Here is a 114,193-nt window from a genome sequence, read left to right as displayed (position 1 = left end):
GGTGATCTTCAAGAACGAAGAAGGCCAGGGCATCGCCTACTACATCGCGACCATCTTCGCTGAATTGGTCCTGGGCTTCCTGGCCAGCTCGATCGTCATGTGGTTCTCGCGCAAACGCGAGTTCCGTGCCGACGAAGCCGGTGCTCGCCTGGCGGGTACCAGCGCCATGATCGGCGCCCTGCAGCGCCTGCGCTCGGAGCAAGGCCTGCCGGTGCACATGCCGGACACCCTGAATGCCTTCGGCATCAACGGTGGCCTCAAGCAAGGGTTCGCTCGCATGTTCATGAGCCACCCGCCGCTGGAAGAGCGTATCGACGCGCTGCGTCGTCGCGGTTGATCCGCCCGGCGCAATAACAAAAAGGCCCGCAGCGATGCGGGCCTTTTTTGTTTGTCCTGAGCGGGCGCCTTGCTCGCGATGTGGTCGGCACAGTCAACGCAAAGCTAACGAGGGGAAATCCGGTACACCCGCTCCACAAGCCGCGTCACCCCGGCCTGCAGGAACTTCCCGCCCTCGCCCAGTACATCCTGCTCCTGCAGCTCTTGCGTCCGCCAGGCACGCCCCAGCAAGCGCTGCACCTCGTCATCCGCCACGGCAAACGGTGGTCCTGGCAACTGCGCCTGATCGTAATCCAGAGTAATCAGCAACCCGCGCAACTCGGCCGGCAAGATCTGCTGCAGATGCGCGGCATAACGCTCGCGCATCGACGGCGGCAAGGCGATCAGCGCTGCGCGATCGTACAGCGCAACACAATCAGCCACATCCCGTGCTGCCAGCGCAAAAAAATCGCCACACCACAGCTCGATGGCCCCGGCACGATAGACCCTGAACGCGCCCACATCACTCACTTCTGGCGTTAACTTCTGCTCGCTGAAGAAGTCTTCGACAGCCGTTTGTGAAATTTCAATCCCAAGCACCGGGTGCCCCTGCCCTGCCAGCCACAGCAGGTCCAGACTCTTGCCACACAGCGGGACCAGCACACGCGCCCGCGCAGGGACCGCCAGGTACGGCCAGTGTTGCTGCAAATACGGATTGACTTGCGGCTGGTGAAAACCGATCTGGTTCGAAGCCCACTTCTTGTGCCAAAACGCCGGCTGCATAAATCACCCTGAAAATTCGATCAATAGGCACTAAAACTTATATTAGATTTAGATCAATGATCTGACTGAAGATGCAGCTATCTTACCGCTCAGGACCGCCTTCATGCTCCCCAGCCTGTTTATCTCCCACGGCTCACCGATGCTGGCGCTGGAACCCGGCGCCAGCGGGCCGGCACTGGCGCGCCTGGCCCGCGAGCTGCCAACCCCCAAGGCCATCGTGATTGTCTCCGCGCACTGGGAAAGTCAGGACCTGCGGGTCAGCAGCGGCGCACAACCAGAAACCTGGCACGACTTTGGTGGCTTTCCGGCCGCCCTGTTCGCCGTGCAATACCCCGCACCCGGTCAGCCGGAGCTGGCGGCACAAGTGGCCGAACTGCTCAAGGCTGATGGCCTGGTGGCGCAACTGGACGGGCAGCGTCCGTTCGATCATGGGGTCTGGGTGCCGTTGTCGCTGATGTATCCGCGCGCCGACATCCCCGTGGTGCAGGTGTCACTGCCAAGCCATGCCGGTGCGGCGCTGCAGACCCGGATTGGTCATGCACTGGCCAGCCTGCGCCAACACAGCGTGCTGTTGATCGGCTCCGGTAGCATCACCCACAACCTGCGGGAGCTGGACTGGCACGCCGGCCCCGAGAGCGTCGAGCCATGGGCCCGTGAGTTCCGTGACTGGATGATCGACAAGCTGGCGGCCAACGATGAAGCGGCGCTGCATGACTACCGCCAGCAGGCACCCAACGCGGTGCGCAGTCACCCGAGTGACGAGCACCTGTTGCCGCTGTATTTTGCCCGCGGTGCCGGCGGCACATTCAGCGTGGCGCACACAGGCTTCACCCTGGGCGCGCTGGGCATGGACATCTATCGTTTTGGCTGACCCCTGCCCCTGGGCAGCAAACAGCAGGCAAAAAAAATCCCCGAACCAGTCGGGGATTTTTTATCGCAGATCAATCAGCCCAGGGGCGGATCAATCTTCGCGGTAGCGACGCAGTTTCAGCTGCTTACCGGCAACACGAGTGTCCTTCAGCTTGGTCAGCAGTTTCTCCAGACCATCTTCCGGCAGCTCTACCAGCGAGAAGCTGTCACGCACCTGGATGCGACCGATTGCTTCGCGAGCCAGACCACCCTCGTTAAGGATGGCGCCCAACAGGTTCTTGGCAGCGATACCGTCACGCGCACCCAGCGCGGTACGGCAACGAGCACGACCTTCGGCCAGCGGGATCGGTGCACGACGCTCACGATCACCACGGTCCGGACGATCACCGGTACGCTCTGGACGGTCGCCACGCGGTGCATTGTTCGGCACCAGTGGACGCTCCTTCTCGATCGCAGCCAGGGTCAGCGCTTGACCGTTGGTAGCCTTGCGCAGCAGGGCTGCGGCCAGGGCACGCGGGCTGCAACCGATGTCGGCGGTCAGGCGATCAAGCAGATCACCGTGGGTCGACTCGGCATCAGCAACCAGCGGCGCCAGGCTGTTGGTCAGTTTCTTGATGCGCGCATCCAGAACTGCCTGGGCGTCCGGCAGGCGAACTTCAGCAACTTTCTGCCCGGTTACACGCTCGATCACTTGCAGCATGCGGCGCTCACGAGGAGTCACCAGCAGCAGCGCACGACCTTCGCGACCGGCACGGCCGGTACGGCCGATACGGTGAACGTAGGATTCCGGATCGTACGGCATGTCAACGTTGAACACGTGAGTGATGCGCGGAACGTCCAGGCCACGAGCAGCAACGTCGGTCGCCACAACGATGTCCAGACGGCCATCCTTGAGGGAGTCGATCACGCGCTCACGCTGGTTCTGGGCAATGTCACCGTTCAGCGCAGCGGCTTTGTAGCCTTTGGCTTCCAGGGCGCTGGCCAGGTCCAGGGTCGCTTGCTTGGTCCGCACGAACATGATCAGTGCGTCGAAATCTTCCACTTCCAGCAGGCTCAATACAGCCGAGGTCTTCTGGTCAGCGTGAACCAACAGGTGAGCCTGTTCGATCGCGGTAACGGTCTGAGTCTTGGTCTGGATCTTCACGTGTTGCGGATCGCGCAGGTGGCGTTCAGCAATGGCACGGATCGACTGCGGCAAGGTGGCCGAGAACAATACGGTCTGACGGGTAGCTGGCAGTGCCTTGAAGATGACTTCCAGGTCGTCCATGAAGCCCAGCTTGAGCATTTCGTCGGCTTCGTCGAGAACCAGGTGGTTCACGGTCGACAGGACTTTCTCGTCGCGACGCAGGTGGTCGCACAGACGGCCCGGCGTGGCGACAACAATCTGTGCGCCATTACGGATTGCTTTCAATTGTGGGCCCATCGGCGCGCCGCCGTAGACAGCCACAACAGTTACGCCTGGCATTTGCTTGGCGTAGGTTTCAAAAGCGGTTGCAACTTGCAGCGCCAACTCTCGGGTTGGCGCCAGGATCAGGGCTTGCGGCTCGCGCTTGGCAGGATCGATGCAGTGCAGGATAGGCAGGGCGAACGCGGCGGTTTTACCGGTACCGGTTTGCGCCTGGCCAATCATGTCTTGGCCGGCCATGATGATCGGGATCGATTGCTGCTGAATAGCCGAAGGCTCTTCGTAGCCGGTCGCAATGACGGCTGCCAGAATATTCGGATTAAGATTAAAAGCGGCGAAGCCGCCGGTTTCCTGGGTCATGGGTCTGCCTCTAAGTGCATCCGCAAAGACCCATGCTCCAAAGCTGCGCGTGCCGTGTTGAGACTCAAGAGTCGCCCTGGCAGCTTTGTCGGCGGGGATTTGCGAAAACGAATGAATGAAAAGAATCGTCAAGGAAGAGTCCGCAGTGCGGACGTGCAGCCGAAGCTGACTTCGGGGAATTGCTCTACCTAAACGCGGCCCGGCTAAAGGCCGGCGCGCACTATACCGGAATTAGCTGAAAAAGGGAGCTTTTTTTATCGGAAAAAGCCTGTGAACGCAGGACTGTCACAGCTTTTGCGGATATTCGCGCGACGGTCTATTTTTCAAAGGCCCGGCCCTGCTGGTCATCACGCTTAATCGGTTCATCTTGCAGGCCGCAACCTTTGGTCCGATGCCTCCTTTCCCTCCGAGGATTTACCCCATGAATCAACCGGATAAGAGTCGTGTCAGCCTGGAACGACGGGGTCACGTCCTGTTGATCGGGCTGGATCGGGTCGCCAAGCGTAACGCATTCGACCTGGACCTGCTGAACGCCTTGAGCCTGGCCTATGGCGAGTTCGAGGCCGACTCGCAGGCCCGGGTTGCCGTGGTGTTTGCCCATGGCGAGCACTTCACTGCCGGCCTCGACCTGGTGAGTGCCAGCGACGCACTGACCCAGGGCTGGCAGGTTCCGAGCGGCGGCTGCGATCCGTGGGGCGTATTCGTCGGCCCCAGGGTCAGCAAACCGGTGATTGTGGCCGCCCACGGGTATTGCCTGACCATCGGCATCGAACTGATGCTGGCGGCGGACATCAACCTGTGCGCCAGCAACACCCGCTTTGCGCAGATGGAAGTCCAGCGCGGGATCTTTCCCTTCGGCGGCGCCACCTTGCGCCTGCCTCGACTGTCGGGCTGGGGCAATGCCATGCGCTGGTTGTTGACCGGAGACGAATTCGACGCTCACGAAGCGTTGCGCCTGGGGCTGGTGCAGGAAGTCATGGCCAGCGAGGACCTGCTGCCGCGCGCCATTGAACTGGCTGAACGCATCGCCCGCCAGGCGCCGCTGGGCGTGCAAGCCACATTGCAGTCGGCACGCCAGGCCCACCTTGAAGGTGAAGCCGCGGCGGCGGCGAGTTTGCCAGCGTTGGCCAAGGAACTGTTGAACAGCGAGGATGCCAGGGAAGGCGTGCGGTCGCTGATCGAAAAACGAGCAGGGGTGTTCAAAGGCTGCTAAACCGCCCCCCTTGGCGCGCCTTCAGGTGGCGGGGCGAATGGCCTTGATCAGGTTCTGCAACGAGTAACCCAGGCGCGGGGCCAGGGCTTCGGCGCGGGCGGTAAGCCCGTGCATGTCCAGCTCCTGGTCGAGCTCTGCCGGCACGATCAGGATCACATTGCCCTCCTTCACCGGCAGCTCCCAATAGTGGCGGTGATACAACCCGCGCAGCAGCGCCGCCCCCAATGGCTTGCCATCATCGGTAGCCCATTGGTTGATCACCAGCCAACCGCCCGGATTCAGGCGTTTCTGGCAGTTTTCCAGGAAGTTCCACGCCAGATGCCCGACACCCGGCCCGACATCGGTGTACAGGTCAACGAAGATCAGATCCGCCGGCTCGGCGGTTTCCAGCAGATCGAGCGCATCGCCAATGCGGATGTACAGCCGCGGGTCATCGTCCAGGCCCAGGTATTCGATGGCCAGGCGCGGTACATCCGGGCGCAGTTCGATGGCCTCCACGTCTTCCAGCGGCAGGAACTTCAGACAGGCCTGGGTCAGGGTGCCGGCGCCCAGCCCGAGGAACAACGCGCTGTCCGGCTGTTCGTGGCACAGCGCGCCAATCAGCATGGCGCGGGTGTAGTCATACTCCAGCCAGCTGGGGTCGGCGGTGAACACGCAGCTCTGCTCGATGGCGTCGCCAAATTCGAGGAAGCGGTAATCCGCCACTTCCAGCACCCGGATCATGCCGAATTCATCGTGCACTTCGGCGAGCAGATGCTCGACGCGCTCCTCAGTCATTTCGTCTCCTGGTCGTTGCCCGGCCAGTCCCGAGACAACGTAATCATTCGTTCCGCGTTAGGCGGCAAAGGCGCGATTGTCGGCCAAGCATCGCCAGCAGGTCACGTACTAATTGCTGATAACATGAGGTCCCGTGCGTAAACACTAGAGACCGTGATGAGCCAACCCTGGAGCCCTGACAGCTGGCGCGCCCTGCCGATCCAGCAACAACCCCACTACCCGGACGCGGCGCACCTGCATGCCGTCGAGCAAAGCCTGGCCAGTTATCCGCCACTGGTGTTTGCCGGCGAGGCCCGGGAGTTGCGTCGTCAGTTTGCCGAGGTGACCGAAGGTCGTGCATTTCTGCTGCAAGGCGGTGATTGCGCGGAGAGCTTTGCCGAGTTTTCGGCGGCCAAGATTCGCGACACGTTCAAGGTGCTGCTGCAGATGGCCATCGTCATGACCTTTGCCGCCGGCTGTCCGGTGGTCAAGGTCGGGCGGATGGCGGGGCAGTTCGCCAAGCCGCGCTCGGCCAACGACGAAACCATCGATGGCGTGACCCTGCCGGCCTATCGGGGGGACATCGTCAACGGCATCGGCTTCGACGAAAAAAGCCGGGTACCGGACCCGGACCGCCTGCTGCAGTCCTACCATCAGTCCACTGCCACCCTGAACCTGCTGCGCGCCTTTGCCCAGGGTGGTTTTGCCGACCTGCACCAAGTGCACAAGTGGAACCTGGACTTCATCGCCAACTCGGCGCTGGCGGAAAAGTACAGCCACCTGGCCAACCGTATCGATGAAACCCTGGCCTTCATGCGCGCCTGCGGCATGGACTCCTCGCCGCAATTGCGCGAGACCAGTTTCTTCACTGCCCACGAAGCCCTGCTGCTCAACTACGAAGAAGCCTTCGTGCGGCGCGACAGCCTGACCAACGACTATTACGACTGCTCCGCCCACATGCTGTGGATCGGCGACCGCACTCGCCAGCTCGACGGTGCTCACGTCGAGTTCCTGCGCGGGGTCAACAACCCGATCGGGGTCAAGGTCGGCCCAAGCATGAACACCGACGAACTGATTCGTCTGATCGACGTGCTCAACCCCGACAACGACCCGGGCCGCCTGAACCTGATCGCCCGCATGGGCGCAAACAAGGTCGGCGATCACCTGCCGCAACTGATTCGTGCCGTGGAGCGTGAAGGCAAGAAAGTGCTCTGGAGCTGCGACCCGATGCACGGCAATACCATCAAGGCCAGCAGCGGCTACAAGACCCGCGACTTCGCGCAGATCCTCGGTGAGGTGAAACAGTTCTTCCAGGTTCACCAGGCCGAAGGCACTTACGCTGGTGGCATTCACATCGAGATGACCGGTCAGAACGTCACCGAGTGCATCGGCGGCGCACGCCCGATTACCGAGGACGGCCTGTCGGACCGCTACCATACCCACTGTGATCCACGGATGAATGCCGATCAGTCGCTGGAGCTGGCGTTCCTGATCGCTGAAACCCTGAAGCAGGTTCGCCGCTAAGGCGGGTTATCCCCCCGCCAACGCCACCCGCAACCGCGCCGCACTGGCGCGGGGGCAATTGAGTTGAATCTGCGCCAGGCCCAACCAGTCGGCCATCTGGCGCAAATTGTCCGCCAATGCCTGCATGCCCGCCTCATCAAGGCCCGGTTGCTCCTCGTGAACCGCGTGCACGGCCAATCGACCTAGCGCCCGCTCTGCCCGCAGATCGACCCGCGCAGCGATCCGCTCATGGTGCAGAAACGGCAACACGTAGTAGCCAAACACCCGTTTGGCGGGCGGGGTATAGATTTCCAGGCGGTATCGGAAGTCGAACAGACGCTCGGTCCGGCTGCGCTCCCAGACCAACGAATCAAAGGGTGAGAGCAAGGCACTGGCGCTGACCCGGCGTGGCATTTTCGGCACGGGCAAACAGTAGGCCAGCGGCTTCCAACCCTGCACTTCACATACCTGCAACGCACCATCCTCCACCAACTCCGCCAACGCGCCGCGACTCTGCGCCAGATCCAGGCGAAAATAGTCGCGCAGGTCCTTCTCAGTGGCCACGCCCAGTGCAGCAGCGGCATGCAGGAGCAGCCCCCGTTGCGCATCGGCCTCGCTTTGCAGAGCAACGTTGCGCACGGACGCAGGAATCACCCGCTCAGGCAGATCGTAGAGCCGTTCAAAACCGCGCCGCCCCGCCACCGTGACTTCCCCGGCCGCGAACAACCATTCCAACGCATGTTTCTCCACACTCCAATCCCACCAGGGCCCCGCGCGCTCCTGGCGTGTCGACAAACTGCCAGCACCCAGCGCACCCCGCTCCTCCACAGAGGCGAGGACCCGGCGAATGGTGTCCTGCTGCTCCCGCCCGAAACGCGCCAATTGCTGGTAGATCCCCTCGCCTTGCGCGGCCCGTTGCATCCGCCAGCGCAGCAGTGGGTACATCGACAACGGCAGCAATGACGCTTCATGCCCCCAGTACTCGAACAAGCTGCGGCGCCGCCCCTGGCTCCAGGCGGCCTGGTCCAGCAGTTCGGATGAGTAAGCCCCCAGGCGTGAGAACAGGGGCAGGTAGTGCGAGCGCACCAGCGCGTTGACCGAATCGATCTGCAGCACGCCCAGGCGCTCGATCAACCGATTGAGTTGGCCAGACTTGACCGGCGCCGGCGACTGACGCCCAGAGAAACCTTGGGCCGCCAGTGCCAGGCGTCTGGCCTGCTTGAGGGAAAAACTCAGGGAGCTGCCCATGCAACCGTCCTTGATGAGGGTTTGCTCCACCTTACTGCCAGGCTGGCAAAACGCCAATGGAGCGCTCAACGCTGGCTACTTGCCCTTGCCCATGGGGTCTTCCCAGAAATGCCGTTCGGCCTCCTGCTCGATGTCCGCCCGACTCAGGCCGATATCCTTCAGCGCCTCATCACTGAGGCTGGCCAGCACTGCCCGCTCACGATGCAACTGATACCAGCGCACGAGCCTTTCCAGCAGTTGGTGGGTGAAGCCATGCAGTGAAAAATGGTTCAACTGCACATAACCTTTTTGACCTTTCATCGTCTTGCCCTCCGTTGTGGATGGCTCAAGTCTCGCGCCGGGACTAAGATCAATCCAACGAATGTTTCTGATGCAACACATCTCGGAGATTGATGAGTTGAGCGCCTACCCCAGCATTGATACCGAAGTCCTGCGCACGTTCGTCGCCATCGCCGACCAGGGCGGTTTCACCCGTGCTGGCGAGTTGGTCAACCGCACCCAATCGGCGGTCAGCATGCAGATGAAGCGTCTTGAAGAGGACGTGCTGCAACGCCAGCTGTTCCAGCGCGACGGCCGCCAGGTGAAGCTGACCGCCGAGGGCCAGGTGTTGCTCGGCTACGCCCGGCGGATCCTCAAGTTGCACAGTGAAGTGTTCAACACCCTGCGTGAGCCGCACATGGTCGGCATGGTCAAGATCGGCACGCCCGACGACTATGTCATGCGCTTCCTGCCGGGCATTCTGTCGCGCTTCGCCCAGGCCTATCCGCTGATCCAGATCGAAGTGCACTGCAACTCCTCCGAGCAGTTGCTGCAGCGCCAGGACCTGGACCTGTCGATCGTCACCCGCGAACCGGGCAGCGAGATCGGGCAACTGCTGCGCAAGGAACGTTTTGTCTGGGCCCAGGCGCAGTGCTTCAACCCCAACGAGCAAGTGCCGCTGCCGCTGGCGATGTTCAACAGTGACTGTTTTTGCCGGCGCTGGGCCTGTAACGCGCTGGACGCCAGTGAGCGCGAGTACCGCATCGCCTATAACAGCTCCAGCCTGTCGGCGATCATGGCGGTGGTCAGTGCCGGGCTGGCGGTAACGGCCCAACTGGAAAGCCTGATCCCCCAGGACATGCGCATTCTCGGCGAGGCGGAAGGTCTGCCGCAGCTGCCCGAAGCCAGCATCATGCTGCTGCGCAACCTGCATACCCCCTCGCCCATCACCGAGTGCCTGGCCGAACACATTGTCGAAGGCTTCAAACTTTAAACGCGAGCATCACTGCACACAGCACCAGGAAGGCGCAGAACAGCCCGCGCAGCAGGCGCTCTGGCATGGCGTGTGCGATCTTCACCCCCCAACTGATGCTCAGCAAGCCGCCTGCAGCCAAGGGCAGCGCAATGTTCCAGTTCACCTGCTGATGCAGTGCGTAGGTGACCAGTGTGACGCCGGTGCTGGGCAAGGCCAGCGCCAGCGACAGGCCCTGGGCGACCACTTGAGTGGTGCCGAACAGACTGGTGAGCACTGGCGTCGCCACCACGGCGCCACCCACACCGAACAGCCCGCCCATGGCCCCCGAGGCCGCTCCCAGGACGCCTAGCCAGGGCCATGGGTAGCGCATCTGTGCGCTGGGTTTGGCGCTCGCCATGAACATGCGCAGCAGGTTGTAGCTCGACAGCGCCACCAGGAAGGCAACAAAACCGATACGCATGACCTGGGCATCAATGCCCACCGCCCAGATCGAGCCGAGCCAGGCGAAACAGAACCCCATCGACGCCAGCGGCAGGGCATGACGCAATTCGATGCGATTGCGCTGGTGATAACGCCACAGCGCCAGCATCACGTTGGGCACCACCATCACCAGCGCCGTCCCTTGGGCAATCTGCTGATCCAGGCCAAACAGCACGCCCAGCACCGGAATCGCGATCAATCCGCCGCCGATCCCGAACAGTCCACCCACAGTTCCCAGGGCAGCGCCCAGTACCAGATACATCGCCAACTCAATCACAATTCATTTCTCCCCACATCAGGCTGTGCATCCTACGCAGTCGCTCCTAGCGGGGAAACGCACAGCAACGCACAATGGCTGTGCCAAATCCGCATAAGTTGATCTTCATGAATCCCAATGCACTCACCGACCAACTGGGGCTTTTCCTCGACGTCGTGGAAACCGGCAGTTTTTCCGCGGCCGCCCGCCGCCATCCACTGACACCCTCGGCTGTCGCCAGGCGCATCGACAGCCTGGAGCATGCCCTGGGCAGCCAACTGTTCGTGCGCACCACCCATGCCGTTCGCGCCACACCCGCAGGGTTGGCGTTTGCCGAACGAGCCCGCCGGATAGTCAGTGAATTGCGCCTGGCCCGCGCCGAAGCGGCGTCCCTGAGCAACGCGCCGGAGGGCCTGATTCGGGTCGATGCGCCCGCGGCCTTCGGTCGACGTCACCTGGCACCGGTGATTGCCGACTTTCTGCAGGAGTACCCGGGGCTCGACGTCCAATTGCATCTGATCGACAGCTTCGTCGACATGCAGGGCTTGAACCTGGGCAAGGTCGACCTGGTGCTGCGCGCCGGACAAATGGCCGACACCCGCATGGTGGCCACCCCCTTGGCGCGTATGGTGCGCATTGCCTGCGCCAGCCCGGCTTACCTCAAGCGGCGCGGCGTACCCCAGCAGCCCGAGGAATTGAGCAGCCATGACGGCCTCGATTGGGATGGCCTGGCACCGCCCTTCGCCTGGCGCTTCGAGCGCAACGGCCAACAGCACTTGCATCGCCCGCAACGTATCCGCCTGAGCGCCAACAATGCCGAAGCGCTGCTCTACGGCGCCCTCGCCGGCCTGGGCATCGCGCACCTGCCGACCTGGTTGTGCAGCGAGTACCTGCTGCGCGGCGAACTGCTGCCGTTGTTCTGCGACAGCGGCTTGCCCAAGCCGGAAAACACCGGCATCTATGCCCTGCGCCTGGAACAGCAGGCCAGCTCCCGCACACGGCTGTTGCTGGAATACCTCAAGAGCCGTTTCAGCCCGATCCCGCCATGGGACCTGGCGCTGCAGCGCGATTTCAGCCGGCTCTAGCGGACAATCAGTTGGCGCAATGCAAAAAAAAGCCCGACACAAGGTCGGGCTTTTTTGCCTACAAGGACTGCGCTTATTTAGCACGGCCTTTGTAAGAACCGCCTTCGCGGGTATCGATCTCGATCATGTCGCCGATTTCGATGAAGTCAGCAACCGACAGCTCGGTACCGTTCTTCAGTTTGGCAGGCTTCATCACCTTGCCGGAAGTGTCACCGCGAGCGGAACCTTCGGTGTAGTCAACCTGACGCACGATAGTGGTCGGCAGCTCTACGGATACCAGACGGTCTTCGAAGAACACGGCCTCGCAGACGTCGGTCATGCCTTCTTCAACGAATGGCAGAACGCTTTCGATGTCTTCGGCGTTCAGCTCGTACATGGTGTAGTCAGTGGTGTCCATGAACGTGTAGGTGTCGCCGCTGATGAAGGACAGGGTCGCTTCTTTGCGGTCGAGGATCACGTCGTCCAGTTTGTCGTCGGCGCTGTAAACGATCTCGGTCTTGTAACCGGTCAGCAGGTTTTTCAGCTTGGTCTTCATGATCGCGCTGTTACGACCGGACTTGGTGAATTCAGCTTTCTGAACCAGCCAAGGGTCGTTTTCGAGACGGATCACCGTACCGGGTTTCAGTTCTTTACCAGTTTTCATTGCGAATATCCGAATTTGGATGGGATTTACAAAAATCTAGGCCGCGTATCATATCCAATTTAGGTAAAACTGCACCAGCGCTGCGGCAAGATCGGCCCGCAACGACTGTTCCAGAGACCAGGCGCGGGCGTGATTTTGCAGTTCGGGCCAGTGCTCCTGGGCGCCGACCCAGGCCGCAGCCATCCCCTCGCCGCTATTCCAGGCCCGCCACAACCCCTCTAGCGCCGCGCGTGCGGCCGGCGACATGGCGTTGGTATAGAGGGTCAAAAAGGCTTCGAGCTTATCCAGGTGAGCCTCTTCCTCCTGCTGGTAGATATGCCACAGCATCGGACGAGCGGCCCATTGCGCACGGACGAACGAGTCCTCGCCACGCACCGCGTTGAAATCGCAGCACCACAGCAGCAGGTCGTACTGGTCCTGGCGGACAAACGGCAACACCTGCACGGTCAGGGCTCCCCGTTGCTGCACATCGCCGACTGCCAGTTCTGGTTGCCCCAGCCAGCGCGCCACATCCCCGAGGACTCGCCCCTCCGGCACCAACAGATGGGTGGCCTGCGTGGCATTCGCCATGACCTCCAGCCAATCGGCCAGCCCGGCATTCTCGTAGGCAAACAGGGATATCAGACGTGCCTCCGGGGCGCGCTCTACCCCCAGGCCTTGCAGGAACTCACGCTGCGCAACCGGGTTGGCTTGAAACTGCTCGCGCCGTACCAGCAACTCGCGCTCGCGCAGCAGACCACCGGTGCCCGGCTGGAACCCCGGGAAAAAAAAGTACTTCTGCACATGCTGGAACTTCACCGAGGGCAGGCCGTGGCAGCCGACGATCCAGTCCTCGGCACTCAAGTAGTCGAGGTTCAGCCACAGCGGCGTCCGCTCGCGTGCGGCCATCGCCTCCATGTAGGCATGCGGCAACTGACAGGCGAAGGCGGCGACCACCACATCGGCGGCGTCCGTCGCTTGCCAGTCCGCCGGCCAGTGACGCACGTCCACCCCCTGCTGCCATTGTTGGCTCGCGCTGATATCGAGTTCCGGGCACAGGCGCTCGAATGCCCGCAGGTCATCGACCCACAAGCGCACCGCGCAGGGATGCTCGGCCACCAACTGGCGCGCCAGACGCCAGGTCACGCCGATGTCGCCGTAGTTGTCGACGACCGTACAGAAAATATCCCAGTCGACTTTCATGCCGGGCTCCGTGGGGCAAAGACTTCGATTGTCCGCATAAATCGGTGCGCGCAGAAGGGCCGACGGCGATTAATCTTCATGCGACAATCCACGCTTGCCCATTTCCCCCGCCACGAGGCAACGATGCCGTACCGTCCCCCCACTCGCCGCACAGTGTCCATCACCCTCAACCCGCTGCAATTGATCGGCAGCATCGCGCTGGGTCTGTGGCTGGGGTTTGTCGCCATCGCCCTGACCGCCTGGCTGCTGTCCAGGCTGTTGCCTGCTACGCAGTTGGCACCGCTGGCTGACGCGGTGCGCCCGGCCCCCCCGGCCACGCCGGTGGCGGCACAACCGGCAGCGGATAACCAGATGTTCGAGCAGTACAAGTCCATCCTCAATCAACAGGCGCGGCAGGAAGTCCTGGAGCAGGCGCGCAACGACCCACGCAATCAGAGCAATCCGACCTGCCAGTTCTGGCTGCAACAAGACCGCACCATTCCCAGCGACAAAAGCCGCAGCAACGTGCTGCAGTTCTGCAACTGATCATGAATAAACAGAACGTACACCAGTTGCTTCTGGAGAAGCTGGCGGTCGATTTCGACGTCGCCCAACGAGCGGCGCAAACCGCCTACGAAACCGCGACCCACGAAGAAAACATCGCCGAGAACAAGTACGACACCCTGGGGCTCGAAGCCTCCTACCTGGCGGCGGGCCAGGCCAAGCGAGTCGAGGAAATTCGTCAGGCGCTGACGCTGTGCCAGAACATGCCCCTGGGTGCATATGACGCACAGCAGGGTATCCAGATCGGCAGCCTGCTGGGCCTGGAAGACGATCAGGGACGCCAGCAATGGCTGTTCCTGGCGCCGGATGCGGCGGGCTTGAAGGTCTATCTGGTGGGACAGTTGATTACCGTCATCACCCCGCGCTCGCCACTGGGCAGCAGCCTGCGGGGCAAGTTCGAGGGCGATGAGGTGGAGATCGTGGTGGCAGGCACTCGGCAACAGTTCACTGTCACCGAGGTCATCTGAAGGACTCAGTGAACCGGTAGTTCAACGCCGTCAAACAGTTCTTCGAGTTCCTGCTTGTTGTGGCACTGGATGGCCTTGGCCATGACTTCACGGGTCAGGTGCGGAGCAAACTTCTCGATGAAGTCGCACATGAAGCCACGCAGGAAGGTACCGCGACGGAAACCGATCTTGGTCACGCTGGACTCGAACAGCTCGCTGGCATCGAGTACCACCAGGTCGTTATCCAGCTTGGTATCGACCGCCATCTTGGCCACGATCCCGACGCCCAGACCAAGGCGCACATAGGTCTTGATCACGTCGGCGTCAGCGGCGGTGAACACCACCTTAGGCGACAAGCCTCGGTGGCTGAAGGCTTCGTCCAGCTTCGAACGACCGGTGAAACCGAAGACGTAGGTCACGATCGGGTATTCGGCCAGGGCTTCGAGGGTCAGCTTCGGCAGCTTGGTCAGCGGGTGACCCTGGGGTACCACCACACACCGGTTCCAGCGGTAGCACGGCATCATCACCAGGTCACCGAACAACTCCAGGGCCTCGGTGGCAATGGCGAAATCCACGGTGCCGTCGGCGGCCATTTCGGCGATCTGCATCGGCGAACCCTGGTGCATGTGCAGGGCAACATCGGGGTATTGCTTGATGAAATTGCTGATCACCGGCGGCAGCGCATAACGTGCCTGTGTGTGGGTGGTGGCGATCGACAGGGTGCCTTTCTTTTCGTTGGAGAACTCCTGGGCAATCTGCTTGATGCTCTCGACCTTGCGCAGGATTTCGCCGGCGGTGGTGATGATGCGCTCACCGGCTGGAGTGACGCGGGTCAGGTGCTTGCCGCTGCGTGCAAAAACCTCGACGCCCAACTCGTCTTCCAGCAGGCGGATCTGCTTGCTGATGCCCGGCTGCGAGGTGTACAGGCTTTGAGCCGTAGCCGAAACGTTGAGGTCGTGGTGCGCCACTTCCCAGATGTAGCGCAATTGTTGAAGCTTCATATGAATCCCTCAAAGCAGATAGACGCCACGGGCATCAGCGACGGTATATAACTATATTAATGGCTTGAAGAATAAATCTAGAACTTTTTCATCAAAAGGCCAGCATTCTCGCCTCAAATATCCCCATGCCGCCGGCGCTTTGAGACGGGCACCAGGTAAACCGGCACTTGCGCCAACTGCAACACCCGTGCGGCGGTGCGCCCCAAGGGGGTTTCCCCACCGCTGCCGTGGCTGTGACTCCCTAGGATCAACAAATCCACCGAGAGTTTCTTGGCCTGTTCGAGAATCACCTGCGACGGATCGCCCTGGAACACCCGAACCGACTGAATGAGTTCCAGGTCCTGCTGACCTTCCCTCAATTCCTCGCGAAAACTGTCGAGCACCCGATGCTCGATGTTGGTCATTACCGTACTCAGGCCCTGGCTGTGAAACTCGTTCAGCGCCTGTTCGTCAAGATAGCTCTGCAACACCGATTCAGCGAACAGGCCCATCGGTTCAACCGCGTGCACCACATACAACTCGGCCTTGAATGTTCGGGCCAGTGCCAGTGCATGCTGCATCACAAAAGGAGCGTAAAGGCCGAGGTCAGTGGCATACAGCATCGAACCAATCATGTGACCTCCTCGAGTGCCAGAATGGCGGAGATTGCTTCAGCTTAGCAGTGCTGCGCGCAGTTCGACGTGCCGCCCAAGGTGCTGAACGGGTGGCCTAGACCTTCAGTTCGTTGCTGATGCCATGGGGCACGTGCCCGGTGGCCACGACCTCGCGAGCCAGTTCGCAGTGGCCGGCCTGGTCGTCGAAAAACACATCGGCGGCGAAGGCCTCGAGAAATGCCGACTTGGTCAGGCCGCCGAGAAACAGTGATTCGTCGAGGCGGATATCCCACTCGCGCAGCGTGCGAATCACCCGCTCATGGGCGGGCGCCGAACGTGCCGTGACCAGGGCGGTGCGGATCGGGCACTGGTCTTCGGGGAACTCGCGCTGCAAGGCATTGAGTGCCGCCAGGAAGCCCTTGAACGGACCTCCGCGCAGCGGCTCACGCGCGGCTTGCCGCTCGCTGGCCTGGAACGCTTCAAGACCGCCGGCCTGGTAGACCCGCTCCGACTCATCGGAAAACAGCACCGCATCGCCATCGAAGGCGATGCGCAATTCTTCGCTGGCCGCACGGCTGGCGCCTCCCGACAGAATGGTCGCGGCGGCGAAGCCGGCGTCCAGTGCACTGCGCACGTCTTCAGCGTGAGTGGAGAGAAACAGGTCGCAGCCAAATGCCTTGAGGTACGGATAGGGACTGCGGCCACCGACAAACGCTGCCCGGGAAATTGCCAGGCCGTAATGGTGGATTGAGTTGAATACGCGCAACCCGGTATCGGCACTGTTGCGCGACACCAGCACCACTTCGACCCGAGCCTTGCCCAGGTGCGCATTGAGGTTCAACAGTTTCTGCACCAGGGGGAAAGCATCGCCCGGCTCGAGGGTCTCGTCTTCGTGTTCGATCTGGTACTGCCGGTACGCCTCGACGCCACTGGCCAGGTACACCTTGTGGCTGTCGCTGAGGTCGAACAGCGCTCGCGAGGAAATCGCCAGGACCAGTTTGTCGTCGATGCCTTTTGCCATGTGTCCCCCCGGACTGAAACTTCAGCGGTTACGCCCATCAATAAAGCACAGGGCCTGATACAGGGCTTCGATCTTGGGCATCGGGCAACCCGCTGCCCGGGCCGAAGCCAAGGGCCGGGCGTAGATCGCAGCCAACTCCAGCGGCCGCTGCTGCAGGAAATCGTGGTACATGCTCGGCCAGTAGTCGGGCATTTTTTCAGTGACTTTGAACAGATGTTCGGCATAACCCGGTGGCATGCTGTGCCCACAGGCCAGTGCGCCCTGCACCACTTCCGCCATCAGCGCCTGGATCAGCTCACGGCTGTGCTGATCGGCCATCAAGGGGCTGGTACTCGCCCCGAGCAGCACCGACAAACCGTTGTAAGGAACATTCCAGACCAGTTTTTGCCAACGCGCCTGCTGAAGATTGGCCATGGCCTGGGAATCGAGACCAGCGGTACGAAACAGCCCTGCGCCCTGTTCGACGATCTGCTGGCGCGCGGGTGCATCAGCCATCACCGGGCCACTGTGATAACCCACATGCACGGCGCCTAGCGCCTGGTGTTCGATGATGCCTGGGCCGGCGCGGTGCACACAGATGAAACACAGGCCACCCAGCAGGTGCAGCGAGTCGGGTAACAGCTCACGCAAGCCGTCCTCGACGTCCAGGCCGTTCTGCAGCAGCAGGACCTTGGCGCCCGCCGCCGCAGCCTGGATGATCGCCGGCGCCAGCTCGCTGTTGCTGGTGGTCTTGGCGCCCACCAGCAGCCAGTCGCAAGGTGGCATGTCCTCAGCCCGGCTGTAGGCCTGGACCGGGTTCAAGGTCAGGGCGCCGAACGGCGCACTGTGCAGTTGCAGGCCACGCTCGGCCACCGCGCAAAATTCGCTGCGCAATAGAAAGTGCACGTCGAATCCGGCCCGCGCCAACATCACACCGTAAAATCCACCAATTGCCCCGGTGCCGATAATGCCGATTCTCGGCGGTTGTTCTGCTGTTGCGGTCATGGCAACTCCTCTGGTTCCCGACTCAGCGCCAGCCCCACCGCCGCGTTCAGTTCAGTGCGGGTGAGGCGCGCCTGGACTGCGCCAAAAAACTCACCGTCGCGCACCACAAACAGCGCCGGTAAATGAAAGACCTGATAACGCGCCACTGCGCCTCCGTTGTTACCGGCATCGATCCAGCACAGCCGATCGACCGCGAGGCCGAGGGCGGGTAACTGGACTCGCGCCCAGCGGCAACTGGAGCAGCCAACGCTGGTGAAAATCACCAGCGAGACACCACTCATCGCCAACAGCCGTTGGTCGGCGTCAAAATCGGTCAGCTCGCATTCGACCACTATACTGGGGGAAACACTGTCGAATGACCGACACTTGGAGTCCGCGTTCATGGGGCGTTTTATTCCTCATCCTGACGATGTGCCCGTCGAGTTAACGTTGCGCAAGCACCAGTGTATTTCTCGGCAAGAGCTGCACACTATCAGTCTCGGCGGCGTGGCTTGCAATTATCACCGCGCCTGGCGCAAGGGAACGGCACTGGAAGTGCGCATGCCGACCCTGAGCGAACATGTCTGCTACTTGGGCTATGTGGCCTGGTGCCTGCGGCGCAAGCGCGGTTACCTGGTGGGCATCGCCTTCATCGACGAACAGACCCTGTTCAAGGCGCGAATGGGCGAGCAGGTCTGCCAGATCGAGCGTTATTGCCGCCAGCAGGAGCAGCAGCGCGAACCACAAGGCGTCCAGGCGCTGGCCCTGCAATGGGTCGATCAACATGCCACCGAGTACTCCCACGAGACCGTTCGCCAGGCTTTTGCCACGCCGGCACTGGATTAAACCCGCGCCTGCCCATTGTCGAGCCACCGCCTAACGCGCTAAGGTTCGGCTCCCCGCTGCGCTTAAATCATGCTGTGCTCCGCCGCGCGGGGATCGCTGGCGGCCGGCACCCGTGACCTGACGAGTAACACGATGGCTGATTTACCGATCAATGACCTAAACGTCGCCTCCAACGAGACGCTGATCACCCCTGACCAGCTCAAGCGTGATATCCCCCTGAGCGATGCTGCCCTGCAGACCGTGACCAAGGGCCGCGAAGTGATTCGCAATATCCTGGATGGCACCGACCACCGCCTGTTCGTCGTAATCGGGCCCTGCTCGATCCACGACCTCAAGGCCGCACACGAATACGCCGAGCGCCTCAAGGTCCTCGCGGCAGAAGTGTCCGACACCCTGTATCTGGTCATGCGGGTCTATTTCGAGAAGCCACGTACCACCGTCGGCTGGAAAGGCCTGATCAACGACCCGTACCTGGACGACTCCTTCAAGATCCAGGATGGCCTGCACATTGGTCGCCAATTGCTGCTGGACCTGGCCGAGATGGGCCTGCCGACGGCGACCGAAGCCCTTGATCCGATCTCCCCGCAGTACCTGCAGGACCTGATCAGCTGGTCGGCAATCGGCGCGCGCACCACCGAATCCCAGACCCACCGGGAAATGGCCTCCGGCCTGTCCTCGGCGGTCGGCTTCAAGAATGGCACCGACGGCGGCCTGACCGTTGCCATCAATGCCCTGCAGTCGGTTTCCAGCCCACACCGTTTCCTGGGGATCAACCAGGAAGGTGGCGTATCGATCGTCACCACCAAGGGCAATGCCTACGGTCACGTGGTCCTGCGCGGCGGCAATGGCAAGCCGAACTACGATTCGGTCAGTGTGGCGCTGTGCGAGCAGGCGCTGAACAAGGCCAAAATCAAACCGAACATCATGGTCGACTGCAGCCACGCCAACTCCAACAAGGACCCGGCCCTGCAACCGCTGGTGATGGAGAACGTGGCCAACCAGATCCTGGAAGGCAACCAATCGATCATCGGCCTGATGGTCGAAAGCCACTTGAACTGGGGCTGCCAGGCAATTCCCAAGGACCTGGCCGAGCTGCAATACGGCGTGTCGATCACCGATGCCTGCATTGACTGGGCTGCGACCGAAACCACCTTGCGCAGCATGCATGCCAAGCTCAAGGATGTGCTGCCTAAACGTCAGCGCACCTGACCTGCATTCAGCGCACACAAAAACGCCGGGCTTAGCCCGGCGTTTTTATTGGTAACCCTGATCAGAGCTTGGCGGCATGCCGCTGATGACGCTCCATGTAGCGCTCCACGTAGGAGCACGAGGGGATGACGGTGTAACCCATCTGCTCCGCGTACTCGAGCGCCTGCTCGGTCAACGCGGCGGCAATACCACGGCCCCGCAGCGCGTTGGGTACGAACGTGCGATAGATATCCAGGGTCTGCTTACCCAGGTCCATATAGGTCAGGTAGGCACGATGACCGTCCACATTGGTCTCGAACTGATGACCAGCCTGGTCATGGTGGATGGACAACGCCTCGCTCATCACTACTCCTCGCGGGTCTTTGACTGACCCCTACCTTACCGATGTTTTTCCGGCGAAGGAACCTCTACGCCACCCCGTGCCTGTCTGACACCGAGAAAAACCCGTCCGGATCCCACGCAGCCTGGCACGTAACAAATAGTAGGCACCAAAGGCATAAATGCTCAAGGCACGCTCATCACGATGTCGCGGGCGCGGGTTCAGCACGGGTCACGTCGAGGCGGTTCGACCGACGCTCTTGAGCGGCCGATCACCTGAACATTGCCGGATATTGAGACTTAAGACGTGCGCCAGTAGTTAAAGTCACCGCTAACATGCAAATGTGACGTGAAACGACGCACAATTCCTCAACGTAAGTGTAGACGAATCAATAAAGAAGGACTTTAGGCCGACACTGCGAAACAGCCACCAAGGTGCCCCTGGCTTTAAAGCAGCTCGTTCAGGACGGGCTTCGCGGCTGCACACTTTTTATACAGCGCGATTAAAAGTTGCTCGAAAAAGAATCAGCGCCTACAATTTTTTTTGCTTCTTGCTCTACGTCAGTTTACTTACTAAAAGTAATGGGTAGTATGTACGCCGGCTGTTTCCTCACTCTGGGGTGACAGCCAATTAATAGAAAGTCCTTGAAGGGGAACACGATGAACAACGTTCTGAAATTCTCTGCTCTGGCTCTGGCCGCAGTTCTGGCTACCGGTTGCAGCAGCGTATCGAAAGAAACCGAAGCACGTCTGACTGCTACTGAAGACGCAGCAGCTCGCTCCCAAGCTCGTGCAGACGAAGCTTACCGTAAAGCTGATGAAGCTCTGGCTGCTGCTCAAAAAGCACAACAGACTGCTGACGAAGCTAACGAGCGTGCTCTGCGCATGCTGGAAAAAGCTAGCCGCAAGTAATAGTCCTTCGGGATTGTTATCAAGCCGACCCATTTTTTGGGTCGGCTTTTTTATTGCCCGCAGTTTCTGCCGGCCATAAAAAACCCGCCGGGGCTGACGTCCCGGCGGGTCTTGTATAGCGCTTACTGCAGCTCGAGCGGCGTGCTCGACACCAACGGCGTGCCAGTGCCTGGCACTGCGATTTCCACTGGCAGGCCATCTTCGGCCGCGACCACGTCACGCACCACATCCCAGTTCATGCGCATGTTGCTGGTGATGTCTTCACGCTTGAGCATGGCGTTGATGACTGCGGTGTGCTTGTCGACCACCGATGGGTTGCCCTTGTCATCGATGGGCGTATGCGCCTCCAGATAGACCTTGCCCCCGCTCATGCCGAACTTGTACGGGTCGTTGAGGATACGCACCGAGGTACCCACCGGCACCATGCTGGCCATCTCCAGCACGTTGTTGTTGAACATGCGGAAGCAGCCGTGGCTGGTACGCATGCCGATGCCGAACTTCTTGTTCGAACCATGGATCAGGTAACCCGGTGTGCCCAGGGTGAACTTGAACGGTCCCAACGGGTTGTCCGGACCAGCCGGTACGACGTTCGGCAACGGGTCGCCATCGGCGGCGTGCTCAGCCTTGATCGACGCGGGCGGGGTCCAGGTCGGGTTGGGGGTCTTGGCGATGATGCTGGTGTGGGCAATCGGCGAGCCCCAGCCTTCCCGACCAATCCCCAGGGGGAAGGTGTAGACCACGTTGCGGCCTTTAGGGAAGTAGTACAGGCGGTACTCGGCCAGGTTGATCACGATGCCTTCGCGCGGGCCCGGGGGCAGGATGAAACGTGTTGGCAGGATGATCTCGGTGCCCGCGCCAGGCAGCCAGGGATCGACACCCGGGTTGGCCGCGACCATTTCCGAATAACCCAGGTCATAGGTAGTGCCCAGGTCGGCGAAGGTATCTTCGTACTTGGCCTTGATCACTTGCACCTGGCCGACGATATCTTCGCCCGGCGGTGGCAAGGGCAGCTCCAACGCTGCAACGGGACCGGCCACGCACAAGGCGGCAAGAGACAGGCAGCGGGCGACGGCAGGAAAGCGCGACAACATCCGGAAAATCCTTTGCATGATCAACAGAGGGGGTAAAACCGCGATTGTACACCGCCGTCCGCGGATTCGGGGAGCCGGGCGACGGTCGCTGCGCCGCAGGTTACAACTCGAAACGCAACTCCGGCCAGATCGGCGAGGTGCCGCGTTTTTGCGACTCCAGGATCGCCCGGCACAATGAACACAGGCGCTGATCCTGGAATACCCGGCGATCGACGCTGGACCAGCGCGGTTGCGCCGGCAGCAACGTTCCGCACAGGGTACGGTCGGCCGAGCCGCCCAACTCCAGTTGACGCGTCACCAGATGCACCCGGACTTCCTGGCAGGCGAACAGATCCAGCTGCTCGTCAGGCTCGATCAGTTGGTAGGCAAACAGGGACCAGGCAGGACGCGGCATCGGGGGCTCCAGATCAGGGGGGCGCCACATTAGCCGAAAGCCTGCCGCTAGAAAAGCATCAAAGCAGGGGTTTTAGCGCTGGCCAGACATTTTCCAGCAACTTGCCCTGTGCGGCACCGGCCGGGTGAATGCCATCGGCCTGCATCAGCTCGGGCTTACCGCCAATGCCTTCGAGAAAAAACGGCACCAGCGCGACCTTTTTTTCCGTCGCCAGGTTGCTGTAGACCTGGGCAAAGGCCTGGGTATACCGCACACCATAATTAGGCGGCAGTTGCATGCCCAGCAACAGCACCTTGGCGCCACTGTCCCGGGACTGGTCGATCATCGACGCAAGATTTTGTTGCAATTGCGTGGGCAGCTGTCCACGCAGGCCGTCATTGCCCCCCAATTCCAGCACCACCAGCGCCGGCTTATGGGCTGCGAGCAGCGCTGGCAGCCGCGCCTGGCCACCGGCACTGGTGTCGCCACTGATGGACGCGTTGACCACCGTCGTGGTGAAACCTTCGTCCTTGAGCCGTTGCTCCAGCAACGATACCCACCCCTGCCGGGTATCCATGCCGAAAGCCGCGCTGATACTATCGCCAACGATCAGGACAGTACCCGCCGCTGCGTTCTGGGCCATGCACATCAAGGCCAGGCCAGCACTCAAAAACCACACACGCATCGGACTCTCCATGGGCGCAAGCATTCTCACTGCGCGGAACCTTAGCAAAGTGGTTCCCAGCGCGGAAGGTGAACTGACCATCCTGCACCAACTCAGCCTGGAACTGAACAAGGGCGACAGCCTGGCCATCGTTGGCAGTTCCGGTTCCGGCAAATCCACCCTGCTCGGCCTGCTCGCCGGCCTCGACCTGCCCAGCAGCGGCGAAGTCACCCTGGCCGGCCAGGCCTTGAGCCAACTGGATGAAGACCAGCGTGCGCGCATCCGCGCCGAGCACGTGGGTTTCGTGTTCCAGTCATTCCAATTGCTGGACAGCCTCAACGCCCTGGAAAACGTGATGCTGCCGCTGGAGCTCGATGGTCGCAAGGACGCCCGCGAACGAGCCACCGAGCTGCTGCGCCGGGTCGGCCTGGGCAAGCGCCTGAGTCATTCGCCGCGCCAGCTGTCCGGTGGCGAGCAGCAGCGCGTGGCGATCGCCCGGGCATTTGCCGCCGAACCCGATGTGCTGTTTGCCGATGAACCCACCGGCAACCTCGATACCCATACCGGCGAACACATCAGCGACCTGCTGTTCGAACTGAACAAGGAAAACGGCACCACCCTGGTGCTGGTCACCCACGATGAGCGCCTGGCGCACCGCTGTCACCGCCTGATCCGCCTTGAAGCCGGCCTGTTGGTCGCCCCCCTGGAGCCTTGATGGCACGTTTGCCGCTGTTGCGCCTGTTCAGCCTGGCCATTCGTCAATTGCTGCGTGATGCCCGCGCCGGCGAACTGCGAGTGCTGTTCTTCGCCCTGCTGGTGGCCGTGGCCGCCAGCACCGCCATCGGCTATTTCGGCGCGCGCCTCAATGGCGCAATGCTGTTGCGCGCCACCGAATTTCTCGGTGCCGACCTGTTGCTCGAAGGCAGTTCACCCGCCCGCCCCGAGCAGATCCAGAGCGGCAAGGACCTGGGTTTGCAACACGCCCAAGTGGTGGAGTTCTCCAGCGTCATCGCCACCGACCAGGGCATCCAGCTGTCGAGCATCAAGGCCGCCGATGGGGTCTACCCACTGCGCGGCCAACTGAAAAGCGCACCCGCGCCGTTTGCCCCGGAAGAAGCCGGCGGCAGCCCGCAGCCGGGTGAAGCCTGGGTCGAGGCGCGGCTACTGACGGCACTGGATCTGAAGATCGGCGACAGCATCGATGTCGGCATGAAGACCCTGCGCCTGAGCCGCGTCCTGACCTACGAGCCGGACCGTGCCGGCAATTTCTACAGCCTCACGCCGCGGGTGATGATCAACCTCGCCGACCTGGCGGCCACCGGCGTGGTGCAACCCGGCAGCCGGGTCAGCTACCGTGAACTCTGGCGCGGCGATGCCACCGCCCTGGCCACCTACCGCGAACAACTCAAGCCCGGCCTGGCGGCGAACCAGCGCCTGCAGGATGCCCGCGACGGCAATCGCCAGATCGGTGGCGCGCTGGGCAAGGCCGAACGCTACCTGAACATGGCAAGCCTGGTGGCGGTGCTGCTGTCCGGGGTCGCGGTGGCGCTGTCGGCGACCCGTTTTGCCACCCGCCGTTTCGACGCCAGTGCCTTGTTGCGCTGCCTGGGGTTGTCCCGCCGGGAAACCCTGGTGCTGTTCAGCCTGCAACTGACCGTGCTGGGGTTGCTCGCCAGCGTCAGTGGCGCCCTCATCGGCTGGTTCGCCCAACTGGGGTTGTTCGCCCTGCTCGGCGACTTGCTGCCCACCGACGTGCCGCCTGGAGGCCTGCTACCGGCCATTGCCGGGATCGGCACCGGGCTGGTGGCCCTGGCCGGATTTGCCCTGCCGCCACTCGCCGCCCTCGGCCGAGTACCGCCCCTGCGGGTACTGCGCCGCGACATGCTGCCCATCCCCTCTAGCACCTGGATGGTCTATGGCGCCGCCCTCGGCGCGCTGGGCCTGATCATGTGGCGCCTGAGCCTGGACCTGGTGCTGACCTTCGCCCTGCTCGGTGGTGGCGTACTGGCCGCACTGGTCCTCGGCGGCTTGTTGCTGCTGGTGCTCAAAAGCCTGCGCCGCCTGCTGGCCCGGGCATCCCTGCCCTGGCGCCTGGGCCTGGGGCAATTGCTGCGTCATCCGCTGGCGGCGGCCGGTCAGTCCCTGGCTTTTGGCCTGATCCTGTTGTCGATGGCGTTGATCGCCCTGCTGCGTGGCGAGTTGCTCGACACCTGGCAGAACCAACTGCCAAAAAATGCGCCCAACTATTTCGCCCTGAACATCCTGCCGGCCGACAAACAGGCCTTCACCGATCGCCTGATCGAACTCTCCGCCCAATCCGCACCGCTGTACCCGGTGGTGCCGGGACGCCTGATCAGCATCAATGGTGAACCGGTGCAGGGGATTGTCAGCAAGGACTCCCAGGGTGATCGGGCGGTCCAGCGCGACCTCAGCCTGACCTGGGCGGAGCACCTGCCGGCGGGCAACAGCATTACCGCCGGCAATTGGTGGTCAGCCCAGCCGTCCGACGACATGCCCGGGGTCTCGGTCGAGGGCAAGGTTGCCGAGAGCCTGAAGCTCAAGCTCGGCGACCACCTGGTGTTCACCGTCGGCGGGGTCAACCGCGAAGCCCGGGTCACCAGCCTGCGCAGCATCAACTGGGACAACTTCCAGCCGAACTTCTTCATGATCTTCCAGCCCGGCACCCTGCAGGACCTGCCCGCGACCTACCTGACCAGTTTCTACCTGGCAGCCGGTCACGATCAGCAGATCATCGACCTGTCGCGCGCCTTTCCGGCGGTGACCATCCTGCAAGTCGAAGCCCTGCTGGCGCAGCTGCGCAGCATCCTGGGCCAGGTCACCCTGGCCGTCGAGTACGTGCTGTTGTTCGTTCTGGCGGCGGGCATGGCCGTGCTGTTTTCCGGATTGCAGGCGACCCTCGATGAACGCATTCGCCAAGGGGCCTTGCTACGTGCACTGGGGGCCGAACGGCAACTGCTGGTCAAGGCCCGGCGGATCGAGTTCGGCTTGCTGGGTGCGGTCAGCGGCCTACTGGCGGCCATTGGCTGCGAGCTGGTGAGCCTGGTGCTGTACCGGTACGCCTTCGACCTGGCCTGGCATCCCCACCCGTGGCTGCTGTTGCTGCCGGTGATCGGTGCATTGCTGGTCGGCGGTGCCGGAGTCTTCGGTACGCGCCGGGCATTGAACGCCAGCCCCCTGACAGTCCTGCGCGAGGGTTGATAGACTCGGTGCTTTCCCAGCACAAGACCTTGTCATGAGCCGCTATCGCCCTCCCCGTCCTGCCGGCACCGCCCTCATTACTCCCGAGGGCGAAGCGCGGATGCGTGCCGAGTTCCACGAACTCTGGCATGTCCGCCGGCCCCAGGTGACCCAGTCCGTCAGCGAGGCCGCCGCCCAGGGCGACCGCTCGGAAAACGCCGAATACACCTATGGCAAAAAAATGCTGCGCGAGATCGACAGCCGGGTGAGGTTTCTCACCAAGCGCCTGGAAGCGCTCAAGGTGGTCAGCGAAAAACCCAGCGACCCGAACAAGGTCTATTTCGGTGCCTGGGTGACCATCGAGGATGAACAGGGCAAAACGTCGCGTTATCGCATCGTCGGCCCGGATGAACTGGACCTCAAGCAAGGCCTGATCAGCATCGACTCACCGCTGGCACGGGCCCTGATCGGCAAAGCGCTGGATGCCGAGGTGCGGGTGCAGACCCCGGACGGCGAGCAGTTCGTGTACATCACCGCCATCGACTACCCCTGACGACTAGCGACGGGCAATCAGCCCCTGGCGAGCAACACGGGTCAATTGGCGGATCATTTCACCGGCTTCTTCAGCGCTAGGCGACTGGATCACAGCCAGGTCAAAGCTGTCACTGGCAAACCGCGCCAGCGATTCGCCGTCTTCGACAAACTGGATCAGGAACGCTGCCGGGCCACCGTTGCGACGTGGCCAGCCATCCAGATAACGCAGCAGCGTCGGCTGGTGATTACCGCCCAGGAGGATTTTCGGGTTGCGTTGGGTCAGGTGAGCCGTGATCGGCGCGGGGCGTACAGAGGGGTGCAGTGCATTCATGTTGTCGTGTCTCAGCCTCAAAAATCTGCATGGCAGGTGAGAGGCAACACCGAACCAGCGCTTTAGCGGTACTTCAAAGCCTGTTCAAGGCTTCTATCGGCAACTGATTGAGTCACCTGGCGCCCCGCAAGTAGCTGTTTAAATCGGCGCATGGCAGCATCCTAGAGAAGCTGACGGGACAGTGTCAAGAATGCGCAGCAACAAAAAAGGCCCGCGTATGCGGGCCTTAGTCGTGAGCCAGAGCACTTAACCGGCGATGGCGCGATCCACCGACAGCTTGCCGGCACCTTCAAACAAGACCGCGATGCTACCGCCGAGCAAGGCCAGGGCAAACTCGTAGCCGTTGTTGGACATGAACAGGCCGTTGCTGATGTGCACGGAAAAAATCGCCACCAGCGAAAGGAAGGTCAGGCCCAGGGCCGCCGGACGCACCAGCAAGCCGATGATCAGCGCCAGGCCGCCGAAGAACTCGGTACCGCCCGCCAGGATCGCCATCAACTGCCCCGGAGCCAGACCCAGGCTTTCCATGTACTGCGCAGTCCCGGCAAGGCCATAGCCGCCAAACATGCCGAACAGCTTTTGCGCACCGTGGGCGGCAAAGATCACGCCGACGAAGATCCGCAAGACCGTCAGACCGTAGCCGGCGCGGGTGAAAAGTACCTTGTTGATCAGTGTGCTCATGCTCTGTCATCCATTGTGAGTGTGTGTGGGTTGGTCGCCATATTAATCGGTAAAGCTCATGTTAAAAGCGCAAAAAACCCGCCATAACAATCAGTTTAGTTGATTATTTCCGACTGGCCACTTTCTGCCCCGGGGCCTCCAGTGCCTCCCGCTCCCGGTCATAGGCCAAGTAGTACTTGTTCACACTGTTAACATAGCTGACAGGCCCCATCCCTACCTGCTCCATGGCAATGCGCTCGACCTGGAAGAACCACTGGTTGGGGTTCAACCCACGGCGCCGCGCCTCGGCACGCATCCCCTGGACCCGCTCCGGACCAATGTTGTAGGCGGCGAGAATGAACGCCATGCGCTCGCGCTCATTGAGCTTGGGGCTGGCAAAAAACTTGCGCCGAATCAGCGCCAGGTACCGGGCACCGGCCTGCACATTGCTGTCCAGGGATTGAATGTTGTTGACCCCAACCCGCTGCGCCGCCGAAGGCGTGATCTGCATCAGTCCGGTCGGCCCGCTGCCGCTGCGGGCGCTGGGCTCCAGGGACGATTCCTTGAACGCCAGGGCCGCCAGGTTCAGCCAATCCAGGCCTTGTTCGCTGGCATGTTTCTGCAGCACCGTGCGCACTTTCTCCAGGCGTTGCCGGTCGTTGCGGGCCAGCGGGTTGCGTACCTGATACAGGCGCCGATAGATCCGCTGGAACGCCACATCCTGGTCGGAGGGGGCTTTGTAGGTGGTGAGAAAGCGGTCAATGCTGGCCCGCAGCATCGAGGCATCGCGATGCACGAACCAGAACTCCTCGCCCGGCTCGCTGATCAGTACCTGCCGGTCGAAACGCAATTTGGGCAGGATCTTGCCCCAGCGCTCGGCAATGGGTTGCTCGACAATGGTCAAGTGAAAAATCCCGCCCTGGACCATCTCCAGCACATCCTCCACGGCGAGGCTGGGGTCTACCCACTCGATCTTCACCGGCGGTAACTTGTGCAGCGCGAGTTTCTGGTTGATCTGGTTGATCGCCTCCCCGGCGGCACTGCCAGTGGGCAGCGCCAGGGTTTTGCCCGACAGCTGTTCAAGACGGGTGTAGCGCCGTTCGCCCTTGATTCCGACCAGCAGTAACGGCACGTTGCTGACAATCGGCTCACTGGCGCTGACCGCCCGCGCTGCCTGGGCGTCAAGCAGCTCGCCGGGGGCCACCAGGTCACCTTCGCCACGTTGCAGCGCACCGAGCAATTGGTCCTTGGCCTTGGGAATGATCTTCAGGGAAATTTCCTGGCCATCACGGGCATGGCCATTGAGGTATTGCTCGAAAGCGCGCAGGCGATGGTATTCCATGCCGATGTTCTGGCCCTGGACTTGCGCGGAACTGTTGCGGCTCTGATTGACCAGCACCCGCAGTACCCGGCTGCTGCGGATCTGCGCCAAGTCGCGGACCTTACCCGTCTGTACGGCCTCCACGGGCCCGGCCAGGCGCGCCAGTGCCGGCAAAGGCACGAGCAGCGACAGGCACAACAGGAATAAAGCCGGGAGTCGCGTCATCCGTTCTCCGGAAAGAATACTGTCCCGTTGCGCGACATTAGGCGCAGCAGGTCGACAGAAACAGAGCGCCTGAAGCGCTGGCAACGGGCGAAAGAGCGGGCTGCGCGCCTGATAAAATCAGTCGGCGTGCTCCTGCGGCATCAAAAGACAGCGTTAACTCGTTGTAGTTCTTGGTTTTTCTTATAAATCTTGAGCTCTGGTATGCTTTCCGGCCGCATCCCCAGGGTAGCACCATGCAACTCATCGATATCGGCGTCAACCTGACCAACCCCAGTTTCGCCGGCAAACACCAGGCGGTGCTGGACCGCGCCTACGCCGCAGGGGTCTGCCAACTGGTGCTGACCGGCACTAGCGTGGAGGGCAGCGAACAGGCCCTGGAACTGTGCCAGCAACTGGACGAAAGTGGCGAGCGCCTGTTCTGCACCGCCGGTATTCACCCACACTCGGCCAGCGACTGGAATGCCGACAGCGCGCGGCGCCTGCACAGTTTGCTGAAAGAACCGAACGTGCGGGCCGTGGGGGAATGCGGGCTGGATTTCAATCGTGACTTCTCACCGCGCCCACAGCAGGAAAAGGTCCTGGAAGAACATCTGGCCCTGGCGGTCGAATTGCAGTTGCCGGTGTTCCTCCATGAACGAGACGCCAGCCAGCGCCTGCTGGAGATCCTGCGCGACTTCCGCGACCAGTTGCCGGCCGCCGTGGTGCACTGCTTCACTGGGGAAAAAAAGGCGCTGTTCAGTTACCTCGACCTGGACTTGCACATTGGCATTACCGGCTGGATCTGTGACGAGCGCCGTGGCACCCATCTGCACCCGCTGGTACGCGATATTGCCCGCGGCCGCCTGATGCTCGAGAGCGATGCGCCCTACCTGTTGCCGCGCAGCCTGCGGCCCAAACCGAAGAATGGACGCAATGAGCCGGCCTACTTGCCCGAAGTCCTGCGCGAAGTGGCCCTGCATCGGGGCGAGAGCCTGGAAGACCTGGCAGCCCACAGCACGGCCTGTGCCCGGGCGTTTTTCGGCTTGCCCAGCCCTACCCACTGCTGACTTGACCCACATCAACACCGGCGCCCCTCGATAGCGGCACAATGATGGCACCTTGCCAATGTTGTTTCCGCTATCAGAGAAGACCTCCATGGGTGCCTGGCTTAGCAATATCTCGCTGAAATACAAGTTCTGGGCGGTCAATGCCGTCGCCTTCGTGACCACCCTGCTGCTGGTGCTGTACGCCGTGCAACTGGAGCAACAGGCGCGCAGCGAGGCCGCTCGGCAGGCCGCTGGCGCGCAAGCGCAATTGCTCCGAGCCTGGCCCGCCACCCAGCCGTTGCCGGCTAATGACGCGCTGCTGAACTTCAGCTCGGGGCAGATTCCCACGCTCGACGAGCGGCCGTTGCCGCAATTGAGCAATGCCAGCGGCTGGGTCTCGATCAATGCCATGCCGTTGTTCGGCGACCATCTGCTGATCGGTGCCGAGGTCCTGTCGCGGGGCAATGGCGAACGCACTGCCGTCCTGGCCTACGGCCCGAGCCTGACCCAGGTATTTGCCGAGCGCTTCGTCAACTACGCGGCGGCGGTGTTGATCCTGATGCTGGCGATGCTCGGCGCCTCGCAGCTGTTGATCCGCTTTCTGCTCAGCCAGCTCAACACCCTCAAGGATGTCATGTTGCATGTCGAGAAGACCGGTGACCTGTCCGCTCGGGTGCCGCTGTCATGCGCCGATGAAGTGGGTCAGATGGCCAGTGCGTTCAATGCCATGCAGGCCGGCTACCAGCGCGTGGTCAATACCGTCGCCCACACCGCGCGCCAACTGGATGTCGGTGCAGCGCGCCTGGCCAACAGCATGAACGATGTCCGTCAGGGCATGCTCGGCCAGCAAAGTGAAACCGATCAGGCCGCCACCGCGATCAATCAAATGTCCGCCACCGTTTACCACATCGCCCAGCATGCCGGCGCAACGCGGGACCTGTCGCAAACCGCCGACGACCTGGCAGGCAGCGGCCAGCAGGTGGTCAGTCGCGTGCAGCACTCCATTGCCGGGCTGTCCACCGGCGTGCAGCAGACTGCCGCAATGATCCAGCGCCTGGCCGAGGACAGCCAGAAGATCAACGGCGTGGTTGGCGTGATCCACAGCATCGCCGAGCAAACCAACCTGCTGGCCCTCAATGCCGCCATCGAAGCGGCCCGCGCCGGTGAGATGGGCCGGGGTTTTGCGGTGGTCGCCGACGAAGTGCGCAGCCTGGCCAAGCGGGTCCAGGCCTCGACCGATGAAATCACACGCATGGTCTCGGCCCTGCAAGCGGGCACCCGCGACGCCGTGGACTTCATGCAGGATAGCTCCTTCAAGGCTGACGACTGCGTGCAGCAGGCGCAGGAGGCGGGCAGCGCCCTGGCAAAAATCACCAGCGCCGTGGCGCAGATGCGTGAAAGCAACACGCAGATTGCCGTGGCTGCCGAGCAGCAGAGCCAGGTGGCTGAAGAGATGAATCGCGCGGTGGTGAGCATCCGCGACGTGACCGAAAACACCGTGGCGCAGACCCTGGACTCGGCCAGCACCAGCGATGAGCTGGCAAAGCTGGCCGGTGAACTGAACCAGGCCATCGGCCAACTCAAGCTTTAGGTACTCTCACGGAGGGGGGGCTATCACCTCGATAGCCAACCTTGATTCGCCGCCTGTCAGGACCCGACCTATTCTTCAATCATGTGTTGTACACGGATCGAGGAGTACCTTCATGGGCAAACGTCACCCCAATCTTCCCGCCTGGCAATGGCGGGCATACCCGAACAATCACCAGCACCCGACCAACCTGGTTCTGCACCTGATTGCCGTGCCGCTGTTCATCCTGGGCTTTTTGCTGATCGTCTCCGGGGTGTTCAGCCTGAGCCTGGCCAATGTCGCCATTGGCGTGATCGGCTTGCTGGCCGCGCTGGGCCTGCAGCGCCACGGTCACAGCCTGGAAGCCCAGGCGGCCGAACCCTTTACTGATCGCAAGGATGCTGTCTCGCGGCTGCTGGTCGAGCAGTTCCTGACCTTCCCGCGGTATGTCTTGAGCGGCGGCTGGTGGCGCGCCTGGCGCGAACGTCACCGCCGCTGACATCAGGCGAAGATCGTCACCGTCTGGCGGCTCAGGGCAATCAATTGGCCCTCGGGGCTCCATAAGGCGGCAGCGGCATGGCCGTAGCCATCACGGGCGTGTTCGATCTCTACAGAGTACTTGCACCAGTCCAGGGTGCTCAGGGCCAGCAATGGTTGTACGAACTCGATGGTCCAGGTCAGCGTACTGCCGGCCGCTGGCTTGTTCAGGTGTGGCAACAAGGCCGGGGGCCAGGCATCCACCAGCGCCAGGATGTGCGCCTCGCTCACCACTTCGGCATTGGCTTCGTCACGCAAACGCACCCAGCCGCCCATGTCGCGCGACTTATTGCCGGTGAAAGGCAAGCCGCCGATGCTCCAGCGCATCGCCAGGTGGCGCATGAACTCCGGCGTCACACCTTTGATGTATGGCAGCTCCTGGCACTCGTCCCAATGCTTCATCGCCGGCGCGGGTGCGGCCAGCACCTCGACCTCGGATGGTCGCGAGGCGCCGAAGCTGCCCTGGACCAGCGTCACCACCTGACCGTTCTGCACCGCTCGCCCCAGCACCTGGCTGACCGCCTTGCCTTCGCGCAGCACCTCGACGTCAAAACGGATCGGCACGCCGGGCTCGGCCGGGCCGACAAAGGTGATCGCCAGCGAGCGCACCGGGCGCTCTGCCGGGACCCTGGCGCGCATGGCTTCGTACTGCAAGGCGGCGACCAGCCCACCAAAACTGGCGCGACCCTGCGCCCACTGCGCTGGAATGACCAGTTCATCAGGGGAACGGCGCACGGCGTCGAGTAATTCGCTAAAGCGCATGGCAACCTCAAGTCAGGGGAAAGGACTGCAGGATCTTAACCAGCCCAAGCGCTCTATACAGCACCTATTCCGGCCAAAGTGCCTGACAGATAGGCCGCCCTCGTAGCCGCTGCCGAGCAGCGCGAGGCGGCGTCGACGGCCGCAGGACGTTCATTGGACTTGGCAATGCATAACGCCGGCGCTGGATTCAAGACTTGAAGCAGGCGGCGCTCAGCCTGTCGAGCACTTGATCGGCACGCGCCTCGGCCTTGCTCATGGTCTGTTGCCAAACCGCCACGCAGGGCAGCAGATCGGACTCATGCTCGGCCCTGGCCAACCATTGCCAGCAATCGTGCCAGTCGCCCAGCGCTGCCTGCGCCGCCTTGAGCCGTGGCATGGCGGCCTTGGGCAAACGATCCAGCTCCGGATAGGCTTCGATGGCGTAGCGCACGCGCTTGATCAGCAAGCGCAGGCGATGACGGTCATGGGCCGGATCGTGCAGGGTCTTGTCCAGGCTATGCCACTGCTTGGCCAGACGCTTCTCGATGCGTGCTCGCAGGCGCTTGAGCAGCCCCTGGCGCTGGGAGGCGCGCAGGAACCGAGGGAAGGCATCGAGCACCATCAACAACTGCGCCAACTGGGGACTGCCGGCCACCGCCGGGTAGGCTTGGGCCATCTGCCGAATGCGTTGCTCGGCCGCTGCGGTTTGCCCGTGGCTGAGCAGATAGGCGGCCAACACTTCGCGGTCACGCATCGGCGTGGTCAAGGTGCCCACGCCCGCCGCTGCCGCTTCCAGTTGCTCGACGCCGGGCAAGCCACGCAAGGGGCGCAACAGGCTGCGTAACCGGCGCACCGTGGTGCGCAAGTCATGCAATGCCTCCGGGTCGGTGCTGGCACTCAGGCGGGCCTGGCAAGCCAGCAAACGCACATGCACGCCCAATACTTGAGCCACCAATCGATCCACCAACGCAGACATCCCGTTCTCCCCAGTCAACCCACTCATCCTCACCACTCTACGCTAGGCGCAACAACGGCTGTCGGTATTGCGCCAGGTCATGGATGGTTAGCGACCGGCGCGGGATTCGCGGATATAGAAGCGCGCTTTCTCGGCCTTGTTGGCGCAGCCTTCGAAGGCTTCGAATTGTTGCTGGGTCTTGGCCCCGGTCAGCAGCGACAGGGCCTTGGAGTAACTCACGGTGCCGGCGAATCCTTCGGCCTTGGCCAGGTCCAGCTCTTTCCAAGCGGAATCCAGTTGGCTGGCGCAGCTATCGCGATACGCCGTCTTGCCCGCGCAACCGGCCAGGACCAACGCAATCAATGGCAGACAGATCCATGCTTTCATCAATGACACCTCAAGGTAGAAATACAATCGTGCAGGGTATGACGGTCAACGCAGGTAAAAGTGCCTTCGCCCATCGCTGGAAACTATAGCGTCGGCGAGAATACCCATGCGCCGTCATCCAGTGTCGAAAAAACGACTGCTTGTGTCTGTGTGATTGAAGCACGCCCCTGAAAGGGTGCATTGTTAAAACCTGTTTGGCGAAGGATCAACTACATGAAAAAGCGTGTCGCACTGGTGCTCGGCTCCGGTGGCGCCCGGGGCTATGCCCATATCGGGGTCATCGAAGAAATTGAACGACGAGGCTACGACATCGCCTGCATCGCCGGTTGTTCCATGGGGGCCGTGGTGGGCGGCATCTACGCCGCTGGCAAACTCGAGGAGTACCGTGACTGGATTGAAAGCCTGGACTACCTCGATGTGCTGCGCCTGGTGGACGTGAGTTTTCGCCTGGGGGCCATACGCGGCGAAAAAGTCTTCGGGCAGATCCGCAAGATCGTCGGCGAGATCAATATCGAAGAGCTGCGCATTCCCTACACCGCCGTGGCCACCGACCTGACCAACCAGCAGGAAATCTGGTTCCAGGAAGGCTGCCTGCACCAGGCCATGCGTGCCTCGGCGGCCATTCCGAGCCTGTTCACCCCGGTGATGCAGGGCAATCGCATGCTGGTGGACGGTGGCTTGCTCAACCCGCTGCCGATCGTCCCCGTGGTCTCCAGCCACTGTGACCTGATCATCGCGGTCAACCTCAACTCCACCAACCAGAAGCACTATCAGCTGCCGGTGATCCAGCGCCCCGCCGCGTTCAAAAGCCGCTTCGACAGCCTGATCAACTCCCTCGGCTCGCACCTGCCGTTCCGTCGCAAGCAGGCCGAACAATTGCTCCTGCTGGAGCAGGAAGCGTTGCGCAGCGAAGCCGCCGAGATCAACCCCTGGCTCGAAGGCGCCGAACCCGAGGCCCAGCAACCCGCAGCCGCACCCGAAACCGAAGGGGCACCCAAGTCGGCAACCGGCTCGTTCATCATCGACAACGTCGGCCCGGCCTCCCTGCTCGACCTGATCAACCAGAGTTTCGAGGTCATGCAAACCTCCCTGGCGCAGTACAAGATTGCCGGTTATCCACCGGACATCCTGATCAACGTGCCAAAGCGCGTCTGCCGGTTCTTCGAGTTCTACAAAGCCCCGGAATTGATCGCCCTGGGCCGGGAGATTGCCCGGGACACCCTGGACCGTTACGAAAGTGAGCGCGATTGAGCATCCGCTGACGGGACAAGGTTCACGCGTCGCTCAACAACCGATACCCCACCCCTGCCTCGGTCAGGATGAACCGTGGTCGGGTCGGGTCGTCCGCCAGTTTCTGGCGCAAGTGCCCCACCACGATCCGCAGGTAGTGACTGTCCTCGACATGGGTCGGGCCCCAGATGTCCTTGAGCAGTTGCTGCTGGGTGATGACCCGTCCGGCGTGGCGTGCCAGTTGCGCCAGCACTGCGTACTCCTTGCGGGTCAGCGCCACTTCGACACCGTCGAGCAGGACGCGGCGGTACGCCAGGTCCACCGTCAGCGGGCCGATGGTCAGCGCTGCTTCCGGCGCCTGGCCAGCAGGAGCCTGGCGCAACAGGGCCCGGATACGGGCGAGGAATTCCTGGATGCCGAATGGCTTGGTCACGTAGTCGTTGGCGCCACCGTCCAGGGCTTCGACTTTCTGCCCCTCGCTGGCACGCACCGACAACACCAGCACCGGCACCTTCGACCACTCGCGAAATTCGCGCAGGACCTGTTGGCCATCCATGTCCGGTAGACCGAGGTCGAGCACCAGCAAGTCCGGTTTGTTCAGCGCAGCCTGGGCCAGGCCTTCGCTGCCCGTGCCGGCTTCCAGCACTTTGTAGCCCTGGGAAGCCAGGCTGATGCGCAGGAACTTGCGGATCTGCGGCTCATCGTCGATGACCAGGATGGTCGTAGTCTGGCTCATGATTTCCATTCAACATAAAGAACTGGCGACAGAGTAGCGCAGCTCGCCTCAGGCTTCACTTTCCAACCCCGGTTGTGCCTGCAACGGCAGGTGCAGGGTGATGCAGGTGCCATGGCCATTGATGCCATCGCCAACGCTGATGCGCCCGCCGTGGGCTCCCACCATGCCCTGACAGATCGCCAGGCCCAGCCCCGTGCCCTGCCCGCCCCGATCCCCGCGGGCGGCGGTGTAGAACATATCGAAGATCTTCGCCCGCTCCTCTTCCGGGATACCCGGGCCTTCGTCACTCACCGAGAAATACAGCTCGCTGTCCGTCGCCCCGGCACTCAGTTGCAGATGGCCCTGGACCGGGGAAAAACGTGCGGCGTTTTCCAGCACATTGACCAGCGCCTGTTCGATCAGCGCCGCGTGCACGAACAGCAGCGGCAGTTCGGCCGGCACCTCGACAGCGACCTGCAACGGCGCCAGCACCGCGCGCAAGCGATTGAGCGCACTGCCAACGATATCGGCCGGCGACACCCAGTCGCGCGCCAGCTTCAGCGCGCCATGGCCCAGTCGGGTCATGTCCAGCAGGTTCTGGATGTAGCGGTCCAGCCGCTCGGCTTCATCGCGCGTGCCTTCCAGCAGTTCGCGACGATCCTCCAGCGGGATCGCCTCGCCCAGCGCCAGCAGGCTGTCGATGCTGCCGCGCATGGACGTCAGCGGCGTGCGCAGGTCGTGGGACACCGACGCCAGCAAGGCGCTGCGCAGTTGTTCGGTTTCACCGTGCAGGCGCGCTGCCTCCAGGTCTTCGGCCAATTGGGCGCGGGCCAGGGCCTGGGCCAGGGGCTGGCTCAGCGCCGTCAGCAAGCGCCGCCGTTGGCCGCTGAGCGGCTCGTCTTCGCGCGGGCACACGCCGAGCAGGCCCAGGGGGCCGTCGTCGACCGACAACGGCCACCACCACCAGCGACCGAACGGCAAGGTTCCCGTGCCCTTGCCCGCCGGCTGATCGTGTTGCCAGGCCCATTCGGCGGCCGCGCGCTCGGCTTCGGAAAACTGCAACGGCCCGCCGGTTTCCACCTTCCAGCCGCCCTGGGCGTCACGATTGACCAGGCACAACTGCAGATCATTCCAGCCCACAAGGTGCTGCGCCGCCGCACTGACCACGGCCTGACGGTCAGTTGCGGCCGTGAGTTTGCGCGACAGGTCCAGCAGCTCGCTGGTCTCTTGCTGAGTATCACGCAGTGCCTGCAATTGCCGCCGCTGGCGGGCGGCGAGGTTGCCGGTGAGCGCCGCCATCAGCAGGAAAAACAGCAAGGTCAGCACGTCTTCTTCGCGCTGGATGGCAAACGAGAAGTTGGGTGGGATAAACAGAAAATCGTAGGTCAGGAACGACAGTGCAGCGCACACCAGCGCCGGCCCCAGACTGCTGCGCACCGCCACCAGCAGCACTGCCGCAAGAAAGACCAGGGAGATGTTCGGCAGGGGCAGCAGGCTCGAGACGGCCCACGCCAGGCCGCAGGCCAACAGGGTGGCCAGCGGTGCCAGGGCGTAGTCGAACCAGACCAGGGCCTGGGGCGAACGCTGGCGCGGTGCGTGCTGTTGCTCATCGCTGTCCAGTACGTTGATTTCCAGGCCACGGGCATTACGCAACAGGCGTGAGGCCAGCCCGCCGCCAAACAGCCGCCGACGCCAACGTGGTCGAGACTGGCCGACCAGCACCAGGCTGGCACGCCGCTCGGCGGCGTGCTGAATCAGGGTCTTGGCCACTTCGCCGGCACGCAGCAACACCACTTCGCCGCCCAACCGTTCGGCCAACTGCTGGGCGCTTTGCAGGCGCAAGCGCGACTGTTCATCTCTGGCGCTGCCGTTGTCCACATGCACCAGGCTCCACGGCAGATGCCGCCGCTGGGCCACCCGACTGGCGTGACGCACCAGGCGTTCGGCCTGGGCATCACCGTCGACCCCCACCAGCAAGCGTCCCCGCACTGCCGGCGCGGCCTGGCCCAACTGCCGATAGCCACGGCTGAGGTCGTCGTCGACCTGGGCCGCTGCGGTTTGCATCGCCAGCTCGCGCAACGCGGTGAGGTTGGTCTGGGTGAAGAACGCATCGATCGCCGCCCGTGCCTGCTCGGGTACATAGACCTTGCCGTCACGCAGGCGCTCAAGCAGCTCACGGGGCGGCAAGTCGATCAGCAACAGCTCGTAGGCTTCCTGCAGCACCCAATCGGGCAGGGTCTCGCGCACTTGTACGCCAGTGATGCCGCGCACCTGGTCATTGAGGCTTTCCAGGTGCTGGACGTTGACCGTGGTGTAGACATCGATACCGGCCGACAGCAGCTCCTGGATGTCCTGCCAACGCTTGGCGTGGCGACTGCCGGGGGCATTGCTGTGGGCCAGTTCGTCCACCAGCACCAGCTTTGGCCGGGCCTTGAGCAGGCCGTCGAGGTCCATCTCCTCGAGCATCACCCCACGGTATTCCGAGCGCAGCAACGGTTGTTGCGGCAATCCGCCGAGCAAGGCCTCGGTCTCCGCGCGGCCGTGGGTTTCCACCACCCCGGCCATGACCTTCACCCCCTGGCGCAACTGGCTATGAGCGGCCTGCAGCATGGCGTAGGTCTTGCCGACGCCGGGCGCCGCGCCGAGAAAGACCTTGAGCCGGCCGCGGCCGTCGTGGGGCAGATCGGCTAGCAGTGCATCGGCGCGGCCGGAGTCGCTCATGGGAGGCTCTTCATTCAGGTGATTGGGGGGTGTCGCTCGGTTTGTCCGCGCAGGCCCGACAGCGCCTACAACGGCAACTGCTCAAGCGCCCGGTTCAATTGCAGCACATTGACCACCGGTGGGCCTACCAGCGGCCGTTCGATATGCGCGTTGAGCAATTGGCGCAACGTCGCCACCGGCACATTTCGCGCAGCGGCAACCCGCGCCAGTTGATAGGCAATCGCGTCCGGAGGCAAGTGCGGATCGAGGCCGCTGCCGGAAGTGGTCAGCAACGCCAATGGCACCGGGCCCTGGCCGGGGACCAACAGTTTGTTGGCCTCATCGATGACCCGCGTAGCCAGCGCCGGGTTGCTCGGTGCCAGGTTGCTGGCGCTGCTGGAAACGGTGGCAAAGGCCCCCGCCGACGGCCGTGGATGGAACCAGGCATCACCGACGAAATCCTGGGCGATCAACGACGAGCCGCGCACTTTGCCATCGGCATCACGCACCAGGCTGCCATTGGCCTGGTCCGGGAAGGCGACCTGGGCCACGCCGGTCACCACCAGTGGATAAGCGACGCCGGTAATCAGAGTCATCAGAACTAGCAGGCTCAAGGCCGGGCGAATCATTGTGGACATGTCACACCCCTCAATTCAGTTAAAACGCCACGCACCAGGCGTGGCGCAGGTCCGTTACACCAGATGCAAGGCGGTCAGCAGCAGGTCGATCAACTTGATGCCCACGAATGGCACCACCAGCCCGCCCACGCCGTAGATCAGCAGGTTGCGGCGCAGCAGATGGGCGGCGCTGGCGGCCTGCACCCGCACCCCACGCAAGGCCAGTGGAATCAACGCAACGATGATCAAGGCGTTGAAAACGATGGCCGAGAGAATCGCGCTCTGCGGGCTGCTCAGGTGCATGATGTTGAGCACCCCAAGCTGTGGATAAATCGCCGCGAACAGTGCCGGCAGGATGGCGAAATACTTGGCCACGTCGTTGGCGATGGAAAAGGTGGTCAGCGCCCCGCGCGTCACCAGCAACTCCTTGCCGATCTGCACCACGTCCAGCAACTTGGTCGGGTCGCTGTCGAGGTCGACCATGTTGGCCGCTTCACGTGCCGCCTGGGTGCCGTCGTTCATCGCCATGCCAACGTCAGCCTGGGCCAGGGCCGGGGCGTCGTTGGCGCCGTCACCACACATGGCCACCAGACGGCCGTCGTTCTGTTCCTGACGGATGCGCGCCAGCTTTTTCTCCGGCGTGGCTTCGGCCAGCACATCATCGACGCCTGCCTCCGCAGCAATCGCCGCCGCGGTCAGCGGGTTGTCACCGGTCACCATGACGGTGCGGATCCCCAGCTTGCGCAGTTCGGCAAAACGCTCGCGAATCCCGGGCTTGACCACGTCCTTGAGGTGAATCGCACCCAGCAGCCGACCGTCGGCGCAGACCAGCAACGGCGTGCCGCCGCTCTGGGCGATCTTGTCGATTTCCCGCGACATCGGTGGCAGCAGGTCGGCACGCTCCTGACCGACAAAGGCCAGCAGTGAATCCACCGCGCCCTTGCGGTAGACGCGTCCTTGATAATCGACCCCGGACAACCGGGTTTCGGCGCTGAATGGCACGCCGGTCACTGCTTCGGCGGCAGGCTCAGGCTGTGGATAAAGTCCGCGCAGGTACTCGACGATCGATTTGCCTTCGGCCGTGTCGTCCGCCAGCGAGGCGAACAACGCCCCTTCGGCCAGTTCCTTGGCGCTGACCCCAGGCGCCGCATAGATGGCCGCGCAACGCCGGTTGCCGAAGGTGATGGTGCCGGTCTTGTCCAGCAACAGCACATGCACGTCACCCGCCGCTTCCACGGCACGGCCGGACTTGGCGATCACGTTGAGCCGCACCAGGCGGTCCATGCCGGCAATCCCGATGGCCGACAGCAAGCCACCGATGGTGGTGGGAATCAGCGTCACCAGCAGCGCCACCAGGAACACCAGCGGCAGGTTGCCATTGGCGAAGTGGGCAAAAGGCTGCAAGGTCACGACCACCACCAGGAAAATCATGGTCAGGCCGATGAGCAGGATATCCAGCGCCACTTCGTTCGGGGTTTTCTGGCGCTTGGCGCCTTCGACCAGGGCGATCATCCGGTCCAGTGTCGACTCACCGGGGTTAGCGGTGATGCGCACCAGCAGCCAGTCGGACACCAGCCGGGTGTTGCCGGTGACCGCCGAGCGATCACCCCCGGATTCGCGGATCACCGGGGCGGACTCACCGGTAATCGCCGCCTCGTTGACGGCGGCGATGCCTTCGATCACCTCACCGTCCCCCGGGATCATTTCCCCGGCCTCGACACGCACCACATCGCCTTTGCGCAGGTTGGCGGCGGGCACTACCTGAAAGCTGCCATCGGCCTTCTTGCGTCGCGCACTCAGGCCTTCACTGCCAGCCTTGAGGCTGTCGGCGCGGGCCTTGCCACGACCTTCGGCCAGGGCTTCGGCAAAGTTGGCGAACAGCACGGTGAACCACAGCCACAGGGCAATTTGCGCGGCGACGTAGGTCGGCACCGCAGTGTCCGGGATGAAGCACAAGACCGTGGTGAGGATCGCCGTGAGTTCGACCACCAGCATCACTGGCGAGCGCTTGAGCTGGCGCGGGTCGAGCTTGACGAAGGCTTGCACCAGCGCCGGCCGCCACAGGGCCGAGATTGCGGTTTTTGGTTGCTCCGGGGCCTTGGCGGCCACGGGTTTGGTTGCGGGCATATTCATCATCCAGCTCCTATACAGTGGCTCAGAAGCCCAGGCTCAAATGTTCAGCAATCGGACCCAGCGCCAGGCTCGGCAGGAATGTCAGGCCACCCACCAGCAAAATGGTCACGGTCAACAGGGTCACGAACAGCGGACCATGGGTCGGGAAGCTGTTCTGGCCAATCGGTGCGGCCTTTTTCTGCGCCAGGCTACCGGCCAGTGCCAGCACGGGCAGGATGTAGCCAAAGCGTCCGATCAACATGCCAAGGCCCAGCATCAGGTTGTGGAACGGCGTGTTGGCACCCAGGCCGGCGAAGGCCGAACCGTTGTTGGCGCTGGCCGAGGTGTAGGCGTAGAGCAACTGGCTGAAGCCGTGGGGTCCCGGGTTGCTGATGGTGGCCATGGGGCCAGGCAGGCTGGCCGCCAGGGCACCCAGTACCAGCACACCCACCGGCATCACCAGCAAGGTCACCACCAGCAACTGCACTTCCTTGGCCTGCAACTTCTTGCCCAGGTATTCGGGGGTCCGGCCGATCATCAGGCCGGCGAGGAACACCGCAATCAGTACGTTGAGCAACATGCCGTAGAGGCCGGCACCCACGCCGCCGAAGATCACTTCGCCGACCATCATGTTGATCATCGAGACCATGCCGCTCAGCGGGTTGAGGCTGTCGTGCATGCCGTTCACCGAGCCGTTCGACGCGGCCGTGGTGGTCACCGACCAGAGCACCGTGGCGGTGGTACCGAAACGCGCTTCCTTGCCTTCTTGCGGCGCGCTTTGTTCGACGGCCGCATTGTTCAGGCTCGGGTTGGGCTGGTATTCGGCCCACAGCGACACGCTGCCGCCAATCAGGAACAGCGCGAGCATGCAGGCGATGATCGCCCGGCTCTGGCGCAGGTCCTTGACGTAATGGCCGAAGGTGAACACCAGTGCCGCCGGAATCAGAATGATTGAGCCGACTTCAAACAGGTTGCTCCAGGCGCTGGGGTTCTCGAAGGGGTGCGCGGAGTTGACACCAAAGAAACCACCGCCGTTGGTCCCCAGTTGCTTGATCGCGATCTGGCTGGCGGCCGGCCCCAGGGGGATGACCTGGTCGACGCCTTGCAGGGTCAGCGCACTCACGTACTGGGCGAAAGTTTGCGGCACGCCCTGCCAGACCAGGAACAGCGCCAGCAGCAGGCACAGCGGGAGCAGGCCGTAGAGCGTGGCGCGGGTCATGTCGACCCAGAAGTTGCCCAGGGTGTGGGCCGACTTGCGTCCGATACCGCGGCACAAGGCAACCAGCACGGCCAGGCCGGTGGCGGCGCTGACAAAGTTCTGCACGGTCAGGCCGACCATCTGGCTCAGGTAGCTGAGGGTCGCTTCACCGCTATAGGACTGCCAGTTGGTGTTGGTCATGAAGCTGACGGCGGTATTGAACGCCTGGGTCCATTCCTGCCCCGGCAGATTCTGCGGATTGAGCGGCAGGTAGTTCTGCAACAGCAGGATCGTGAACAACAGCAAAAAGCCCGCGAGGTTGAACGCCAGCAAGGCCAGGGTGTACTTCTGCCAGCTCTGCTCGCTGTGGGGGTCAACCCCGGCGAGACGATAACAGCCACGCTCCACGGGCCCCAGGACCGGCGACAACCAAGTACGCTGGCCCTCCATGACCTTGTAGTAGAAGCGTCCCAGGAACGGTGCAGGAATCAGCACCAGGGCGAAAAAGGCCAGGATCAGCCAATAGTCATAACTGTGCATAGCCGCTCCTAGCTCCGGTCCGCGCGCAACAACGCGACCAATAGATAAATGAACAGTCCCACCGCCAGCAGCAGGGACACCCCGTCCAGAATGTTCATTGAATTTCTCCGAGTTACGGCGTGTTGCCGCGTGTGCAGTGATTGTCGGCAAGGAGGGCGTAAAGGAACGAGACCAGGGGGGATGGCGAGGCATAAAGAAAGCGTAAAGAGTGGGCTCTGGCGAGTGTCAGGGCCCGATTTACGGGGCGTGGCGGGGCTCGATCAGCGACGACGCTTGCACACCCATGCCTGAGCGAACGTCAGCATTTGCGCTCGCACAAAACGGCTACTTCGGGCGAGAATGCCGACCATCGTCGTCTATTGCTGGAGAACATGATGAATGTAGTCAACACCGATCTGCCGGGTGTTCTGATTATCGAGCCGAAGGTGTTCGGTGACGAACGTGGGTTCTTTTACGAGAGTTTCAACGCGAAGGCTTTTGCCCAGGCGACAGGCCTGAACACCCAGTTCGTTCAAGACAACCACTCGCGTTCACAACAGGGCGTGTTGCGCGGCCTGCATTACCAGCTGGAAAACACCCAGGGCAAGTTGGTGCGGGTAACGGCAGGTGAGGTACTGGACGTTGCCGTGGATATTCGCCGCAGCTCGCCACACTTTGGAAAATGGGTCGCGGTACGCTTGTCCGCCGACAATCATCGCCAGCTGTGGGTGCCGGAAGGTTTCGCCCACGGGTTTGTGGTGTTGAGTGAGTTCGCCGAGTTTCTCTACAAGACCACCGACTACTACACCCCTTCGGCCGAGCGCAGTATTCGTTGGGACGACCCGGACCTGGCGATCGACTGGCAACTGGCTGATGCCCCGCAACTCTCCGCCAAGGATCAGGCAGGCGCTTGGTTCAAGGACGCCCAGGTCTTCGATTGAAACCCGCTCGCTGCGCCGAGCGGATGTAGATCAGGTGATCCTGGCGCAACAGGCCTAGAATGGAACCACGGAGAATCGTTGTGACTCAAAGTGGATATGCACGACATTGTCGCGAAACCGTTCGCCTCGATGCCTGCCCTTAAGGAGAGCCCTATGCCCTGGTATGCCTGGTTGATTCTGGTGGTTGCGATCGGATCGATCGTCGGTGGTCTGATGATGTTGCGCGACACCGCGAACAAGGTCGAATTGACCGACGAGCAACGTAAACGCGTGGCTGAACGTAACGCGGAAATGGACGCCAAGGACGCTCAGGATCGTTGACCCTGGCGCCGGCCGGGATGTTGCCATTGTGCATCCCGGCCAGCCCCGCCCTACTCCTGCCAGTCGGCCTTGGCGATATGCAGCCCGTGCAAGCCTTTGTACGCCGCCCGTTCAGGCTGACTCCAGCCTTGCAGCAACTCATCGTCCAGCCGATAGATTTCCACCCCCAGTGGCCGGCAAACACTCAACGGGTCCTGGGCATCCGGCCCCCACATCGCCAGCGACAAATCCCCGCCCGGGCACGTCGACAACGCGCACAACAGATCGATCTCGGCAAAAAATTCCAGGTAGTCGCCTTTGCGAGCCGGACAGGCTTTCATGAAATACAGGTCATCGTGGTTCAGGCCTGTGCACTGGAAGATGTTCAGCACGTCATGCACGTCGAACTCGGTCAGGCCATGGGGCAGCACCGCACGGGTCAGGTTGGAATGACAGTGATGGTGAAAGTCTTCGCCGGTGAGCATTTTGTTCACGTAGGGATCACAGCGCGTGCCCAGCAAGTCATGCAGGCGGCCGCCGTGTTCGTCGATCCCGTAGTCGGCCAGGCTATCGTCGGTGATGGTCACCAGTGGCCTGAGAAATGGCAGGTTTGACCAGAGTCGGTCATGGGTGCTGACATGGGCCCCCTGCAACTGCCGGGTCCGGGCCGCCCATAAGCGCTCGCGCGGATCGTTGGCATTCCAGACGTTAAAATCCCCCACCTGCGGTCCCACCGGCGTGGTCACCCGAAACACATGGCCGGCGGGAACATGCCAGGCGCGACCGGTACGAATGGGCACCTCGAACTGCTCGATCAGCGTGCGGCCATCCGGGGTGTCGCGGATTCGCTGGTAAAACGCGGTATCGACCTGCAAGGCCGAACCCTTACTGACCTGGTAGGCCGCTGGATAGTCTTTGTACATGGCGTGATTCCTCGATCAGTGGCGCGAGCCAGGGTTGAATACCTCGAGCAGTTGCTGCTCGGAGTCGTCCAGGTAAGTGCTCAAGGCTTCGAGAGCGGCCGGACGGTCGTTCTCGATCAGGTGTTGGTAAATCATTCGGTCGCGCGCCAGCCACGGCGCCTGGAATCTGGATTCATCGGGCGCAGCGCTGAAAACCAGGCGCAACTGCGCGACGACGGTGGTGAAGAACTCGTCGAACAACGGACTGCCCAGCAACCCGACAATCCGTTGGTGAAAACGCAGGCTGTGGGTACCGACGGCTAGCCAGTCTTCCCGATCACGGGCCAACTGCGTGGCCTCGATGGCCTCGCGCATGGAGTCCGATTGTTGCTCGCGCAGCGGCCGGCTGGCGGCGATTGCCTGCAACTCCAGGGTGCGCCGCACCTGGAACAGGTCGCGTACCTGATCGGCGCCGGGCTGGCGAACCATGACCCCTTTGTGCCGCACGTAGCGGGTCAGGCCTTCCTGCCCCAGGCGGTGCAAGGCTTCGCGAATAGTATTGCGCGAGGCGTTGTAGGCCAGTACCAGGTCCGCCTCTGTCAACGCTTTTCCCGGCAGCAAGCGCCCGCCAATGATATCGGCGCGCAGCTCCAATGTGATGTGGTCAGCCAGGGACAATCCATCACTCATACTCATCACCTCAGGATTGTTGAACAATCTTCCGGGAATGAGTAATCACTATTCATGCCAGCTTCTTATCGCCAATAAGGGAGTCTGGCCCCATCTGCATGTTTTTTAGAAATAGAAGTACAGTCACCATTCCATTTAGCTTGGTTAATATGGCGCATTGCCGTGGAGATTAAGAATGCGCTACTCGCAGGACCATAAAGCCCAGACCCATCAGCGCATCATCAAGGAAGCAGCCGCACGCTTTCGCCGCGACGGAATCGGTGCCACTGGCCTGCAACCCCTGATGAAGGCCCTGGGCCTGACCCATGGCGGTTTCTACTCACACTTCAAATCCAAGGACGAACTGGTCGAAAAGGCCCTGCAAGCAGCGGGCGAGGAAGTCAGTGAGCTTTGTGCGGCACTGTTCGCGCAAGAGCGCCCCCTCCAGACCTTTATCGACACCTACTTGTCCGAATGGCACAAGACCTCTCCCCATGAGGGTTGCCCCCTGCCCACCATGTCGTCGGAACTGGGCTTGCGCGGACAGGCCAGCCCTACCAGCGATGTCGTGCTCAATGCTCGTCTGCAGCAGGTTGAGCAAGCCTTGGGCAGTGAGGATGCGGCGGATAAGAGCCTGATCATCATGTCGACCCTGGTCGGCGCCCTCCTGCTGTCGCGCAGCGTCGAAAGCCCGGAGTTGGCCCAGCGGATTCTCGACGTCACGCGTGAGCATCTGAACAAGCTGGTGGAGTAAACCTGCCCTACTTGTAACGTGCGGCGGCGACGTATTTCGACAGGTTCGGCGCCAATGCGTGACGCGCGGTAACAAACCCATCCCAGTCTGCGGCATCAGGTAGCGAAGGAATGCTGATCAATTCCCCTTGGTCGAAACCCGACAAGGCAGCGTCAACCCTCTCTCCAGCGTCCATGACCCTCTCTGCCGGGAGGGCGCTTGGGTCGATTGCGCAACATTCCCAGATTTCGGTACGCGTCACCCCGGGCAACACGGGCTGGACCCGCACCCCGCTGCCACCGAGCTCGGCGTTGAGCGATTGGCTCAGGCTCAACACGTAGGCCTTGCTCGCACTGTAGGTGGCTTTGAAGCGCTCGGGGATCAGCGCGACCACCGATGCCAGGTTGATAATTGCCCCGTAACCCGCCGCCGAGAAACTCGCCGCGGCTGCCGAGGCCAAACGTGTCACGGCCACCACATTGAGTTGAATCATTCGCTCCAGTTGGTCCTGGTCGGCACTCGCCAAGAGGCCCTCCGCCGCCACCCCGGCGTTGTTCAGGAGCAGGCTGATGCTGGGATCGGAGCGCAGGCGCTGCTCGACTGTGAGCAAAAAACCCTCCCCTACCTGCCGGTACTCAATCCCACAAACAAAAAAGGCCGGTCAATGACCGGCCTCAGTGCGGGCGCTCGGGTATCAGTTCACTTCCAGCCGGTCGCGATTCTTGTCCAGGAGCGTCTTGCCAATGCCCTTGACCTCCAACAACTCATCCACCGAGGCGAACGAGCCATTGCTGTCACGGTACGCAACAATAGCCTTGGCTTTGGCCTCGCCGATCCCGGAGAGGTCGCGCTGCAAGGTGGCCACATCGGCTTTGTTCAGATCGACCTTGGCCGCCATTTCTGAAGATGCCACTGGCATCGTTGCAGGCGCTGGAACGGTTTCGAGTTTAGGGGCAGGAGCAGCGATTGCTGCAACTGAGGCACTGGTCAACAGGGCGAAAACCAGAGAGTGGAAGTAGCCTGTACGCATAAGTGACGCTCCATGACTTCGTTGAGAGAGAAGCAGCTTTTCCAAAGCTGCCTCCCAAACCTAGGTCATGGCGGGCTTCTGTCAAAAATGTGTGCGTTGCAGAGTATGTAGCATCAGGGCTCAAGGCGGCGTTGCTGGTAGATCCAGTCGACAATTTCCCCGTCCGGGGTATAGCCGCTGACGGTTTCGCGCAGCAACTGGCGAACGCGCGCGTAATCGTCTTGATCCGCAGTAGTCAGCAACTCCGCCCATCAAACCTTAAACACATCCCAGGGTAGATGGTCATGCTCAATGGGGCTGAGTCGCCACAATGTTGTCGCAACTCTTCGTTGCGTTTTTTCCTGGGAGCAAACCGGTAGACTTAATTTTGATGCCCCCCGCTGATTTGAGTGTCTCAGCCCAGCAGAGACACTCAAATCAAAGCGACCTCGGGCAGTGCCAAACCGTACGCACTGCTGCAAACGTTTTTAAAGGTACAAAGCGAGTGAAACTCAACTCTACCGGCGCGTCAGCATAGCGCTGGTACCCATCGACCTGAACCTGGGAAAACAAACGTACGACGACTACCAGAGCACAAACACAACTCGATTGCGTAGCGTCGTTATGGGACACTTACATTGGCTGTGCATTAGAAAATACTACCGCCCCACACCACCCAAGAGCCTCTGTATCTGGCTTCGCCTGCAAAACTGCGCATATCAGGGCACCCGCTGTGCTCACGGCACAAAACCCCGACATCATTTGATAGGTTTACCATCATGGCTAATGCCCCTATTTTAATCACCGGCGGAGCCGGTTTTATTGGCTCCCATCTGACCGATGCTTTGCTGGCCAAGGGCTATGCAGTGCGCGTTCTCGATGACTTGTCCACCGGAAAGCGCAGCAACTTGCCGCAAGAAAACCCTCTCGTCGAATTCGTCGAAGGCGATGTCGCCAACGCTGCCTTGGTTGCACAGGTCATGATCGGTTGTCGGGCGGTTGTGCATTTAGCCGCGGTAGCTTCAGTCCAAGCCTCAGTGGATGATCCAGTACGCACACACCAGAGCAATTTCATCGGTAGCTTGAACGTCTGCGAAGCCATGCGCCTGGCAGACGTCAAACGCGTGGTATTTGCCTCGAGTGCCGCGGTATATGGTAACAATGGAGAAGGCCAAGCTATCGACGAGGAGACGCCTAAGGCGCCATTAACACCCTATGCCTCGGACAAGCTAGCGAGCGAGTATTACTTCGACTTCTACCGCCGCCAGCACGCCCTTGAGCCAGTCATGTTCCGTTTTTTCAACATCTTCGGCCCTCGCCAGGACCCCTCTTCACCGTACTCGGGGGTGATTAGCATCTTCAGCGAACGGGCACAGAAAGGTCTGCCGATTACCGTCTTCGGCGACGGCGAACAAACCCGAGACTTTGTTTATGTCGAAGACCTGGTAAAAGTATTGGTGCAGGCCATCGAAGCACCGCAGGTCGAAGTGGGCGCAATCAACGTCGGAATGAATCAAGCCACCACACTCAAGCAAATGCTGGAAACATTGTCCGAGGTACTAGGAGGACTGCCACCAGTGAGTTATGGCCCCGCGCGCTCTGGAGATATTCGCCACTCGCGGGCTAACAACCAGCGGCTGCTTGAAAGATTTCAGCTCCCCGAACAGACACCTATGAAGTTGGGGCTGGCACGGTTGCTGGGTAAAGAGTTTTTTTGAACTCTTGAAAACCTTGACGCCTAATAACGTGAAAACTCTGAGGTGTTCAAATCAACCGCCCACCTCCTCTCATATTCTCGATAAAGGGGCAATGGGCGGAAAGACCTTGCATCTTGTATGCAAGTTTACTGACGGTCGGAAGAGAAAGACAAAAAGCTCTGCTTTGATCAAACACATCGCTTCACATTCAGACAATAACGAAAATACCCAGCATGCTTCAATGTTGGGTATTTTTTAGGTTCTTCACGGAATCCCGGGAAACACAGAAACAAGAACGCCGATTTGATTGATGATGTTCGTGCGAGCAAACACATCTAACAAACCGGCGTTCTTATGCGTGATATTAATACTTTCCTTCCTTTTTGGGAGGGCTTTTCTGTCGTCACGATCAAGCCTGATGGTGACGCCCTCCAGATCGATCTGACACCCCACGCCACCCGATTCCCTTCCTGTGGCGGGTGCCAAAAACCCTGCTCAACCACGCATGAGTATTGCGAGCGAGTCATTCGTGATTTGCCCATTCTCGGTCTTGCGGTGCGCCTGAGCGTTTTGCTCCGACGCGTTGGTTGCCGCGACTGCGGTAAACGCATGGAGGCCGTCAGTTGGCTGGATCGCTATGCCCGCATGACGCGGCGTCTGGCAGAGGCGGTCATTCAAGCCTGTGAACGCCTTCCCACGCTGCACGTGGCGCAGATGTTTGGGCTGCATTGGGACACCGTTCGGTTGCTGGAGCGTCGTGCCTTGCAAGCGGCATTGAGCGATCTGCCGAAGGCGCAACCACGGCGTCTGGTGATGGACGAGTTCGCCCTGTTCAAGGGGCATCGTTACGCCAGTGTGGTGCTGGATGCGGATACACGACGAGTGCTGTGGATCGGCGAAGGCCGCAGCCGGGCGGCGGTCAGGCCGTTTTTCGAAGAACTGGGGCCAGAGGGGTGCGCCCGAATCGAAGCGGTGGCAATGGACATGAACACCGCTTTTGACCTGGAGGTTCGTCAGCACTGTCCCAACGCGCGAGTGGTCTACGACCTCTTCCATGTGGTGGCCAAGTATGGCCGAGAGGTGATTGATCGGGTTCGCGTCGACGAAGCCAATCGACTGCGTCATGACAAGCCGGCCCGACAGGTCATCAAGCAGGCGCGTTGGCTGCTCCTGCGCAACCCGCAGAACCTGAAAACACCGGAGCAACAGGTCCGCTTGGAGGATCTGCTGGCGGCCAACCACGCGTTGATGAAGGTCTATTTGATGAAGACTGAACTCAAAACGCTTTGGACGCCGAGCACCGCTTGGGGTTGGCGATCGGCCTGGAAGCAATGGCTGCGCCATGCGCATGAAAGCGAAATACCGGCACTGATCCAGTTCGCCAAACGGCTAAAGACTTACTGGCGGGGCATCGTCAGCCGGGTTCGCTGGCCGATGCACACCGGTCAGTTGGAAGGAATAAATAATCGAATAAAGGTCATCAAGCGAATGGCGTACGGTTACCGGGATAGCGAGTTCTTTTTCATGAAGATCAAGAGCGTCTTTCCCGGTAATCCGTGAAGAACCATTTTTTAGTTCCGGCCATTGTTGGATGACCATCCCGTTCGCGCTCACCTAACTAAAACAATAACTTTAATTACTCCTCAACAACCCTCCTGGCAAACAACCCGCCGTTTCCAACGGTATAGTTGCACATACGGGAATCAGGGATCGAGGCGACGTTGCTGATAAATCCAGTCGACGATATCACCATCCGGTGTGTAGCCACTGACTGTATCACGCAGTAACTGACGAACCCGGGAATAGTCATCCTGCTCAACCGCAGCAAGTAGTTCCGTTAGCCTAGCCTTGAGCACATCCCAGGACAGATGATCTTCATTGGCACTCATGATCATTGGATGCTGAGTAGCTGCCACATTGTCACCAATCAGTAACTCTTCGTACAGTTTTTCGCCCGGGCGAAGACCGGTGAACTCGATTGAGATATCACCGTGAATATTTTTCTCCGATCTAACTCTCAAACCCGATAAATGAATCATCTTCTCCGCCAACTCGACAATCTTCACTGGCTCGCCCATGTCCAGCACAAACACGTCACCGCCCTGCCCCATGGAGCCGGCCTGAATTACCAGTTGGGCCGCCTCGGGAATGGTCATGAAATAACGGGTTATTTTCGGATGGGTGACCGTCAACGGCCCGCCTGACTTGATCTGCTTATGGAATAGGGGTATGACTGAACCAGAAGACCCCAGCACATTGCCAAACCGGACCATTGTAAATCGGGTTTTATTTACCCGCGATACGTTGGCCTTATCGCCGAACAACACCGGCGCAACCTCGCGACTCAGCGCCTGAAGGGTCAACTCAGCCAGGCGCTTGGTGCTACCCATCACATTAGTCGGACGTACCGCCTTGTCAGTGGAGATCAGTACAAAGTTAGCAACACCTGCCTGCAATGCAGCCTGGGCGGTATTGAGTGTCCCAATCACATTGTTCAGCACGCCTTCGGCGATATTATGCTCAACCATAGGAACGTGCTTGTACGCGGCTGCATGGTAGACCGTGTCTACATTCCAAGTCTTCATTACATCAAGAAGCTTATGGGGATGACGAATGGAACCGAGAATAGGCAATAACCGGACAGACAGCGACTCGCGGGCAATACGCTGCTCTAGCTCAAACAAGATGCTGTAAAGATTGAACTCACTATGTTCGAACAACAAAAGCGTGGTCGGACCGATGGAAAAGATCTGCCGACACAGTTCCGAGCCAATCGAACCACCGGCCCCCGTCACCATGACCGTCTTACCCTTGATACAGCGCGCCAGCAGATCAGCTTGCGCCGGAACCGAATCGCGCCCCAGCAAATCCGCAATATCAACCTCCTGAATGTCATCGACCGTCACCCTGCCACTGGCGAGATCAGTGAAATTCGGCACACTGCGAACGTGAAGCGGAAAGCCTTCCAGGAGATTGAGAATCTCTCGACGTCGCGCTCGAGTAGACGATGGTAGAGCCAGAAGAATCTCTTCAGCCCCCGTCACATCGATCATCTGCTGAATATGCTTGGGCTTGTAAACCTGTAAGCCTGCAATCGAGCGATCCGTAATACTTGTATCATCGTCGATAAAAGCGACAGGCCGCATAACCCGCCCCATACGCAACGCAGCAACGAGTTGATTGCCGGCATCACCGGCTCCATAAATGGCCACTTTGGTCAGACCATCGTCGCGATTGGTGAACGGTACGTGTTGAGCAGCGGTAAACCAATCCCCCATAAAATATTGGCGCATGCAAAGACGCAGCCCACCAATGATGACGAGGCTCAACCACCAGTAGTTGAAGATAATGGAACGAGGCACCACGGCTTCATGGTTACTGTACCAATAGACCACGACCGCAAGGAGCAGTGATGACAGGCTGACGGCCTTGATGATGGCGATCAACGCATCGTTGCCAAAATAGCGCATGACCGCGCGGTACATACCAAAACGGACGAAAAGGGGGATGGCTAAAATGGGGGCGCACACGAAGAGCCAGAAATGGACCTTCAGGGGATTGTACATGCCATCAATGCCCAGACGAACAATGAAGGCCAGCCATAGAGCAAACCAAACCAAGACCGTATCAGTGGCTACCTGTAACAGTCTTTTTTGCCTACGAGGCAGTCCCAGCAAAAAAACTCTAAATTTGTCCATGAACACTTGACCTGCCAAGTCCGCCCCTCATTACTGGATCTGATACAGCATTGTACATAAACATCCCAACCCATCACCGTAAACCTGACGATAGAGATTGCCCAGCGATGGAGGGTCGCAAACGATTATGTACACCGCCAGTACGCTCAACGACAAAGGTTGCGAACAAAATTGATCCCGCCTCCAACTAACCTAGCAGGTGATCACAAAACCGCTCACACGTCTACATCCCGAGCCTGTCAGACGCCATGCTCGCGGTAATCGCAGGTCGAGCCATGCCTTGACAGCTCGCGGATGACCTCGACGAGCGGCAGGTCTGGCGGGATGGCTTGCGCTTGCGTCTCACCAGGCTTGGCGTGAGCACCTCACCCTCAAGCCGCTCAGCAACAGGCATTAGCGAACATTGTATTTTGCCGAAGAGCGCGACTTACGGTGTCGCAAATTCATCGACGCGCTCCGACTTACGGCCAAAAAATGCTGGCGTAATAGCGTACTCTGCCCTTCGAAATAATCGACCTTCGGCTCAGTGGCAAAGGTCATCGAGAAAAGTGAAAAACACCAAGTCGAACGCGGCCATTCTGGCTATCCAACTCGGCCAGAGCTTCGAGGTCGTCCACGGATTTTCGCGAGCCGCTCGCCATGGAGGAGGGATAGTTTTTTTCACTACTGCACCGGGCGCACGAGGGGCTGGCTCCCTAGAGAAATCGGGCCTCAGAAGCACGGATCAAGCCTCGGCTGAACTCAGGAATCATCAATGGTTACGAATCATTTAGGGGGGTTATACGACTTAATTCGAGGGTGCTACAATTGCTCCCTTACGTTTAGGATTCCATCGCTCCCAAGGGGCGAATGCCTATTATGGTTCAACCAAGAAAAACAACCGCCGAAGGTGCTTTGGAGAGCAGATCTGGAGATCCGCTGGTGAGCCAATTCAACACAGTACGGATTAACGTCAGTACGATGTATTGCCTAGAAAGTATCACCCGTGCGTTATCGCCTCCGAAACAACCTACGGAGGTATCTGTTCAGAAAAAGCAAACCTTATCCAAGGTTCCAACCACACCCTACGCTAGCATTGACAAAAGCTTTTTGACGGATCCGCTCGAATCATTTACTACCTACGCCCCCCGCCAACCGCACGGTTTTAGCTCTATACCAGCCCTCGCTGGGATGGTGAGGTGGTTTGCTATACCGGCAACTGGCTCTGCACTGAAACTATGCACGCGGATTATTGACGCAGGCAGAGCAAGCCCCCCCAAAGGATTCAACAAGTGAGTGTATCGATGCAAAAGGCTACGCCGATCAATCCACACAGCAGACATTCAACTTCCCCATTCACCCTGATTTCGTGTTTGTGGCGCAACCGCCAACTCATCCTCCAAATGACAAAACGCGAAGTAGTCGGGCGTTATCGTGGATCGGTGCTCGGCCTCGCCTGGTCTTTTTTCAATCCAGTCCTGATGCTATTGGTATACACATTTTTTTTCGCCGTCGTGTTCAAATCACGCTGGGGGACAGGAGGAACCGATAGCAAGACAGACTTCGCTGTAATATTGTTCGTAGGCATGATTGTTCATGGACTGCTTGCAGAAATTCTTAATCGCTCTCCGAAGCTGATACTTGACAATGCAAACTATGTAAAAAAAGTTGTATTTCCCATTGAAGTCCTACCTGCCATCAGTATATGCGTCGCATTATTTCATGCCACGATTAGCCTCGCTGTGCTACTGGTTGCGTTCCTGATTTTCAATGGTTTCATTCAGTGGACCGCTATATTCATACCGCTGGTAATATTACCACTTGTAATACTTTCACTGGGAGCTGCCTGGTTCCTCGCTTCGCTGGGCGTGTATTTGCGCGACGTAGCCCAAACGATTGGGCTTTTCACCACCGTATTAATGTTTCTTTCTCCCGTTTTCTACCCCGTCACCTCATTACCTGAAGCGGTACGCCCGTGGTTAATGATCAACCCGCTGACCTTCATCATTGAGCAAGCTCGGGAAGTGATGATATGGGGCAAACTCCCGGACTTTCAGGGACTGGCAATTTACACACTTTGCGCAGTATTCATTGCATGGCTAGGTTATATCTGGTTCCAGAAAACAAGAAAGGGGTTTGCTGATGTCCTCTAATGACCTGGCAATTTCAGTTACAGGCGTCTCGAAGGTTTACCATCTTTATGAAAAACCTCAAGACAGACTGAAACAAATTCTCTGGAAAAGCGCTGCCAATCCCAGCGACGAGTTCTGGGCGCTGCGGGATATCAACTTTGATGTAAAGAAGGGCGAGACCGTTGGCATTGTGGGGCGCAACGGCTCCGGTAAGTCCACGCTGTTGCAGATTATCTGCGGAACCCTGACGCCTTCCCATGGCCACGTAGAGCGTCAAGGTCGCTTATCAGCCTTGCTTGAGCTCGGTTCAGGTTTCAACCCAGAGTTTACTGGCCGCGAGAACGTTTACCTGAGCGCCTCGATTCTTGGATTGTCAAAAGAAGAAATTGATAATCGATTTGATAAAATTGCCGGTTTTGCTGACATTGGGCAGTTTATCGACAGCCCTGTAAAACACTACTCAAGTGGTATGTTTGCCAGACTTGCATTCTCGGTATCTGTTCACGTTGAACCCGAAATATTGATCGTAGATGAAATTCTTGCTGTCGGCGATGCTGCATTCCAACGACGTTGCCTTTCGAAATTTTACGAAATACGTGATCGTGGCTGCACCATCCTTTTTGTGTCCCATGACCAATATCAAGTTAAGTCAGTGTGCGAAAGAGCGCTGTACCTCAAAGAAGGCCAACAGATCATGTTCGGTCCTGCGCCTAGAGTCATCGATCAATACATGATCGAAATGGAGGCTCAGGTTGCTCAAAATACTCCAGCTGCATTCACTGCCACGCAAGCAACAGCGACTGTCGAAAGTCACGTCGATTCAGACCCTGCCGAGTCAGGTGCGAGCAAGCCAAAAAGCGTCGCCCCTAAAACAACTCTGAGTAGCAGCGAGTCAGCAGATCAACTGTTTAGAATTACGGATGTCCGCCTGACTGACACCGAAGGCACGCCCCTGGATACAGTGACAACCGGACAATCCGTACGTGTGAATTTTGATTTTATCGCGCTGGTGGATGCACCGCCGGAAGAAATCAGTTTCGTCTTCAACTTATATAGACATGATGAACTATATCTATGTGGCGCCACCACATTGATGGATAAAATTCCAGCCTACCGGTCCTCAAGCGCAGGAACCGTATCGATTGACTTTGCAGATCTCCCTCTGTTGAGCGGTCAATACAAGTGGCGGGTAGCAATTAACGACAATGTTGGATTCATAACTTACGCAGAAGCAAAAAATGCGTGCTCGTTCCGTGTTGAAGATAATTTCAAGGCGGTTGGCATGTTAAGCCTTCCGCGACAGTGGAATTTTCAAGCAACCGAACTCAACAGTATTTGAATAGGCCACAAATGGAACGGTTAGATATCAACTCTGCTCCAGAGAGAGCGAACATAGAAGCGTCAATCCATTTCGCGAGATACTCGGTTGCCACGCCCTTTGTTAAAAATAAGCGAGTCCTGGATATCGCCTGCGGCGAGGGTTATGGAAGCTACCTTTTAAAACAGGCTGGGGCTGAAGAAGTAGTCGGCGTAGATGTATTCACTGACGCAGTGAATCGTGCCACTCATTCATTTGGCGGTCCTGGAATTGAGTTTATTGCGGCGGACGCTACAACCATCGAAGGCAGGTTTCCGGCCGAACACTTTGACGTTATCGTTTCATGTGAAACCATCGAACACATTGAAGACCCGGTAGCCTACTTACATTCTCTGAAACGCATTGCAAAAAAAGATGCGATCATTATCATCAGTTGTCCAAATGACTACTGGTACTTTCCGGAAGAGCATCAAAGCAACCCGTACCACTTGCGCAAATACCGATTCGAAGAGTTTCAGGAACTCGCAAGCAGCGTGCTGGGAGACAACGTCAATTGGAGCATAGGAACCGCGGTCTTCGGATTCGGCTCAACGTCGCTAGATATCGAACGAGACTATGAAACTGTCCCCGATAGCTGGATGAAATTCAATTCAGTCCAAGGTGCATACCTGGTAAACGGCGGCGAGAAGCGGGAATTCAACCCTGAGAACTGCAGCTATTACTTTGGCATCTGGAATGCTTCTGAAATCACTAATGGCGCCGCTGTTTTCCCGGTAAATATGGACGTTTATGCGCGCATGGTACAGGCAATGGACGGTGCACTGCTCGTCGACGAACGGAAGAAGGCGGCGACACTGCTTGGGGATGAACGATTGAAGCTGGAAGCGCTCAACCAGGCTTTAACGACCCTTCAAATGGAAGCTGATGTATTGAAGGCGGACTTGAGAAAAACACGACTTAACTATCAGGCAACGCTGACGGAAAACGAACTAGTAAAAGAACGACTGCATGTATTCAACTCTGCCCAGCACGCGTTGAGTGAAGTAGTGCACGGACTTCAGGCCGAAGTGGCTAAAGTAACTGCTGAGCGTGATCAGATGCGAGTCGGTTATTACCGATATCTGCGTTTGGGAGGACTGATTCCTCGTCCGGTTCGAGCGCTCATGAAAAAAGCCGTAAAAATTGTTCGCAGGAACCCAAATAAATGAAAGTTCTAGGGTTGGATATCATCCCGGGGCTTTCGCGCGGGCTCTACGTTTACGACAATGCGCACGCTCTTCTGGCAACCGATGCATGGCAGGAGACAGGACCGAATATCGGCAGCAGCGGTGAAAACTTAACGATTTCTTTCCTTTCAATGAACCGTTCGTCGCTCTCGATCAAATTGCTCAAGTCCATCGAGGAGTTCATACCACACTTCGCCGGTGAAGCGCTAATCATAGACAACGGCTCTTCAGCGGAAGAAATCGAGCAGATACGCGAAGCATGTAAAACACTGACCTTCCGCACTCGTATTGTTGAACTCGGGCAAAATTTCGGTGTATCAGGCGGCCGCAATAGAACCATTCCGCACGTCACGACGGAATGGTTGATGTGTCTGGATAATGATATCTACTTCACGATGAATCCGCTGAAACAGATCCAGCATGATCTAGCGGTTCTTGGCTGCCATTTCATGAGCCTCCCCTTACTGGATCCAGATGGTCAAACAATTTTCGCCAGGGGTGGTCACGTTTATGTGTCCTATGAAGACGGCGAACTTCATATTGGTGCGGGCAGCGCTTCCCTACAGACAAAAATACAGGACATTATCAGTCAGCCGTTCCTAGGGACCTTTCTATTTGGTGGTGCTTGCGTCGTTAACAAAGACACGTTCGTTCGCGTCGGTAGTTATGACGAGGCAATGTTTGTTGGTTTCGAGGATATCGATTTTTCGGTACGCCTATTCCAGCAGGGCTACAAAGTCGGCTGCGCATCGGTTTGCGCTCTGGTGCATGACCACCCAATGCCTGATTCGGACGCTGATCGCGACTATGAAAAAGAACGTTTTTCTCGTGGTGTCCTTCACAAGTCGGCGATGCATCTTGAAGCAAAACACGGTTTCAAGATATGGGGTGACGCGGTAGACCATTGGCTGCAGTCACGGCATGATGAACTGGGGCTCAATAATGAAGCGGATCACATTTCCGCTCCAGCGAAGACCGTTCCGGCAGAACACAAAAAAACAAAAATAGCCCTGATCATTGATACGGATAACTGGGCATTTGGAAATATTTCCCGACAACTGGAACGTTATTTGAGTGACCGGTTTGATTTTGTTGTAATACCGATGGATATCATCGATAACGTCAACAAAGTATTCATGATGACCGAAGACTGCGACATCGTTCACTTCTTCTGGAGGGAACATCTGACGCTCATTGGTACTCCTTACTACAGGAGCTACGCTGAAAGCCTAGGCATGCCATATGAACTGTTCCATCAGCGTTTCATTGCCACTAAAAAGCTCAGTACAAGTATTTATGACCATCTGCTTCTGAAAGAAGAGGAGCTCAGTGGGCGCGCGCATATTTTTACCGAAGTAGTCGCCGGCTACACGGTGGGCTCTGAAAAATTAGAGCGCATTTATTCCGAAGTGAATGGCTACCCCGAACCCACCTGCGTAATTGAAGATGGTGTCGACCTGAGCAAGTTCATGCCCATGAATATAGAGCGCTTTCAAGAAGTTGGTCAGCGGGAACTGGTTGTCGGCTGGGTAGGAAACAGTAAGTGGGCAGCTGAGCTCGAAGACTTCAAAGGCGTGAATACGATACTCAAGCCAGCAATTGAACAGCTTCAGCAAGAAGGTTTCGCTGTAAAGAGCCTGTTTGCTGACCGCCAGGATCAATTCATTCCCCATGATCAGATGCCGAACTACTACACAAAGATCGATGTCTATGTCTGTACGTCGAAAATTGAGGGTACGCCTAATCCTGTTCTAGAAGCGATGGCCTGCGGAGTACCGGTTATCAGTACTGATGTTGGTATCGTGCCGCAGGCTTTCGGTGAGTTGCAAAAAGCATTTATCTTGCCAGAAAGAACAATTGAAGCACTCAAGGTGAGTATCCGTAAGCTTGTCGAGGAGCCGGCACTACTGACTCGGCTTTCAACTGAAAATATTGAAAGAATCAAGGACTGGAACTGGTCGATAAAAGCTGAAAAGTTTGGTCAGTACTTTGAAAGCCTTACAGCCATCGACAGCCGTACATGAGAATTGAGCATGCCGCTGGCTCGAAACAGCCTTCGGCATGCAAAACGCTTTGAGCTTACAGTTAGCACGGATATCCGAGTATCGCGGTCTATCGGATCTACCTGTCCTACCTGCTATCAACATACCTCAAAACGTCAATCGACATCGCCCCCATCAAACGGAATACATGCAGTGAAAAAAACTCCATCGGCGACGAGTGGCATCAGAAAAACTGGCGTTGAAGGAAGCTCTAACTCGTTCGAACTTTTCGGAGAGATGGCAGACACGCTTCTGTATTGGGTGAGCGAACTGCATCGCACGCTCATCGGCAACGGTGTCAAGCAGGTGTTCTTTCTCTCCAGAGAGGGGCAACCGCTCAAGCAAATGTTCGATCGATATTGCGTTCGCGTGGGAGTTCCGATTCAGAGCCGTTACCTCGAGGTTTCTCGCAGGTCAACGCTGCTGCCTTCTCTGAATACGTTGAGTGAAGAACGGTTCGAAACGCTTTTCAGGCAATATCGGTGCATGTCGCTACTGGAGTTTCTATCGAGTCTTGGGCTGGATGAGTTCTGCGTGGAGACTGTCAGCCTTGCTGGGGCTGACGAACGAACAATTGAATCAAAGGCAAGAGGATTTTCCCGAGAGCGAACTCTTCTACCGCCTGAAGGCGTTACCACGATTCATAGAAATATATGACGAGCAACGGCTGAGTCGTCAGAAGGCTTTTGAACAATATATTTCTGTGCTCTCGGAAGGTGATGTTCCCGAAAATCTTGTGGTCGTAGACGTCGGCTGGAAGGGCACGATCCAGGACAACCTTTATGCGCTGTTGTGCAAGGGACCGGCATCGCCAATCAAATCAGTCACCGGCTACTACATCGGGCTTATAGCACCAGGAGCAGCAGCGGCGGCAAACCTCAAACACGGTCTTCTATTTTCCTCCATTGCGGGCCGTACACCGCGCTTTCATGTATTCAATGAAAATCGTGCTCTGTTCGAAATACTCCTGGCAGCAGATCACGGCTCCGTGGCCAGCTACCTAATTGACACAGATGGCAAGGCCCTTGCCGTCCATGACACGTACCATGAGCAAGAGATGGTGGAGGCTCTGGTGTTTCCTGTTCAGCGCTACCTCTTCGCTCGCTTTGACCAACTGCTGGACGCCATGACACAGCAAGCAGATGTTAAGTCACTACGTCTTGGGCAAATCGCTCGCAGCCATGCACGCCTGGTCTTCCAGCCTTCACAGCCCGAGATCGACTGGTTTTCTTCAGTATTTCATGTTGAAAACTACGGTGTATTTGAGCGCTCTTTCTTTACTGGCGTACACAAGGTCCCAAGCTTTTCTGCTAGGTTGAAGTTCATGTTCACCGTCCTGAGGCGCAACGGACGAGGATTGCTTGGGTTCTGGCCATGGAAGAAGCTCGATGAGCGGGTGGGCCGCCCAATAGCCAACTTGTATGGACTAATCCGCTATTTTCAGAAGTAGTCATAAATTGAACGATAGAAAAATTTGCTTTCTCGTAGGCTCGATGGCTATCAGCGGTGGCACTTACGTCATCATTCAGCATGCCAGCTACTTGCGCAGACATGGATATGACGTAACGCTGGCAGTTCAGGAGCCTTTTTCGGCAGCGACACTTTCCTGGCATGACGAAGCGCCCAAGCTTCGTTGCCTGCCTATCGAAGAGGCCAAACAAGAATCTTTCGACCTGGTCATCGCCACATGGTGGAAAACCGCTTTTGAGCTTGGCAATTTCGACGCCAGGAGGTATGCGTACTTCGTACAATCGATCGAGTCCAGATTTTATCCTGAATCGGAAATACCCTTGCGGGCTTTGGTGGACGCTACCTACCGCTTCCCCATCGAATACGTGACTGAAGCTACGTGGATCCAACAATATCTGAAGGACGATTTCAATCGGGATACTGCTCTGGTACGCAACGGTATTCGCAAGGATGTGTACTCAACACAGGGCATAGCCAGCGCACCCCGCCCTACTGATGCGCAACCCAGGATCCTGGTAGAAGGGCATTTTGGTGTTTCATTCAAGAACACGGCCTTGGGTGTTCGATTAGCCAGAGAAGCCGGTGCAAAAGACATCTGGGTGCTGACGGGGTCTCCCATCAAGTGGCTTCCCGGGGTTTCGCGGGTGTTTTCTCGGGTACCAATGGTCAAGACTGCCGAAATTTATCGCTCTTGCGATATTTTGATCAAACTCAGTACGGTCGAAGGGATGTTCGGCCCACCGCTTGAGCTATTTCACTGCGGCGGCACCGCCGTAGTCTTTGATGTTTCCGGACATGACGAGTACATCGTCAACGGAGACAATGCGGTCGTGATCCCCACTGGAGACACTGACAGTGTCGTCAACGTCCTAAAAAAACTCATAAGCGATCGCACGGAGCTTTCACGGCTTCAAGAAGGGGCACGCCAAACGGCCGACAACTGGCCCTCCTGGCATGACTCTTCGGCTCTTTTCTGCGAATGGGTAGAGAAGTGTTTGGAAGGTCCGCTCATGGAAAAGTCTATTTTTACAGAGTTGACGGTAAAAGCATTCAACGAGTACTCAGCTCAAGAAAAACAGCGTCTCAATACAAATCGCTGGGTCGTTCGCCGCCATAAACTCAGCGCGCTTTCCGCCAGACTCCCCGAGTCGCTGAAGCTTCGGATCAAACAACTGGAAGCGGTAGGTGAAGTGATTTTTGGTGGGCGAGAAGTACGATGATCTACAAAATCAAGACAGTTGATGTCTGGGACACCTTGCTTAGAAGAGATTGCCACCCTGAATGCATCAAGCTGGCGACTGCCGCTCATGTCTATTTCGAGCTGCTTGGACACTTCAAACCACCCTATACGGGTTACTGGGATATCTATCGAGCACGGATAGAGACCGAGGCCCGTCTTGCGCGAGAGGCTCGAGAAGCAAACAAGGACGAAGAGTACGAAATCGTTCATGTGCTCAAAGAATGGCTGAAGACAATACTGCTCTCTTCCTCCGATGAGAGCCTGCCTCAGCGCTTTGCCGACTATGAGCTTTCAGTAGAAGTGCGGCATACTTTTCAGGACCCGGATATCGAAGAGTTTCTCAAGCTGCACTCTGCCGAAAGAACAATATTCCTTTCCGATTTCTACATGAGCTCTGACATGCTCAAACACTTGCTCGAGCAGAAGGGCCTCAGTCATCTCTTCGAGGATGGCGTGAGCTCGTGCGACGTGGGCTTGAATAAACGCTCAGGAACGCTGTTCAAGCATGTACACGAGGTCTTCGGGATCAGCCCTCACGAACATGTGCATGTAGGCGATCACCCTTGGTCGGATGTGGAGTCTCCGGCGCAACTGGGTGTTACCGGCATTTCATTCGTGCCGGAAAAATCCCATGCCGACAGGAAAGAGCGAGAGAGCCTGTTTGTTTCGCGTGAAGCGCTGTTCCAACATCTTCGCCAGCTCAGTATCCAAGCAATGGCGCCATCTATACTTGCGCGGCAAAAGACCGAATCGACAGCTTTTCGTTTCGGGGTGGAAGCCGCTCCACTGTTCGTGGGCTTCGCCTTGTGGATCGCCGAACAGGCAATCGCTCAGCGTCTGGATCAAGTATTCTTTCTTACCCGAGAAGGCGAGTTCTTTCGCCGCATATACGAAATTATATTCCCAGATCAGACGCTTTTTGGGCATCAGTTGCCAGCTTATGCGGAGCTTGAAGTCAGCCGGCTCTCTACGTTCGTCGCCTCAATGGAAGATATCTCGAAGGATGAGTTCAATCGTATTTGGCGCTTGAACCGCTCACAAAAAGTTTCCGGACTGTTTTCCACCCTTGGCCTGGAATACTCCAACTTTTCTAATCTATTATCTGAGGTTGGGTTAAAGGCCACGGATGTTATTGAACGCCCCGAGGCAAACGAGTCATTAAGCAAGTTGATTCGGGCCCCGGAATTCACGGCTGCCGTCAACGAAAAAATATTGGAACAACGTGAGCTTTTGAATGAATACCTTACAGAAAAAGGTATTTCGCAGAGCGATAAGGTTGGCCTGGTTGATATTGGCTGGCGCGGAACGATCCAGGATAATCTTGCGCGGATAAAGCCTGCTACACACTTTCACGGGATGTACCTCGGCCTGCGTAAGATGTTAAATCCTCAGACGTCGAACGTTTCAAAATGTGCCTATGGTGCTGATGAAAGGGTTGATGCAGATACAGGGCAGCTGTTTGAAGCGTTTGCTGTACTTGAAATGCTGTGCACCTCAAACTTGGGAAGCGCGGAGAAATACGTGCGATCGCAAGGCAAGGTTACTGCACATCGCAACGTCTGTGCCGAGGAGAATAGTTCCCACAGTGAATTTTCCGTTCACTTTCAGGAAGGTGTCGCACTGGCGGCTCAAGTATGGGGACCGTATCTGGAGCGTTACGTGGTGGGCGCTGCAGAACTGCATGCGTCGGCTGTGCATGTCTGGAAAAAACTCAGTGTCAATCCGAATCCCGACTTGGCAAAGATCTTTATCCAGACCCCTCAGCATGATGTTTTTGGCTTCGGCGATATTTTTCAGAAGAATCAAGCCCCGGCACTATCCACAATCTTTCTTTCACCATTTAGTGGCACGGCGCGCAGACAGGTGATGGACTATATCCGCCGAGTTCAATGGACCTCTGGAATCAAGCATCTCAATGGAATTGGCCCGGTGCACAAGGCCGTACTTATTGCTCTCTTCACATTGGCCAACGCGGTCAAACGCTATCGGATGAAGTCCCGCAAAAGATAGTGCTTAAGTTTGCCAACAGTAACCAACTAACAATCTCTCCCACCAAGGATGAGATTGTTAGTTTGATACAGCAAACAGTCACTCTCACTGCGGCTCAAGAATCAGGCTTTTCCTCAAGCGCTCCAGCGTTGAATAAGCAGACTATAAAGGCCAGCGGAGTGTACGCAAGTAACATCCCCAGCATTTCATTGAACAGTCCCACCCCAACAAAAATCGAAATGGGCAGCAACCAGACAAGATTAATAACAACAACCCCGACCGTTACAACTCGATGGCTCTTAAAGTGACGAGATGCATACTGATAGGCGTGGCTGCGATGCGCCTGAGAAACGTTGTCTCCACGCATTAAACGTCGCAGCAACGTCCAGGTCGCATCCACTATAAAAACACCGAGCAGAATCAACCAACTCCAAAGCAACTCAGGTGCTGTCCAGGCCGCATGAAGCGCCAAACCACCGAGAGTGAAGCCTAGAAACCCACTCCCCGCATCTCCCATAAAAATACGTGCAGGAGGAAAATTCCAGCATAGAAACCCTGCCACCGCTCCCGCCAAAACGAATGGAACCCATATCAGGTTGGCGTAGCCACCAAGCCAATACAGTACACATGCCCCCAGGCATACGCATATGGCTTCGGCGCTGGCCAAGCCATCAATCCCGTCCATAAAGTTGTAGAGGTTCAGCATCCACACAAGGTAAATCAGTGCGAGAACAATACCGAACCAACCCAAGTCAATTGCCGTACCAAAAAATGAGATAGGCGCGAGTCCGTTGAACCAGAACAGTGCCCAGCCGGCTGCTATGAAATGCCCCAATAGGCGCCATCTAGCAGCAATATGACCATGATCATCGGCGAAGCCAATAATCGCCACTAAAATTCCAGAGCCCAGCAGCCCAGTCAGCAAAGGTATGCCCAGCAGGCCCATAGTGACTAACACCGGCAGCGCTCCTGCAAATGCCAACACAATAGCGACCCCTCCTCCGCGAGGCGTAGGCACCGTATGGGAACTGCGCTCGCTAGGTATATCCATCAAACTTCGGGCCAAGGCATAACGGCGCAGGACAAAGGTCAATAACCAGGAACTAGCGAACACCGCAGTTAGCAACCACCAAAAATTCATTTCGTTAGCTTATCCAGATAATAGTCAGCAGTTTTGCGTAATGCATTGTCCACGCTTACCGGGGGACGCCAGTTCAAAACATCACATGTCTTGCTAATATCAACCTGCAATGAGTTGCACAAACGCTGAACAATCGCCTTTTTACCTATGAGTGCAGCACTTAAAGTCAATATCAATGCCGGCACCGGTAGTAACCATGATTTTGAGCCCAAGGCGTGAGCCAGGCGCCGAAGCAGCAACGTTGTCGACAAGTCCTCACCATCACTAACCAGGAATACATTATTCGCCGCCGCGGGATGATCGATACAGGTCACAACGAGATCCACAAGATTTTCAAGCGCCACCAGACTGCGTTGATTATTGATAGCCCCTAATGGCAGGGGTACATTTCGGCACAGCCAGTTCATCATGCTTAAAAAATTCGCTTTCACACCCGGGCCATACACGAGCGGTGGCCTGATGATAACAATCTCCATCCCTGTATTCTGGCCAATTTCCCTCAACGCGTCTTCAGCTTCTTGTTTCGAGATTCCATACGGATCTACAGGTGCTGGAGGGTCGTCAGCTTTAAAAGATGTCCTTGGTGCAGTTTTTTCGCCATTAACCTTGATTGAACTGATAAAAATAAACCGCTTCACCCCCGACTCGGCAGCTTTCTGGGCCAGTCTAGCGGTTCCCTCCACATTAACTTTACGAAATTCAGAAAGGGAATCCGTTGACGCTTCCTTCATCACATGCACTCGAGCCGCGGCATGAATTACTACTTGGACGTCATTCAGGGCAGGCAACGCAGTTTTGTCGTTCAAGTCGAACGGGACTACCCGGCACAAACCAAGTAGTTGTGTAACGCCCCGTACGGCGGCGACAGGCGTGAATTTTTTATCGAATAGAAGCCTGAAAACCAAAGCTTCACCAACAAACCCGCTTGCTCCCGTTACCAAAACTTCTGGACCTTTCATTTAGCTCTATTCCCCATCACCGCGATGGCACAGCAAATAAAAAAGAAGAATACTTTATCGCGGAATCTTCGCCGGCATTTCCAGGCGCTTAAGGAAAGCTTCAATAACTGGCTGCGCCCTAATTCCAACCAGGCAGCGACAAATGGATCTCTGTTCTGGCCAACCAACGAGGCGATCAATTGCACTTGAGAAAACCACTGGCCATTATGAATGGTTTTATATCGGGCAATTAGAGGTGTTAGTCCAGTATTAGCCCCCACTTGATTGCTATCGTGCTGACGATAGTGCATGGATGGAACAGGGTCGATGAACCATTTGTAATGGTGACTGCGGGCGAAAGCGTAGCAATACCAATCATGCAAGCCAACGTCCTGTAATGCTTGCCAATTGCAAAGCATGGAGTCCTTCAGCGGGTCTGCCAATCTCTTACTCAATACATAGGTGCAACCGGGTCCAGCAGCCTCAAATAAAAAATCCCAGGCAACCTGTGGCTGCGCCTTGTCCAACAAATGTGTTTTCCCGTCCGGCCAGAAAGCCGTTACATTACTTGAATAGGCGTCGTATTCGCTTGTCAGTAAAGCCTGAGTGGCCCGTGCGAGCTTATCTGAGTGCCAAATGTCATCCTGATCAGAGAACGCGATGAAGTCATAACCTTCAAAGTCGACATCACGGATGAGACGGAAGAAATTACGTGCTGCGCCACCGAAATGGCCGGCAGTAGGCAACAAAACTACGTTGCTGCGCTCAACGGCGAGACTGGCACACCACCCCTCGGTGCCGTCTGTCGAAGGATCAACACTTATATAGACGGTAACATCTACAGCTGACTGATCTAAGATTGAGGAAACTTGCTCTTCAATCCACCGCATTCCGTTGTACGCAGCCAGCAAAACTGCTACCCGTGGATACTTTACTGGCATGCCGATCCTGCTTGCATTGGTTGAACACTTCAAATTGGAAAAAGGACGCTCACAGGTCAGTAAAAACACTAGTCCAGCAGCCTCTGCAGATACTGACCATAGCCAGTCTTCTTGAGACGCTGTGCCTGAGCACTCAATTGCTCTGGGGTGATCCAGCCATTGTTGTAAGCGATCTCCTCCAGACAAGCTACTTTCAGTCCCTGACGCTGTTCGATCGTGCGCACGAAGTGACTGGCTTCCAGTAAAGACTCGTGCGTGCCGGTGTCGAGCCAGGCGAAACCGCGACCGAGCATTTCGACGTTCAGGGTATTCTGCTCAAGATAGGCGCGAGTTACATCCGTGATTTCCAGCTCGCCCCGCTCGGAGGGCTTGATGCCCTTGGCAATCTCGACCACCTGGTTATCGTAAAAATATAACCCTGTAACCGCGTAGTTTGATTTGGGCTTGAGCGGTTTTTCCTCAATGCTAAGCGCTCGCCCCGATGCGTCAAACTCAACTACACCAAAACGCTCCGGATCGGAAACGTGATAACCAAAAACCGTAGCACCGTGTTGCTGGGCGCTCGCCGCGCGCAGATTATCGGAAAAGTGCTGACCGTAAAAAATGTTGTCACCCAGGATCAGACAGCATGGGTCGTTGCCGATAAACTCTTCGCCAATAATGAATGCCTGGGCAAGGCCATCCGGGCTCGGCTGTTCGGCATAGCTTAGCTTGATGCCATAAAGACTACCGTCACCAAGAAGCTTACGAAAACTCGGCAGGTCTTCAGGCGTGGAAATGATCAGAACTTCACGCATACCCGCAAGCATCAACACCGATAGCGGGTAGAAGATCATCGGCTTGTCATAGATCGGCAGCATCTGCTTGGACACGCCAAGCGTCAACGGGTGAAGTCGAGTGCCTGAGCCGCCTGCGAGGATGATGCCTTTGCGATTTGTCGTGGTCATTTATTCAGGACTTCCCTAAGCATTCGGGTTACACCAGTTTGCCAATCCGGTAAGCACAGAGAAAAACTGTCGCGCAGCTTTTGCGTATTCAGACGCGAATTCAGCGGGCGGCGTGCAGGTGTTGGATAGGCCGTGGTATCGATCGGATTGACTGCCGTCACTGCCAGTTGTTCACCCTGGCTGCGGGCGAAATCGATCACATGACTAGCATAGCCGTGCCAGGACACTTCACCACCAGCAGCCAAGTGATAAAGGCCCGCAAGCTCGGGGTTGTGCATGACTTTCTGAACAGCCAGCGCGGTGATGTCTGCGATAAGCTCTGCCCCCGTAGGAGCCCCAATCTGATCAGCGATGATGCTCAAGGTCTCGCGCTCCTTGGCCAGTCGCAGCATCGTCTTGGCGAAGTTATTGCCGCGAGCCCCATAGACCCAACTGGTGCGAAAGATCAGGTACTTGCATCCGGACTCAATAATCGCCTGCTCACCGAGCAATTTACTGGCGCCGTAGTGATTGACGGGGGCGACCGCATCCACCTCCGTCCATGGAGCCAGGCCCTGCCCACTGAAGACGTAGTCGGTCGAGTAGTGAATAAGCCAGGCATCGAGAGCTTTGGCCTCCACCGCCATGACCTGACTCGCCTGACCATTCACACGATCAGCCAGTTCGGTCTCGGATTCGGCCTTATCAACAGCTGTATAAGCAGCAGCGTTGACAATGACGTTGGGCTTGACCCGGCGGATTGTCGCGCGCAAGGCCTCGAGGTCGGACAGGTCGCCGCTCAAGCCATCGGAGGCATGACGATCCAGCGCAATCAACTCGCCAAGGGGTGCAAGAGAGCGCTGCAGTTCCCAGCCTACCTGGCCGTTTTTTCCCAGCAGGAGGATTTTCATTCCTTGCTCGACCGATCCGCGTAGTTCTGGTCGATCCACTGCTGGTAGCTGCCGCTCTTAACGTGATCCACCCACTCAGAGTGGGTTAGATACCATTCGACGGTCTTGCGGATGCCGGTTTCGAAAGACTCTTGCGGAGTCCAACCCAGCTCACGCTGGATCTTGCTGGCATCGATTGCATAGCGTTGATCGTGGCCCGGGCGATCCTGAACGTAAGTGATCAGACTGGCGTGCGGACAATGAGGAGATCCCGGGCGCATCTCATCGAGCAGTGCGCACAGGGTACGCACGACCTCGATGTTCTGCTTTTCGTTATGGCCGCCGATGTTGTATGTCTCGCCAACGACACCTTCGGTCACGACTTTATACAGTGCCCGCGCATGATCCTCGACATAGAGCCAGTCACGCACCTGATTACCTTTGCCATACACCGGCAATGCCTTCCCTTCCAGCGCATTGAGAATGATCAGCGGAATCAGTTTCTCGGGAAAGTGGCACGGCCCGTAGTTGTTCGAACAGTTAGTGACCAGGGTTGGCAGACCGTAGGTACGCGCCCAGGCACGAACCAGGTGGTCAGAGCTGGCCTTGCTGGCCGAGTACGGCGAGCTTGGCTGATAGGGCGTGGTTTCGGTGAAGAGGTCTTGCGGACCTTCAAGGTCGCCGTAAACTTCGTCAGTCGAAATATGGTGAAATCGGAAACGGGCCTTGCGCGCATCGTCCTGCGCTGACCAGTAATGACGCGCGGCTTCGAGCAGCGTGTAGGTGCCAATAATATTGGTCTGGATAAACTCGGACGGGCCGCTGATCGAGCGATCGACGTGAGACTCCGCGGCCAGGTGCATGATGGCATCTGGTTGCTGTTCACGCAGGACACGGTCGATCTGCTCGCGATCACAAATATCGACGCGCTCGAACATGTAACGGGCGTTTTGGCTGACTTCAGCCAGAGACTCAAGATTGCCCGCATACGTTAGCTTGTCGACATTAACGACCGCGTCATTCGTATTGGAAATGATATGGCGAATGACCGCCGAACCGATAAATCCTGCACCGCCGGTTACTAGAATTTTCACGCGAAAGCATACCCTTGAGTTGCAGACAGCATCGCCAACCGGACCGCCGTCTAATCCATGAATGCACCAGTCGTTTTATGCCGGGCTCAGTCCGAACGACGTGAAACCCAATCATTTGTGGACTATTGCTGCAATTTATCGATCAATCACGGCTTACTAATGGATATGGACAACCTGCAGCCAAAGCCAGAGGTATGCCAAAGGTGCTCCGCTAGGACAGCACTCGCTTTCGCGCCCCCTTGGAAACTCGGCCCAGGAACCACCCCAATAAAGGCCCTATCACCATCCCCACCAGAAGCGTAAGCACCACAACCAGCGACAGTGGAATTTGCGGCCCCGCCCAGCCCAGAAACAGCAAAGACACCGACTGCTGATTCTCTAGCACAAACAGCAGTATCGCCAGCGCCAGCAGCAGGACAAAAACGCCAAGCAGTACACGCTTCACGCTACGCATAAGAGATTCCTTGAGTTGCGCAGACTGTCAAAGCCCCTCCTCCTCATCTTCATTCACCCGATCCCGAAGCTCTTTGCCCGGTTTGAAATGGGGAACAAATTTTCCATCCAGGCTAACCGATTGCCCGGTCTTCGGGTTGCGGCCTACACGAGGCGCGCGGTAGTGCAGGGAGAAGCTGCCAAAGCCACGGATCTCGATGCGATCACCAGTTGCCAGGCATTGGGACATTTGTTCAAGCATAGTCTTGATGGCCAACTCTACATCCTTGGATGAAAGCAGCCCTTGATGGGTGACAATTCGTTCGATCAACTCCGACTTCGTCATATTTTTCCCTTCTTTTTCAAGCAGCTAGATCAGCGCTCCAAAGGTTTTAGCATGCCGGAAGGAATTTGAACAGCCCATGCATTGACTTATCTGCACGACCACGACCTCACCGCTCAATCGAGTTTTTCAGGCATCAAACCGAGACTCACCATACAAATTCACCACTCGATCACCTACAAATGACCAGCATGGTGCGCGTAAGGTATCCCGCCGGATTCCAACCAAATGGATAGTCCTGATCCTCCTCCTTGACATCACTGGACCTGGCAACGACCTTGTACCCCTGCGCTTTGCACTCCTTGTCCGCTCGCTTGTAGCACCTATCCCAATCCGACCCGAGCCCCGAACAATCGATCTCGATACCGCTCACACCCCGCACCGCATGGGTCTTCACATTAGTGGTACAGCCCGCCAGAGCCAGCACAACAAGCACGACGAAGAACCTGTTCATTCGCTTCCTTAGGTTGGACGATCTGCCCGACCGCTGTTTGCTTCAGGCTAAGCCTAGCCCAAATAGTGAAATGCTCCGCACAAAGAACCAGACAGCACTGACCGGGGTTCGTTTCATGGATAACCGCCACACCACTCAAGCGCCGCAAACTCAAATTCCAGGCACAAAAAAGGGCGACCGAAGTCGCCCTTTTTATGGTCTGACAGAACTTAGTTCTGTTTTTCCATCTGTGCACGCAACAGGTCGCCCAGAGTGGTAGGACCAGCAGCAATGTCAGAGGTAGCTGGCTTGTCGCGCAGGCTCTGGATTGCTTCTTTCTCTTCAGCATCGTCTTTCGACTTGATGGAGAGCTGGATTACGCGGCTCTTGCGGTCAACGCTGATGATCTTGGCTTCTACTTCTTCGCCTTCTTTCAGAACGTTACGCGCGTCTTCAACGCGGTCACGGCTGATTTCGGAGGCTTTCAGAGTCGCTTCGATGTCGTCAGCCAAAGTGATGATGGCGCCTTTAGCGTCAACTTCTTTCACGATGCCTTTAACGATTGCGCCTTTGTCGTTCTCTTGAACGTACTCGGAGAACGGATCGCTTTCCAGTTGCTTGATACCCAGGGAGATACGCTCGCGCTCTGGGTCAACCGACAGGATAACGGTGTCCAGCTCGTCGCCCTTCTTGAAGCGGCGAACGGCTTCTTCGCCCACTTCGTTCCAGGAGATGTCGGACAGGTGAACCAGGCCGTCGATGCCGCCGTCCAGACCAATGAAGATACCGAAATCGGTGATCGACTTGATGGTGCCGGAGATTTTATCGCCCTTGTTGAACTGGCCAGAGAAATCTTCCCATGGGTTAGATTTGCACTGCTTGATGCCCAGGGAGATACGACGACGCTCTTCGTCGATGTCCAGAACCATAACTTCCACTTCGTCGCCGACTTGTACGACTTTCGAAGGGTGGATGTTCTTGTTGGTCCAGTCCATTTCGGAAACGTGTACCAGACCTTCAACGCCTTCTTCCAGCTCAGCGAAGCAGCCGTAGTCGGTCAGGTTGGTTACACGTGCGGTAACGCGAGTGCTTTCTGGGTAACGGGCTTTGATAGCAACCCATGGATCTTCGCCCAGTTGCTTCAGGCCCAGGGAAACACGATTGCGCTCGCGATCGTACTTCAGAACCTTGACATCGATCTCGTCGCCAACGTTGACGATTTCCGAAGGATGCTTGATACGCTTCCAAGCCATGTCGGTAATGTGCAGCAGGCCATCGACGCCACCCAGATCGACGAATGCGCCGTAATCGGTGAGGTTTTTGACGATACCTTTGACTTGTTGGCCTTCCTGCAGGGATTCCAGCAGAGCTTCACGCTCAGCGGAGTTCTCGGCTTCGAGGACGCTACGACGGGAAACGACAACGTTGTTGCGTTTCTGGTCAAGCTTGATGACCTTGAATTCCAGCTCTTTGCCTTCCAGGTGCGTGGTGTCGCGCACAGGACGGACGTCAACCAGAGAACCTGGCAGGAACGCACGGATGCCGTTAACGTCGACAGTGAAGCCGCCTTTAACCTTACCGTTGATAACGCCCTTGACCACTTCTTCGGCTGCGAAGGCTGCTTCCAGAACAATCCAGCATTCAGCGCGCTTGGCTTTTTCACGGGACAGCTTGGTTTCGCCAAAGCCGTCTTCAACCGAGTCCAGAGCAACGTGAACTTCGTCACCGACGTTGATGTTCAGTTCGCCAGCGTCGTTGTAGAACTGCTCAAGCGGGATGAGTGCTTCAGACTTCAGGCCAGCGTGAACGGTTACCCAGCGAGCTTGGTAATCGATATCAACGATAACACCGGTGATGATGGAGCCTGCCTGAAGGTTCAGGGTTTTTAGGCTTTCTTCAAAGAGTTCCGCAAAGCTTTCGCTCATTTTAATTCCTGTTGATAAGGGCGAAGAATACGCCCATCTCCACACCCCAGACGGTGTGGGTTAGTTTCAATTAAAAGAAGCACCACAGGACTATGACTGGTCCCCTGCGGCCTTCTTGGTCACCCGGCGATATCGCGTAGGGCGATTTCGCTCATGATGCGTTCCAGCACCTGATCGATGGACAACTCCGTGGAATCCAGCTGAATCGCGTCGACCGCCGGCTTGAGCGGGGCTACCGCTCGCTGGGTGTCGCGCTCATCGCGCACACGGATCTCATCTAGCAGACTCGACAGACTAACATCCTCGCCCTTGCCCTTCAACTGCAAATATCGGCGGCGCGCCCGTTCCTCGGCGCTGGCGGTCAGAAAAATCTTCAAGGGTGCATCGGGAAAGACCACCGTGCCCATGTCACGACCGTCAGCCACCAGCCCCGGGGCTTCCTGGAAAGCCCGCTGGCGCTGCAGCAGCGCCTCACGCACAGCCGGCAGCGCGGCTACCTGGGAGGCGCCGGCGCCGGCAACTTCGGTGCGGATCGCGTCGCTGACCTCATCCCCTTCGAGGATGATGCGCTGCAGCTGACCGTCGGTCGCCGCGATGAACTGCACATCCAGATGAGCGGCAAGTTTCTTCAGCAATTCCTCGTTGGTCAGGTCGACCCCGTGGTTGCGCGCAGCGAACGCCAGCAGACGGTACAGCGCCCCGGAATCCAGCAGATTCCAGTTCAGGCGCCTGGCGAGCATGCCGGCAATAGTGCCTTTACCCGAACCGCTTGGCCCGTCGATGGTGATAACTGGAGCAATGTTGTTCACGACTGAGCCTCTTGGGCAACGCGGATACCGACCTGCGCGCACAACGCGAGGAAATTCGGGAAGGAGGTAGCGACGTTGGCGCAATCATGGATGCGGATCGGCGCATTGGCGCGCAGCGACGCAACACTGAAGGCCATCGCAATCCGGTGATCGCCATGACCGTGGACTTCGCCACCACCGATCTGGCCGCCATCAATGATAATGCCATCCGGCGTCGGCTCGCACTTGACGCCCAGCGCCAACAGACCGTCGGCCATGACCTGGATGCGGTCCGACTCCTTGACCCGCAGCTCTTCGGCACCCCGCAGGATCGTCCGGCCTTGCGCACAAGCTGCCGCCACGAACAGCACCGGGAATTCGTCGATGGCCAGCGGCACCAGCTCCTCGGGAATCTCGATGCCCTTGAGTTGAGCTGCGCGCACACGCAGGTCAGCCACCGGCTCGCCGCCAACTTCGCGCTGATTCTCCAGGGTAATGTCGGCACCCATGAGACGCAGGATATCGATCACCCCGGTACGGGTTGGGTTGATACCAACATGCTCCAGCACCAGCTCGGAGCCTTCGGCAATCGAAGTGGCGACCAGGAAGAACGCCGACGAAGAGATATCGCCCGGCACTTCGATGTGGGTGGCAGTCAGCTTGTGGCCGGACTCGACCGAGGCCGTTGCACCCTCGACAGTCACCGGATAGCCGAAGCCGCGCAGCATGCGCTCGGTATGGTCACGGGTGGGTGCAGGCTCGGTGACCGTGGTCTGGCCTTCGGCGTACAGACCGGCCAACAGCAGGCAGGACTTAACCTGGGCGCTGGCCATCGGCATGGTATAGGTCAGGCCCTTGAGGGCATGACCACCACGAATGATCATCGGCGGACGACCTTCAGCGGCGGTCTCGATCACCGCGCCCATTTCCCGCAGCGGATTGGCCACGCGATTCATCGGACGCTTGGACAACGAGGCGTCGCCCGTCAGGGTGCTATCGAAGTTCTGCGCAGCCAGAAGGCCAGACAGCAGACGCATCGAAGTGCCGGAGTTGCCCAGATAGATCGGGCCAGGAGCCGGCTTCAAGCCATGCAGGCCCACACCATGAATGGTCACACGACCATGGTGCGGCCCTTCGATGACCACCCCCATGTCGCGGAAGGCCTGCAAGGTCGCCAGGGCATCTTCGCCCTCGAGGAAGCCTTCGACTTCGGTCACACCCTCAGCCAGGGAGCCGAGCATGATCGAACGGTGGGAAATCGATTTATCGCCCGGTACACGAATCCGCCCAGTCAGGCGGCCACCAGGTTGTGCCAGGAAAATCAGGTCGTTGGAGTTCATAGCGTCCACATAGGCCCGGCGGGCCAGGATTTTACTGAAATGCTCGCGGGCAACCCGGGCGCGAGTGAACACGCCCAACAATTGGTGCCCGTCCCCTGCATCGACCGCGTCGCGCAAGGCGTCGAGGTCGCTGCGAAATGTATCGAGTGTGCGCAACACCGCTTCCCGGTTAGCGAGAAAGATGTCGTGCCACATCACCGGGTCGCTACCGGCGATTCTTGTGAAATCGCGGAAACCGCCCGCAGCGTAACGGAAGATCTCAAGATTTTCATTGCGCTTGGCCAACGAATCGACCAAACCGAACGCCAGCAGGTGCGGCAGATGACTGGTGGCGGCCAGCACTTCATCGTGGCGATCGACCTGCATATGCTCGACATCGGCGCCCAATTCGCGCCAGAGCGCATCAACTATCGCCAGCGCAGCCGGATCAGTTTGCTCAAGCGGCGTGAGGATCACCTTGTGCCGGCGGAACAACTGGGCATTGGAGGCCTCTACCCCGCTCTGCTCGGAACCGGCAATCGGGTGCCCCGGCACGAAGCGTGGCGGCATGCCGCCGAACGCCTGGGTTGCCGCCCGCACCACATTGCCCTTGGCACTGCCAACGTCCGTCAGGATCGCTGCGCCCAGGTCCATGCCCGCGAGCAGCGCCAGGAGCTTCTCCATGGCCAGGATCGGCACCGCCAACTGAATGACATCCGCCCCCACACAGGCGGCCGCCAGGTCATCCTCACAACGGTCGACCACGCCCAGCTCTACGGCAAGCTGGCGTGATTGCGGATCGAGATCGACACCCACCACTTCGCGGCAAATGCCACTTTCGCGCAAGCCCTTGGCAAACGAACCGCCGATCAGCCCCAGGCCGACCACCACCAGGCGACCGATCACCGGCGCAGCAGGCTGCACGGCACTGACATCAACCACGGGTCAGGACCTTGCTCAGCGCCTCTAGGAAACGGCTGTTTTCTGCCGGCAGGCCGACGGTGATGCGCAGGTGGTTCGGCATGCCGTAGTTGGCCACCGGACGCACAATCACACCTTCACGCAGCAAGCCCTGGAAGATCGGCGCAGCACTGCGCCCCAGATCAACACAGATAAAGTTGCCCCGGGACGGGATCCAGCCCAGCCCCAACTCACGGAACCCGGCTTCCAACTGCTGCATGCCCGCTTCATTCAGGCGTCGGCTTTCAGCCAGGTACTCATCGTCTTGCAACGCGGCACAGGCGGCAGCCAGTGCCAGGCTGTTGACGTTGAAGGGCTGGCGTACGCGATTGAGCACGTCAGCCACTACCGCCGTCGACAAGCCATAACCCACGCGCAACGCCGCCAGGCCATAGGCCTTGGAGAAGGTGCGCGATACCAGCAGGTTCGGATACGCGGCAAGAAAATCCAGGCCGTCGGGCAGGTCACTGCCTTCGGCGTACTCGATGTACGCCTCGTCCAGCACCACCAGCACCGACGCAGGCACATCCTGCAGGAACTCATCCAGCGCCTCGGCACTGAACCAGGTTCCGGTCGGATTGTTCGGGTTGGCAATGAACACCACACGGGTGTTGGCATCGATCGCCGCCAGCATGGCCGGCAGGTCGTGCCCCCAATCCCGGGCCGGGATCACCCGCGCGTCAGCACCAATGGCCTGGGTGACAATCGGATAGACCGCAAAGGCGTGCTCACTGAACACCGCGTTCAAGCCGGGCGCCAGATAGGCACGCGCTACCAGCTCGAGAATGTCGTTGGAACCGTTGCCCAATGTCACCTGGTTCAGCTCGACGCGGCACTGCTCTGCCAGCAGCGTCTTGAGCGCAAAGCCATTGCCATCCGGATACCGGGTCAGCTCGGCCAGCGCTTCACGAATCGCCGCCAAAGCCTTGGGGCTGGCACCCAGCGGGTTTTCGTTGCTGGCCAGCTTGACGATGCGAGCCGGATCGATGTCCAGCTCGCGAGCCAGTTCGTCCACGGGCTTGCCCGGAACGTAAGGCGAAAGTTGTTGCACGCCCGGCTGTGCCAGAGCGAGGAAGTCGCCACTCATTGTTAACGCCCTTAGAGAACTGCTTTGGGGTAGGAACCCAACACTTTAAGTGCCACTGCTTCCTGACTGATTTTCTCCAGCACACCCTTGACCAGCGGATCGCGGTGGTGGCCGACGAAATCGATGAAGAACACGTAGGTCCACTTGCCACTGCGCGACGGACGCGTCTCGATGCGCGTCAGGTCAATGCCGTTGTCGTGGAAAGGCACCAGCAACTCGTGCAGCGCACCCGGCTTGTTGCTCATCGAGACAATGATCGAGGTCTTGTCGTCGCCGGTCGGCGGCACTTCCTGGCTACCGATCATCAGGAAGCGCGTGGAGTTGTCCGGACGGTCTTCGATTTTCTCGGCCAGGCGAGTCAGGCCGTACAGGCCCGCCGCCATGTCGCCAGCGATTGCCGCCGAATTCCACTCACCCTTGACCCGCTTGGCTGCCTCGGCGTTGCTGGAGACCGCCACGCGCTCGACATTCGGGTAATGCGCGTCCAGCCACTTGCGGCACTGGGCCAGGGACTGGGCGTGGGAGTAGATACGGCTGATGCTGTCAGTCTTGGTGTTTTCACCCACCAGCAAGTGGTGGTGAATCCGCAACTCGACTTCGCCGCAGATGACCATGTCGTGCTCGAGGAAGCTGTCGAGGGTGTGGTTGACGGCGCCTTCTGTGGAGTTTTCCACAGGCACCACGCCAAAATTCACCGCGCCGGCAGCCACTTCCCGGAACACTTCGTCGATCGCCGCCATCGGCTTGCTGATCACCGCATGACCGAAGTGCTTCATGGCGGCCGCCTGGGTGAAGGTACCTTCAGGGCCCAGGTAAGCCACTTTCAGCGGCTGCTCGAGCGCCAGGCACGAGGACATGATTTCACGGAACAACCGCGCCATCTCTTCGTTGCCCAGCGGCCCCTGATTACGCTCCATCACGCGCTTGAGCACCTGAGCTTCACGCTCAGGACGATAGAACACCGGCACTTCGCCTTCGGCCAGCGAGGCCATCTTTACTCGCGCGACTTCCTGGGCGCAGCGGGCACGCTCACTGATCAACTCCAGGACCTTCTCGTCCAGCGAATCAATGCGCAGGCGCAGTGCCTTGAGTTCTTGCTCAGACATTAGCCGTGTTCCTTCTCGAACTCTGCCATGTACGAAACCAGTGCGTTGACCGCAACGATGTCGACGGCGTTATAGATGGAGGCGCGCATACCGCCCACGGAACGGTGCCCCTTGAGGTTCAGCAGGCCCCGCTCGTCGGCACCGGCCAAAAATGGCTTGTCCAGACGATCGTCAGCCAGACGGAACGGCACGTTCATCCACGAGCGATCGGTCTTGTTGATCGGGTTGCTGTACAGGCCGCTGGCATCGATGAAGTCATACAGGGTGCGCTGCTTGACTTCGTTGAGCTTGCCGATGGCTTCCACGCCACCTTGATCCTTCAGCCACTCGAACACCAGGCCGGACAGGTACCAGGCCAGGGTCGGCGGGGTGTTGTACATCGAGCCATTGTCGGCGGCGACCTTGTAGTCGAGCATGGTCGGGCACAACGCGCGGGCACGGCCCAGCAGGTCTTCACGCACGATATTGACCACGATACCGCTCGGGCCGATGTTTTTCTGGGCGCCGGCGTAGATCATGCCAAAACGCGAAACATCGATCGGGCGCGACAGAATGTCCGAAGACATGTCGGCAACCAGCGGCACATCACCAGTTTCCGGCACCCAGCCAAACTCCAGGCCGCCGATGGTTTCATTCGGTGCGTAGTGCACGTAGGCGGCGTCTTGCGACAACTGCCACTCGTTCTGCCCGGGAATTGCAAAATAGTCGTAGGGCTTGGCGGTCGCGGCAACATTGACGTGGCCGTAACGGGAAGCTTCTTCGATGGCTTTCTGCGACCAGATACCGGTGTCGATATAGTCGGCGGTGCCGTTTTCCGGCAGCAGGTTCAGCGGAATCTGAGCAAATTGCTGGCTGGCGCCACCTTGCAGAAACAACACTTTGTAGTTCGAAGGGATATTCAGCAGATCACGCAGATCCTGCTCGGCCTTGGTGGCAATGGACACGAACTCATCACTGCGATGGCTCATTTCCATGACGGAGAGGCCCTTGCCGTGCCAATCCAGGAGTTCACCCTGGGCACGTTGCAGGACAGCTTCGGGAAGTGCCGCCGGACCGGCACAGAAGTTATAGGCTCTCTTGCTCACATCCAATCTCGCTCTGATTTGGTGGTATCACACATTTATAGGGGGCGATCGCCACTCACATGGCTGAGCAGCGATCAACTGTAGGAGCGAGCTTGCTCGCGAAAAACCTGAGGACGCCGCGTTTAATCAGGAAACCCGCATCATCGTTAACGTCCATCGCGAGCGAGCTCGCTCCTACAGGGTCATCAATTTTCCATAGGGACAAACAACAAGGGGGCGAATTTTCATCCGCCCCCTGTTTGTCCGCTTACTCTTGCGGTTCTTCGTCAGCGGCGGCATCGAGTTGCTGATCGTCAACCACGTCGTCGATCACGACTTCGCCGTCGAACACCACACCCTCTTCGCCTTCCAGCTCTTCACCTTCGACTTCCGACGGCTCCTGGACCCGCTCCAGACCCACCAGCGTTTCGTCGCTGGCCAGCTTGATCAGGGTCACGCCCTGGGTATTACGACCCAGGCTCGAGACTTCGTCGACACGGGTACGCACCAGAGTGCCCTGGTCGGAAATCAGCATGATCTCCTCACCGTCGAGCACCTGCACGGCACCCACCAGGCGGCCGTTGCGGTCGTTGCTGACCATGGCGATCACACCCTGGCCGCCACGCTTGTACTCCGGGAACTCGCCGATGGCAGTACGCTTGCCGTAACCACGCGCCGAAGCGGTAAGGATCTGGCTGCCTTCTTCCGGGATCAGCATGGAAATCAGCTTCTGCCCTTCCGGCAGGCGCATACCACGCACACCGCGCGCGGTACGGCCCATGGCACGGACGTCGGACTCTTTGAAGCGAGTGACCTTGCCGCCGTCAGAGAACAGCATGACTTCACGCTCGCCATCGGTGATGGCTGCGGAAATCAGCACGTCGCCTTCGTCCAGCTCCAACGCGATCAGGCCGACACTGCGTTGACGGCTGAAGGATTCCAGCGGGGTCTTCTTCACGGTGCCTTTGGCGGTTGCCATGAAGATGAAGTGACCTTCGGTGTATTCCTCGACCGGCAACATGGTGGTGATGTACTCATCACTGTCCAGCGGCAGCAGGTTGACCAGCGGACGCCCACGGGCAGCGCGGGAGGCTTCCGGAATTTCGTAGGTTTTCAGCCAGTACACCTTGCCCTTGCTGGAGAACAGCAGCAGCGTGGTGTGGCTGTTGGCAACCAGCAGGTGAGCGATGTAGTCCTCATCCTTGACGCCAGTCGCCGACTTGCCTTTACCGCCACGACGCTGGGCCTGGTACGCAGCCAATGGCTGGGTCTTGGCGTAGCCACCGTGGGAAATGGTCACGACGCGCTCTTCTTCCGGGATCATGTCACCCAGGGTCAAGTCGAGACGGGCATCGAGGATTTCGGTGCGGCGCACATCGCCGTATTCGGCGCGGATCACTTCCAGTTCTTCGCGGATCACTTCCATCAGGCGCGTGGCGCTGTTGAGGATGCGGATCAGCTCGCCGATCTGGTTGAGGATCTCTTGATACTCGGCCAGCAGCTTTTCGTGCTCCAGGCCAGTCAGGCGGTGCAGGCGCAGCTCCAGAATGGCTTGCGCCTGTTCCGGCGACAGGAAGTACTTGCCATCGCGCAGGCCGTATTGCGGGTCCAGGGTCTCTGGACGGCAAGAATCGGCGCCAGCGCGCTCGACCATCGCCACCACGGCAGAGGATTCCCAGGCCGTGCTGATCAGCGCTTCCTTGGCTTCCGACGGCGTTGGCGATGCCTTGATCAGGGCGATGACCGGGTCGATGTTCGACAGGGCAACCGCCTGGCCTTCCAGGATGTGGCCACGCTCGCGGGCTTTACGCAGCTCGAACACGGTACGGCGGGTCACGACTTCGCGACGGTGACGCACGAAGGCTTCCAGCAGGTCCTTGAGGTTGAGGATCCGTGGACGGCCATCAATCAGCGCGACGATGTTGATACCGAACACTGCCTGCAACTGGGTCTGGGCGTAGAGGTTGTTGAGAATCACCTCTGGCACTTCGCCGCGACGCAACTCGATCACAACGCGCATACCGTCCTTGTCGGACTCGTCGCGCAGCTCGGTGATGCCTTCCAGCTTCTTCTCTTTGACCAGCTCGGCGATCTTCTCGATCAGACGCGCCTTGTTCAACTGGTAAGGCAATTCGGTGATGACGATCTGCTGGCGACCACCGACCTTGTCGATGTCTTCGATCGTCGAGCGGGCACGCATGTAAATGCGCCCGCGACCGGTACGGTAGGCTTCGATGATGCCGGCGCGACCGTTGATGATCGCAGCGGTCGGGAAGTCCGGACCCGGGATGTATTGCATCAGCTCGTCGACAGTCAGCTCGGGATTGTCGATGAGCGCCAGGCAACCGTCGATGACTTCACCGAGGTTGTGCGGCGGAATGTTGGTCGCCATGCCCACGGCGATACCGCTGGAGCCGTTGACCAGCAGGTTGGGAATACGGGTCGGCATGACCGCCGGGATCATTTCGGTGCCGTCGTAGTTCGGCACCCAGTCCACGGTTTCCTTGTGCAGGTCAGCCAGCAGTTCGTGCGCCAGCTTGGTCATGCGCACTTCGGTGTATCGCATCGCGGCGGCGTTGTCGCCGTCGACCGAACCGAAGTTGCCCTGGCCGTCGACCAGCAGGTAACGCAGCGAGAATGGCTGCGCCATCCGAACGATGGTGTCGTACACCGCGGTATCACCGTGAGGGTGATACTTACCGATCACGTCACCGACAACACGGGCAGATTTCTTGTACGGCTTGTTGAAGTCGTTACCCAGCTCGCTCATTGCGAACAGCACACGCCGATGCACGGGCTTCAAGCCATCGCGCGCATCAGGCAGTGCCCGCCCGACAATTACGCTCATTGCGTAGTCGAGGTAGGACTGCTTCAGCTCGTCTTCGATATTGACCGGGAGGATTTCTTTGGCCAGTTCGCCCATGAGAAGCCTGATTCCTTTTTCTGGTGAAACTTCGTCACATCCAGATGGGACGAACGAAGCTCGCCGCTGCAGGCTGAGTGCCATGCACCGACTTACGACAAATCAACGAGTTATGCCATGGATCTGCGCAGTAAAGGTTACCCCGTGGGGCGACCTTGGAAACCGCCGGATGTTATCACAAGAGCCGCCACGCACCTATCCCCCTGATGCGCATGGAGCATAGTTAGTTGACCGATGACAGGCTTGAAGAGGACGAGAGAAGCTTAGAGGCTTATCGAATGCTGATTCGAGGCTCGATTAAGGCTGGTTTGTGGGTTTACGCGCAAAACCCGTGGGCGCGAGCCTGCTTGCGACAGCAACCGCCCAGACACCCGACCCCATCAATGCAGGCGCTTGCGGCACATCAATTGCGCCATCTTCGCGGTATCCGGCCGCTCGACCAGGCCTTTTTCGGTGATGATGGCATCGATCAGGTCCGCCGGCGTGACGTCGAACACCGGGTTGAAGGCCTCGACCCCCTCACCGATCCGACGGCCACCCACCTCGAGCAACTCACTGACATCGCGCTCTTCAAGGACGATGTCCTCGCCGCTGGCCAGGTTCATGTCGATGGTCGAACTCGACGCCACCACCATGAAGCGCACGCCGTGGTGCATGGCATTGACCGCCAATTGATAGGTGCCGATCTGGCTGGCCACATCGCCATTGGCGGCAATCCGGTCAGCGCCGACGACCACCCAGGTAATCCCCTTGGTCTTCATGACATGGGCGGCGGCGGCATCGGCATTGACGGTCACCGGAATGCCTTCGTTGGCCAGTTCCCAGGCAGTCAGGCGCGAGCCTTGCAGCCAGGGCCGGGTTTCGTCGGCGTAGACCCGCTCGACCATACCCTCCAGGAACGCCCCGCGAATGACCCCAAGCGCCGTGCCGAAACCACCCGTGGCCAGCGCACCGGCATTGCCATGGGTGAGGATGGTCTGCGCATTGCCCTGATGCTTGCGAATCAGGTCGACGCCCAACTGGGCAATGGTCAGGTTGGCTTCACGATCACTTTCATGGATCGCCAGGGCTTCGGCCTCGAGCACGGCCAAGGGGTTGGCGTGAGTCTTGAGTCGCACCAGGCGTTCGCGCATGCGCCCCAAGGCCCAGGACAGATTGGCGGCGGTCGGACGGGATTCGGCCAATAGGGCAAAATCCTCTTCCAGCGCCGCCTGCCAGTCGCCACCTGCGGCAAACCGGGCATGCGCGGCCAGCACCAAGCCATAGGCGGCGCTGATGCCGATTGCCGGAGCGCCGCGCACCACCATGGCACGAATGGCCTCGGCCACCTGAGCCGCAGTGGTATGGGCAATCCAGCGTTCCTCGAACGGCAGCAGGCGCTGATCCAGCAGGTACAGGGCGCCGTCTCGCCAATCGATGGCCTTCACCTTCTCAGCAGCCAACAGTCGATCGCGCATCCCTCACCCCGTACTCATGAACAAAAGCCGTCGATTATAGCGATCCCCCCGCGAAGACGCTCGGGTATACTTCGCCATCCTTTACAAAAGCACTGGACCGAATCCTCGATGCCGAACCCTGTTGCCGCGCTCGACCTCCTCTTGCTGCCGACCTGGCTGGTGCCTGTCGAGCCGGCGGGCGTGGTGCTCAAAGAGCATGGCCTGGGGATCCGCGACGGCCGAATTGCCTTCATCGGTCCACGCAGCGCTGCACTCAAACTCGTCGCCCACGAGGTCCGGGAGTTGCCAGGCATGCTCCTCAGCCCCGGGCTGATCAACGCCCACGGGCATGCAGCAATGACCCTGTTCCGCGGCCTGGCCGATGACTTGCCACTGATGACCTGGCTCGAACAGCACATCTGGCCGGCCGAGGCCAAGTGGGTCGATGAAGCCTTCGTGCGCGACGGCACCGACCTGGCCATCGCCGAGCAGATCAAAGGTGGCATCACCTGTTTCTCGGACATGTACTTCTTCCCCAAAGTTGCCAGTGAGCGCGTACATAACAGCGGCATACGGGCACAGATCGCGATTCCGATCCTCGACTTCCCGATTCCCGGCGCCAGCAGTGCCGACGAGGCGATCCGCCAGGGCATCGAACTGTTCGGCGACCTCAAGCACCATCCACGGCTCAAAATCGCCTTCGGCCCCCATGCACCCTACACCGTTGGCGACGAAACCCTGGAGAAAGTCCGGGTGATCGCCGAGGAACTGGACGCCGCCATCCACATGCACGTTCACGAAACCGCGATCGAGGTGCAGCAGGCACTGGAAAAACACGGCGAACGGCCATTGGCCCGCCTGGCACGCCTGGGCCTGCTGGGGCCACGCTTCCAGGCGGTGCACATGACCCAGATCAGCGAAGACGACCTGGCATTGCTGGTAGAAAGCAACAGCAGCGTGATTCACTGCCCGGAATCGAACCTGAAACTGGCCAGCGGCTTCTGCCCGGTGGAGCGCTTGTGGCAAGCCGGAGTCAATGTGGCGGTCGGCACCGATGGCGCCGCCAGCAACAATGACCTGGACCTGCTGGGCGAAACCCGCACCGCCGCCCTGCTGGCCAAGGCCGTTGCCGGTTCCGCCAGCGCCCTGGACGCCCATCGCGCCTTGCGCATGGCGACCCTCAATGGCGCTCGCGCCCTGGGTCTGGAGCAGCAGATTGGCTCGCTGGAAGTCGGCAAGTTTGCCGACCTGGTGGCCTTCGACCTGTCCGGCCTGGCCCAGCAACCGGTCTACGATCCCGTATCGCAACTGATCTACGCCACCGGCCGGGACTGCGTGAAACACCTTTGGGTCGGCGGCAAGCAATTGCTCGACGACCGGCGCCTGACGCGCCTCGATGAACAACAGCTATGCGCCACGGCCAACGCCTGGGGCCAACGCATCAGCGGCCACACCGAATAGAACGAACCCTTGAGCTGAACCTCAAGGCTGACAGCAGAATATTTCAGATTCAGAGGATTACCCATGAGCAACGTCGACCACGCTGAAATCGCCAAATTCGAGGCCCTGGCCCATCGCTGGTGGGACCGCGAAAGCGAGTTCAAACCCCTCCACGACATCAACCCACTGCGGGTCAACTGGATTGACGAGCGCGTCAAACTGGCGGGCAAGAATGTCCTGGACGTCGGCTGCGGCGGCGGCATCCTCAGCGAATCCATGGCACAGCGCGGCGCCACCGTGATGGGTATCGACATGGGGGAAGCGCCCCTGGCGGTCGCGCAGCTGCATCAACTGGAGTCGGGCGTGAGCGTGGAATATCGGCAGATCACCGCCGAAGCCCTGGCGGAAGAAATGCCCGAGCAGTTCGACGTGGTCACCTGCCTGGAAATGCTTGAGCACGTGCCCGACCCTTCTTCGGTGATCCGCGCCTGCTTCCGCATGGTCAAGCCTGGCGGCCAAGTGTTCTTCTCCACCATCAACCGCAACCCGAAGGCCTACCTGTTCGCCATCGTCGGCGCGGAATACATCATGAAGCTGCTGCCGCGCGGCACCCACGACTTCAAGAAATTCATCCGCCCTTCCGAACTGGGCGCCTGGAGCCGTGCGGCCGGCCTGACCGTCAAGGACATCATCGGCCTGACCTACAACCCGCTGACCAAGCACTACAAGCTGGCCGCCGACGTTGACGTCAACTACATGATCCAGACCCTGCGCGAGGAGTAAGCCCATGGCCATCAGAGCAGTTCTCTTCGACATGGACGGCACCCTGCTCGACACCGCGCCGGACTTCATCGCCATCTGCCAGGGCATGCTGGCCGAGCGCGGGCTGCCGGCGATCCCGGACAAACGCATCCGCGACGAGATTTCCGGCGGGGCCAAGGCCATGGTCGCCGCGACCTTCATGCTGGACCCGCAGGCGCCAGGCTTCGAGGCGCTGCGCCTGGAGTTCCTCGAGCGCTACCTCAAGGGCTGCGCGGTCCACAGCGCACTGTTCGATGGCATGGCCGAACTGCTGGCCGACATCGAGAACGCCAATCTGATCTGGGGCGTGGTGACCAACAAGCCACTGCGCTTTGCCGAACCGATCATGCAACAACTGGGGCTGGCCGAGCGCTCGGCGCTGCTGATCTGCCCCGATCACGTGAAGAACAGCAAGCCAGACCCGGAACCGCTGATCCTGGCGTGCAAGATGCTCGACCTCGACCCGGCCAGCGTCCTGTTCGTCGGCGACGACCTGCGCGACATCGAGTCCGGACGCGATGCCGGCACCCGCACCGCTGCAGTGACCTACGGCTACATTCACCCTGACGACAACCCGCGGCACTGGGGGGCGGACGTGGTGGTGGATCATCCGCTGGAGTTACGCAAGGTGCTCGATAGCGCGTTGTGCAGTTGCTAAGCAGGGATCCAAGGGAGCGCGCCTGCTGGCGATAGCCGCACCGGCGCCCCCACCGGGGTTGCGCCTGATCTGAAGAATTTTTGTAGAGGTTTTTTATGTTTGATTACTCCGCTCGCCCTGAATTGCTCAAGGACCGGGTCATCCTGGTCACCGGTGCCGGCCGCGGGATCGGCGCAGCCGCCGCGAAAACCTACGCCGCTCACGGCGCCACCGTGCTGCTGCTGGGCAAGACCGAAGCCAACCTGACCCAGGTCTACGACGAAATCGAAGCGGCGGGCCACCCACAACCGGCAGTGATCCCGTTCAACCTGGAAACCGCCCTGCCGCACCAGTACGACGAGCTGGCGGCGATGATCGAGACTGAGTTTGGCCACCTTGACGGCCTGCTGCACAACGCTTCGATCATTGGTCCACGCACGCCGATCGAGCAACTGTCCGGCGAAAACTTCATGCGCGTCATGCAAGTCAACGTCAACGCCATGTTCATGCTCACCAGCACCCTGCTGCCCCTGCTCAAGCTGTCCCAGGACGCCTCGGTGATCTTCACCTCCAGCAGCGTGGGTCGTAAGGGCCGTGCCTACTGGGGCGCGTATGGCGTCTCGAAGTTCGCCACCGAAGGCCTGATGCAGACCCTTGCCGATGAAGTCGACACCGTCGCACCGGTCCGCGCCAACAGCATCAACCCGGGCGCCACCCGCACCAGCATGCGCGCCCAGGCCTACCCCGGGGAAAACCCGAACAACAACCCGACCCCGGAAGAGATCATGCCGGTCTACCTGTACCTGATGGGGCCGGACAGCAGCGGCATCAACGGCCAGGCGTTCGACGCCCAGTAAGCTGGCGCCGCAGCCCGCCGCGACGGCTTCCCGTCGCGGCGGGAGCAAGCCGATGCCACTATTCTGCTATGCTGAGTCAAACAACCGTCGCATTGCTCGCAGGCATCCCCCTCGGGGCGACTCAAGCATTTGATTGCAATCGGTTTTTCCTGAAAATGAACCGATGGCACGCATTTCGCTCTAAATCTGCATCAAACACGCTGTTACCCAGCCTGTCAGACAGCATTCCTGCTTGGGGGCGCACGCCATATGAAATCTCCGACCCAGACCCACGCAATTGATTTTGATAGCGCCAAATTGCAACGCCTGGGTTTTGGCCAGATCCCACCCCTTGTGGAACGCCCTGCGAGCCTGAGCCAGTTGCGCCAGCAAATGGGCCTGCAATTGCAAACCAGCCTGGAGCCGCAGCGCATCCTCGGCCTGTTTTTTCGCGAAGTTCAGCGCCTCGTTCCCCTGGACGCCCTGCACTATCGGCATGAACCCAGCGAGTTGCGCCTTGAGCTCGGCCAGCGCGGCCATCACTCGGTGAGCTACAGCCTCAGCCATCAGGGCGAACACTTGGGTGAACTGGTGTTCCGGCGCAATCAACGCTTCAGCGAACAGGAACAGGCCAACCTCGAAGCCCTGCTGGTGCCCTTGCTGTTCCCGATGCGCAACGCCCTGCTGTATCGCGCGGCGACGCAAAGCGCGCTGCGAGACCCCCTGACCGGCACCGGCAATCGCATTGCCATGGATCAGACCCTGGAACGGGAAATCCACATGGCCCGGCGTCACCAGCAGCCCTTGTCCCTGCTGATGCTGGATATCGACCACTTCAAGCGCGTCAATGACAGCCATGGCCACGCGGCGGGCGACCAGATCCTCAAGGCCGTCGCCACGTCGATCAAGAACCAGCTGCGCAACGTCGACATGGTCTTTCGTTTCGGTGGCGAGGAGTTTTTGATCCTGCTGTCCAATACCAGCCGCGAAGCCGCAGCCATGGTCGGCGAACGCCTGCGCTACAGCTCACAGATGGCGGATTACCAGGTAGAGGGCAAGCAGATCGAACTGACCGTCAGCCTCGGCTGCTCGACCCTGCTCCCCGCAGAGTCGGCTGACAGTCTGCTGCGCCGCGCTGACAGCGCCCTGTACGTGGCCAAGCGCGAGGGGCGCAACCGCCTGGCGATGGCGGGATAGTCCCCCGTCACCCTGCTTGAGAATGTCGGGGGGGGGGGGTCGCTGCGCAACCCAACGCAGCCTTCGGCAGTTGCTACAGAGGCCGCGCCGTCAGCCTTCGGCCATCGCCATGCGCCCACGAACTACGCTGGGCGTGTGGACGAACTCCAGTTGCAGGCACCGCTCCAGGAACAGGTACATGTAGTCGTAGCTTTTGCACACGGCTTGGCGCAGTTCTTCCTGCAGCGCCTTGCTGGGGTTATGGCCGGCAAGCGTGCAGATGATCTCCAGCGCCTCCCATGGATGAGCATCATCGTACTGCGCGTGCATCTTCAGCCACTTCATGGCGCGCTTGCGCTCCTCATCGGCAAATGAGGCCGCATAGATCCCGTTGGAACAGACCAGCGCCGACCACTCCCCTGTCGCCCCCTCGATCGCATAGTTGGTGGCGGCGATGGCGACGATCAACGAGTCGGACGAACTGGTATGCCAACACCAATGACTCAGCGCATGCAGCTCCGCAGGCACCTGTTGCGCCTGCAAATCCTCCAGGCTGACGCCATGGGCACGACTCCAGTGCAGCCAATAGTCGGCATGGTTGAGCTCAACCCGAATATTGCGCATCAACCAGCGGCGCGCCATGTCCTCGCCCGGGTGCCGGGCAAAGCGGGTCTTGGTCAGGTTCTGCGCCATATACAGTGCAAACTGTTCCACCACCGGCCAGCCACCAATCAAGTATTGGCGCATGGTCCGGGCGCTGAGTTGGTTGTCGCGCATGCGGTGGTAAAGTTCATGCTCGACCACCCGGCGCTTACTCTCGCTGCACGCCTGAATCAATTGCTGAGCCCAGGCGGGATAACTAGCAGCTTCCATGAGCGGGCCGGTCCTGTTGAATGTATCGATCACTGTCGCACTCCTTTTGATTGTGATGGTTACAGATCGACAGACAACTTCAACGGAACGTACCGGGCGCCTTGAACAACAATGGCCGAGGTCGACTCGGCCGACAGAGCAGGCTGTCTGTGGTAAACAATTGCGGTCGTTCAATGTTGTAACCCTGAGCATAATCCACACCGATCTCCAGCAAGGCCTGCTCGATCTGCGGGGTTTCAACAAACTCGGCAATCGTGCGCTTACCCATGACATGACCAATGTGGTTGATCACTTCGACCATTGCGCGGTTAATCGGGTCGTCCAGCATATCCCTGACGAAACTTCCGTCGATCTTCAGAAAGTCTACAGGTAAGTGTTTCAGATACGCGAACGATGACATTCCGGCACAAAAATCATCAAGGGAAAAGTAGCAACCCAAACCCTTGAGTTCATTAATAAATTTAATTGCGCTGGCTAAATTTGAAATAGCACTGGTTTCAGTAATTTCAAAACAAATCATTTCAGGCGGAATACGATGAATTACAAACTGCTGACGCAAGAAGATTAAAAAATCATCATCACCAATAGTAATACCTGACAGATTAATCGCACACATCGCCATCGGCGCTTCATGTTGTTGGGCTATACACTGGGCAATTATCTTGAATACATTCTCCACCACCCAGCGATCCAGGGAAGTCATCAAGCCATAACGCTCGGCGGCGGGAATGAACGAGTTGGGCAATATCATTCGCCCGGCTTCGTCATGCAGGCGCAACAGAATTTCGACATGCCCACCGCCTGTCTCGACGTGCCCCAAGGTGGCGATTTCCTGGGCGTACAAACAGAAGCGATTTTCTTCAAGGGCCATGTGCAAACGCTGCACCCAGGCCATTTCGCCAAACCGCAGCGACAACTCCGAATCGTCTACGTGGTACAGCTGCACGCGGTTACGGCCCTTCTCCTTGGCCATGTAGCACGCCATGTCCGCGGCCCGCAACAGGGATTCCAGGGTCGTTGGATTCTGCGCGACGTGCACCACACCGATACTGACAGTGGTCACGAATGGCCGGCCTTTCCAGACAAAATGCAGGTTTTGCACAGTCTGGCGCAGGATTTCGGCGATTCTCTCCGAAGACTCCGGCGAGCAGTTCTCCAGGAGAATGCCGAACTCGTCGCCCCCCAGCCGAGCCAGGGTGTCACCCTCGCGCAATCCCGACTGCAGCAAGGCACAGATGTGTCGCAACAACTCATCGCCGGCAGCATGGCCACAGGTGTCATTGACCAGCTTGAATTGATCAAGGTCGAGGAACATCAGGGCATGTCGCCCCGGTTGGCGTGTCAGGTTAAGCAGCGCCTGCTCCAGGCGAAACTCGAATTCGCGGCGGTTGGCCAGGCCGGTCAAGGCATCGTGGGTCGCCTGCCAGGAAAGGTTGGCGATGTATTGCCGCTCCTGGGTCATGTCATGCAACACCAACACCGTGCCACTGACCTTGCCGGCCGTGTGAATCGGCGACCCGACCAGGGTCACCGACACCGTACTGCCGTCCAGACGCTGGATCAGCATGGCGTGTTCGCTGCTGCCACTGAGCTGACCGCTGAGAATGTGCTCAATCAGGCTGAACCCATCGGCCTGGGCGTTTTCATCCAGCAGATTGAACAACGCCGCCAGCGGCAGGCCGACGGCCTGTGCGGCCTTCCAGTGGGTCAGCGCTTCAGCCGCCGGGTTCATGTAGGCGATGGCGCCCTCCACATCGGTGGTGATCACGCCGTCGCCAATGGACTGCAAGGTAATTTGCGCGCGCTCTTTTTCCAGTTGCAGGGCATCGGCAAACGCGTGGCGCTGGGCCAGCAGTTTGTGGGTCCGCAGCAAGGCCAGGGCAATCAGGCCGAGTGCAGTCGCCAGGTTGGTGAACAGCAGCCACCGCAGAATCACCCGCGAGCCCTCGCCCAGTGCATCGCTGAAGGCCTTGGCGGCGGGAGTTACACCTTCATTGATGGCAAATATCCGCGCCTTCCAACGCGCCATGTCCGCGTCGGTGGCCTGGTTGTGGATGATGCGCTCATGCATCTCCCGGGCGACTTCGTCCAGTTGGACCAGATACGCATCACCCTCGATCCAACGATCGATAGCGATTTCCAGATAGCTGAAATGGCGAAAATTCAAGTACAGCCAGATCAGGCTCGGCACATCGTCGGGGTGATTGCCCCCCTTGATAATGCCTCGTCGGGCCGCTTCACGGTCCGGCGGCTCGCTGTCCAGCGCAACCCGCAGCTCATGGCCACCTTCTGGCACCGCCATGGCCTGCTGGTATTTTCCAAAGATCGACTCGTCGCGGCTGTCCGCGTACAGATTGAGGTAGTAGATCGCGTCTTTCTGGCTCTTGGACCACAGGCTCTCGCCAGCCACATAGCCGCGAACCGCTGACAGCGTGTAGAGGCTGACACCACCGAGCAGGGCCTGAAATAGCACGACGGCAATAAACGGCCAGACGATGCCCAGCAACCGAGGTGTCCCGAGAGTCCTTTTTTGCTTCATGAGGTCCCTTGCGTTAGCACTGCTTGATCGTCGTCTGCACGATTTCGCTACAGCTAGCCTAGGAGGCGATCTCACTCCCGGCAAGCCGCGGCATTTTTAATGCTCATAGAGGTATACCACCTCGAGAACACTTGAACGCTCGAACCTTGGGTTTCGTTGCCTAGTCCTGAACAGGGTGCGCCAGTTTCAGGAAAGTGAGCGCTAATCGCCCTCAGTGCTGTTGCAAATGACCATACAGCTTAGCGTACAAGCCACCGTCAGCGATCAGCTGCTGGTGGTCGCCGTCCTCGGCAATTTGCCCGCCATCAAACACCAGCACCCGGTCGGCCTGCTTCACCGCAGACAGGCGGTGCGCAATGATCAAGGTAGTGCGTCCACTGAGAAACCGCGCCAGCGCCAGGTGCAGGTTGTACTCGGTGGCGGCGTCGAGGGCCGAGGTGGCCTCGTCGAGAATCACCACCTTGGGTTCGGCGAGCACCATCCGGGCAATGGCCAGGCGTTGTCGCTGGCCACCGGACAAACGCACCCCGGATCGCCCGACGATGCTGTCCAGCCCTTGGGGCAGGCCCTTGACGGTGGCATCGAGCTGGGCGATCTGCAGGGCCTGCCAGCAGGCTTCATCACTGCGCTCGCGGCCCATGGTCAGGTTGGCGCGAATACTGTCGTTGAACAGCGCCGGGTGCTGCAGCACCACCGCGACATGCTCCCGTATGGTTTCCAGGCCAATGTCGTGCTGGGTGACACCGCCAAAACGGATTTCGCCGCCCTGGGGGGTGTAAAGCCCCAGGAGCAATTGCACCAAGGTGCTTTTGCCGCCACCACTGGCCCCGACGATGGCGACTTTTTCTCCAGGCGCAATGGACAGGTTCATCTGATCCAGCACCGGCTCGTCGCCATAGCTGAAACTCAGGCCCTGCACTTCGATGCCGACCGTCTCGCGCCCCTTGAACGGATCGATCCCTCCCGGGTACTGCGGTTCGTCGGCGCGCGACAGCAGCTCATTGATGCGCGTCAGGGCACCGCCGGCTGCGTAATAGGCGTATTGCAGATTAAGCAGTTGTTCGACCGGACCAATCATGAACCACAGGTAGCTAAACACCGCCAGCATCTGGCCGATGGACAGGTCGGAAAACAGTACCGTGAGCATCGCTGCCGCACGAAAGATGTCGATGCCGAACTGGAACAGCAAGCCACTGGCGCGGCTCGAGGCGTCGGTTTTCCACTGGGAATTGACCGCATAGTTGCGCACGTCCCGGGCACGGGTGCCGAGGCGACCGAGGAAAAAGCCCTGGCGGTTGCCGGCACGGATTTCCTGAATCGCGTCCAGGGTCTCGGTCAGCGCCTGGGTGAACCGCGAGGTGCTGTCGTTCTCCAGCTTCTTCAGGTGCTTGACCCGCTTGCCCAACTGCACCGTGGCGTAGATCACCAGTGGGTTGAACAACAGAATCAGCAGTGCGAGCTGCCAGTGCATCCAGACCAGGATCGCCGCCGTGCCCACCAACGTCAGCATGGCCACGAGGAACCGGCTGAGGGTCTCGCCGACAAACTTGTCGACCGTGTCCAGGTCGGTGACCAGGTGGGTGGTCACCGTGCCGCTGCCCAGGCTTTCATACTCTCCCAGGGAAATGCACTTGAGGCGCTCGATCAGGCGCAGGCGAATGCGGTACACGATGTCCTTGGCCAAGCCCGCAAACAGCCGCGCCTGCACCACGTTGAACAACAACGCCGCGCAACGCAGGGTCAGGGTGATCAGCAACATCAGGCCGATATAACCGGCGGCGCTTTGCCAGGCCTGGGGCAGCGCGTGGTTCATCACCTTCAGCGCCGCATCACCATTGCCCAGCAACACCTCATCCACCAGCAACGGCAGCAGCAAGGGAATCGGCACGCTGCACAGGGTCGCCAGGACGGCGACACCGTTGGCGATCCACAAGGCTTTTTTATGCCGCAGGGCGAGGCGACGGATGTGTGCCCAACTCAGCCGATCGACTCGCTCCGGTGGCTGTTCGGCGTCAGGCCGGTCATACACAGGCAGCACGCTCCAGCCAGCGGCCGAGCAATGGGGACAGCTCGCTAAGTGGCTGGTAGCCATTGGTCAACAAGGCCAGTTGACCGTTACGCTCGGCCAACAAGGTCGGGAAGCCGGCAATCCCCAGGTCCTGGACCCAGGTGAAATCCGCCGCCGTGGCGGCGTGCTGGTCGGCACGGTCGAAGGCCGCGGCGAATTCGATCCGCGGCAAGCCCGCTTGCTCGGCCAACTCCACCAGCACGCTGGCATGGGTGACGTCGCGACCCTGTGCATAAAACGCCTGCTGGATCAGCTTGAGCAACTGCCAGGCGCAATCCGGTGCCAGGCTGCGGGCCGTGACCAGCGCGCGACAGGCAGGCTCGGTGTCATAGACAAAACCCTCCGCCAGTGCACCGTCGAGCTTGAACGGTTGGCCGGTGGCGTCGTTGACGGCCTGCCAATGCTCAAGAATGTAGCGCCGGGTGGTGGGCTCCAGCGCCGAGCCACTGCCGGTGCGCAAGCCGCCGACCACCAGGTGCACATCCACGCCGGCGGCCTGCGCCTGCAAGGCCAATGCCTCCGCCACCGGAGCGAACCCCCAGCACCAGGAACACATCGGGTCCATTACATAGAGCAGGCGCGCGGTCATGGTTCAGGCCTCGGTGCTGGATTGCTTGTAGTTGTAGCCAATCGGGTGCGGCTGGTTTCGCGCCTTGGCCAGTTCAATCTGCTTTTGCCGGTCGATCGCACTGCGACGGGTTTTCTCGCTCAGCTTGTCCCAGCAGTGGGGGCAACTGATGCCGGCCACGTAGTGCTCGGACGCACGGTCTTCGACGCTGACAGGTGTACGGCAGGCATGACATTGATCGTAGTCGCCTTCGCTCAAGTCGTGGCGAACGGTGACCCGGTTATCGAACACAAAGCAGTCGCCCTGCCATTTGGTTTCTTCCTGCGGCACCTCTTCGAGGTACTTGAGGATCCCGCCCTTGAGGTGGAAGACCTCATCGAAGCCCTGGCTGAGCATGTAGCTCGACGCCTTCTCGCAGCGGATGCCACCGGTGCAGAACATCGCGACCTTCTTGTGCTTGGCCGGATCGAAGTTGGCTTTGATGTAGTCGGGAAATTCGCGAAAGCTGGTGGTCTTCGGGTCGATCGCCCCTTCAAAAGTGCCGATCGAGACCTCGTAGTCGTTACGGGTATCGATCAACAGCACTTGCGGGTCGCTGATCAAGGCGTTCCAGTCCTGGGGCTCGACGTAGGTGCCGACTTTCTTGTTCGGGTCGACGCCTTCGACGCCCAGGGTCACGATCTCTTTCTTGAGCTTGACCTTGGTGCGGTAGAACGGCTGCTCGTCGCAGTACGATTCCTTGTGGTCGATATCGTCCATGCGCGGATCGTTCTTGAGCCAGGCCATCAGGCCGTCGATGCCTTCGCGGCTGCCGGAAACCGTGCCGTTGATGCCTTCCTCGGCAATCAGCAGGGTACCTTTGATGCCGTTGTCGACCATCGCCTGCAGCAGGGGCTCGCGCAGCGCGACGTAATCTTCCAGGGTGACGAACTTATACAGTGCCGCCACGACAATCTGTTGTGTCATGGGTATTTCTCCAGGTGGCTACCCTCGTAAAGGGTGAACCGGATGCGAAAAAAAACGCGCCGGCATAACCGGCGCGCTGCGTAGTCTAACAAAAATCCGCTTGCCTGTAGGCGGTCAGTGCTTGCTGCCACCGGCACAGGTCGGCGAGGCAGGCGCCGCACCGGTCTTGGCCCACTCCTCAGGGGTGTAGGTGTGCAGCGCCAATGCGTGAAACTCCCCCATCAGGTCGCCCAAGGTGGCGTAGACCTTTTGGTGGCGTTTGACGCTGTTGAGCCCGGCGAACTGTTCGCTGACCACCACCGCCTTGAAGTGGGTCTGCAATCCGCGGCTGTGCATGTGGCTTTCGTCCAGCACATCCAGGTGCACGGGTAGCAACGCGTTCAGCGTCGTCTCAATACGTTGTTGCATGGTCATCACGGGCTCCGGTCAGGGCTTTTTCTTGGCATCTGCCGCGGCTTTTGGATCAAGTTCGTTGGTCATGTCGGCCAGCAGTTTGTTGACCACCGGTACCGCGCTTTCCAGCTTGGCCTGGGTCATCTGCGCCGATTGCTGAGTCAGCTGGGGCATTTTTTCCAGGACTTTCTTGCCCAGTGGCGACTTGTAGAACGCGACCAGGTCCTTGAGTTCGGATTCGCTGAAGTTGCTGGTGTACAGCTTGACCATGTCCGGCTTGAGCTTGTTCCAGCCGATGGCTTGGTCCAGCGCGGCGTTGGCCTTGGCCTGGTAGGTTTCCAGCACGGCCTTTTTCGACTCCGGGGCCTTGGTCTGGGCAAAGCGCTGGGCAAACATCTGCTGCACCTGCATGTACACCGGGGTACCCAGCTTGTCGGCATGCGCCAGGGTCAGGAAAGCCTCGGCGCTGGCATTGTGGCTGGCGGTATCGGCGAAGGCCTGGCCGCTGGCGCAGACCAGGGCAACCGCGGTACAGATGGCACGAAGACGGGTCATCGAGTTTCCTTTTCTAGCAAGCGAGGTAAAACCCCAAGGGGAGCCATTCTGCGCCTAAAAAACGCGTGCGCTCAACCCCTCCCCCGTGCCGGGCCTGATTTGCAGCAACCCAACGGTAGAAAAATCGACTGATGGAACCCCCAGCGACAATCAGCACCTAAACTTCGCTATCAACCCTGAAGGAATGTGACCCATGAGCCGTATTGAAACAGACAGCCTTGGCCAGGTTGAAGTCCCGGATGACGCCTACTGGGGCGCGCAGACCCAACGCTCGCTGATCAACTTCGCGATTGGTAACGAACGCATGCCGCTGGCGGTGCTGCACGCCCTGGCGCTGATCAAGAAAGCGGCGGCCCGGGTCAATGACCGTAATGGTGACCTGCCGGCCGATATTGCCCGGCTGATCGAACAGGCGGCCGACGAAGTACTCGACGGCGAGCACGACGAGCAGTTCCCCCTGGTGGTCTGGCAAACCGGCAGCGGTACCCAGAGCAACATGAACGTCAACGAGGTGATTGCAGGTCGTGCCAACGAACTGGCCGGCAACCCCCGTGGCGGCAAAGCGCCAGTGCACCCGAACGATCACGTCAACCGCTCGCAGAGCTCCAACGACTGCTTCCCCACGGCCATGCACATTGCCACGGTGCAGGCCGTGCAACAGCACCTGCTGCCGTCGATCAACGAACTGTCCGGCGGCCTGGCCGAGCTGGCGGCGCGCCACATGAAGCTGGTGAAGACCGGGCGTACCCACCTGATGGATGCCACGCCGATCACCTTTGGCCAGGAGATTTCCGCCTTCATCGCCCAGCTCGACTACGCCGAGCGGGCAATTCGCAGCGCCTTGCCGGCCGTCTGCGAGCTGGCCCAGGGTGGGACCGCCGTCGGCACCGGGCTCAATTCACCCCATGGTTTTGGCGAAGCGATTGCCGCGGAACTGGCCGCCCTCTCCGGCCTGCCGTTTGTCACCGCACCGAACAAGTTCGCCGCGCTGGCCGGTCATGAGCCGCTGACCACCCTGTCCGGCGCACTGAAAACCCTCGCCGTGACCCTGATGAAACTCGCCAACGACCTGCGCCTGCTCGGCTCCGGACCGCGCGCCGGTTTCGCCGAGGTCAAGCTGCCGGCCAACGAACCGGGCAGTTCGATCATGCCCGGCAAGGTCAACCCGACCCAGTGCGAAGCCCTGTCGATGCTGGCGTGCCAGGTGATGGGCAACGACGTGGCGATCGGCTTTGCCGCCAGCCAAGGTCACCTGCAGTTGAACGTGTTCAAGCCGGTGATCATCCACAACCTGCTGCAATCGATCCGTTTGCTCGCTGACGGCTGCAGTAACTTCCAGCTGCACTGCATCGCCGGCCTGGAACCGGATGCCGGGCAAATGGCCGCGCACCTGGAACGAGGCTTGATGCTGGTGACCGCGCTGAACCCGCACATCGGTTATGACAAGTCGGCGGAAATCGCCAAGAAAGCCTACAGCGAGGGGTTGACCCTACGTGAGGCGGCGTTGCAGTTGGGCTACCTGACGGACGAGCAGTTCGATGCCTGGGTGCGTCCGGAAAACATGCTGGAGGCCGGCAAGCAGGGCTGAGTCCGCCAGCACGCTAACACCGGGTACGCCTTGCCCCAGGTAGGAGCAAGGCGTGTCCGCGATAAACAACAATGCGCTCTACCGACTGACCGCTGCCCGCATCCGCCGCGCCCTGAGCCCGGCCATCAGCGACGGCCCCAATGCCACCAGCGCCGAACCCAGCACCACCAGCAACGCACCGCCATACGCCAGGCCATTGATCTGCTCGGCCTGTACATACTCGGGCCATAACCAGGCCGCCATCGCCACCGCCGCAAACGTCACCAACGGCGTGATCGCCAGCGTCGCACTGACCCGCGAGGCTTCCCAATGGGCCAGTGCCTCGGCAAACGCACCATAGGCAACCAGGGTATTGAGGCAGCACGCCAGCAGCAGCCAGCCTTGCAGCGGGCTCAATTGCAGCGCCTCCAGAGGGTGCACCCAAGGCGTGAGCAACAGAGCGCAAAACAGGTAGATCACCATCATCACCTGCAGCGAATTCCACACCGTCAGCAATTGTTTTTGCCCCAGCGCATAGAACGTCCACACGGTGGAGGCCAACAGAATCAAGAGCACCCCGGCGGTGTAGTCACTCAGGGACGTCAACAACTCGCCCAGGCGCTGATTGAAAAACAGCCCGAAGCCGAGCAACAGCACCAGCAGGCCGATCCCCTGCCCCAGGCTGAAACGCTCCTTGAACACGAACACACTGCCGATCAGCAACAGGATCGGGCCCACCTGCACCACCAGTTGCGCAGTGCCGGGGCTCAATAGATTCAGGCCCATGAGGTACAGCACGTAGTTGCCCACCAGCCCGAGCACCGCCATCAGCACCAGCCAGCCGCCTTTGGGCCCCAGGGACTTATGGCTTGGCAGGCGCCGGGTGGCCGCCAGGTAGACAAACAGGCACCCACCGGAAACCAGCAGGCGAAACCAGGTCACCGTGACCGGGTCCATCACCAGCAGCACCTGCTTGAGCTTGATCGGCAGAATGCCCCATAAAAAAGCGGTCAACAGGGCCAGGAACAGACCATAGACCCAGCGACCGGACGAAATGTGCATGCAAACCCCAGAGCAAGACGGCGTGAAAACCCCATTCTAGGCTTCCACGCCGGCATCACACAGGGACAGTTGCGCACTAGCCGCTAACACGACTGTATGGGTCGGTCCGCTCAACGCACCGCTTCGAACAACCCGCTAGCGCCCATGCCTCCGCCCACGCACATGGTCACAATGCCGTAGCGCAGGTTGCGGCGCTGCAGTTCGCGCACCAGGTGCCCGACCTGGCGCGAGCCGGTCATGCCGAACGGGTGGCCGATGGAGATCGAGCCGCCGTTGACGTTGTACTTCTCGTTGTCGATGTCCAGGCGGTTACGGCTGTATAGGCATTGCGAGGCAAAGGCTTCGTTGAGTTCCCACAGATCGATATCCGCGACTTGCAGGCCCTTGGCCTTGAGCAGCTTGGGCACCGAGAACACCGGGCCGATGCCCATCTCATCCGGCTCACAACCGGCCACGGTGAAACCCCGGAAGAACGCCTTGGGCTTGAGGCCCAGTTGCAGGGCTTTTTCCAGGCTCATCACCAGGGTCATCGAAGCACCGTCGGACAGTTGCGACGAGTTGCCCGCCGTCACCGAGCCGTCCTCGGCGAACACGGGCTTCAATCCGGCCAGGCTGTCGTAGGTGGTGTCGGGACGGTTGCAGTCATCACGATCGACGATGCCCTCGAGGATCTGCACTTGGCCGCTGTTCTTGTCCTCGACCTTGTACTTCACCGCCATCGGCACGATTTCATCGTCGAACAATCCGCCGGCCTGCGCCTGGGCGGTACGCAACTGGCTTTGCAGGGCGTAGCGGTCCTGCTCTTCGCGGCTGACCTGATACCGACGGGCAACGATTTCCGCGGTCTGGCCCATGGGGAAGTAGATACCGGGCACCTGCTCCTTGAGCAACGGGTTGATCAGGTTGTCGGTGTTGACGCTTTTCATGGTCAGGCTGATGGACTCGACGCCACCGGCGACAATGATGTCGCTGCAACCCGAAGCGATCTGGTTTGCCGCAATGGCAATCGCCTGCAGACCCGAGGAACAGAAGCGGTTCAGCGTCATGCCGCTGGTGCCCGTGCCCAGGCGCGAGAGCACGGCCACGTTACGCCCGATATTGAAGCCCTGGGCACCTTCGTTGGAGCCGGCGCCGACGATGCAATCCTCGACGCTGGCCGGGTCGATACCATTTCGTTGCAGCAGCGCGTTGACGCAATGGGCCGCCATGTCATCCGGGCGAGTCTGGTTGAACTTGCCACGGAAAGACTTGGCCAGGCCGGTTCGCACGCTATCGACGATCACTACTTCACGCATGGCATACCTCATTGTTGTTGTCGTTCAGGGGAGTGAATCGAGGATAAATCCACCGCCCTGCCGACCGCGACAATCATTCACCCCGCGTATGCAAACCCATGGTGCTCGCTCGCGACCAACATGAATGGAGCCTGACACGACGCTTACGACTTGCCAGAGAGCTACCCCTACTTGCGTTTCTTGTCGTGCTTGTCGGACTTTTCGAACGCCGCTTCCAGCGCCCGGTTGATGGTGCGCAGCACCTTGACCCGGGCCCAGCGCTTGTCGTTGGCCTCCACCAGGGTCCAGGGCGAGACCTCGGTGCTGGTGCGATCGACCATATCGCCCACGGCGGCACGGTAGTCGTCCCATTTTTCGCGGTTACGCCAATCGTCCTCGGTGATCTTGAAGCGCTTGAAGGGGATCTGCTCGCGCTCCTGGAAACGCTCCAACTGGGTCTGTTTATCGATAGCCAGCCAGAACTTCACGACGATCACATTGGACGCATCGATCTGCTCTTCGAAGTCATTGATTTCGCCATAGGCCCGCATCCAGTCAGCCGGTGTACAGAAACCTTCAATGCGCTCCACCAACACCCGGCCATACCAGGACCGGTCAAAGATGGTGAACTTGCCCCGCGCCGGAATGTGCCGCCAGAAACGCCACAGATAAGGTTGCGCACGCTCTTCCTCAGTCGGTGCGGCAATCGGCACGATGCTGTACTGCCGCGGATCGAGCGCCGCGGCCACCCGCCGGATCGCCCCGCCCTTGCCCGCCGCATCATTGCCCTCGAACACCGCGACCAAGGCGTGCTTGCGCATGCGTTTGTCACGCAGCAAGCCGGACAGCCGTGCCTGCTCGGTAATAAGTTGCTCTTCATAGTCTTTCTTGGTCAGTTGCTGGCTCATGTCCAAGGCATCCAGCAACCCGAGCCGGTCCACACTGGTGGTCAGTGGCGCGGCGCTGACCTTGTCCGGCTTGAGATTGGGCCGCTTGAGGGCGGCCTGCAGGCCAGCGAGCAGGATCTTGCCCACTGCCAGGCTGCGGTAATGAGGGTCGACGCCTTCGATAATGTGCCAGGGTGCATAGTCGCGGCTGGTGCGGCGGATCACCCGCTCGCCGTACTTCACGAACTTGTCGTAGGTCTGGGATTGCTGCCAGTCCAGGGGACTGATGCGCCAGCTGTGCAGCGGGTCGTCCTGCAGCAACTTGAGGCGGGCCTTCATTTGCTGCTTGGACAGGTGAAACCAGAACTTGAAGATCAGCGCGCCTTCGTTGCAGAGCATTTTCTCCAGGCGTTCCGCGCCATTGATCCCCTGGTCCAGCACCGCGTCCTTGAACAAGCCGTGAACCCGGCCTTGCAGCATCTGGCTGTACCAGTTGCCGAAGAACACCCCCATACGGCCCTTGGCCGGAAGCATGCGCCAATAGCGCCAGGCCGGTGGTCGCGCCAGCTCTTCGTCGGTTTGCTGGTCGAAGGTGCGCACTTCAATCAGCCGCGGGTCCATCCACTCGTTGAGCAATTTGACCGTTTCGCCCTTGCCGGCCCCTTCGATACCGTTGATCAGCACGATCACCGGAAAACGGTTCTGCTGCTGCAACTCGAACTGAGCTTCGAGCAAGGCTTCACGCAGCGCCGGTACTTCGGCCTCGTAGGTTTCTTTATCGATCGCGTGACCGATTTCGGCAGATTCGAACATGACTGGCTCCCATCCAAGATGGCCCAAGCCTAGCGGATTGACCGGCGGTTTGTGTGGGTAAAACGCGTAGAGCTGCCATAGATCAGTTCCCGTTGCCCTGATCCGCTAGAATGGCGGCCTTGCCAATGCTGAGCCCGCCATGAATCCTGTATTGCCCCACGCCCAGCTCGACTGGGACGACCAAGGCCGCCCGCGCTCGCGGGTGTTCGATGACGTGTATTTCTCCGACCAATCGGGCCTGGAAGAAACCCGCTATGTATTCATCGAACAAAACCGCCTGAGCGAACGTTTCGCCGCCCTGAGCGCCGGCGAAAAACTGGTGATTGGCGAGACGGGGTTCGGTACCGGGCTGAATTTCCTCTGCGCCTGGCAACTGTTTGAACAGCAGGCAGTGGCTGGCGCGCGCCTGCATTTCATCAGCGTCGAAAAATACCCGCTGAGCCCTGCCGATCTGCAGCGAGCCCTGGCCCTGTGGCCGGAACTCAAGCCCTTCGCCGAGCCCTTGCTGGCGCAGTACGTGGCCATCCACCAGGGTTTCCAGCGCCTGGTGCTGGACCATGGCCGCGTCACGCTGACGCTGCTGATTGGCGACGCCCTGGAGCAGTTGCCACAACTGGACGCGCAGGTCGACGCCTGGTTTCTCGACGGCTTTGCCCCGGCGAAGAATCCCGAGATGTGGACCGCCGAGCTGTTCGCCGAGCTGGCACGCCTGGCCGCCCCCGGCTCGACCATCAGTACCTTCACCAGCACCGGCTGGGTGCGGCGATTGCTCAACGCCGCGGGCTTCAAGATGCGCCGCACGCCGGGCATCGGCCACAAATGGGAGATCCTGCGCGGGGCGTTCGTCGCCTGGCCCGCAGAGACCCCGGCACCGCCAGCCGTCAAACCCTGGTTTGCCCGTCCGCCGCAGCGCCCCAGCGAACGCCACGCACTGGTGATCGGCGCCGGCCTGGCCGGTTGCGCCAGTGCCGCCAGCCTCGCTGCACGTGGCTGGCAGGTCAGCCTGCTGGAGCGGCACGCCGACCTGGCCCAGGAAGCCTCGGGCAATCCGCAAGGGGTGCTGTACCTGAAATTGTCGGCCCACGGCACCGCCCTTTCGCAAATGATCGTCAGCGGCTTCGGCCATACCCGGCGCCTGCTGGAACACTTGCAACGCGGCCATGACTGGGATGATTGCGGGGTCCTGCAACTGGCATTCGATGCCAAGGAAGCCGAGCGCCAGGCCAAGCTGACAGCGGCCTTTGCGACCGATCTGCTGCATCCACTGGATCGCCTCCAGGCCCAGGCCATCGCCGGCATCGACCTGGAACACGGCGGGCTTTTTTACCCCGAAGGCGGTTGGGTGCACCCGCCTGCCTTGTGCCGCTGGCAAGCGACCCACCCCCAGGTGCAACTGCTGGCCCACCGTGAAGTGCTGCAGTTGCGCAAGGTCGGCCCGCTCTGGCAAGCCTGGGACGGCGAGACCCTGCTGGCCAGCGCGCCGGTGGTGATCCTGGCGGGCGCGGCGCAGATCAAGCAGTTTGCGCAAAGTGCCGACTTGCCGCTCAAGCGTATTCGCGGGCAGATCACTCGTTTGGCCCAAACCCCACAGAGCCAGAGCCTCAGCACCGTGGTGTGCGCCGAAGGCTACGTCGCCCCGGCGCGCCTGGGCGAACACACCCTGGGCGCCAGCTTCGACTTCAAGAGCGACGACCTCACGCCCACCACCGCCGAACACCTGGGCAACCTGGACATGCTCAAGGACATCTCCCCCGACCTGGTCGAGCGCCTGCACATTGCCGAACTGGACCCGGAGCACCTCCAGGGACGCGCAGCCTTTCGCTGCACCAGCCCCGACTACCTGCCGATTGTCGGTCCGCTGGCCGACAGCCAGGCCTTCAACCAGGCCTATGGCGCGCTGGCCAAGGACGCCCGACAAGTACCGGACACTCCGTGCCCTTGGCTCGAAGGTCTATACGTCAATAGCGGCCATGGTTCCCGGGGGCTGATCACCGCACCACTGTCTGGCGAGCTGCTCGCCGCCTGGCTGGAAAATGAACCGCTGCCCCTGCCCCGCAGCGTCGCCGAAGCCTGCCACCCCAATCGATTTGCCTTGCGCCAGTTGATTCGCGGCAAAGCCTGAAGCCCGTCAGGCAACTTCTGCTTATAACCGATCGATCTAAAACTCACAGCACCGCATTAGGTCAGTTTCTGAGTACCCGCCACTTCTGGCGGGTTTGAGATTGCCCTCCCCAACGGAAAAACCGGTAAGGAATTTATGTGCGGATTAGCTGGCGAGTTACGTTTTGATCATCAACCGGCCGACCTGGCCGCCATCGAGCGAATCACCCATCACCTGGCGCCTCGTGGCCCCGACGCCTGGGGTTTTCACAGTCAGGGGCCGATCGCCCTGGGCCATCGGCGACTGAAAATCATGGACCTGTCGGACGGCTCGGCGCAGCCGATGGTCGACAGTCAACTGGGCCTGTCCCTGGCCTTCAACGGCGCGATCTACAACTTCCCCGAATTGCGCACCGAGCTGGAAAGCCTGGGTTATGCCTTCTATTCCGGCGGCGACACCGAAGTGCTGCTCAAGGGCTATCACGCCTGGGGCGCCGACCTGCTTCCTAAGCTCAACGGCATGTTTGCCTTCGCCATCTGGGAGCGCGACAGCCAACGCCTGTTCATCGCCCGCGACCGCCTCGGCGTGAAACCCCTGTACCTGTCGCGCACCGGCCAGCGCCTGCGCTTCGCCTCGACCTTGCCAGCCCTGCTCAAGGGCGGCGACATCAACCCGATCCTCGACCCGGTGGCGCTCAATCACTACCTCAACTTCCACGCCGTGGTCCCGGCCCCCCGCACCTTGCTGGCAGGCATCGAGAAACTGCCGCCGGCGACCTGGATGCGCATCGAGGCTGACGGCAGCACCGAACAGCACACCTGGTGGACGCTGCCCTACGGCCCCCGTGCCGACGAACAGAACCTGACCCTGGAAGACTGGCGCGACTGGGTGCTGCAGAGCACCCGCGAGGCGGTGGCGATTCGTCAGCGCGCGGCGGTGGATGTTGGCGTGCTGCTGTCCGGCGGCGTCGACTCCAGCCTGCTGGTGGGGCTGCTGCGCGAAGTGGGCGTGCAGGACCTGTCGACCTTCTCCATCGGTTTTCAGGACGCGGGCGGTGAACGGGGCGACGAGTTCCAGTACTCGGACCTGATCGCCAGGCACTACGGCACCCGCCATCACCAACTGCGCATCGACGAGAAGGAAATCATCGAACAACTGCCCGCCGCGTTCCGCGCGATGAGCGAGCCGATGGTCAGCCACGACTGCATCGCCTTTTACCTGCTGTCCCGGGAAGTGGCCAAGCACTGCAAAGTGGTGCAAAGCGGCCAGGGTGCGGATGAACTGTTTGCCGGTTACCACTGGTACCCGCAGGTCGATGGCGCCAGCGACCCCTATACCGCCTATCGCGAGGCCTTCTTCGACCGCAGCTACGACGACTACGCCGCCACCGTGCAACCGCAATGGCTGACCGACCATGATGCCGCCGGCGACTTTGTCCGAACCCATTTCGCCCAGCCCGGCGCCGTCGCGCCTGTGGATAAAGCGCTGCGCCTGGACAGCACGGTGATGCTGGTCGACGACCCGGTCAAGCGTGTGGATAACATGACCATGGCCTGGGGCCTGGAGGCGCGCACGCCGTTTCTCGACTACCGCCTGGTGGAATTGTCGGCGCGGGTCCCGGGTAAATTCAAACTGCCGGACGGCGGCAAGCAGGTGCTCAAGGAGGCCGCGCGCCTGGTGATCCCCAGTGAGGTGATCGACCGCAAGAAAGGTTATTTCCCGGTCCCCGGCCTCAAGCATTTGCAAGGCGCGACCCTGGACTGGGTGCGCGAACTGCTGCTGGATCCGAGCCAGGACCGCGGCCTGTTCAAGCCGGCCATGCTCGACCGCCTGCTGACCGACCCGCAAGGTCAGTTGACCCCATTGCGCGGCTCCAAGCTGTGGCAACTGGCAGCGCTGAACCTGTGGCTCAGCGAACAAGGAATCTGACTGATGAAACCTTACGCCACAGCGTTGAACCAGCGCTTGCTGCGCGGCCAGGCACCGTCCTATGAGCGCCTGCAAGCGCGCTTCGCCGAAGACGGCAGCGACGCTGGCGAGCCGATTGCCGTGCATTGCGGCTGGGGCCGCTTGCTGATCGGCCATACCTTCCCCGACGCGGCGAGCCTGGCCGGGGAACTGGCCCATGAAGAACCGGGCGAGCGTGACATTGCGCTGTACGTGGCCGCGCCCCAGCAAGTGTTGGGGCTGGAGCCGGCCCAGCTGTTTCTCGACCCTTCCGACACCCTGCGCCTGTGGTTCAGCGACTACCGCCAGGCGACCCGGGTCTTTCGCGGGTTTCGCATCCGCCGGGCACAAAGCGACACCGACTGGCAGGCCATCAACCAGTTGTACCTGGCCCGCTCCATGCTGCCCATCGATCCGCAGCGCCTGACGCCCCGGCATCAAGGTGGCCCGGTCTACTGGCTGGCCGAAGATGAAGACAGCGGCGCGGTGATCGGCAGCGTCATGGGCCTCAACCATGACAAGGCCTTTGCGGACCCGGAACACGGTAGCAGCCTGTGGTGCCTGGCGGTCGACCCGCAGTGCACACGGCCCGGGGTTGGCGAAGTGCTGGTACGCCACTTGATCGAACACTTCATGAGCCGTGGCCTGAGCTACCTCGACCTCTCGGTACTGCACGACAACCGTCAGGCCAAGCAGCTCTACACCAAGCTGGGGTTCCGCACGCTGTCCACCTTCGCTATCAAGCGCAAGAACGGCATCAATCAGGCACTGTTTCTCGGCCCCGGTCCCCAGGCCGAGTTCAATCCCTATGCGCGGATCATCGTCGATGAAGCCCATCGGCGCGGCATCGATGTGCAAGTCGACGATGCCCAGGCCGGCATGTTCACCCTCAGCCATGGCGGACGCCGGGTGCGCTGCCGGGAATCCCTCAGCGACCTGACCAGTGCCATCAGCATGAGCCTGTGCCAGGACAAGAGCCTGACCCACAAAGTGCTCAAGGCGGCCGGGCTGAATCTGCCGGCCCAGCAACTGGCGGGCAACGCCGACGACAACCTGGCGTTTCTCGACGAACACCAACGGGTGGTGGTCAAACCCCTGGACGGTGAACAGGGCCAAGGCGTGGCGGTGGATCTGCAAAGCATCGACGAGCTGCAACAGGCCATCGACGACGCCCGCCGCTTCGACTCCCGGGTGTTGCTGGAAAGTTTCCACCAAGGCCTGGACCTGCGCATTCTGGTGATCGGCTTCGAGGTGGTGGCGGCCGCCATCCGCCGTCCGGCGCAAATCATCGGCGATGGCCAGCATACGATCGACGCCTTGATCCAGGCCCAGAGCCGGCGCCGGCAGGCCGCCACCGACGGCGAAAGCAAAATCCCCCTGGACCACGAAACCGAGCGCACGCTGCAAGCCGCCGGTTACACCTACAGCAGCATCCTGCCCGCAGGCGAGCGCCTGTGTGTGCGGCGTACGGCCAACCTGCACACCGGCGGCACCCTGGAAGATGTCACCGAGGTGCTGCATCCCACCCTGGTCGATGCTGCCGTGCGCGCGGCGCGGGCACTGGATATCCCGGTGGTGGGCCTGGACCTGATGGTGCCGGCCGCCGATCAGCCGGACTACGTGTTCATTGAAGCCAACGAACGTGCCGGGCTGGCCAACCATGAACCACAACCGGTGGCCGAGCGGTTTGTGGATCTGTTGTTTCCCCATAGCTGAACGCCGCGAGCGGCAAGCTACGACAGACCGTGCTTGCCGCTCGCCGTACGCCCACTTCAAGGAATTCCCATGACCCGCAAAATTCCCGAGCCAGATCTCGCCTACCTGCAGAAAGTCCTCCTGGAAATGCTCGCTATTCCCAGCCCGACTGGCTTCACCGATACCATCGTGCGCTACGTCGCCGAGCGTCTTGAAGAGCTGGGCATCCCCTTTGAGCTGACCCGCCGTGGCACCATCCGCGCCACCCTCAAGGGCCAGAAAAACAGCCCCGATCGCGCCGTCTCCGCCCACCTGGACACCATCGGTGCCAGCGTGCGCGCGGTAAAAGACAACGGCCGCCTGACCCTCGCCCCGGTGGGCTGCTGGTCCAGTCGTTTTGCCGAAGGCAGCCGCGTCAGCCTGTTCACCGACAATGGCGTGATCCGTGGCAGCGTGCTGCCGTTAATGGCCTCAGGGCATGCGTTCAACACCGCGGTCGATGAACTGCCGGTCAGTTGGGACCACGTCGAGTTGCGCCTTGACGCCTACTGCGCCACCCGGGCCGATTGCGATTCGCTGGGCGTGAGCATCGGCGATTTTGTCGCCTTCGATCCCTTGCCGGAGTTCACCGAGAGCGGCCACATCAGCGCCCGGCACCTGGACGACAAGGCCGGGGTGGCCGCGCTGCTGGCCGCACTCAAAGCCATTGTCGACAGCGGCGAACCCTTGATGATCGACTGTCATCCGCTGTTCACCATCACCGAGGAAACCGGCAGTGGCGCGGCGGCGGCATTGCCCTGGGATGTCAGTGAGTTTGTCGGCATCGACATTGCGCCGGTCGCCCCGGGCCAGCACTCCAGCGAGCACGCGGTCAGCGTGGCGATGCAGGATTCCGGGGGGCCTTACGACTACCACCTCTCGCGCCACCTGTTGCGGCTGGCCAGCGAGCACGAATTGCCGGTGCGCCGTGACCTGTTCCGCTATTACTTCAGCGACGCCCACTCGGCCGTCACCGCCGGCCATGACATCCGCACCGCCCTGCTGGCATTCGGTTGCGACGCCACCCACGGCTACGAGCGCACCCACATCGACAGTCTCGCCGCGTTGAGCCGATTGCTGGGGGCCTACATCCTCAGCCCGCCGGTGTTTGCCAGCGACGCCCAACCGGCCAAAGGTTCACTGGATCGCTTCAGTCATCAGCTGGAACACGATGCACAAATGGAAAGCGATACCCGCGTGCCCTCGGTGGACAGCCTGGTAGGACAACGTTCGTCCTAGGATTTGGGTGACTTTGCACTGGTCCTGCTGCTTGAAGCGCCGTAGGATCGGCGCATTGATGACCGAGGTAACCATGCTGATTCCCCACGACCAACTTGAAGTCGACACCCTGACCCGCCTGATCGAAGACTTCGTCACCCGCGACGGCACCGACAACGGCGACGACACGCCGCTGCAGACCCGAGTGCTACGGGTGCGCAATGCCCTGAGCAAAGGCCAGGCCCTGATCGTCTTCGACCCCGAGAGCGAGCAATGCCAACTGATGCTCAAGCACGATGTGCCCAAGCACCTGTTCGACTGAGCCTCAGTCGCGCCTGTCCCGCAGGCGCTTGGACTGGATGCGTTCGTAGACTTCACAACGGTGGACATTGACGTGCCGCGGGGCTTCAACGCCGAACCGCACGTTGCCACCGCTGATGTCGAGAACACGCACCGTGATGGTGTCGCCAATGGAGATCAATTCACCGACAACGCGGCTGAGTACAAGCATGGCTCTGGTCCTTGAGATTACCGAGCCCTGAAGATGGCCGGCGAACGCCGGACCTTCAAGACAGCGCCAGGAAAACAGCCCGCTCCTACACGCCAGATCGATTTACCCTACAGACTTCCCCTGCAGTACCCGCCAATTGACTCAGGACGAGGTAAAGCGTGGGCCAAACAGAATAATGCTCGCCCCGAGCACGCACAGGGCCACTCCCAACCAGTCCGAACTCAGCGGGCGAACCCGCTCGACCAGGCCCAGCCAGGCGATCGAGGCCACGATGTAGATCCCGCCGTAAGCGGCATAAGCACGCCCGGCATAGGTCGCCTCGACCTTGGTCAACAGCAGGGCAAACAGCGTCAGGCTGAGCAGCGCCGGGACCATCCACCAGGCGCTTTTGCCCTGGCGCAGCCACATCCAGAAGGCGTAGCAACCGGCGATTTCAAACAGCGCCGCGAGGAAGAACCACAGGTAATTGAGCATGGGCACATCTCGTCAGGGTTGCCAGAATGCGGCAACCCTAACCATCGTGCCCCCAAGCCGCAAGTTCAGCCGGCGTTCTGCCGGGTCTTGGCGCGCATCTTGTCGGCCATGACGGTCATTTCGTTGTAGAGCAATTGCGGGTTCTTCTGCTTCAACGCCCAGGCCATGCGCCCCTGTTCATGGGGCAGGATCATGAACTCGCCCGCCGCAACGTGCTGGTAGATGTAGTCGGCGATATCGCTGGCGGTGATCGGCGAGCTTTCCAGCAACTTGCCGACCTGGGCCTTCATGGCCGGGGTCGGGCCACGGAATGAATCGAGCAGGTTGGTCTGGAAGAACGACGGGCAGACCACGTGCACGCCGATCTCCTGCTGCGCCAATTCGATCAGCAGGCTCTCGGACAGTGCCACCACACCGGCCTTGGCCACGTTGTAGTTGCTCATGGCCGGCCCCTGCATCAGTGCCGCCATCGACGCGATGTTGATGATCTTGCCCTTGCTTTGCTCCAGGAGCGGCAGGAAGGCCTTGCAGCCCTTGACCACGCCCATCAGGTTGATCGCAATCTGCCAATCCCAGTCTTCCAGCGACAGCTCGCTGAAGAAGCCACCGGAGGCGACCCCGGCGTTGTTGACGATCACGTCGATGCCACCGAACTTGACCTCACAGGCTTGGGCAAAGGCCGTCAACTGGCTGTAGTCGCGCACATCACAGCGCTGCACAAAGCCGTCGCCGCCGGCTTCGCGAACCAGCTTGAGGGTTTCCTGCAGGCCGGGTTCACTGACGTCCGACAAGGCCAACTGCCAACCTTCACGCGCCCAGCGCAGGGCGATTTCGCGACCCAGGCCGGACCCGGCGCCAGTGATCATCATGCGATTTTGCATAGGAAGTTGCCTTGTTGTTCTGGGAAAGATGCTCGCAGTGTAGCGAAGGAATTTCCTACACCCATGACCATCAAAGCGCTGAATGCCCCAGGCAAACCCAACCACAGCGCCGCGCCCTCGCGGGGGGGTGATAAAGGAAATAAGCCGGCAAGCCAATAGCAATAAAGAAACATTGAATTTTCTCGCGCCCGCCACAGTCGGAAACAGTAAGCCGCTCGGAGTTACTGCAGTCGGGCCTGTTATTCAACCAATGCGTCGTTCAATAACTCTCCAATAAGGAATTCGACATGGGCACGATTCTTCTGGTTATTCTGATTTTGCTGTTGATCGGTGGTCTGCCGGTATTCCCCCACTCCAAAAGTTGGGGCTATGGGCCATCCGGGGTGATTGGCGTAGTGGTCGTGGTATTGCTGGTATTGCTACTGCTCGGTAGGATCTGAGGCACAACTTACAGGCAAAAAAAAGAGGCCCGAACGGGCTAATGCCAGTCAGTTAAGCTGACTGGCATTTTTATTTTTGATCGGGTACTTCGGCGATTTCAGCCGAATCGCCCGAGGATAAACGCGCTCCTCCTGTCGATGAGGCAGGACGTAGTGGATAGCTGAAGCATGAAGCTCGGCCAGGTATTTGGGGATGTTCCCGGAACGATCAGCCGAGACACTGTTGATAAATCCGAGAATCGCCCAAGTGCAGGCGGTAAAGCTCATTTCGCACGGGTAAATACCGGGGCAGTGGCGACTCATTTCCACCATCTGATAGCGCAACAAGTTGTAGCCCAACAACACTCCCCATAATTCCTGCTCGATCATCTCGGGCGTTTTACTGCGCAACGTATAGCTGCTGTTGAGCAGCGTCTGTTTCATTTCCCGAAAGCCTAATTCGATCTCCCATCGCTGACTGTACAGTTCAACGATTTCGTCGGACGGGAAGCGCAGCGGGTCGGCCATTGAGGTCAGGATCTGACACACCTTTCCCTTGACGGTTTTGCTCAGCAGTCGCGCGGTCAGGCGCTCCGGCAGCCCCGGCCATTGTTTGCGGGCCTGTGGCGAAGTGCTTAACGAGACCACTGCATCCTGACGGCCCAAACGCTGAATCACTTCGTACTGCGCACCTTTGCGCAGTGGCATCAGCCAATGACGCTCGGTGCCTGCTTGCTGCCATTGGTGCAGTAAACCCAAGGAGTAGAAGCCTCGATCAAACAGCGTCAGCGAGTGATCCGGTGTGGTTTCGATCAGTTGCTCCGCCAGTTTCATTTCGTTGCTGCGATAGCCGTCAAACGCGCTGCCGATCAGTAAGTGACTGGTCAATTCCATTTGGCAAACCATGCGAACCTGAGGGAAACCAGTATCACCATGCTGGTTGCTGGCAGAGTCGTAACGCGCACGGTTTTGCGGTGTGTCGGGCGTACGCCAGACGAGGCCGTCGACACCCAGCAAGCGCAAACCGGCCCAAGTCGGATGACCGGCCGCCTCATGCCAGCTTTTCTGAGTCAGATGGAAGACTTGTCGTACAGCTTCGCTGCCCAATCTCTGACGAGCTTGGACTACGGCGCTGGGCGCCACCAACGGGCGCTGGCCTGGCAGCATGATGTTCATGCGGCTGACCACATCCCAGGCCGACATGCGCCGAAAAAAGGCCATGGAGATCACGCACCAAAGCATCATTTCCAGCGGTAAACGCCGCTTACGCAGGGTTGCTACGCCTGCCTGCTCAAGTGCCTGCTCGACCAAAGAGGGGTCGAGTAAGGAATCCAATCCCTCGATGGCGTTGGGGGTGGAGGCGATGTTGTGGGTCAGTTCCAGTGCCCGAGCGAGACGCATAAAAAATCCGATGCCAGTACAGGCATCGGATTTTGATTTCTTGCGGCCAAAGGTCAAGCGGGACGGCTTAACTGAT

At 59.6% G+C, this 114,193-nt stretch carries 107 protein-coding genes and 2 pseudogenes (1 of these 109 cut by a window edge); 42 read left to right on the top strand and 67 right to left on the bottom strand.

Annotated elements, in window-relative coordinates; genetic code table 11:
• A protein-coding gene (gene htpX / locus Q1W70_RS18285; protein ID WP_095168127.1) for a protease HtpX crosses the window boundary here: on the top strand, positions 1-337 show its 3' end. 551 nt of this gene lie to the left of the window's left edge; only the last 337 of its 888 coding nucleotides appear in the window; its start codon lies off the left edge, out of view; it ends in the stop codon at positions 335-337.
• Between the two features lie 104 nt (positions 338-441).
• On the opposite strand, the gene Q1W70_RS18280 is transcribed toward htpX, so the two are convergent.
• On the bottom strand, positions 442-1,098 hold the full coding sequence (locus tag Q1W70_RS18280) for a thiopurine S-methyltransferase (protein ID WP_265538131.1): 657 nt from the start codon (positions 1,096-1,098) through the stop codon (positions 442-444).
• A 103-nt stretch (positions 1,099-1,201) separates the two neighbouring features.
• On the opposite strand from Q1W70_RS18280, the gene Q1W70_RS18275 reads away from it, so the two are divergent.
• The gene (locus Q1W70_RS18275) at positions 1,202-1,969 is read left to right on the top strand and encodes a DODA-type extradiol aromatic ring-opening family dioxygenase (protein ID WP_182341574.1); all 768 of its coding nucleotides are present in this window, start codon (positions 1,202-1,204) and stop codon (positions 1,967-1,969) included.
• 90 nt (positions 1,970-2,059) lie between these two features.
• On the opposite strand, the gene Q1W70_RS18270 is transcribed toward Q1W70_RS18275, so the two are convergent.
• On the bottom strand, positions 2,060-3,733 hold the full coding sequence (locus Q1W70_RS18270) for a DEAD/DEAH box helicase (protein ID WP_095168122.1): 1,674 nt from the start codon (positions 3,731-3,733) through the stop codon (positions 2,060-2,062).
• 421 nt (positions 3,734-4,154) lie between these two features.
• Here Q1W70_RS18270 and Q1W70_RS18265 point away from each other — a divergent pair, with 421 nt between their 5' ends.
• Positions 4,155-4,946: a crotonase/enoyl-CoA hydratase family protein gene (locus Q1W70_RS18265; protein ID WP_302097706.1), complete on the top strand. Its 792-nt coding sequence runs from the start codon at positions 4,155-4,157 to the stop codon at positions 4,944-4,946.
• Between the two features lie 21 nt (positions 4,947-4,967).
• On the opposite strand, the gene Q1W70_RS18260 is transcribed toward Q1W70_RS18265, so the two are convergent.
• On the bottom strand, positions 4,968-5,723 hold the full coding sequence (locus Q1W70_RS18260; protein WP_166590156.1) for a spermidine synthase: 756 nt from the start codon (positions 5,721-5,723) through the stop codon (positions 4,968-4,970).
• Positions 5,724-5,879: 156 nt separating this feature from the next.
• Here Q1W70_RS18260 and Q1W70_RS18255 point away from each other — a divergent pair, with 156 nt between their 5' ends.
• The gene (locus Q1W70_RS18255) at positions 5,880-7,226 is read left to right on the top strand and encodes a class II 3-deoxy-7-phosphoheptulonate synthase (protein WP_166590155.1); all 1,347 of its coding nucleotides are present in this window, start codon (positions 5,880-5,882) and stop codon (positions 7,224-7,226) included.
• 6 nt (positions 7,227-7,232) lie between these two features.
• Here the strand turns inward: Q1W70_RS18255 and Q1W70_RS18250 are convergent, their stop codons facing one another.
• Complete coding sequence (locus Q1W70_RS18250) at positions 7,233-8,453, bottom strand: winged helix-turn-helix domain-containing protein (protein WP_182341578.1); 1,221 nt, start codon at positions 8,451-8,453, stop codon at positions 7,233-7,235.
• A 75-nt stretch (positions 8,454-8,528) separates the two neighbouring features.
• On the bottom strand, positions 8,529-8,753 hold the full coding sequence (locus tag Q1W70_RS18245; protein ID WP_166590153.1) for a DUF1127 domain-containing protein: 225 nt from the start codon (positions 8,751-8,753) through the stop codon (positions 8,529-8,531).
• Between the two features lie 97 nt (positions 8,754-8,850).
• Between Q1W70_RS18245 and Q1W70_RS18240 the strand changes: the two genes are divergently transcribed.
• Positions 8,851-9,705, top strand: a complete 855-nt coding sequence (locus Q1W70_RS18240) for a LysR substrate-binding domain-containing protein (RefSeq protein WP_166590229.1) — start codon at positions 8,851-8,853, stop codon at positions 9,703-9,705.
• Here Q1W70_RS18240 and Q1W70_RS18235 read toward each other — a convergent pair.
• A complete protein-coding gene (locus Q1W70_RS18235) occupies positions 9,695-10,444 on the bottom strand; it encodes a sulfite exporter TauE/SafE family protein (RefSeq protein WP_182341581.1) in 750 nt (249 codons plus the stop codon). The two genes, Q1W70_RS18240 and Q1W70_RS18235, sit on opposite strands and share 11 nt — an antisense overlap.
• 107 nt (positions 10,445-10,551) lie before the next feature.
• On the opposite strand from Q1W70_RS18235, the gene Q1W70_RS18230 reads away from it, so the two are divergent.
• Positions 10,552-11,508, top strand: coding sequence for a LysR family transcriptional regulator (locus tag Q1W70_RS18230; RefSeq protein WP_166590151.1), 957 nt, complete (start codon positions 10,552-10,554; stop codon positions 11,506-11,508).
• A gap of 73 nt (positions 11,509-11,581) precedes the next feature.
• Here the strand turns inward: Q1W70_RS18230 and Q1W70_RS18225 are convergent, their stop codons facing one another.
• Positions 11,582-12,151: an elongation factor P gene (locus Q1W70_RS18225; RefSeq protein WP_002554550.1), complete on the bottom strand. Its 570-nt coding sequence runs from the start codon at positions 12,149-12,151 to the stop codon at positions 11,582-11,584.
• Between the two features lie 48 nt (positions 12,152-12,199).
• Positions 12,200-13,333, bottom strand: a complete 1,134-nt coding sequence (gene earP / locus Q1W70_RS18220) for an elongation factor P maturation arginine rhamnosyltransferase EarP (RefSeq protein WP_166590150.1) — start codon at positions 13,331-13,333, stop codon at positions 12,200-12,202.
• Between the two features lie 123 nt (positions 13,334-13,456).
• On the opposite strand from earP, the gene Q1W70_RS18215 reads away from it, so the two are divergent.
• Both Q1W70_RS18215 and Q1W70_RS18210 read left to right on the top strand, forming a co-directional pair.
• Positions 13,457-13,858 (top strand): hypothetical protein, encoded by a 402-nt coding sequence (locus Q1W70_RS18215; RefSeq protein ID WP_166590149.1) that lies wholly within the window; start codon positions 13,457-13,459, stop codon positions 13,856-13,858.
• A 2-nt stretch (positions 13,859-13,860) separates the two neighbouring features.
• Positions 13,861-14,343: a GreA/GreB family elongation factor gene (locus tag Q1W70_RS18210; protein ID WP_166590148.1), complete on the top strand. Its 483-nt coding sequence runs from the start codon at positions 13,861-13,863 to the stop codon at positions 14,341-14,343.
• Between the two features lie 5 nt (positions 14,344-14,348).
• Here the strand turns inward: Q1W70_RS18210 and cysB are convergent, their stop codons facing one another.
• The 5 genes from cysB to Q1W70_RS18185 form a co-directional block, all read right to left on the bottom strand.
• Positions 14,349-15,323: an HTH-type transcriptional regulator CysB gene (cysB, locus tag Q1W70_RS18205; RefSeq protein WP_166590147.1), complete on the bottom strand. Its 975-nt coding sequence runs from the start codon at positions 15,321-15,323 to the stop codon at positions 14,349-14,351.
• A gap of 113 nt (positions 15,324-15,436) precedes the next feature.
• Positions 15,437-15,937, bottom strand: coding sequence for a universal stress protein (locus Q1W70_RS18200; protein ID WP_166590146.1), 501 nt, complete (start codon positions 15,935-15,937; stop codon positions 15,437-15,439).
• 94 nt (positions 15,938-16,031) lie between these two features.
• Positions 16,032-16,937 (bottom strand): 5'-nucleotidase, encoded by a 906-nt coding sequence (locus Q1W70_RS18195; protein WP_166590145.1) that lies wholly within the window; start codon positions 16,935-16,937, stop codon positions 16,032-16,034.
• Positions 16,938-16,958: 21 nt separating this feature from the next.
• Positions 16,959-17,921, bottom strand: coding sequence for a putative 2-dehydropantoate 2-reductase (locus tag Q1W70_RS18190; protein WP_166590144.1), 963 nt, complete (start codon positions 17,919-17,921; stop codon positions 16,959-16,961).
• A complete protein-coding gene (locus Q1W70_RS18185; protein ID WP_095168100.1) occupies positions 17,918-18,304 on the bottom strand; it encodes a YbbN family protein in 387 nt (128 codons plus the stop codon). Before Q1W70_RS18185 ends, Q1W70_RS18190 begins: the two co-directional genes overlap by 4 nt.
• Between Q1W70_RS18185 and Q1W70_RS18180 the strand changes: the two genes are divergently transcribed.
• A complete protein-coding gene (locus Q1W70_RS18180) occupies positions 18,303-18,746 on the top strand; it encodes a PilZ domain-containing protein (protein WP_166590143.1) in 444 nt (147 codons plus the stop codon). The two genes, Q1W70_RS18185 and Q1W70_RS18180, sit on opposite strands and share 2 nt — an antisense overlap.
• Before the next feature lie 132 nt (positions 18,747-18,878).
• A complete protein-coding gene (locus Q1W70_RS18175) occupies positions 18,879-19,955 on the top strand; it encodes a 3-deoxy-7-phosphoheptulonate synthase (RefSeq protein ID WP_166590142.1) in 1,077 nt (358 codons plus the stop codon).
• Between the two features lie 61 nt (positions 19,956-20,016).
• Here the strand turns inward: Q1W70_RS18175 and Q1W70_RS18170 are convergent, their stop codons facing one another.
• Entirely contained in the window at positions 20,017-20,298 is a 282-nt protein-coding gene (locus Q1W70_RS18170) for a GNAT family N-acetyltransferase (RefSeq protein WP_093422070.1), read from the bottom strand.
• A 635-nt stretch (positions 20,299-20,933) separates the two neighbouring features.
• Here Q1W70_RS18170 and oprI point away from each other — a divergent pair.
• Positions 20,934-21,185 (top strand): outer membrane lipoprotei OprI, encoded by a 252-nt coding sequence (oprI, locus tag Q1W70_RS18165; RefSeq protein WP_003172710.1) that lies wholly within the window; start codon positions 20,934-20,936, stop codon positions 21,183-21,185.
• A gap of 122 nt (positions 21,186-21,307) precedes the next feature.
• Here the strand turns inward: oprI and Q1W70_RS18160 are convergent, their stop codons facing one another.
• From Q1W70_RS18160 to Q1W70_RS18150, 3 genes are all read right to left on the bottom strand, one after another.
• Positions 21,308-22,276 carry a L,D-transpeptidase family protein gene (locus tag Q1W70_RS18160; RefSeq protein ID WP_166590141.1) on the bottom strand — a complete coding sequence of 323 codons (969 nt, stop codon included), beginning with the start codon at positions 22,274-22,276 and terminating at the stop codon, positions 21,308-21,310.
• Positions 22,277-22,376: 100 nt separating this feature from the next.
• Positions 22,377-22,670 carry a hypothetical protein gene (locus Q1W70_RS18155; protein ID WP_027620143.1) on the bottom strand — a complete coding sequence of 98 codons (294 nt, stop codon included), beginning with the start codon at positions 22,668-22,670 and terminating at the stop codon, positions 22,377-22,379.
• 58 nt (positions 22,671-22,728) lie between these two features.
• Positions 22,729-23,334 (bottom strand): arylesterase, encoded by a 606-nt coding sequence (locus Q1W70_RS18150; RefSeq protein WP_185818849.1) that lies wholly within the window; start codon positions 23,332-23,334, stop codon positions 22,729-22,731.
• Positions 23,335-23,344: 10 nt separating this feature from the next.
• Here Q1W70_RS18150 and Q1W70_RS18145 point away from each other — a divergent pair, with 10 nt between their 5' ends.
• Genes Q1W70_RS18145 through greB form a run of 3 tightly spaced genes read left to right on the top strand, consistent with a single transcriptional unit; the run spans position 23,345 to position 27,064 of the window.
• Positions 23,345-24,028, top strand: a complete 684-nt coding sequence (locus Q1W70_RS18145; RefSeq protein ID WP_166590139.1) for an ABC transporter ATP-binding protein — start codon at positions 23,345-23,347, stop codon at positions 24,026-24,028.
• On the top strand, positions 24,028-26,532 hold the full coding sequence (locus tag Q1W70_RS18140; RefSeq protein WP_302097678.1) for an ABC transporter permease: 2,505 nt from the start codon (positions 24,028-24,030) through the stop codon (positions 26,530-26,532). Before Q1W70_RS18145 ends, Q1W70_RS18140 begins: the two co-directional genes overlap by 1 nt.
• Before the next feature lie 34 nt (positions 26,533-26,566).
• Positions 26,567-27,064: a transcription elongation factor GreB gene (gene greB / locus Q1W70_RS18135; protein ID WP_095168093.1), complete on the top strand. Its 498-nt coding sequence runs from the start codon at positions 26,567-26,569 to the stop codon at positions 27,062-27,064.
• 3 nt (positions 27,065-27,067) lie between these two features.
• Here the strand turns inward: greB and Q1W70_RS18130 are convergent, their stop codons facing one another.
• From Q1W70_RS18130 to Q1W70_RS18120, 3 genes are all read right to left on the bottom strand, one after another.
• Positions 27,068-27,376, bottom strand: coding sequence for a hypothetical protein (locus Q1W70_RS18130; RefSeq protein WP_095168092.1), 309 nt, complete (start codon positions 27,374-27,376; stop codon positions 27,068-27,070).
• Positions 27,377-27,622: 246 nt separating this feature from the next.
• A complete protein-coding gene (locus Q1W70_RS18125; RefSeq protein ID WP_166590137.1) occupies positions 27,623-28,057 on the bottom strand; it encodes a DoxX family protein in 435 nt (144 codons plus the stop codon).
• A gap of 103 nt (positions 28,058-28,160) precedes the next feature.
• Positions 28,161-29,582, bottom strand: coding sequence for an MltF family protein (locus Q1W70_RS18120; RefSeq protein WP_166590136.1), 1,422 nt, complete (start codon positions 29,580-29,582; stop codon positions 28,161-28,163).
• Positions 29,583-29,815: 233 nt separating this feature from the next.
• Between Q1W70_RS18120 and Q1W70_RS18115 the strand changes: the two genes are divergently transcribed.
• The 3 genes from Q1W70_RS18115 (at position 29,816) to Q1W70_RS18105 (ending at position 32,673) form a co-directional block, all read left to right on the top strand.
• Positions 29,816-30,628 carry a TatD family hydrolase gene (locus Q1W70_RS18115; protein WP_166590135.1) on the top strand — a complete coding sequence of 271 codons (813 nt, stop codon included), beginning with the start codon at positions 29,816-29,818 and terminating at the stop codon, positions 30,626-30,628.
• Between the two features lie 88 nt (positions 30,629-30,716).
• Positions 30,717-32,198, top strand: coding sequence for a methyl-accepting chemotaxis protein (locus Q1W70_RS18110; protein ID WP_166590134.1), 1,482 nt, complete (start codon positions 30,717-30,719; stop codon positions 32,196-32,198).
• Between the two features lie 112 nt (positions 32,199-32,310).
• Positions 32,311-32,673 (top strand): terminase, encoded by a 363-nt coding sequence (locus Q1W70_RS18105; RefSeq protein ID WP_166590133.1) that lies wholly within the window; start codon positions 32,311-32,313, stop codon positions 32,671-32,673.
• A 2-nt stretch (positions 32,674-32,675) separates the two neighbouring features.
• Here the strand turns inward: Q1W70_RS18105 and Q1W70_RS18100 are convergent, their stop codons facing one another.
• The 3 genes from Q1W70_RS18100 to Q1W70_RS18090 all read right to left on the bottom strand — a co-directional run bounded on the left by Q1W70_RS18100 (position 32,676) and on the right by Q1W70_RS18090 (position 34,794).
• Positions 32,676-33,473, bottom strand: a complete 798-nt coding sequence (locus Q1W70_RS18100) for an acyl-CoA thioesterase (protein WP_166590132.1) — start codon at positions 33,471-33,473, stop codon at positions 32,676-32,678.
• Positions 33,474-33,660: 187 nt separating this feature from the next.
• Positions 33,661-34,428 carry a CHAD domain-containing protein gene (locus tag Q1W70_RS18095; protein ID WP_185818851.1) on the bottom strand — a complete coding sequence of 256 codons (768 nt, stop codon included), beginning with the start codon at positions 34,426-34,428 and terminating at the stop codon, positions 33,661-33,663.
• An 87-nt stretch (positions 34,429-34,515) separates the two neighbouring features.
• Positions 34,516-34,794: a hypothetical protein gene (locus Q1W70_RS18090; protein WP_095168077.1), complete on the bottom strand. Its 279-nt coding sequence runs from the start codon at positions 34,792-34,794 to the stop codon at positions 34,516-34,518.
• A gap of 213 nt (positions 34,795-35,007) precedes the next feature.
• On the opposite strand from Q1W70_RS18090, the gene Q1W70_RS18085 reads away from it, so the two are divergent.
• On the top strand, positions 35,008-36,045 hold the full coding sequence (locus Q1W70_RS18085) for a patatin-like phospholipase family protein (protein WP_166590130.1): 1,038 nt from the start codon (positions 35,008-35,010) through the stop codon (positions 36,043-36,045).
• Between the two features lie 22 nt (positions 36,046-36,067).
• On the opposite strand, the gene Q1W70_RS18080 is transcribed toward Q1W70_RS18085, so the two are convergent.
• The 6 genes from Q1W70_RS18080 to kdpF form a co-directional block, all read right to left on the bottom strand.
• On the bottom strand, positions 36,068-36,760 hold the full coding sequence (locus tag Q1W70_RS18080; RefSeq protein ID WP_166590129.1) for a response regulator: 693 nt from the start codon (positions 36,758-36,760) through the stop codon (positions 36,068-36,070).
• A 48-nt stretch (positions 36,761-36,808) separates the two neighbouring features.
• Positions 36,809-39,460, bottom strand: a complete 2,652-nt coding sequence (locus Q1W70_RS18075) for a DUF4118 domain-containing protein (RefSeq protein ID WP_185818852.1) — start codon at positions 39,458-39,460, stop codon at positions 36,809-36,811.
• A 65-nt stretch (positions 39,461-39,525) separates the two neighbouring features.
• The gene (gene kdpC / locus Q1W70_RS18070; protein WP_166590127.1) at positions 39,526-40,077 is read right to left on the bottom strand and encodes a potassium-transporting ATPase subunit KdpC; all 552 of its coding nucleotides are present in this window, start codon (positions 40,075-40,077) and stop codon (positions 39,526-39,528) included.
• A 54-nt stretch (positions 40,078-40,131) separates the two neighbouring features.
• Positions 40,132-42,189, bottom strand: a complete 2,058-nt coding sequence (gene kdpB / locus Q1W70_RS18065; RefSeq protein ID WP_166590126.1) for a potassium-transporting ATPase subunit KdpB — start codon at positions 42,187-42,189, stop codon at positions 40,132-40,134.
• Positions 42,190-42,211: 22 nt separating this feature from the next.
• Positions 42,212-43,906, bottom strand: a complete 1,695-nt coding sequence (gene kdpA, locus Q1W70_RS18060; protein WP_185818853.1) for a potassium-transporting ATPase subunit KdpA — start codon at positions 43,904-43,906, stop codon at positions 42,212-42,214.
• A gap of 8 nt (positions 43,907-43,914) precedes the next feature.
• Positions 43,915-44,004, bottom strand: a complete 90-nt coding sequence (gene kdpF / locus Q1W70_RS18055; protein ID WP_095168066.1) for a K(+)-transporting ATPase subunit F — start codon at positions 44,002-44,004, stop codon at positions 43,915-43,917.
• 276 nt (positions 44,005-44,280) lie between these two features.
• Between kdpF and rfbC the strand changes: the two genes are divergently transcribed.
• Both rfbC and Q1W70_RS18045 read left to right on the top strand, forming a co-directional pair.
• Positions 44,281-44,826 carry a dTDP-4-dehydrorhamnose 3,5-epimerase gene (rfbC, locus tag Q1W70_RS18050; protein WP_166590124.1) on the top strand — a complete coding sequence of 182 codons (546 nt, stop codon included), beginning with the start codon at positions 44,281-44,283 and terminating at the stop codon, positions 44,824-44,826.
• 153 nt (positions 44,827-44,979) lie between these two features.
• Entirely contained in the window at positions 44,980-45,147 is a 168-nt protein-coding gene (locus tag Q1W70_RS18045; RefSeq protein ID WP_071554261.1) for a DUF2897 family protein, read from the top strand.
• Between the two features lie 50 nt (positions 45,148-45,197).
• Here Q1W70_RS18045 and Q1W70_RS18040 read toward each other — a convergent pair whose 3' ends face one another.
• Together Q1W70_RS18040 and Q1W70_RS18035 are read right to left on the bottom strand one after the other, a co-directional pair.
• Positions 45,198-46,049 (bottom strand): urea carboxylase-associated family protein, encoded by an 852-nt coding sequence (locus tag Q1W70_RS18040; protein ID WP_166590123.1) that lies wholly within the window; start codon positions 46,047-46,049, stop codon positions 45,198-45,200.
• Between the two features lie 15 nt (positions 46,050-46,064).
• Positions 46,065-46,718, bottom strand: a complete 654-nt coding sequence (locus tag Q1W70_RS18035; protein ID WP_302097676.1) for a GntR family transcriptional regulator — start codon at positions 46,716-46,718, stop codon at positions 46,065-46,067.
• A 175-nt stretch (positions 46,719-46,893) separates the two neighbouring features.
• Between Q1W70_RS18035 and Q1W70_RS18030 the strand changes: the two genes are divergently transcribed.
• A complete protein-coding gene (locus tag Q1W70_RS18030) occupies positions 46,894-47,451 on the top strand; it encodes a TetR/AcrR family transcriptional regulator (protein ID WP_166590121.1) in 558 nt (185 codons plus the stop codon).
• 7 nt (positions 47,452-47,458) lie between these two features.
• Here Q1W70_RS18030 and Q1W70_RS18025 read toward each other — a convergent pair.
• The 3 genes and pseudogenes from Q1W70_RS18025 to Q1W70_RS27340 all read right to left on the bottom strand — a co-directional run.
• Positions 47,459-48,040, bottom strand: a pseudogene (locus Q1W70_RS18025) (SDR family NAD(P)-dependent oxidoreductase); the annotation flags it as partial.
• An 84-nt stretch (positions 48,041-48,124) separates the two neighbouring features.
• Positions 48,125-48,460, bottom strand: coding sequence for a ComEA family DNA-binding protein (locus Q1W70_RS18020; protein ID WP_166590120.1), 336 nt, complete (start codon positions 48,458-48,460; stop codon positions 48,125-48,127).
• Positions 48,461-48,573: 113 nt separating this feature from the next.
• Positions 48,574-48,838, bottom strand: a pseudogene (locus Q1W70_RS27340) (polysaccharide biosynthesis protein); the annotation flags it as partial.
• Between the two features lie 380 nt (positions 48,839-49,218).
• On the opposite strand from Q1W70_RS27340, the gene Q1W70_RS18010 reads away from it, so the two are divergent.
• Entirely contained in the window at positions 49,219-50,157 is a 939-nt protein-coding gene (locus tag Q1W70_RS18010) for an NAD-dependent epimerase/dehydratase family protein (RefSeq protein WP_159997332.1), read from the top strand.
• Positions 50,158-50,400: 243 nt separating this feature from the next.
• On the opposite strand, the gene Q1W70_RS18005 is transcribed toward Q1W70_RS18010, so the two are convergent.
• A complete protein-coding gene (locus Q1W70_RS18005) occupies positions 50,401-50,622 on the bottom strand; it encodes a hypothetical protein (RefSeq protein WP_302098923.1) in 222 nt (73 codons plus the stop codon).
• Here Q1W70_RS18005 and Q1W70_RS18000 point away from each other — a divergent pair.
• On the top strand, positions 50,545-51,696 hold the full coding sequence (locus tag Q1W70_RS18000; protein WP_302098901.1) for an ISL3 family transposase: 1,152 nt from the start codon (positions 50,545-50,547) through the stop codon (positions 51,694-51,696). The two genes, Q1W70_RS18005 and Q1W70_RS18000, sit on opposite strands and share 78 nt — an antisense overlap.
• 143 nt (positions 51,697-51,839) lie before the next feature.
• Here the strand turns inward: Q1W70_RS18000 and Q1W70_RS17995 are convergent, their stop codons facing one another.
• Positions 51,840-53,834: a polysaccharide biosynthesis protein gene (locus tag Q1W70_RS17995; protein ID WP_159997334.1), complete on the bottom strand. Its 1,995-nt coding sequence runs from the start codon at positions 53,832-53,834 to the stop codon at positions 51,840-51,842.
• 1,301 nt (positions 53,835-55,135) lie between these two features.
• Between Q1W70_RS17995 and Q1W70_RS17990 the strand changes: the two genes are divergently transcribed.
• From Q1W70_RS17990 to Q1W70_RS17960, 7 genes are all read left to right on the top strand, one after another.
• The gene (locus Q1W70_RS17990; protein WP_371927875.1) at positions 55,136-55,966 is read left to right on the top strand and encodes an ABC transporter permease; all 831 of its coding nucleotides are present in this window, start codon (positions 55,136-55,138) and stop codon (positions 55,964-55,966) included.
• Positions 55,956-57,284, top strand: a complete 1,329-nt coding sequence (locus Q1W70_RS17985; protein WP_159997336.1) for an ABC transporter ATP-binding protein — start codon at positions 55,956-55,958, stop codon at positions 57,282-57,284. The genes Q1W70_RS17990 and Q1W70_RS17985 overlap by 11 nt, the downstream gene beginning before the upstream one ends.
• Positions 57,285-57,295: 11 nt before the next feature.
• Positions 57,296-58,471 carry a class I SAM-dependent methyltransferase gene (locus Q1W70_RS17980; RefSeq protein WP_166591377.1) on the top strand — a complete coding sequence of 392 codons (1,176 nt, stop codon included), beginning with the start codon at positions 57,296-57,298 and terminating at the stop codon, positions 58,469-58,471.
• On the top strand, positions 58,468-60,513 hold the full coding sequence (locus Q1W70_RS17975; RefSeq protein WP_159997340.1) for a glycosyltransferase: 2,046 nt from the start codon (positions 58,468-58,470) through the stop codon (positions 60,511-60,513). Before Q1W70_RS17980 ends, Q1W70_RS17975 begins: the two co-directional genes overlap by 4 nt.
• 463 nt (positions 60,514-60,976) lie before the next feature.
• Positions 60,977-61,981 carry a hypothetical protein gene (locus Q1W70_RS17970; protein WP_302097675.1) on the top strand — a complete coding sequence of 335 codons (1,005 nt, stop codon included), beginning with the start codon at positions 60,977-60,979 and terminating at the stop codon, positions 61,979-61,981.
• 7 nt (positions 61,982-61,988) lie between these two features.
• Complete coding sequence (locus tag Q1W70_RS17965) at positions 61,989-63,221, top strand: glycosyltransferase (RefSeq protein WP_256669878.1); 1,233 nt, start codon at positions 61,989-61,991, stop codon at positions 63,219-63,221.
• On the top strand, positions 63,218-65,251 hold the full coding sequence (locus Q1W70_RS17960) for an HAD family hydrolase (RefSeq protein ID WP_166591376.1): 2,034 nt from the start codon (positions 63,218-63,220) through the stop codon (positions 65,249-65,251). Before Q1W70_RS17965 ends, Q1W70_RS17960 begins: the two co-directional genes overlap by 4 nt.
• A gap of 94 nt (positions 65,252-65,345) precedes the next feature.
• Here Q1W70_RS17960 and Q1W70_RS17955 read toward each other — a convergent pair whose 3' ends face one another.
• From Q1W70_RS17955 to mtnA, 17 genes are all read right to left on the bottom strand, one after another.
• Complete coding sequence (locus Q1W70_RS17955; RefSeq protein ID WP_166591375.1) at positions 65,346-66,371, bottom strand: MraY family glycosyltransferase; 1,026 nt, start codon at positions 66,369-66,371, stop codon at positions 65,346-65,348.
• A complete protein-coding gene (locus Q1W70_RS17950; protein WP_166591374.1) occupies positions 66,368-67,330 on the bottom strand; it encodes a UDP-glucose 4-epimerase family protein in 963 nt (320 codons plus the stop codon). The genes Q1W70_RS17955 and Q1W70_RS17950 overlap by 4 nt, the downstream gene beginning before the upstream one ends.
• Positions 67,327-68,250, bottom strand: coding sequence for a glycosyltransferase (locus Q1W70_RS17945; protein WP_166591373.1), 924 nt, complete (start codon positions 68,248-68,250; stop codon positions 67,327-67,329). The genes Q1W70_RS17950 and Q1W70_RS17945 overlap by 4 nt, the downstream gene beginning before the upstream one ends.
• Before the next feature lie 68 nt (positions 68,251-68,318).
• Positions 68,319-69,197: a glucose-1-phosphate thymidylyltransferase RfbA gene (rfbA, locus tag Q1W70_RS17940; RefSeq protein ID WP_159997350.1), complete on the bottom strand. Its 879-nt coding sequence runs from the start codon at positions 69,195-69,197 to the stop codon at positions 68,319-68,321.
• Positions 69,194-70,087: a dTDP-4-dehydrorhamnose reductase gene (gene rfbD, locus Q1W70_RS17935; protein ID WP_166591372.1), complete on the bottom strand. Its 894-nt coding sequence runs from the start codon at positions 70,085-70,087 to the stop codon at positions 69,194-69,196. Before rfbD ends, rfbA begins: the two co-directional genes overlap by 4 nt.
• Entirely contained in the window at positions 70,084-71,160 is a 1,077-nt protein-coding gene (gene rfbB / locus Q1W70_RS17930) for a dTDP-glucose 4,6-dehydratase (RefSeq protein ID WP_182341624.1), read from the bottom strand. Before rfbB ends, rfbD begins: the two co-directional genes overlap by 4 nt.
• Before the next feature lie 211 nt (positions 71,161-71,371).
• On the bottom strand, positions 71,372-71,614 hold the full coding sequence (locus tag Q1W70_RS17925; protein WP_166591370.1) for a lipopolysaccharide assembly protein LapA domain-containing protein: 243 nt from the start codon (positions 71,612-71,614) through the stop codon (positions 71,372-71,374).
• 27 nt (positions 71,615-71,641) lie between these two features.
• Positions 71,642-71,938, bottom strand: a complete 297-nt coding sequence (ihfB, locus tag Q1W70_RS17920; protein WP_003369729.1) for an integration host factor subunit beta — start codon at positions 71,936-71,938, stop codon at positions 71,642-71,644.
• A 169-nt stretch (positions 71,939-72,107) separates the two neighbouring features.
• A complete protein-coding gene (locus Q1W70_RS17915) occupies positions 72,108-72,389 on the bottom strand; it encodes a hypothetical protein (RefSeq protein ID WP_166591369.1) in 282 nt (93 codons plus the stop codon).
• Between the two features lie 209 nt (positions 72,390-72,598).
• Positions 72,599-74,293: a 30S ribosomal protein S1 gene (rpsA, locus tag Q1W70_RS17910; RefSeq protein WP_014337228.1), complete on the bottom strand. Its 1,695-nt coding sequence runs from the start codon at positions 74,291-74,293 to the stop codon at positions 72,599-72,601.
• Positions 74,294-74,412: 119 nt separating this feature from the next.
• Entirely contained in the window at positions 74,413-75,102 is a 690-nt protein-coding gene (gene cmk, locus Q1W70_RS17905; protein WP_095168025.1) for a (d)CMP kinase, read from the bottom strand.
• On the bottom strand, positions 75,099-77,306 hold the full coding sequence (locus Q1W70_RS17900; protein ID WP_302098900.1) for a bifunctional prephenate dehydrogenase/3-phosphoshikimate 1-carboxyvinyltransferase: 2,208 nt from the start codon (positions 77,304-77,306) through the stop codon (positions 75,099-75,101). The genes cmk and Q1W70_RS17900 overlap by 4 nt, the downstream gene beginning before the upstream one ends.
• A gap of 28 nt (positions 77,307-77,334) precedes the next feature.
• The gene (hisC, locus tag Q1W70_RS17895) at positions 77,335-78,447 is read right to left on the bottom strand and encodes a histidinol-phosphate transaminase (RefSeq protein WP_166591367.1); all 1,113 of its coding nucleotides are present in this window, start codon (positions 78,445-78,447) and stop codon (positions 77,335-77,337) included.
• Positions 78,448-78,458: 11 nt separating this feature from the next.
• Positions 78,459-79,553, bottom strand: coding sequence for a prephenate dehydratase (gene pheA / locus Q1W70_RS17890; RefSeq protein WP_017129662.1), 1,095 nt, complete (start codon positions 79,551-79,553; stop codon positions 78,459-78,461).
• On the bottom strand, positions 79,553-80,638 hold the full coding sequence (gene serC, locus Q1W70_RS17885) for a 3-phosphoserine/phosphohydroxythreonine transaminase (RefSeq protein WP_166591366.1): 1,086 nt from the start codon (positions 80,636-80,638) through the stop codon (positions 79,553-79,555). The genes pheA and serC overlap by 1 nt, the downstream gene beginning before the upstream one ends.
• A 247-nt stretch (positions 80,639-80,885) precedes the next feature.
• Positions 80,886-83,540, bottom strand: a complete 2,655-nt coding sequence (gene gyrA / locus Q1W70_RS17880; RefSeq protein ID WP_166591365.1) for a DNA gyrase subunit A — start codon at positions 83,538-83,540, stop codon at positions 80,886-80,888.
• 380 nt (positions 83,541-83,920) lie between these two features.
• Positions 83,921-84,997 carry an S-methyl-5-thioribose-1-phosphate isomerase gene (gene mtnA / locus Q1W70_RS17875; protein ID WP_166591364.1) on the bottom strand — a complete coding sequence of 359 codons (1,077 nt, stop codon included), beginning with the start codon at positions 84,995-84,997 and terminating at the stop codon, positions 83,921-83,923.
• 108 nt (positions 84,998-85,105) lie between these two features.
• Between mtnA and Q1W70_RS17870 the strand changes: the two genes are divergently transcribed.
• From Q1W70_RS17870 to Q1W70_RS17850, 5 genes are all read left to right on the top strand, one after another.
• Positions 85,106-86,437: a TRZ/ATZ family hydrolase gene (locus Q1W70_RS17870; protein ID WP_166591363.1), complete on the top strand. Its 1,332-nt coding sequence runs from the start codon at positions 85,106-85,108 to the stop codon at positions 86,435-86,437.
• A gap of 63 nt (positions 86,438-86,500) precedes the next feature.
• Entirely contained in the window at positions 86,501-87,199 is a 699-nt protein-coding gene (gene ubiG / locus Q1W70_RS17865; RefSeq protein WP_166591362.1) for a bifunctional 2-polyprenyl-6-hydroxyphenol methylase/3-demethylubiquinol 3-O-methyltransferase UbiG, read from the top strand.
• 4 nt (positions 87,200-87,203) lie between these two features.
• Positions 87,204-87,875 carry an N-acetylmuramic acid 6-phosphate phosphatase MupP gene (gene mupP, locus Q1W70_RS17860; RefSeq protein ID WP_166591361.1) on the top strand — a complete coding sequence of 224 codons (672 nt, stop codon included), beginning with the start codon at positions 87,204-87,206 and terminating at the stop codon, positions 87,873-87,875.
• Positions 87,876-87,970: 95 nt separating this feature from the next.
• Positions 87,971-88,711, top strand: coding sequence for a YciK family oxidoreductase (locus Q1W70_RS17855; protein ID WP_166591360.1), 741 nt, complete (start codon positions 87,971-87,973; stop codon positions 88,709-88,711).
• A gap of 249 nt (positions 88,712-88,960) precedes the next feature.
• The gene (locus Q1W70_RS17850; RefSeq protein WP_166591359.1) at positions 88,961-89,887 is read left to right on the top strand and encodes a GGDEF domain-containing protein; all 927 of its coding nucleotides are present in this window, start codon (positions 88,961-88,963) and stop codon (positions 89,885-89,887) included.
• Positions 89,888-89,977: 90 nt separating this feature from the next.
• Here the strand turns inward: Q1W70_RS17850 and Q1W70_RS17845 are convergent, their stop codons facing one another.
• The 7 genes from Q1W70_RS17845 to Q1W70_RS17815 all read right to left on the bottom strand — a co-directional run bounded on the left by Q1W70_RS17845 (position 89,978) and on the right by Q1W70_RS17815 (position 97,828).
• Positions 89,978-90,739, bottom strand: a complete 762-nt coding sequence (locus Q1W70_RS17845; protein ID WP_218585212.1) for an iron-containing redox enzyme family protein — start codon at positions 90,737-90,739, stop codon at positions 89,978-89,980.
• A 79-nt stretch (positions 90,740-90,818) separates the two neighbouring features.
• Positions 90,819-93,278, bottom strand: coding sequence for an EAL domain-containing protein (locus Q1W70_RS17840; protein ID WP_166591357.1), 2,460 nt, complete (start codon positions 93,276-93,278; stop codon positions 90,819-90,821).
• A 211-nt stretch (positions 93,279-93,489) separates the two neighbouring features.
• Entirely contained in the window at positions 93,490-95,307 is a 1,818-nt protein-coding gene (locus Q1W70_RS17835; protein WP_166591356.1) for an ABC transporter ATP-binding protein, read from the bottom strand.
• The gene (locus tag Q1W70_RS17830) at positions 95,300-95,902 is read right to left on the bottom strand and encodes a DsbA family protein (protein ID WP_178117407.1); all 603 of its coding nucleotides are present in this window, start codon (positions 95,900-95,902) and stop codon (positions 95,300-95,302) included. Before Q1W70_RS17830 ends, Q1W70_RS17835 begins: the two co-directional genes overlap by 8 nt.
• Positions 95,903-95,938: 36 nt before the next feature.
• Positions 95,939-96,880 (bottom strand): oxygen-dependent tRNA uridine(34) hydroxylase TrhO, encoded by a 942-nt coding sequence (trhO, locus tag Q1W70_RS17825; RefSeq protein WP_166591354.1) that lies wholly within the window; start codon positions 96,878-96,880, stop codon positions 95,939-95,941.
• Positions 96,881-96,994: 114 nt separating this feature from the next.
• On the bottom strand, positions 96,995-97,294 hold the full coding sequence (locus tag Q1W70_RS17820) for a BolA family protein (protein ID WP_095168004.1): 300 nt from the start codon (positions 97,292-97,294) through the stop codon (positions 96,995-96,997).
• Positions 97,295-97,306: 12 nt separating this feature from the next.
• Positions 97,307-97,828 carry a DUF2059 domain-containing protein gene (locus tag Q1W70_RS17815; RefSeq protein ID WP_166591353.1) on the bottom strand — a complete coding sequence of 174 codons (522 nt, stop codon included), beginning with the start codon at positions 97,826-97,828 and terminating at the stop codon, positions 97,307-97,309.
• Positions 97,829-98,021: 193 nt separating this feature from the next.
• On the opposite strand from Q1W70_RS17815, the gene Q1W70_RS17810 reads away from it, so the two are divergent.
• Positions 98,022-99,416 (top strand): class II fumarate hydratase, encoded by a 1,395-nt coding sequence (locus tag Q1W70_RS17810; protein ID WP_166591352.1) that lies wholly within the window; start codon positions 98,022-98,024, stop codon positions 99,414-99,416.
• 78 nt (positions 99,417-99,494) lie between these two features.
• Here Q1W70_RS17810 and Q1W70_RS17805 read toward each other — a convergent pair whose 3' ends face one another.
• From Q1W70_RS17805 to pap, 3 genes are all read right to left on the bottom strand, one after another.
• Positions 99,495-100,457 (bottom strand): DMT family transporter, encoded by a 963-nt coding sequence (locus Q1W70_RS17805; RefSeq protein ID WP_166591351.1) that lies wholly within the window; start codon positions 100,455-100,457, stop codon positions 99,495-99,497.
• A 110-nt stretch (positions 100,458-100,567) separates the two neighbouring features.
• A complete protein-coding gene (locus Q1W70_RS17800; RefSeq protein WP_166591350.1) occupies positions 100,568-101,752 on the bottom strand; it encodes a thiolase family protein in 1,185 nt (394 codons plus the stop codon).
• 167 nt (positions 101,753-101,919) lie between these two features.
• A complete protein-coding gene (pap, locus tag Q1W70_RS17795; protein ID WP_166591349.1) occupies positions 101,920-103,431 on the bottom strand; it encodes a polyphosphate:AMP phosphotransferase in 1,512 nt (503 codons plus the stop codon).
• A 139-nt stretch (positions 103,432-103,570) separates the two neighbouring features.
• On the opposite strand from pap, the gene mnmC reads away from it, so the two are divergent.
• From mnmC to Q1W70_RS17770, 5 genes are all read left to right on the top strand, one after another.
• Positions 103,571-105,553 (top strand): bifunctional tRNA (5-methylaminomethyl-2-thiouridine)(34)-methyltransferase MnmC2/FAD-dependent 5-carboxymethylaminomethyl-2-thiouridine(34) oxidoreductase MnmC1, encoded by a 1,983-nt coding sequence (mnmC, locus tag Q1W70_RS17790; protein WP_166591348.1) that lies wholly within the window; start codon positions 103,571-103,573, stop codon positions 105,551-105,553.
• 135 nt (positions 105,554-105,688) lie between these two features.
• Entirely contained in the window at positions 105,689-107,461 is a 1,773-nt protein-coding gene (locus Q1W70_RS17785) for an N-acetylglutaminylglutamine amidotransferase (protein ID WP_166591347.1), read from the top strand.
• Positions 107,462-107,464: 3 nt separating this feature from the next.
• The gene (gene ngg, locus Q1W70_RS17780; RefSeq protein WP_166591346.1) at positions 107,465-109,195 is read left to right on the top strand and encodes an N-acetylglutaminylglutamine synthetase; all 1,731 of its coding nucleotides are present in this window, start codon (positions 107,465-107,467) and stop codon (positions 109,193-109,195) included.
• Between the two features lie 69 nt (positions 109,196-109,264).
• Positions 109,265-110,452 (top strand): osmoprotectant NAGGN system M42 family peptidase, encoded by a 1,188-nt coding sequence (locus Q1W70_RS17775; RefSeq protein ID WP_166591345.1) that lies wholly within the window; start codon positions 109,265-109,267, stop codon positions 110,450-110,452.
• 73 nt (positions 110,453-110,525) lie between these two features.
• The gene (locus Q1W70_RS17770) at positions 110,526-110,753 is read left to right on the top strand and encodes a YheU family protein (RefSeq protein WP_095168255.1); all 228 of its coding nucleotides are present in this window, start codon (positions 110,526-110,528) and stop codon (positions 110,751-110,753) included.
• A gap of 3 nt (positions 110,754-110,756) precedes the next feature.
• On the opposite strand, the gene csrA is transcribed toward Q1W70_RS17770, so the two are convergent.
• From csrA to Q1W70_RS17755, 3 genes are all read right to left on the bottom strand, one after another.
• Positions 110,757-110,942, bottom strand: coding sequence for a carbon storage regulator CsrA (gene csrA / locus Q1W70_RS17765; RefSeq protein WP_166591344.1), 186 nt, complete (start codon positions 110,940-110,942; stop codon positions 110,757-110,759).
• 141 nt (positions 110,943-111,083) lie between these two features.
• Complete coding sequence (locus Q1W70_RS17760; protein ID WP_166591343.1) at positions 111,084-111,416, bottom strand: YnfA family protein; 333 nt, start codon at positions 111,414-111,416, stop codon at positions 111,084-111,086.
• Positions 111,417-111,481: 65 nt separating this feature from the next.
• Positions 111,482-112,297 carry an SDR family oxidoreductase gene (locus Q1W70_RS17755; protein WP_166591342.1) on the bottom strand — a complete coding sequence of 272 codons (816 nt, stop codon included), beginning with the start codon at positions 112,295-112,297 and terminating at the stop codon, positions 111,482-111,484.
• Positions 112,298-112,584: 287 nt separating this feature from the next.
• Here Q1W70_RS17755 and Q1W70_RS17750 point away from each other — a divergent pair, with 287 nt between their 5' ends.
• Positions 112,585-112,737 carry a DUF3309 family protein gene (locus Q1W70_RS17750; RefSeq protein WP_166591341.1) on the top strand — a complete coding sequence of 51 codons (153 nt, stop codon included), beginning with the start codon at positions 112,585-112,587 and terminating at the stop codon, positions 112,735-112,737.
• 48 nt (positions 112,738-112,785) lie between these two features.
• Here Q1W70_RS17750 and Q1W70_RS17745 read toward each other — a convergent pair whose 3' ends face one another.
• Positions 112,786-114,117, bottom strand: a complete 1,332-nt coding sequence (locus Q1W70_RS17745; protein WP_302098899.1) for an IS4 family transposase — start codon at positions 114,115-114,117, stop codon at positions 112,786-112,788.
• Positions 114,118-114,193 lie beyond the last annotated feature (76 nt).

The organism is Pseudomonas kielensis, from assembly GCF_030505375.1.
Classification (GTDB): Bacteria; Pseudomonadota; Gammaproteobacteria; order Pseudomonadales; family Pseudomonadaceae; genus Aquipseudomonas; species Aquipseudomonas kielensis.
This window is presented reverse-complemented; position numbering and strand designations above follow the sequence as displayed.

Bases quoted from the DNA above. Each gene is read 5' to 3' on its own strand.
- Q1W70_RS18180 (WP_166590143.1), top strand. From the start codon at position 18,303: ATGGGGCGTTTTATTCCTCATCCTGACGATGTGCCCGTCGAGTTAACG.
- Q1W70_RS18115 (WP_166590135.1), top strand. From the start codon at position 29,816: ATGCAACTCATCGATATCGGCGTCAACCTGACCAACCCCAGTTTCGCC.
- Q1W70_RS18265 (WP_302097706.1), top strand. From the start codon at position 4,155: ATGAATCAACCGGATAAGAGTCGTGTCAGCCTGGAACGACGGGGTCAC.
- gyrA (WP_166591365.1), bottom strand. From the start codon at position 83,540: ATGGGCGAACTGGCCAAAGAAATCCTCCCGGTCAATATCGAAGACGAG.
- Q1W70_RS18155 (WP_027620143.1), bottom strand. From the start codon at position 22,670: ATGCCGCGTCCTGCCTGGTCCCTGTTTGCCTACCAACTGATCGAGCCT.
- Q1W70_RS18250 (WP_182341578.1), bottom strand. From the start codon at position 8,453: ATGGGCAGCTCCCTGAGTTTTTCCCTCAAGCAGGCCAGACGCCTGGCA.
- Q1W70_RS18110 (WP_166590134.1), top strand. From the start codon at position 30,717: ATGGGTGCCTGGCTTAGCAATATCTCGCTGAAATACAAGTTCTGGGCG.
- Q1W70_RS17770 (WP_095168255.1), top strand. From the start codon at position 110,526: ATGCTGATTCCCCACGACCAACTTGAAGTCGACACCCTGACCCGCCTG.
- Q1W70_RS17980 (WP_166591377.1), top strand. From the start codon at position 57,296: ATGGAACGGTTAGATATCAACTCTGCTCCAGAGAGAGCGAACATAGAA.
- Q1W70_RS18190 (WP_166590144.1), bottom strand. From the start codon at position 17,921: ATGACCGCAACAGCAGAACAACCGCCGAGAATCGGCATTATCGGCACC.
- Q1W70_RS18185 (WP_095168100.1), bottom strand. From the start codon at position 18,304: ATGAACGCGGACTCCAAGTGTCGGTCATTCGACAGTGTTTCCCCCAGT.
- mnmC (WP_166591348.1), top strand. From the start codon at position 103,571: ATGAATCCTGTATTGCCCCACGCCCAGCTCGACTGGGACGACCAAGGC.
- Q1W70_RS18120 (WP_166590136.1), bottom strand. From the start codon at position 29,582: ATGACGCGACTCCCGGCTTTATTCCTGTTGTGCCTGTCGCTGCTCGTG.
- Q1W70_RS17845 (WP_218585212.1), bottom strand. From the start codon at position 90,739: ATGGAAGCTGCTAGTTATCCCGCCTGGGCTCAGCAATTGATTCAGGCG.
- hisC (WP_166591367.1), bottom strand. From the start codon at position 78,447: ATGAGTGGCGACTTCCTCGCTCTGGCACAGCCGGGCGTGCAACAACTT.
- Q1W70_RS17870 (WP_166591363.1), top strand. From the start codon at position 85,106: ATGCCGAACCCTGTTGCCGCGCTCGACCTCCTCTTGCTGCCGACCTGG.
- Q1W70_RS17855 (WP_166591360.1), top strand. From the start codon at position 87,971: ATGTTTGATTACTCCGCTCGCCCTGAATTGCTCAAGGACCGGGTCATC.
- Q1W70_RS17755 (WP_166591342.1), bottom strand. From the start codon at position 112,297: ATGCAAAATCGCATGATGATCACTGGCGCCGGGTCCGGCCTGGGTCGC.
- Q1W70_RS17815 (WP_166591353.1), bottom strand. From the start codon at position 97,828: ATGACCCGTCTTCGTGCCATCTGTACCGCGGTTGCCCTGGTCTGCGCC.
- kdpC (WP_166590127.1), bottom strand. From the start codon at position 40,077: ATGTCCACAATGATTCGCCCGGCCTTGAGCCTGCTAGTTCTGATGACT.
- Q1W70_RS17960 (WP_166591376.1), top strand. From the start codon at position 63,218: ATGATCTACAAAATCAAGACAGTTGATGTCTGGGACACCTTGCTTAGA.
- Q1W70_RS18080 (WP_166590129.1), bottom strand. From the start codon at position 36,760: ATGAGCCAGACTACGACCATCCTGGTCATCGACGATGAGCCGCAGATC.
- Q1W70_RS18175 (WP_166590142.1), top strand. From the start codon at position 18,879: ATGGCTGATTTACCGATCAATGACCTAAACGTCGCCTCCAACGAGACG.
- Q1W70_RS17745 (WP_302098899.1), bottom strand. From the start codon at position 114,117: ATGCGTCTCGCTCGGGCACTGGAACTGACCCACAACATCGCCTCCACC.
- Q1W70_RS18260 (WP_166590156.1), bottom strand. From the start codon at position 5,723: ATGACTGAGGAGCGCGTCGAGCATCTGCTCGCCGAAGTGCACGATGAA.
- Q1W70_RS17785 (WP_166591347.1), top strand. From the start codon at position 105,689: ATGTGCGGATTAGCTGGCGAGTTACGTTTTGATCATCAACCGGCCGAC.
- Q1W70_RS18195 (WP_166590145.1), bottom strand. From the start codon at position 16,937: ATGGCAAAAGGCATCGACGACAAACTGGTCCTGGCGATTTCCTCGCGA.
- Q1W70_RS17915 (WP_166591369.1), bottom strand. From the start codon at position 72,389: ATGAACAGGTTCTTCGTCGTGCTTGTTGTGCTGGCTCTGGCGGGCTGT.
- Q1W70_RS17995 (WP_159997334.1), bottom strand. From the start codon at position 53,834: ATGGACAAATTTAGAGTTTTTTTGCTGGGACTGCCTCGTAGGCAAAAA.
- csrA (WP_166591344.1), bottom strand. From the start codon at position 110,942: ATGCTTGTACTCAGCCGCGTTGTCGGTGAATTGATCTCCATTGGCGAC.
- Q1W70_RS18010 (WP_159997332.1), top strand. From the start codon at position 49,219: ATGGCTAATGCCCCTATTTTAATCACCGGCGGAGCCGGTTTTATTGGC.
- Q1W70_RS18280 (WP_265538131.1), bottom strand. From the start codon at position 1,098: ATGCAGCCGGCGTTTTGGCACAAGAAGTGGGCTTCGAACCAGATCGGT.
- rfbC (WP_166590124.1), top strand. From the start codon at position 44,281: ATGAATGTAGTCAACACCGATCTGCCGGGTGTTCTGATTATCGAGCCG.
- Q1W70_RS17950 (WP_166591374.1), bottom strand. From the start codon at position 67,330: ATGAAAGGTCCAGAAGTTTTGGTAACGGGAGCAAGCGGGTTTGTTGGT.
- Q1W70_RS17750 (WP_166591341.1), top strand. From the start codon at position 112,585: ATGGGCACGATTCTTCTGGTTATTCTGATTTTGCTGTTGATCGGTGGT.
- mupP (WP_166591361.1), top strand. From the start codon at position 87,204: ATGGCCATCAGAGCAGTTCTCTTCGACATGGACGGCACCCTGCTCGAC.
- Q1W70_RS18255 (WP_166590155.1), top strand. From the start codon at position 5,880: ATGAGCCAACCCTGGAGCCCTGACAGCTGGCGCGCCCTGCCGATCCAG.
- earP (WP_166590150.1), bottom strand. From the start codon at position 13,333: ATGAAAGTCGACTGGGATATTTTCTGTACGGTCGTCGACAACTACGGC.
- rfbA (WP_159997350.1), bottom strand. From the start codon at position 69,197: ATGACCACGACAAATCGCAAAGGCATCATCCTCGCAGGCGGCTCAGGC.
- Q1W70_RS17805 (WP_166591351.1), bottom strand. From the start codon at position 100,457: ATGCACATTTCGTCCGGTCGCTGGGTCTATGGTCTGTTCCTGGCCCTG.
- Q1W70_RS17985 (WP_159997336.1), top strand. From the start codon at position 55,956: ATGTCCTCTAATGACCTGGCAATTTCAGTTACAGGCGTCTCGAAGGTT.
- Q1W70_RS18150 (WP_185818849.1), bottom strand. From the start codon at position 23,334: ATGCGTGTGTGGTTTTTGAGTGCTGGCCTGGCCTTGATGTGCATGGCC.
- Q1W70_RS18040 (WP_166590123.1), bottom strand. From the start codon at position 46,049: ATGTACAAAGACTATCCAGCGGCCTACCAGGTCAGTAAGGGTTCGGCC.
- Q1W70_RS18215 (WP_166590149.1), top strand. From the start codon at position 13,457: ATGCCGTACCGTCCCCCCACTCGCCGCACAGTGTCCATCACCCTCAAC.
- rfbD (WP_166591372.1), bottom strand. From the start codon at position 70,087: ATGAAAATCCTCCTGCTGGGAAAAAACGGCCAGGTAGGCTGGGAACTG.
- Q1W70_RS18100 (WP_166590132.1), bottom strand. From the start codon at position 33,473: ATGCGCTTTAGCGAATTACTCGACGCCGTGCGCCGTTCCCCTGATGAA.
- Q1W70_RS17945 (WP_166591373.1), bottom strand. From the start codon at position 68,250: ATGCCAGTAAAGTATCCACGGGTAGCAGTTTTGCTGGCTGCGTACAAC.
- Q1W70_RS17850 (WP_166591359.1), top strand. From the start codon at position 88,961: ATGAAATCTCCGACCCAGACCCACGCAATTGATTTTGATAGCGCCAAA.
- Q1W70_RS17820 (WP_095168004.1), bottom strand. From the start codon at position 97,294: ATGACCATGCAACAACGTATTGAGACGACGCTGAACGCGTTGCTACCC.
- kdpA (WP_185818853.1), bottom strand. From the start codon at position 43,906: ATGCACAGTTATGACTATTGGCTGATCCTGGCCTTTTTCGCCCTGGTG.
- Q1W70_RS18230 (WP_166590151.1), top strand. From the start codon at position 10,552: ATGAATCCCAATGCACTCACCGACCAACTGGGGCTTTTCCTCGACGTC.
- Q1W70_RS18105 (WP_166590133.1), top strand. From the start codon at position 32,311: ATGGGCAAACGTCACCCCAATCTTCCCGCCTGGCAATGGCGGGCATAC.
- ubiG (WP_166591362.1), top strand. From the start codon at position 86,501: ATGAGCAACGTCGACCACGCTGAAATCGCCAAATTCGAGGCCCTGGCC.
- pap (WP_166591349.1), bottom strand. From the start codon at position 103,431: ATGTTCGAATCTGCCGAAATCGGTCACGCGATCGATAAAGAAACCTAC.
- Q1W70_RS18170 (WP_093422070.1), bottom strand. From the start codon at position 20,298: ATGAGCGAGGCGTTGTCCATCCACCATGACCAGGCTGGTCATCAGTTC.
- trhO (WP_166591354.1), bottom strand. From the start codon at position 96,880: ATGACACAACAGATTGTCGTGGCGGCACTGTATAAGTTCGTCACCCTG.
- Q1W70_RS18125 (WP_166590137.1), bottom strand. From the start codon at position 28,057: ATGAGCACACTGATCAACAAGGTACTTTTCACCCGCGCCGGCTACGGT.
- Q1W70_RS17800 (WP_166591350.1), bottom strand. From the start codon at position 101,752: ATGCGTGAAGTAGTGATCGTCGATAGCGTGCGAACCGGCCTGGCCAAG.
- Q1W70_RS18045 (WP_071554261.1), top strand. From the start codon at position 44,980: ATGCCCTGGTATGCCTGGTTGATTCTGGTGGTTGCGATCGGATCGATC.
- kdpF (WP_095168066.1), bottom strand. From the start codon at position 44,004: ATGAACATTCTGGACGGGGTGTCCCTGCTGCTGGCGGTGGGACTGTTC.
- Q1W70_RS18140 (WP_302097678.1), top strand. From the start codon at position 24,028: ATGGCACGTTTGCCGCTGTTGCGCCTGTTCAGCCTGGCCATTCGTCAA.
- cysB (WP_166590147.1), bottom strand. From the start codon at position 15,323: ATGAAGCTTCAACAATTGCGCTACATCTGGGAAGTGGCGCACCACGAC.
- greB (WP_095168093.1), top strand. From the start codon at position 26,567: ATGAGCCGCTATCGCCCTCCCCGTCCTGCCGGCACCGCCCTCATTACT.
- Q1W70_RS18075 (WP_185818852.1), bottom strand. From the start codon at position 39,460: ATGAGCGACTCCGGCCGCGCCGATGCACTGCTAGCCGATCTGCCCCAC.
- Q1W70_RS18095 (WP_185818851.1), bottom strand. From the start codon at position 34,428: ATGTCTGCGTTGGTGGATCGATTGGTGGCTCAAGTATTGGGCGTGCAT.
- Q1W70_RS18225 (WP_002554550.1), bottom strand. From the start codon at position 12,151: ATGAAAACTGGTAAAGAACTGAAACCCGGTACGGTGATCCGTCTCGAA.
- Q1W70_RS18130 (WP_095168092.1), bottom strand. From the start codon at position 27,376: ATGAATGCACTGCACCCCTCTGTACGCCCCGCGCCGATCACGGCTCAC.
- Q1W70_RS18210 (WP_166590148.1), top strand. From the start codon at position 13,861: ATGAATAAACAGAACGTACACCAGTTGCTTCTGGAGAAGCTGGCGGTC.
- pheA (WP_017129662.1), bottom strand. From the start codon at position 79,553: ATGTCTGAGCAAGAACTCAAGGCACTGCGCCTGCGCATTGATTCGCTG.
- Q1W70_RS18275 (WP_182341574.1), top strand. From the start codon at position 1,202: ATGCTCCCCAGCCTGTTTATCTCCCACGGCTCACCGATGCTGGCGCTG.
- kdpB (WP_166590126.1), bottom strand. From the start codon at position 42,189: ATGAATATGCCCGCAACCAAACCCGTGGCCGCCAAGGCCCCGGAGCAA.
- Q1W70_RS18270 (WP_095168122.1), bottom strand. From the start codon at position 3,733: ATGACCCAGGAAACCGGCGGCTTCGCCGCTTTTAATCTTAATCCGAAT.
- Q1W70_RS18145 (WP_166590139.1), top strand. From the start codon at position 23,345: ATGGGCGCAAGCATTCTCACTGCGCGGAACCTTAGCAAAGTGGTTCCC.
- Q1W70_RS18030 (WP_166590121.1), top strand. From the start codon at position 46,894: ATGCGCTACTCGCAGGACCATAAAGCCCAGACCCATCAGCGCATCATC.
- Q1W70_RS18245 (WP_166590153.1), bottom strand. From the start codon at position 8,753: ATGAAAGGTCAAAAAGGTTATGTGCAGTTGAACCATTTTTCACTGCAT.
- ngg (WP_166591346.1), top strand. From the start codon at position 107,465: ATGAAACCTTACGCCACAGCGTTGAACCAGCGCTTGCTGCGCGGCCAG.
- ihfB (WP_003369729.1), bottom strand. From the start codon at position 71,938: ATGACGAAGTCGGAGTTGATCGAACGAATTGTCACCCATCAAGGGCTG.
- Q1W70_RS17775 (WP_166591345.1), top strand. From the start codon at position 109,265: ATGACCCGCAAAATTCCCGAGCCAGATCTCGCCTACCTGCAGAAAGTC.
- Q1W70_RS17830 (WP_178117407.1), bottom strand. From the start codon at position 95,902: ATGTGTTCCTGGTGCTGGGGGTTCGCTCCGGTGGCGGAGGCATTGGCC.
- Q1W70_RS17840 (WP_166591357.1), bottom strand. From the start codon at position 93,278: ATGAAGCAAAAAAGGACTCTCGGGACACCTCGGTTGCTGGGCATCGTC.
- Q1W70_RS18085 (WP_166590130.1), top strand. From the start codon at position 35,008: ATGAAAAAGCGTGTCGCACTGGTGCTCGGCTCCGGTGGCGCCCGGGGC.
- Q1W70_RS17955 (WP_166591375.1), bottom strand. From the start codon at position 66,371: ATGAATTTTTGGTGGTTGCTAACTGCGGTGTTCGCTAGTTCCTGGTTA.
- mtnA (WP_166591364.1), bottom strand. From the start codon at position 84,997: ATGCGCGATCGACTGTTGGCTGCTGAGAAGGTGAAGGCCATCGATTGG.
- oprI (WP_003172710.1), top strand. From the start codon at position 20,934: ATGAACAACGTTCTGAAATTCTCTGCTCTGGCTCTGGCCGCAGTTCTG.
- Q1W70_RS18090 (WP_095168077.1), bottom strand. From the start codon at position 34,794: ATGAAAGCATGGATCTGTCTGCCATTGATTGCGTTGGTCCTGGCCGGT.
- Q1W70_RS17760 (WP_166591343.1), bottom strand. From the start codon at position 111,416: ATGCTCAATTACCTGTGGTTCTTCCTCGCGGCGCTGTTTGAAATCGCC.
- Q1W70_RS18160 (WP_166590141.1), bottom strand. From the start codon at position 22,276: ATGTTGTCGCGCTTTCCTGCCGTCGCCCGCTGCCTGTCTCTTGCCGCC.
- Q1W70_RS17810 (WP_166591352.1), top strand. From the start codon at position 98,022: ATGAGCCGTATTGAAACAGACAGCCTTGGCCAGGTTGAAGTCCCGGAT.
- rpsA (WP_014337228.1), bottom strand. From the start codon at position 74,293: ATGAGCGAAAGCTTTGCGGAACTCTTTGAAGAAAGCCTAAAAACCCTG.
- Q1W70_RS17925 (WP_166591370.1), bottom strand. From the start codon at position 71,614: ATGCGTAGCGTGAAGCGTGTACTGCTTGGCGTTTTTGTCCTGCTGCTG.
- Q1W70_RS17975 (WP_159997340.1), top strand. From the start codon at position 58,468: ATGAAAGTTCTAGGGTTGGATATCATCCCGGGGCTTTCGCGCGGGCTC.
- Q1W70_RS18200 (WP_166590146.1), bottom strand. From the start codon at position 15,937: ATGATTGGTTCGATGCTGTATGCCACTGACCTCGGCCTTTACGCTCCT.
- Q1W70_RS18035 (WP_302097676.1), bottom strand. From the start codon at position 46,718: ATGAGTGATGGATTGTCCCTGGCTGACCACATCACATTGGAGCTGCGC.
- Q1W70_RS18020 (WP_166590120.1), bottom strand. From the start codon at position 48,460: ATGCGTACAGGCTACTTCCACTCTCTGGTTTTCGCCCTGTTGACCAGT.